Annotated in this window: 92 protein-coding genes and 3 riboswitches (2 of these 95 only partly in view); of the genes, 27 read left to right on the top strand and 65 right to left on the bottom strand. The window is 65.1% G+C overall.

The window, feature by feature from the left end; translation table 11 throughout:
* From LPJ38_RS19395 to LPJ38_RS19360, 8 genes are all read right to left on the bottom strand, one after another.
* Window positions 1–1570 carry the start of a non-ribosomal peptide synthetase gene (locus LPJ38_RS19395; RefSeq protein WP_145627091.1) on the bottom strand. 4991 nt of this gene lie to the left of the window's left edge, so 1570 of the gene's 6561 nt are visible here — the first part of the coding sequence; the start codon lies at window positions 1568–1570; its stop codon lies beyond the left edge, outside the window.
* Window positions 1571–1572: 2 nt separating this feature from the next.
* Complete coding sequence (locus LPJ38_RS19390) at window positions 1573–11319, bottom strand: non-ribosomal peptide synthetase (protein WP_145627093.1); 9747 nt, start codon at window positions 11317–11319, stop codon at window positions 1573–1575.
* A 44-nt stretch (window positions 11320–11363) separates the two neighbouring features.
* A complete protein-coding gene (locus LPJ38_RS19385; protein WP_145627096.1) occupies window positions 11364–12332 on the bottom strand; it encodes a TauD/TfdA family dioxygenase in 969 nt (322 codons plus the stop codon).
* The gene (locus LPJ38_RS19380) at window positions 12301–13017 is read right to left on the bottom strand and encodes a thioesterase II family protein (protein WP_231088333.1); all 717 of its coding nucleotides are present in this window, start codon (window positions 13015–13017) and stop codon (window positions 12301–12303) included. Before LPJ38_RS19380 ends, LPJ38_RS19385 begins: the two co-directional genes overlap by 32 nt.
* Window positions 13018–13077: 60 nt before the next feature.
* A complete protein-coding gene (locus LPJ38_RS19375; protein ID WP_145627102.1) occupies window positions 13078–13305 on the bottom strand; it encodes an MbtH family protein in 228 nt (75 codons plus the stop codon).
* Between the two features lie 376 nt (window positions 13306–13681).
* A complete protein-coding gene (locus LPJ38_RS19370) occupies window positions 13682–16066 on the bottom strand; it encodes a TonB-dependent receptor (protein ID WP_145627105.1) in 2385 nt (794 codons plus the stop codon).
* A 365-nt stretch (window positions 16067–16431) separates the two neighbouring features.
* Entirely contained in the window at window positions 16432–17451 is a 1020-nt protein-coding gene (locus LPJ38_RS19365; protein ID WP_167520169.1) for a glycoside hydrolase family 5 protein, read from the bottom strand.
* On the bottom strand, window positions 17448–18758 hold the full coding sequence (locus LPJ38_RS19360; protein WP_145628331.1) for an O-antigen ligase family protein: 1311 nt from the start codon (window positions 18756–18758) through the stop codon (window positions 17448–17450). Before LPJ38_RS19360 ends, LPJ38_RS19365 begins: the two co-directional genes overlap by 4 nt.
* A gap of 228 nt (window positions 18759–18986) precedes the next feature.
* On the opposite strand from LPJ38_RS19360, the gene LPJ38_RS19355 reads away from it, so the two are divergent.
* The gene (locus tag LPJ38_RS19355) at window positions 18987–20123 is read left to right on the top strand and encodes a GNAT family N-acetyltransferase (protein WP_145627112.1); all 1137 of its coding nucleotides are present in this window, start codon (window positions 18987–18989) and stop codon (window positions 20121–20123) included.
* Between the two features lie 29 nt (window positions 20124–20152).
* Here LPJ38_RS19355 and LPJ38_RS19350 read toward each other — a convergent pair whose 3' ends face one another.
* The gene (locus LPJ38_RS19350) at window positions 20153–21376 is read right to left on the bottom strand and encodes an FAD-dependent oxidoreductase (RefSeq protein ID WP_145627115.1); all 1224 of its coding nucleotides are present in this window, start codon (window positions 21374–21376) and stop codon (window positions 20153–20155) included.
* A gap of 455 nt (window positions 21377–21831) precedes the next feature.
* Here LPJ38_RS19350 and LPJ38_RS19345 point away from each other — a divergent pair, with 455 nt between their 5' ends.
* Entirely contained in the window at window positions 21832–23178 is a 1347-nt protein-coding gene (locus LPJ38_RS19345) for a lipopolysaccharide biosynthesis protein (protein ID WP_145627117.1), read from the top strand.
* A 43-nt stretch (window positions 23179–23221) separates the two neighbouring features.
* Here LPJ38_RS19345 and LPJ38_RS19340 read toward each other — a convergent pair whose 3' ends face one another.
* Entirely contained in the window at window positions 23222–25312 is a 2091-nt protein-coding gene (locus tag LPJ38_RS19340; RefSeq protein ID WP_145627120.1) for an exopolysaccharide transport family protein, read from the bottom strand.
* Between the two features lie 284 nt (window positions 25313–25596).
* Between LPJ38_RS19340 and LPJ38_RS19335 the strand changes: the two genes are divergently transcribed.
* The gene (locus LPJ38_RS19335) at window positions 25597–26772 is read left to right on the top strand and encodes a glycosyltransferase family 4 protein (protein WP_145627124.1); all 1176 of its coding nucleotides are present in this window, start codon (window positions 25597–25599) and stop codon (window positions 26770–26772) included.
* Window positions 26773–26801: 29 nt separating this feature from the next.
* Window positions 26802–28337, top strand: coding sequence for a glucosamine inositolphosphorylceramide transferase family protein (locus LPJ38_RS19330; protein ID WP_145627127.1), 1536 nt, complete (start codon window positions 26802–26804; stop codon window positions 28335–28337).
* On the opposite strand, the gene LPJ38_RS19325 is transcribed toward LPJ38_RS19330, so the two are convergent.
* The 7 genes from LPJ38_RS19325 to LPJ38_RS19295 all read right to left on the bottom strand — a co-directional run bounded on the left by LPJ38_RS19325 (window position 28324) and on the right by LPJ38_RS19295 (window position 36793).
* Window positions 28324–29982 (bottom strand): FAD-dependent oxidoreductase, encoded by a 1659-nt coding sequence (locus tag LPJ38_RS19325; RefSeq protein WP_145627129.1) that lies wholly within the window; start codon window positions 29980–29982, stop codon window positions 28324–28326. The genes LPJ38_RS19330 and LPJ38_RS19325 overlap by 14 nt on opposite strands.
* A gap of 66 nt (window positions 29983–30048) precedes the next feature.
* Window positions 30049–30516 carry a MarR family winged helix-turn-helix transcriptional regulator gene (locus LPJ38_RS19320; protein ID WP_145627132.1) on the bottom strand — a complete coding sequence of 156 codons (468 nt, stop codon included), beginning with the start codon at window positions 30514–30516 and terminating at the stop codon, window positions 30049–30051.
* A 163-nt stretch (window positions 30517–30679) separates the two neighbouring features.
* The gene (locus LPJ38_RS19315) at window positions 30680–31627 is read right to left on the bottom strand and encodes an ABC transporter substrate-binding protein (RefSeq protein ID WP_145627135.1); all 948 of its coding nucleotides are present in this window, start codon (window positions 31625–31627) and stop codon (window positions 30680–30682) included.
* A 103-nt stretch (window positions 31628–31730) separates the two neighbouring features.
* The gene (locus LPJ38_RS19310; RefSeq protein WP_145627138.1) at window positions 31731–32765 is read right to left on the bottom strand and encodes an ABC transporter permease subunit; all 1035 of its coding nucleotides are present in this window, start codon (window positions 32763–32765) and stop codon (window positions 31731–31733) included.
* Window positions 32758–34281: a sugar ABC transporter ATP-binding protein gene (locus LPJ38_RS19305; protein WP_145627140.1), complete on the bottom strand. Its 1524-nt coding sequence runs from the start codon at window positions 34279–34281 to the stop codon at window positions 32758–32760. Before LPJ38_RS19305 ends, LPJ38_RS19310 begins: the two co-directional genes overlap by 8 nt.
* Before the next feature lie 130 nt (window positions 34282–34411).
* Window positions 34412–35857 carry a xylulokinase gene (gene xylB, locus LPJ38_RS19300; protein WP_145627142.1) on the bottom strand — a complete coding sequence of 482 codons (1446 nt, stop codon included), beginning with the start codon at window positions 35855–35857 and terminating at the stop codon, window positions 34412–34414.
* A 12-nt stretch (window positions 35858–35869) separates the two neighbouring features.
* Complete coding sequence (locus LPJ38_RS19295) at window positions 35870–36793, bottom strand: LysR family transcriptional regulator (RefSeq protein ID WP_145627144.1); 924 nt, start codon at window positions 36791–36793, stop codon at window positions 35870–35872.
* Between the two features lie 107 nt (window positions 36794–36900).
* On the opposite strand from LPJ38_RS19295, the gene LPJ38_RS19290 reads away from it, so the two are divergent.
* The 11 genes from LPJ38_RS19290 to LPJ38_RS19240 all read left to right on the top strand — a co-directional run bounded on the left by LPJ38_RS19290 (window position 36901) and on the right by LPJ38_RS19240 (window position 47769).
* Window positions 36901–37224 carry a Dabb family protein gene (locus LPJ38_RS19290; protein ID WP_097659251.1) on the top strand — a complete coding sequence of 108 codons (324 nt, stop codon included), beginning with the start codon at window positions 36901–36903 and terminating at the stop codon, window positions 37222–37224.
* Complete coding sequence (locus LPJ38_RS19285; protein ID WP_145627146.1) at window positions 37221–38300, top strand: maleylacetate reductase; 1080 nt, start codon at window positions 37221–37223, stop codon at window positions 38298–38300. Before LPJ38_RS19290 ends, LPJ38_RS19285 begins: the two co-directional genes overlap by 4 nt.
* 4 nt (window positions 38301–38304) lie before the next feature.
* Window positions 38305–39669, top strand: a complete 1365-nt coding sequence (locus tag LPJ38_RS19280; protein WP_145627149.1) for an amidohydrolase family protein — start codon at window positions 38305–38307, stop codon at window positions 39667–39669.
* Window positions 39670–39690: 21 nt separating this feature from the next.
* Window positions 39691–40593, top strand: coding sequence for an NAD(P)-dependent oxidoreductase (locus LPJ38_RS19275; RefSeq protein WP_145627151.1), 903 nt, complete (start codon window positions 39691–39693; stop codon window positions 40591–40593).
* 15 nt (window positions 40594–40608) lie between these two features.
* Complete coding sequence (locus tag LPJ38_RS19270) at window positions 40609–41493, top strand: intradiol ring-cleavage dioxygenase (protein WP_145627155.1); 885 nt, start codon at window positions 40609–40611, stop codon at window positions 41491–41493.
* A 55-nt stretch (window positions 41494–41548) separates the two neighbouring features.
* On the top strand, window positions 41549–42943 hold the full coding sequence (locus LPJ38_RS19265) for an FAD-linked oxidase C-terminal domain-containing protein (RefSeq protein WP_145627158.1): 1395 nt from the start codon (window positions 41549–41551) through the stop codon (window positions 42941–42943).
* Window positions 42944–42953: 10 nt separating this feature from the next.
* The gene (locus LPJ38_RS19260; protein WP_145627163.1) at window positions 42954–44477 is read left to right on the top strand and encodes a sugar ABC transporter ATP-binding protein; all 1524 of its coding nucleotides are present in this window, start codon (window positions 42954–42956) and stop codon (window positions 44475–44477) included.
* Window positions 44470–45420 carry an ABC transporter permease gene (locus tag LPJ38_RS19255; protein WP_145627168.1) on the top strand — a complete coding sequence of 317 codons (951 nt, stop codon included), beginning with the start codon at window positions 44470–44472 and terminating at the stop codon, window positions 45418–45420. The genes LPJ38_RS19260 and LPJ38_RS19255 overlap by 8 nt, the downstream gene beginning before the upstream one ends.
* Entirely contained in the window at window positions 45417–46394 is a 978-nt protein-coding gene (locus tag LPJ38_RS19250) for an ABC transporter permease (RefSeq protein WP_145627170.1), read from the top strand. Before LPJ38_RS19255 ends, LPJ38_RS19250 begins: the two co-directional genes overlap by 4 nt.
* Before the next feature lie 41 nt (window positions 46395–46435).
* Entirely contained in the window at window positions 46436–47410 is a 975-nt protein-coding gene (locus tag LPJ38_RS19245) for a sugar ABC transporter substrate-binding protein (RefSeq protein ID WP_167520170.1), read from the top strand.
* Window positions 47411–47481: 71 nt separating this feature from the next.
* The gene (locus LPJ38_RS19240) at window positions 47482–47769 is read left to right on the top strand and encodes a YciI family protein (RefSeq protein ID WP_145627175.1); all 288 of its coding nucleotides are present in this window, start codon (window positions 47482–47484) and stop codon (window positions 47767–47769) included.
* 246 nt (window positions 47770–48015) lie between these two features.
* Here LPJ38_RS19240 and LPJ38_RS19235 read toward each other — a convergent pair whose 3' ends face one another.
* The 7 genes from LPJ38_RS19235 to LPJ38_RS19205 form a co-directional block, all read right to left on the bottom strand.
* Window positions 48016–49008: an ABC transporter ATP-binding protein gene (locus tag LPJ38_RS19235; protein WP_145627177.1), complete on the bottom strand. Its 993-nt coding sequence runs from the start codon at window positions 49006–49008 to the stop codon at window positions 48016–48018.
* Window positions 49005–49994, bottom strand: coding sequence for an ABC transporter ATP-binding protein (locus LPJ38_RS19230; RefSeq protein ID WP_145627179.1), 990 nt, complete (start codon window positions 49992–49994; stop codon window positions 49005–49007). Before LPJ38_RS19230 ends, LPJ38_RS19235 begins: the two co-directional genes overlap by 4 nt.
* 19 nt (window positions 49995–50013) lie before the next feature.
* The gene (locus tag LPJ38_RS19225) at window positions 50014–50937 is read right to left on the bottom strand and encodes an ABC transporter permease (RefSeq protein ID WP_145627182.1); all 924 of its coding nucleotides are present in this window, start codon (window positions 50935–50937) and stop codon (window positions 50014–50016) included.
* Window positions 50934–51875: an ABC transporter permease gene (locus tag LPJ38_RS19220; RefSeq protein ID WP_145627184.1), complete on the bottom strand. Its 942-nt coding sequence runs from the start codon at window positions 51873–51875 to the stop codon at window positions 50934–50936. Before LPJ38_RS19220 ends, LPJ38_RS19225 begins: the two co-directional genes overlap by 4 nt.
* A gap of 17 nt (window positions 51876–51892) precedes the next feature.
* Entirely contained in the window at window positions 51893–53497 is a 1605-nt protein-coding gene (locus LPJ38_RS19215) for an ABC transporter substrate-binding protein (RefSeq protein ID WP_145627186.1), read from the bottom strand.
* A 128-nt stretch (window positions 53498–53625) separates the two neighbouring features.
* A complete protein-coding gene (locus LPJ38_RS19210; RefSeq protein ID WP_145627188.1) occupies window positions 53626–55041 on the bottom strand; it encodes a PepSY domain-containing protein in 1416 nt (471 codons plus the stop codon).
* 12 nt (window positions 55042–55053) lie between these two features.
* The gene (locus LPJ38_RS19205) at window positions 55054–57375 is read right to left on the bottom strand and encodes a TonB-dependent receptor (RefSeq protein ID WP_167520171.1); all 2322 of its coding nucleotides are present in this window, start codon (window positions 57373–57375) and stop codon (window positions 55054–55056) included.
* Between the two features lie 148 nt (window positions 57376–57523).
* Window positions 57524–57726: riboswitch (cobalamin riboswitch) on the bottom strand.
* A 72-nt stretch (window positions 57727–57798) separates the two neighbouring features.
* On the opposite strand from LPJ38_RS19205, the gene LPJ38_RS19200 reads away from it, so the two are divergent.
* The gene (locus LPJ38_RS19200; protein ID WP_145627192.1) at window positions 57799–58371 is read left to right on the top strand and encodes a histidine phosphatase family protein; all 573 of its coding nucleotides are present in this window, start codon (window positions 57799–57801) and stop codon (window positions 58369–58371) included.
* Here LPJ38_RS19200 and cobT read toward each other — a convergent pair.
* From cobT to cbiE, 8 genes are all read right to left on the bottom strand, one after another.
* On the bottom strand, window positions 58364–59416 hold the full coding sequence (cobT, locus tag LPJ38_RS19195) for a nicotinate-nucleotide--dimethylbenzimidazole phosphoribosyltransferase (RefSeq protein WP_145627195.1): 1053 nt from the start codon (window positions 59414–59416) through the stop codon (window positions 58364–58366). The genes LPJ38_RS19200 and cobT overlap by 8 nt on opposite strands.
* 10 nt (window positions 59417–59426) lie before the next feature.
* The gene (cobF, locus tag LPJ38_RS19190; protein ID WP_145628333.1) at window positions 59427–60176 is read right to left on the bottom strand and encodes a precorrin-6A synthase (deacetylating); all 750 of its coding nucleotides are present in this window, start codon (window positions 60174–60176) and stop codon (window positions 59427–59429) included.
* Window positions 60177–60221: 45 nt separating this feature from the next.
* Entirely contained in the window at window positions 60222–60899 is a 678-nt protein-coding gene (locus LPJ38_RS19185; RefSeq protein WP_145627197.1) for an energy-coupling factor ABC transporter permease, read from the bottom strand.
* A gap of 37 nt (window positions 60900–60936) precedes the next feature.
* A riboswitch (cobalamin riboswitch) is annotated at window positions 60937–61156 on the bottom strand.
* A 39-nt stretch (window positions 61157–61195) separates the two neighbouring features.
* A complete protein-coding gene (gene cobA / locus LPJ38_RS19180) occupies window positions 61196–61927 on the bottom strand; it encodes a uroporphyrinogen-III C-methyltransferase (protein WP_145627199.1) in 732 nt (243 codons plus the stop codon).
* Window positions 61924–63234, bottom strand: a complete 1311-nt coding sequence (locus LPJ38_RS19175; RefSeq protein ID WP_145627201.1) for a cobyrinic acid a,c-diamide synthase CobB — start codon at window positions 63232–63234, stop codon at window positions 61924–61926. Before LPJ38_RS19175 ends, cobA begins: the two co-directional genes overlap by 4 nt.
* A complete protein-coding gene (cobM, locus tag LPJ38_RS19170) occupies window positions 63234–64016 on the bottom strand; it encodes a precorrin-4 C(11)-methyltransferase (RefSeq protein WP_145627205.1) in 783 nt (260 codons plus the stop codon). The genes LPJ38_RS19175 and cobM overlap by 1 nt, the downstream gene beginning before the upstream one ends.
* Window positions 64013–64381 carry a cobalamin biosynthesis protein gene (locus LPJ38_RS19165; RefSeq protein WP_167520172.1) on the bottom strand — a complete coding sequence of 123 codons (369 nt, stop codon included), beginning with the start codon at window positions 64379–64381 and terminating at the stop codon, window positions 64013–64015. The genes cobM and LPJ38_RS19165 overlap by 4 nt, the downstream gene beginning before the upstream one ends.
* Window positions 64378–65559, bottom strand: a complete 1182-nt coding sequence (gene cbiE / locus LPJ38_RS19160; RefSeq protein WP_145627209.1) for a precorrin-6y C5,15-methyltransferase (decarboxylating) subunit CbiE — start codon at window positions 65557–65559, stop codon at window positions 64378–64380. The genes LPJ38_RS19165 and cbiE overlap by 4 nt, the downstream gene beginning before the upstream one ends.
* Between cbiE and LPJ38_RS19155 the strand changes: the two genes are divergently transcribed.
* A complete protein-coding gene (locus LPJ38_RS19155) occupies window positions 65558–66304 on the top strand; it encodes a cobalt-precorrin-6A reductase (protein ID WP_145627212.1) in 747 nt (248 codons plus the stop codon). The genes cbiE and LPJ38_RS19155 overlap by 2 nt on opposite strands.
* On the opposite strand, the gene cobJ is transcribed toward LPJ38_RS19155, so the two are convergent.
* The 7 genes from cobJ to LPJ38_RS19120 are packed head-to-tail and all read right to left on the bottom strand — an operon-like array spanning window position 66280 to window position 74202.
* The gene (cobJ, locus tag LPJ38_RS19150; protein WP_145627216.1) at window positions 66280–67014 is read right to left on the bottom strand and encodes a precorrin-3B C(17)-methyltransferase; all 735 of its coding nucleotides are present in this window, start codon (window positions 67012–67014) and stop codon (window positions 66280–66282) included. The genes LPJ38_RS19155 and cobJ overlap by 25 nt on opposite strands.
* Window positions 67011–67742 (bottom strand): precorrin-2 C(20)-methyltransferase, encoded by a 732-nt coding sequence (locus tag LPJ38_RS19145; protein WP_145627219.1) that lies wholly within the window; start codon window positions 67740–67742, stop codon window positions 67011–67013. The genes cobJ and LPJ38_RS19145 overlap by 4 nt, the downstream gene beginning before the upstream one ends.
* A gap of 2 nt (window positions 67743–67744) precedes the next feature.
* Complete coding sequence (locus LPJ38_RS19140) at window positions 67745–68374, bottom strand: precorrin-8X methylmutase (RefSeq protein ID WP_145627221.1); 630 nt, start codon at window positions 68372–68374, stop codon at window positions 67745–67747.
* Window positions 68374–69537, bottom strand: coding sequence for a precorrin-3B synthase (gene cobG / locus LPJ38_RS19135; protein ID WP_145627224.1), 1164 nt, complete (start codon window positions 69535–69537; stop codon window positions 68374–68376). Before cobG ends, LPJ38_RS19140 begins: the two co-directional genes overlap by 1 nt.
* Window positions 69534–72782: a cobaltochelatase subunit CobN gene (gene cobN / locus LPJ38_RS19130; protein WP_145627226.1), complete on the bottom strand. Its 3249-nt coding sequence runs from the start codon at window positions 72780–72782 to the stop codon at window positions 69534–69536. Before cobN ends, cobG begins: the two co-directional genes overlap by 4 nt.
* On the bottom strand, window positions 72782–73831 hold the full coding sequence (gene cobW / locus LPJ38_RS19125; RefSeq protein WP_145627229.1) for a cobalamin biosynthesis protein CobW: 1050 nt from the start codon (window positions 73829–73831) through the stop codon (window positions 72782–72784). The genes cobN and cobW overlap by 1 nt, the downstream gene beginning before the upstream one ends.
* A complete protein-coding gene (locus LPJ38_RS19120; protein WP_145627232.1) occupies window positions 73828–74202 on the bottom strand; it encodes a DUF1636 family protein in 375 nt (124 codons plus the stop codon). Before LPJ38_RS19120 ends, cobW begins: the two co-directional genes overlap by 4 nt.
* Window positions 74203–74296: 94 nt before the next feature.
* Window positions 74297–74518, bottom strand: a riboswitch (cobalamin riboswitch).
* 40 nt (window positions 74519–74558) lie between these two features.
* On the opposite strand from LPJ38_RS19120, the gene cobO reads away from it, so the two are divergent.
* Together cobO and LPJ38_RS19110 are read left to right on the top strand one after the other, a co-directional pair.
* Complete coding sequence (gene cobO, locus LPJ38_RS19115) at window positions 74559–75194, top strand: cob(I)yrinic acid a,c-diamide adenosyltransferase (protein WP_061848750.1); 636 nt, start codon at window positions 74559–74561, stop codon at window positions 75192–75194.
* 7 nt (window positions 75195–75201) lie between these two features.
* Window positions 75202–76650 carry a cobyric acid synthase gene (locus tag LPJ38_RS19110; protein WP_145627234.1) on the top strand — a complete coding sequence of 483 codons (1449 nt, stop codon included), beginning with the start codon at window positions 75202–75204 and terminating at the stop codon, window positions 76648–76650.
* Here LPJ38_RS19110 and cobD read toward each other — a convergent pair.
* Both cobD and cbiB read right to left on the bottom strand, forming a co-directional pair.
* Window positions 76639–77604: a threonine-phosphate decarboxylase CobD gene (cobD, locus tag LPJ38_RS19105; protein WP_167520173.1), complete on the bottom strand. Its 966-nt coding sequence runs from the start codon at window positions 77602–77604 to the stop codon at window positions 76639–76641. The genes LPJ38_RS19110 and cobD overlap by 12 nt on opposite strands.
* Before the next feature lie 11 nt (window positions 77605–77615).
* On the bottom strand, window positions 77616–78557 hold the full coding sequence (gene cbiB / locus LPJ38_RS19100; protein ID WP_167520174.1) for an adenosylcobinamide-phosphate synthase CbiB: 942 nt from the start codon (window positions 78555–78557) through the stop codon (window positions 77616–77618).
* 122 nt (window positions 78558–78679) lie between these two features.
* On the opposite strand from cbiB, the gene cobU reads away from it, so the two are divergent.
* The 3 genes from cobU to bluB are packed head-to-tail and all read left to right on the top strand — an operon-like array spanning window position 78680 to window position 80594.
* The gene (gene cobU / locus LPJ38_RS19095) at window positions 78680–79183 is read left to right on the top strand and encodes a bifunctional adenosylcobinamide kinase/adenosylcobinamide-phosphate guanylyltransferase (protein ID WP_167520175.1); all 504 of its coding nucleotides are present in this window, start codon (window positions 78680–78682) and stop codon (window positions 79181–79183) included.
* Window positions 79180–79962, top strand: coding sequence for an adenosylcobinamide-GDP ribazoletransferase (gene cobS, locus LPJ38_RS19090; RefSeq protein ID WP_145627241.1), 783 nt, complete (start codon window positions 79180–79182; stop codon window positions 79960–79962). The genes cobU and cobS overlap by 4 nt, the downstream gene beginning before the upstream one ends.
* Complete coding sequence (gene bluB, locus LPJ38_RS19085) at window positions 79962–80594, top strand: 5,6-dimethylbenzimidazole synthase (protein ID WP_145627244.1); 633 nt, start codon at window positions 79962–79964, stop codon at window positions 80592–80594. The genes cobS and bluB overlap by 1 nt, the downstream gene beginning before the upstream one ends.
* A gap of 216 nt (window positions 80595–80810) precedes the next feature.
* Here the strand turns inward: bluB and LPJ38_RS19080 are convergent, their stop codons facing one another.
* Complete coding sequence (locus tag LPJ38_RS19080; RefSeq protein WP_145627249.1) at window positions 80811–82496, bottom strand: ShlB/FhaC/HecB family hemolysin secretion/activation protein; 1686 nt, start codon at window positions 82494–82496, stop codon at window positions 80811–80813.
* 125 nt (window positions 82497–82621) lie between these two features.
* Here LPJ38_RS19080 and LPJ38_RS19075 point away from each other — a divergent pair, with 125 nt between their 5' ends.
* On the top strand, window positions 82622–84817 hold the full coding sequence (locus tag LPJ38_RS19075; protein WP_231088331.1) for an ATP-binding protein: 2196 nt from the start codon (window positions 82622–82624) through the stop codon (window positions 84815–84817).
* A gap of 958 nt (window positions 84818–85775) precedes the next feature.
* Here LPJ38_RS19075 and LPJ38_RS19070 read toward each other — a convergent pair.
* Window positions 85776–86303, bottom strand: coding sequence for a hypothetical protein (locus LPJ38_RS19070; protein ID WP_231088329.1), 528 nt, complete (start codon window positions 86301–86303; stop codon window positions 85776–85778).
* 399 nt (window positions 86304–86702) lie between these two features.
* Entirely contained in the window at window positions 86703–87632 is a 930-nt protein-coding gene (locus tag LPJ38_RS19065; RefSeq protein WP_167520176.1) for a LysR family transcriptional regulator, read from the bottom strand.
* A 128-nt stretch (window positions 87633–87760) separates the two neighbouring features.
* Here LPJ38_RS19065 and LPJ38_RS19060 point away from each other — a divergent pair, with 128 nt between their 5' ends.
* Together LPJ38_RS19060 and LPJ38_RS19055 are read left to right on the top strand one after the other, a co-directional pair.
* Window positions 87761–88699, top strand: a complete 939-nt coding sequence (locus LPJ38_RS19060) for a ring-cleaving dioxygenase (RefSeq protein WP_145627253.1) — start codon at window positions 87761–87763, stop codon at window positions 88697–88699.
* On the top strand, window positions 88696–89322 hold the full coding sequence (locus tag LPJ38_RS19055; RefSeq protein ID WP_145627257.1) for an alpha/beta hydrolase: 627 nt from the start codon (window positions 88696–88698) through the stop codon (window positions 89320–89322). Before LPJ38_RS19060 ends, LPJ38_RS19055 begins: the two co-directional genes overlap by 4 nt.
* 37 nt (window positions 89323–89359) lie before the next feature.
* Here the strand turns inward: LPJ38_RS19055 and LPJ38_RS19050 are convergent, their stop codons facing one another.
* Window positions 89360–90334, bottom strand: a complete 975-nt coding sequence (locus LPJ38_RS19050) for a magnesium transporter CorA family protein (protein ID WP_145627261.1) — start codon at window positions 90332–90334, stop codon at window positions 89360–89362.
* A 607-nt stretch (window positions 90335–90941) separates the two neighbouring features.
* On the opposite strand from LPJ38_RS19050, the gene LPJ38_RS19045 reads away from it, so the two are divergent.
* A complete protein-coding gene (locus LPJ38_RS19045; protein ID WP_158644723.1) occupies window positions 90942–91793 on the top strand; it encodes a dienelactone hydrolase family protein in 852 nt (283 codons plus the stop codon).
* Between the two features lie 604 nt (window positions 91794–92397).
* On the opposite strand, the gene LPJ38_RS19040 is transcribed toward LPJ38_RS19045, so the two are convergent.
* The 6 genes from LPJ38_RS19040 to LPJ38_RS19015 all read right to left on the bottom strand — a co-directional run bounded on the left by LPJ38_RS19040 (window position 92398) and on the right by LPJ38_RS19015 (window position 99312).
* The gene (locus tag LPJ38_RS19040) at window positions 92398–93894 is read right to left on the bottom strand and encodes an ABC transporter substrate-binding protein (protein ID WP_145627269.1); all 1497 of its coding nucleotides are present in this window, start codon (window positions 93892–93894) and stop codon (window positions 92398–92400) included.
* 53 nt (window positions 93895–93947) lie between these two features.
* Complete coding sequence (locus tag LPJ38_RS19035) at window positions 93948–94958, bottom strand: ABC transporter ATP-binding protein (RefSeq protein WP_145627272.1); 1011 nt, start codon at window positions 94956–94958, stop codon at window positions 93948–93950.
* A complete protein-coding gene (locus LPJ38_RS19030; RefSeq protein ID WP_167520177.1) occupies window positions 94955–95968 on the bottom strand; it encodes an ABC transporter ATP-binding protein in 1014 nt (337 codons plus the stop codon). Before LPJ38_RS19030 ends, LPJ38_RS19035 begins: the two co-directional genes overlap by 4 nt.
* Before the next feature lie 2 nt (window positions 95969–95970).
* On the bottom strand, window positions 95971–96858 hold the full coding sequence (locus tag LPJ38_RS19025; protein ID WP_145627279.1) for an ABC transporter permease: 888 nt from the start codon (window positions 96856–96858) through the stop codon (window positions 95971–95973).
* A complete protein-coding gene (locus LPJ38_RS19020) occupies window positions 96855–97805 on the bottom strand; it encodes an ABC transporter permease (protein ID WP_145627282.1) in 951 nt (316 codons plus the stop codon). Before LPJ38_RS19020 ends, LPJ38_RS19025 begins: the two co-directional genes overlap by 4 nt.
* 85 nt (window positions 97806–97890) lie before the next feature.
* Window positions 97891–99312, bottom strand: a complete 1422-nt coding sequence (locus LPJ38_RS19015) for an amidase (RefSeq protein ID WP_167520178.1) — start codon at window positions 99310–99312, stop codon at window positions 97891–97893.
* Between the two features lie 131 nt (window positions 99313–99443).
* Here LPJ38_RS19015 and LPJ38_RS19010 point away from each other — a divergent pair, with 131 nt between their 5' ends.
* The gene (locus LPJ38_RS19010) at window positions 99444–100331 is read left to right on the top strand and encodes a LysR family transcriptional regulator (RefSeq protein WP_145627289.1); all 888 of its coding nucleotides are present in this window, start codon (window positions 99444–99446) and stop codon (window positions 100329–100331) included.
* Window positions 100332–100338: 7 nt separating this feature from the next.
* Here LPJ38_RS19010 and LPJ38_RS19005 read toward each other — a convergent pair whose 3' ends face one another.
* The 14 genes from LPJ38_RS19005 to LPJ38_RS18940 form a co-directional block, all read right to left on the bottom strand.
* The gene (locus LPJ38_RS19005) at window positions 100339–101274 is read right to left on the bottom strand and encodes a carbohydrate kinase family protein (protein WP_145627293.1); all 936 of its coding nucleotides are present in this window, start codon (window positions 101272–101274) and stop codon (window positions 100339–100341) included.
* Between the two features lie 4 nt (window positions 101275–101278).
* Window positions 101279–102922, bottom strand: coding sequence for an FGGY-family carbohydrate kinase (locus LPJ38_RS19000; protein WP_145627297.1), 1644 nt, complete (start codon window positions 102920–102922; stop codon window positions 101279–101281).
* 37 nt (window positions 102923–102959) lie between these two features.
* Window positions 102960–103733, bottom strand: coding sequence for an SDR family NAD(P)-dependent oxidoreductase (locus tag LPJ38_RS18995; protein WP_145627301.1), 774 nt, complete (start codon window positions 103731–103733; stop codon window positions 102960–102962).
* Between the two features lie 31 nt (window positions 103734–103764).
* On the bottom strand, window positions 103765–104772 hold the full coding sequence (locus LPJ38_RS18990) for an ABC transporter ATP-binding protein (RefSeq protein WP_145627305.1): 1008 nt from the start codon (window positions 104770–104772) through the stop codon (window positions 103765–103767).
* 15 nt (window positions 104773–104787) lie between these two features.
* The gene (locus tag LPJ38_RS18985; RefSeq protein WP_145627307.1) at window positions 104788–105618 is read right to left on the bottom strand and encodes a carbohydrate ABC transporter permease; all 831 of its coding nucleotides are present in this window, start codon (window positions 105616–105618) and stop codon (window positions 104788–104790) included.
* Between the two features lies 1 nt (window position 105619).
* Window positions 105620–106492, bottom strand: coding sequence for a carbohydrate ABC transporter permease (locus LPJ38_RS18980; RefSeq protein ID WP_145627310.1), 873 nt, complete (start codon window positions 106490–106492; stop codon window positions 105620–105622).
* 151 nt (window positions 106493–106643) lie between these two features.
* Window positions 106644–107957, bottom strand: coding sequence for an ABC transporter substrate-binding protein (locus tag LPJ38_RS18975; protein WP_145627313.1), 1314 nt, complete (start codon window positions 107955–107957; stop codon window positions 106644–106646).
* A 187-nt stretch (window positions 107958–108144) separates the two neighbouring features.
* Window positions 108145–109095, bottom strand: a complete 951-nt coding sequence (locus LPJ38_RS18970; RefSeq protein WP_145627316.1) for a sugar-binding transcriptional regulator — start codon at window positions 109093–109095, stop codon at window positions 108145–108147.
* Between the two features lie 7 nt (window positions 109096–109102).
* On the bottom strand, window positions 109103–109768 hold the full coding sequence (locus tag LPJ38_RS18965) for an HAD family hydrolase (RefSeq protein ID WP_145627319.1): 666 nt from the start codon (window positions 109766–109768) through the stop codon (window positions 109103–109105).
* 130 nt (window positions 109769–109898) lie between these two features.
* The gene (mmsB, locus tag LPJ38_RS18960; RefSeq protein WP_145627322.1) at window positions 109899–111089 is read right to left on the bottom strand and encodes a multiple monosaccharide ABC transporter permease; all 1191 of its coding nucleotides are present in this window, start codon (window positions 111087–111089) and stop codon (window positions 109899–109901) included.
* Entirely contained in the window at window positions 111086–112663 is a 1578-nt protein-coding gene (gene mmsA / locus LPJ38_RS18955) for a multiple monosaccharide ABC transporter ATP-binding protein (RefSeq protein ID WP_145627327.1), read from the bottom strand. The genes mmsB and mmsA overlap by 4 nt, the downstream gene beginning before the upstream one ends.
* A gap of 184 nt (window positions 112664–112847) precedes the next feature.
* Window positions 112848–113918, bottom strand: coding sequence for a multiple monosaccharide ABC transporter substrate-binding protein (gene chvE, locus LPJ38_RS18950; RefSeq protein WP_145627333.1), 1071 nt, complete (start codon window positions 113916–113918; stop codon window positions 112848–112850).
* A gap of 73 nt (window positions 113919–113991) precedes the next feature.
* Complete coding sequence (locus LPJ38_RS18945) at window positions 113992–114873, bottom strand: SMP-30/gluconolactonase/LRE family protein (RefSeq protein ID WP_145627336.1); 882 nt, start codon at window positions 114871–114873, stop codon at window positions 113992–113994.
* On the bottom strand, window positions 114870–115343 hold the 3' end of the coding sequence (locus tag LPJ38_RS18940) for an aldose epimerase family protein (protein ID WP_145627339.1). The gene runs 603 nt beyond the window's last position; the window shows 474 of its 1077 coding nt (coding positions 604–1077); the start codon falls outside the window, past its right edge; it ends in the stop codon at window positions 114870–114872. Before LPJ38_RS18940 ends, LPJ38_RS18945 begins: the two co-directional genes overlap by 4 nt.

Genomic DNA, 115343 nt, shown 5'->3' with positions numbered 1-115343 from the left:
GCGCAATGGCGTTCGGCGCCCTTCTCACCTGCTCCGCAAACAACTCGTAAATGCAGGCTTCCACGGGAAACGGCGTTTTCGTCTCATTCCACGTGTCGAGGACGCGCCTGCGCTCCTCGGCGCCAATGATGTCGATCCGATCGATCACCTGGTCCGCATCGGCAACCATGGCCCGCAGCAAGGCCAACAAGTAGTCCCGGTAGCGCGCGATCGTCGCCTCGTCGAACAGCGACGTCGCATAATTCAGGGAGCCGACGATACGCCCATCCATTTCGCCGAGATTCAGCTCGAGATCGAACCTGACCTGTTGCAGCGGAATATCGACGACCTCGGCCTTGAGACCAGGCAGCTCGAGGGTCCCGATCTCGTTGCTCTGCCAGGCGAACACGACCTGGAAAACCGGCGTCTGATCCAGCCCTCGCAGCGGTCGGACGATGTCGACGACCTGCTCGAACGGCAGATCCTGATGATCCTGCGCCGCGAGCGTCGCCGCGCGGACGCGGCGGAGCAGTTCGGCGACGCTGGGGTCGGTCGAGAGATCGATGCGGATTGCAAGCATGTTGACGAAGAATCCGATCAGGCCCTCGATCTCCGGCCTGTTTCGGTTCGCCGTCGGCGTCCCGATCACGACATCCGTCTGCCCGGAGAGTCTCGACAACACCGCTGCCCAGGCCGCCAGCAGCGTCATGAAAACGCTGGCACCATGCGACTGGCTCAGTCGCCGGATGCCGGATGCGAGCGCCGCATCGATCTCGATCGGCAGGGAAGCGCCGGCGAGCGATCTGACCGGCGGATGCGGCCGGTCCGTCGGCAGTTCGAGCACGGCGGGGGCCTCCGCCAGCGCCTCTCGCCAATAGTTGACTTGCCGCTGCAATCGCTCGCCGGACAGCCATTGTCGCTGCCAAGCGGCATAGTCCGGATACTGGATTGCCAATGGCGGCAGGGGATCGTCCTTGCCGGCGGTGAAAGCCTGGTAGAGAGCACCGAGCTCACGCATGAGCACGCCGATCGACCAGCCATCCGAGACGATGTGATGCTGCGTAAGCAGGAAGAAATAGTCATGCTCCGCCATCCGGATCAGTCGGCTGCGGATCAACGGCCCGGCGGCGAGATCGAACGGCGTCGCAGCCTCCTCGCGGCGGAGGCGTGCCAGCTCCTGCTCGCGATCGTCCCGGCCGCGCAGATCATGGTCGAGCAGCGGCACACGTTCATCCGTCGGCAGCAGCACCACGCGCGGCTGTTCGTCCACCACGCGGAAGACGCTACGCAACGCTTCGTGGCGCGCGAACACGCGGTCGATGCTCCGACGCAACGCTTCGACATCGAGCTCGCCCGAAAATCGCAATGCGCCACGTATGTGATAGCTGGAATTGACGCCATCCAGTTGCGCCAACAGCCAAAGCCGCTGCTGCGCAAAGGACATCTCAAATGATCCGCCCCGCGCCACCACCGGAATGGCGCTAGCGTCATTCCGATCGGCACTTCGGCCGCGATCCCTCGCCAGCGCGACGAGCTTTCTCATCTGCTGGGGATCCAGGTCTCGCAAGCTAGGCTTTGCCGTGTCAGCCATGCTCACTGCTCCGCTCCCACCAGTTCCTGGAGCTCTTCGGCGTCGAATTCCTGTTCGATCAGCCTGATCGACACGACGCGGGAAAATGACGCGAGATCGGGATGAGCGAACAGATCCGAGATCGCAATCGACACGCCGATCTCCTGTGACACCCGGCTGAGCACCCTCACGGCAAGCAGGGAATGTCCGCCGAGCTCGAAGAAGTGATCGATGCGTCCGACCTGATCGACATCGAGCAGCTCCGCCCAGATCCCGGCCAGCGCGAGCTCGATCTCGTCCTCGGGCGCCTCGTAGGTGCGGCGCGCCACCACATCGTCGCCCGGCACCGGCAGCGCCCGACGATCGATCTTCCCATTGGGGGTGAGCGGTAGCTGCTCCAGCACCGTCACCGACGACGGCACCATGTAGTCGGGCAGAATGGCGGACAGCGTGTCCCGCAAGGCGCGGCCGTTGAGCGACGGCTCACCACTCGCATAGGCGAACAATTGACGTCCTGTCCTGCCCTCACCCGCCACAACGGCCGCCGCACGCACGCCGCGCTGCTCGATGAGGCGCGCCTCGATCTCTCCGAGTTCGACGCGGAAGCCGCGGATCTTCACCTGCTGGTCGGCGCGGCCGACATACTCGATCACGCCGTCGTCGCGCCAGCGCGCGAGATCGCCGGTGCGATAGAGGCGCGCGCCGCTGTCGCTGAACGGATCGGGGACGAACCGCTCCGCAGTCAACGCACGGCGGTTCAGATAGCCGCGGGCCTGACCAATGCCGCCGATGAACAGCTCGCCCGTGACACCGACGGGAACGATGTTGAGATCGGAATCGAGGATGTGCGCGGATCGCGCACCGACGGGCCGCCCGATTGGTGCAGGCTGGTGAGGTGTCAGCTTCGCATCGTCGACGATCCACGCCGTCGGCGCGATCACCGTCTCGGTCGGACCGTAAGCGTTGACCAGAAGATCGACATCGGCAGCTGCGCGAAATGCCTTGATGCCGGTATCCGACCAGGCCTCGCCGCCGACGATACAGACCCTGAGCGCAAGCCGTCGCCCGCCATGCCGCAACGCCGCGCTCAATTGATCGGCATAGGCCGGCGGCAGGAAGATCGAGGTCACCGAACTGCGAGTGATCTCGCTGATGAGGTCGTCGACCAAGAGGCCGGGTCTCGAAGGCAGGACGAGCGAGCCGCCTGTCATCAGCGGCACCAGCCATCGCTCGTGGGCGATATCGAAATTGATCGATGCGGTCTGGAACTCGCGGTCGCGCGAGGTCATGCGGTACAGCCGGCCGATCGCTTCGCAATGCATCGCCAGCGGCCCACGCGCAACGGCCACGCCCTTCGGCATCCCCGTCGATCCCGATGTGTAGATGACGTAGGCAAGACTATCCGGATGGATTTCGATGTTGAGGTTTCCACCAATGTCACCGGCGGACGGCGTCGGCTCCTCGATACAGAGCGCTTCGACCTCAGCTTCCCGCAGTACCGGCGCAAGCGATTCGAGTAGCGCGCCTTGCGTCAGGACGAGCGCCGCGCCGCTGTCGCGCAACATGTAGCCGAGCCGCTCAGCCGGATAATCCGGATCGAGCGGAAGATAGGCGCCGCCGGCCTTCAGGACCGCGAGCAGCGCGATGATCATGTCCGGGTTTCGGCTCAAGGCAATGCCGACCAGCAGGTCGGGGCCGAGATTCCAGAGCCGAAGCCGCCGTGCCAGCGCGTTGGCACGCACGTTCAACTCGCGATAAGAGAGGCGTTGGTCGCCCCATATGATGGCAACGGCGGACGGCGCCTGCGCGGCCTGCGCTTCGATATGCTTCACGACATCGGCGCAGGATGACGCCGAGGTCAGCTGCGCTGCGCCGCTCCATTCGAGAGTTCGCCGCGCATCCTGATCGGCCGCCGCCCTGAGACCACCGACCACACACTCCGCGTTCGCTGCGATCTGTTCCAGCAATCCGTGCAGGACGTCGCGAAGGCGCATGATGGTCGCCTCGTCGAACCGGCACGGGTCATAATTGAATTCGATATTCAGCCTGTCGCTCGCAGCAAAGACCGCAACTGCCAGCGCATAATTCGTCGGCGTTACATACGCGACACGTCCCAGCCGCGGGCCGCCTTCCCCGCCCCGCAGCAATCCCTCGTCGATGGGATAGTTCTCGAACACCAGGATGCTGTCGAACAGCGGCTGTCCAGCGTGGCCGGCGAGGCGCTGAATGTCGTAGAGCGGCGTCCAGCCATGCTCGCGCAGCGCCAGGTTCTGCTCCTGCAACCGGCGCAGCCAATCGCCCACCTTTCCTTGCGGGTTCGGCGCATCAACGATGGGAAGCGTGTTGATGAAGAGGCCTACCGTCTCCTCCGAGCCAGGCAATTCGGCCGGACGGCCCGAGATGGTCACGCCGAAAGAGACCGCGGAGTGCCCTGAATGACGCCGCAACAGCTGTGCCCATGCGGCCTGTAGGAGCGTGTTGAGTGTCACCCGTTCCTGCTTTGCGAACGACTTCAGGCGTTCGGTCAGCGCCGCGTCGACCGCAAGTCCAACACTGGCGTGGCCTTCGCCCTCGGATGACTTGCGGGCCGCCAGTGTGTTCGCAAGCAACGTGGGAGTCTCGAGCCCCGCCAAGGCCTCACGCCAGAACCTCTCGGCGCTCTCGCGATCGCGGCCCTGCAACCATGCGATGTAGTCGCGATAGCTGCCTTGGACGGCCGGTAGCGTGCCGCCGCTCACCAGCTGCAACACATCCGCAACCAGCCGTGCCGAGCTCCAGCCATCGACGAAGATGTGGTGATGGGTCCAGATCAGCCAGTAACGGTTGTCGTCGAGGCGGATCAGGCGAATGCGCTGGAGAGGCGGCTGTGAAACGTCGAAGCCCATCTCGCGCTCGCGCCGCGATGTCTCGGCCAGCGCGGCTTCCAGATCCACACGTGATCCGTCCCGCCAGTCCTCTTCGACAAACGGCACTGTCACCTGGCGATACACTACCTGCTGCGCTGCGCCCGACAGATTCTGCCAGGCAAACCCCGTCCGTAAGGCGGCGTGCCGGTCGCTAACCACCTGCCACGCGGCTTTCAGCTGGCCGGCATCGACGCCGAAAAGTTCGAGCCCGAGCTGGTTCACATAGGCATCATTGGCTCCGTCGCGCAGCGCGTGGAACAGCATGCCCTGCTGCATCGGTGAGAGCGGATAGATGTCCTCGATGCGGCGAAGATCCAGGGTCGCAGCCAATCGATCGAGATCAGCCTGGCCGAGTCCGGACAACGGAACGTCCGATGGCGTGAGACCGGACGCTCCCTTGCAGCAATGCGCGACCAGTTCGCGCAATGCAGCCTTGTACTGGGCGGCGAGCCGCTCGACTGTGGCTTGCCGGTAGCGCTTGCGTCCATAGGCGAAAGACAGCTCCAACCGACCTTCACGCACGAGGCCAGTGATGTTCAGCCAGCCACGCATGGGCGCCGTTGCGCTGCGTGAGGGACCTGCGGTCTCCGGTGCGAAGGTGAATTGCCGGGCCGCGCCGACGCTTGCGTCGAACTGGCCGAGATAGTTGAAGACGATCTGCGGCGCCGCCAGTTGCGCCAGGACATGGCGCTGCTGCTCGGAGCCGAGATAGCGCAGCACACCATAACCGAGCCCGCGATTCGGGATCGCGCGGAGCCTCTCCTTCACCGCTTTGATCAGTGACGCCTCGTCCGCGGCTGTATCCTTCAGCCGGACCGGGAATGCCGTCGTGAACCATCCGACGGTGCGGGATATATCCGCATCCGAGAAAATATCCTCGCGGCCGTGGCCCTCGAGCTCGATGGTGATCTCGTCGTGCCGGCTCCAACGCGACACCGCGCGCACGAGCCCTGCCAACAGGAGGTCGTTGACCTGGGTCCGATACGCTGCTGGCGCATGTTCAAGCAGCTGCGACGTCAGGTCGGCATCGAACACCAATGACACCTCGCCGCCGTCACCGACGCGGTCGACATCGCCATGGTCGTCGTCGCATGGCAGGCACACGCCGGCATCACAATCCAGCCAATGGGGCAATTCGGCCGCGAGCTCCGCGGACCCTGCGTAGGCATGCAACCGCTCACTCCACGAGGCATAGGAGTCGCTCTTCGGCGGCAGCGCGACGGAGCTGCCAAGTTGCAGCTGGTCATAGGCCGACGCCAGGTCTTCCAGCAGGATACGCCAGGACACGCCATCGACGACGAGATGATGGATCGTAAGCAACAACCGTTGGCTACCGTCCGCCAAGTCCATGCCGACCGCCCGCAGCAGCGGTCCCGAAGAGAGCGAGAGGCTTTCCTGCCCGGCGCGGGCGAGCGCCGTGATTTCCGCCGCGCCGCCGACATCAGCATGCATCCATAACAGTTCGGACGACCCCGGCGACAGCCCCTGCTCCGCCCGCCAGGCACCATCCATTTGCCTGAACCGCAAGCGCAACGCGTCGTGATGCTCCACGATGGCGGCGAGCGCGCGTCGCAGTGTCTCCCAATCGACCTGCATCCGGGGCAGCAGCAGAACCGCCTGGTTCCAGTGATCTCGATTGTCGATGTCCTCGGCGAAGAAGCGCGCCTGGATCGGCATCAGATGGCGCATGCCGGACGCCGCATCGCCGTCGGCTGTCGTCCTCGCTGCCGGTTTTTCCTCCTTCGTCGTCCCTGCCGATATGACGGCGACCGTCGCCAATCCGGCAACCGTCTGCTGGCTGAAGATCTGCTTCGGCGTCAGCCGGATGCCGCGCTTACGCAGGCGGGCGATGATCTGCAGGCTCAGAATCGAATCACCGCCGAGTTCAAAGAAATTGTCATGGCGGCCGACGCGTTCGCGGCCGAGCACCACGCACCAGACCGAAGCGATCGCAACTTCAACATCCCCTGCAGGCGTGGCATAGCCGACCGGCGCCCCCTCTTCAGCCGGCCCGGGCAAGGCGCGACGATCGACTTTTCCATTCGCCGTCAGCGGCAATCGCGCCAACACGAGGACATGCGAGGGCACCATGTAGTCCGGCACGATCGCAGCGAGTTGCTGCTTGATCGTGTCCGCCTGTGAACCGGCCGGGTTCTCAGGCACACAATAGGCGATCAACTCCTGCCGGTTGGCATCCGCCCCGACCGTGCGCGGAACGACCACCGCATCGTCGATCCCCGGCAGCGACTTGATGACGCGTGCGATCTCGCCCAGTTCGATGCGATAGCCGCGCAACTTGATCTGGTCATCGGAACGGCCAAGGAATATCAGCCGGCCCGCGTCGTCGCAGCGGACACGATCCCCGGTTCGGTAGAGACGCTCGCCCGGTATGCCGAACGGATCCGGCACGAAACGTTCCGCAGTCAGGCCCGCCGCGCCGCGATAGCCGCGCGCCAACCCGGCACCGCCGATATAGAGTTCGCCGGTGACGCCGATCGGCACTTCGTTCAGCGCGTCATCCAGGACGTGAGCGCGCAGATTGGCGAGAGGCAGGCCGATCGGAACCGGGCCGTCCTCGCGTTCCGCGGCGCATTCATGCGTCACCGCACCGACCGTGGTTTCCGTGGGCCCGTAATGATTCAGAATCCGGCAGCCCGGCCGCAAGCGCCGCACTTCGTCCAGCAGTGCGCCATCGCACGCCTCGCCACCGAGGACGAGGACATCGCGGGGGAGAAGATCGGCCGAGCGCGAGGCCTGAAGCAGCCCTCGCAGATGGCTCGGCACGATCTTGAGAATGTCGACCTCGCCCTCGCGCATCGCCTGCGCAAACGCATCGGCGTCGAACACGGCCTCCGGCGGCAGCAGATTCAGCGTCACGCCGGATGCGAGCGCGCCGAACAGGACGGTGTGGCCGAGGTCCGCAGCCACCGTGGAGACCATCGCCATGCTCGCTGACGGGCGGGGCTTCAGACGTTGCAGCAGAGCCTGCGCGTAATTGGCCAAGGCGCCATGCGAGACGCTCACCCCCTTTGGTACGCCGGTCGATCCCGACGTGTAGATGACGTAAGCAGTCTGCTCCGGATGATTCGTCACGCCGACCGGCAGGCTCGATAGCTCCTCGCGCTCGGCTTCCGCCGCCGCATCGAGCACCAGGCAATCGAGCCCGCAGGCGTCCGCCAGTTTCTCACCCGCTGCCAGCACGATCTCGATGCCGCCGTCGGTCAGGATGCGCCGGATGCGCTCCACCGGCCATTTCGGATCCAGCGGGACGTACGCGCCGCCGGCCTTGAGCACAGCTAGCAAGGCGACGACAAAGGCCGGCGAGCGCTCGATCCACAGCGCGACCGGTGTCTCGCGTGCCACGCCCTTGGCGATGAGGGCATGCGCGATACGGTTCGACCGCTGCTCGATATCTTCAAAGGTCAATTGCTCCCGGCCACATCGGATGGCGATGGCGGCCTGCCGATCGGCGGTTGATGCACGGTGCAGGCTGAGAACATCCGTGACGCGGAATGTCGCGACCTCACTCGGCACGGCCTGCCGGTGCTCCTCGTCAATGACGAAATCCGATATCCGCCGCTCGGCATTCTCAGCAATCTGGCGCAGCATCGACACGAATTGTGCCGCCAGTCGCGCGATGGTCGGACGATCGAACAGGTCGATGGCGTAATTGAACGTCACCTTCATCCCGGCAGCGCCGTCAATGACGTCGAGCGCGAGATCGAAATGCGAGCCCGCGAGATCGATGATGTCGATGTCGGCGCTGAGCCCCTCGGCGCCAGCGAAACCGCGCGGCGCCGACATGTAATTGAACTTCGACTGGAACAGCGGATTGTGGCCACCGCTGCGTTCGGGCTTGAGGCCATCCACCAACATCTCGAACGGAAGATCCTGGTGCGACAGCGCCTCGACCACCGCTTCCTTGACCTGTTGCAACAGGCTCGGGAAGCTCGCTTCACCAGCGATCTCGGCCCGCAGCACCAGCGTATTGACGAAACATCCGATCAGCCGTTCGAGCTGCGTGTGCCGGCGCCCCGCGATCGGCACGCCGACGCGCAGGTCGTTCTGGCCCGTATAGCGATGGAGCAGCACCTGATATGCGCCGAGCAGCAGCATGAAGACGCTGACGCGCTGCTTTCCGGCCATCTCTCGGAGCCGGGCGGCGAGCGCGCCGTCGATGGCGAGACCGATCGTGTCGCCGGCATGGCTCTGGACCGCCGGGCGCGGCCGATCATGCGGCAACGCCAGGACCGGATGAACGTCGCCGAGCTTGGTGCGCCAATACGCCAGCTGCCGATCGCCCTCGCCGCCTGCGAGCCAGTTTCGCTGCCAGGCCGCGAAATCCGCATATTGAACCGTCGGAACGGGCGGCGCGTCCGCACTTTGGCCGACGCCGCTGCGATAGAGGCCGGCCAGCTGTTCGAGCAGCACGTCGAGCGACCAGCCATCGACGATGATGTGATGAGCCAGCAGCAGCAACTCATGCGCATCATCCGCGAGCTGAAGCAGCATCGCGCGCAGCAGCGGCCCGTTCACGAGATCGAACGGCTTGCCGAGCTCGGATCGCTTGAGTGTCTCCACGCACTCGGCACGTTCCCGCACAAAATGTGTCCGGAGATCCTCGTGCCGGATGCCGATGTTCGTGACATCGTGGATGACCTGCGTTCCGCGGCCGTCCCTGGCGATGAATGAGGTCCGCAAAATCTCGTGCCGACGGACGATCTCACCTAGCGCGCGCGACAGCACGGCATGATCGAGCCGCCCCTTCAGGCGGATCGTGCTAGCAACGGTATAGGCCGTTCCAGCCAGATCCATGTTCCAGAGGAACCAGAGTCGCTCCTGTGCGTGCGACATCACCGCGCGATCGGCCGCGGCCGCCCACGGGATCGGCGGCAGCGTCCGGCCGGCGCCGGTCGCCCCCAGAGCATCGATCCGATCGGCGAAGGCGGCCAGCGTCGGCGCGTCGAAGAAGACGCGCAGCTCGACCTCTACGTTCATGCGGTCGCGGATCGCAGCGGCGGCCTGGCCGGCCGCGATCGAATTTCCGCCCAGCACGAAGAAATCGTCCTCGCGATGCACCTCCGCCACGCCAAGCGCATCGCACCAGATCGAGGCGACAGTACGCTCGGTAGCGGTGGCAGGCACAGTCGAAGATCCGTTGCCGCGGCGACGTCCCCTCTCGAATACCATGAAACTGTCGAGCGTATTGTCGGCAAGGCGCGCCGCGCAAGCCGATCGCTGCAACTTGCCGCTCGTGGTCAGCGGCATGGCCTGCGGGTTGAGCAAGACGATCACGGCTGGATATTCCTGCGCCTGCCGCAGCACCGCCTCGCCAATGGCGTGCGCGAGTGCCTCCGGATCGCTGCGCTTGAGCACGGTGCGGCTGAACTCCGCTGCGACGCCAATGGCTTCACGTCCGTCTATATCGACCGGAAAGGCGGCAACCCGCCCGCTGCGGACGGATTCGACCTCGGCTTCGACCGCCTGCTCGACGTCGGTCGGGTAGACATTCTGGCCGCGAACGATCAGCAGATCCTTGAGGCGACCGGCCACGACCAGCGCATCATCGCGAATGAACCCGATATCGCCGGTCCGCAGCCAGCGCGCACCGTCCCGCTCGACAAAGGCCTGACGCGTGGCCTCCGAGTTATTCCAGTACCCCAATGCAACACTGGGGCCGCTCACCCAGATCTCGCCGACCTCATTCGCCCCGGCTACGGCCGATCCATCGACGCGCATGATGCGTGTGTCGTGGCCTGCAGCGGCTCGACCGCACGCCACGAGGTCGGTGCCGTCGCTCGCAGTCGCAATGCGGCCTGCGGCGAGCTGCGCAGTATCGAGCGTATAGCTCACGGTCTCGGCTGTGATGTCGCCCGCAGTCACCAGCAGCGTCGCTTCGGCGAGGCCATAGCAAGCCGTCAACGCTCGCCGATCGAACCCGGCCCTCGCGAACCGGCCACCGAACTTCTCGAGAGTGGTCCGGCGGACGAACTCCGAGCCCGAGAACGCGAATTTCCACCGGCTCAGGTCCAGTCGACTGATGGTCTCATCCGAGATGCGGTCAGCGCACAGCGCATACGCAAAGTCGGGGCCGCCGCTCAGCGTGCCGCCGTGACGGTCGATGGCCTCGAGCCAGCGTCGCGGCCGCTCGAGAAAATTCCGCGGCGACATCAGGATGCCGGTAAAGCCCGTGAACAGCGGGTTCAGGAGGCCGCCGATCAGTCCCATGTCGTGGTAGAGCGGCAGCCAGCTCACAAAAACGTCGTCCGGCGTTCCGCCGGCGGCCGCTTCGATCGCGCGCTCGTTGGCCGCCAGATTGCCATGAGAGACGCAAACGCCCTTCGGCTGCGAGGTCGAGCCGGATGTGTATTGGAGAAACGCGATCGCATCGGCCGCAGGCCTCGTCTCGCGCCAGTCAGCCGCGAGGTCGGGCGGGATGGTATCGACCGCAACGATCTCCGCGTTGCCCAATTCGGGCAGCGCCGCTTCGATGAGACCGCGCAGAGCCGTCTCCATCAGGATGAAGCGCGGTGTTGCATCCCGCAGGATGCCGTCGAGACGTCCTGCATAACGCTCGGGGCCCCCCTCCGGCGGATAGGCGGGAACGGCGATCACGCCCGAGTAGAGGCAGGCATAGAATGCGACGGCATAGTTGGTCCCGCTCGGCAACAGGATCACGGCTCGCTCGCCTGCGCCGCCCACCTGCTGCAACCAGGCCGCAAGTGCCCTGATCCGCGCGTCGAGCGCTGCGAACGTCAGCTCACCGGCGACGTCCTCGCCTTCGAGGAACCGCAATGCCGCCCTCTCCGGTCGCAAGGCAGCGTGCTCTCGCAAGCGTTCGACGAGGTGGTCGGATCTGTCCATGTTCTCGAATTCCTGTCCGGCCGCGAGCCGAAAATTCTCACCGATCACCGCTGCCGATGAGCTTCCGCCATGGCGACGATCACCTTGCGCGGTCCCTTGAATGGGGCGCGCGCGTGCGCGGTGAGCATGTTGTCGAGCATGACGACGTCGCCGGCCTGCCAGGGAAAGCTGATCTTGTGCGTCTCGAGAACGGTCCGGACCGTTGCCAGCGTCTCGTCCTCGATCGTCGAGCCGTCGCCATAGAACACGTTGCGCGGCAGATCGGCCTCGTCATCGACCACGTCGAGCAGGCTCTCTCGCACCTCCGGCTCGAGATTGGAGACGTGGAACAGATGTGCCTGGTTGAACCAGACCCAGTCACCCGTCACCGGGTGTCGCGCCGTGCCCTGACAGATCTGGCGCGTGCGAAGCTCGCCGTCGTCCTTCCACTCGCACTCGATGTCGTGGCGAGCGCAATAGGCCTCCACCTCCGATTTGGAATCCGTGCCGAACACCTGCTGCCAGTCGACGTCGAGGCCGTTGCCGTAGTTCCGCACATACATCACGCCCTTGTCGGCAAACCGTTCGCGAATGGCCGTCGGCATGTCGCGATAGATGGCGCGGCTGTCGGCGATCGGCGTCTCCCCGCCTTCCAGCGCCGGCTGCATACAATAGAACCAGATCTTCATCGGCCAGTCGCGCGTATAGGCCTGCTCGTTGTGCAGTGGGATATGCTGGTGCGGCGGATATTCCGTGGACGTGTAGACCCCGGAGGTCACCTGCGAGCGCGGCGTCGATCCGAATTCGTAGGTGAGCAATGGGTGACCGAAATCGGCCGCGAAGGCGCGAAACGCATCGGGACCATCGAGCGAGAAATCGCGAAACACGATGCCGCCGCTGTCGGTCAGATAGCGGTCGATCGTCTCGCGCAGCATGGGAAGTGCCTTGCCCAGCGGCTCGCCGGCCGCACCCGCCTTGAACAGCATGGGAAGAGTTTTGCCCTCAATGAGTGGCTGGACGGAGAACGCGCTCATGATCCTCGCTCCGATGCAAACCGATCGATCGCCCCGATTGCCGGGCCAGCGCCGCACCGATCCGGTCGATCAGCTCGGCCTGCTGCGTGTGAATGAAGAAGTGATGCCCCGCCAGGATGTCGAGCGCGAACGAGGCCGAGGTCTCCTGCCGCCAGGCCTCGAGTGCCTCGCGGCTGGTCTCGTCGTCGGCCCCGCCAAAGACGTGCACGGGGCACGGCAGCGGACGTCGCGGTCGGTAGACATAGGCTCCGCACATCAGGAAATCGGCGCGCAACACCGGCAGCGCGGCTCGCATCAGCTCTGCATTCGCAAGCGCCTCGTCGGGCGTGCCCTGAAGATGGCGCAACTCCTGCATCAACGCTTCGTCGCTCAGGGGTTCGCGCCACCTGCTACCATCCCGCACCGCCGGCGCTTCCGCGCCGGAGGCGAAGAGCATGACTGGCGCGGCCGTCCCGCGATCGAGCAGGCCGTGCGCAAGCTCGAACGCGACCACGGCACCGAGGCTGTGCCCGAACAATGCGTAAGGCCCATCGAACTGCGCAGCGAGCTCGCCGGCAAGCTGCCCTGCCAGTACGCACGGATCGGTCGCCAGCGGCTCATCCATGCGCACGCCGCGCCCGGGCCACTCCACCGGCCGAACGTCGATCCACGACGGTAGGAGCCTGCGCCACCGCGCATAGAACATGGCACTGCCGCCGGAGTAAGGCAGACAAAGAAGCCGCATCGGACGACCAGACTCCGCTGACTACGTCGACTGCCGAGGCGACGCGCCGTCCATGAATTTGCGCAAGCTGAGCGGACGCATGTCGGTCCACACCTGTTCGATGTGGTCGAGACATTCCTTCTTGCTGCCGGTCTTCCCCACTGCCATCCAGCCGGCCGGGATCTCCTTGAACGTCGGCCAGATGGAATATTGCTCTTCGTGATTGACGACGACGGTGAAGGTGACGTCGTCCCTGTCGAACACCATCATGGCTCGGTCCCTCTTCGGAAAGCGAAAGGAGACGTTTGACTAGGTCAGAAGCCGACGAGGGTCAAAGCAATATCGACGCGACTCTTTTTAAGACCTCAAAACTGGCGACGGAGGGAAACAATGCAACCTCCGCGCTTGCGCACCAACACGCAGGAAAATATTGCGATTTCAGAACACGACGCAGGTTGCTGCAATTCTAACTGCGCACGGAGGAACTTTTACGATGCGACTTGATCGCGCGTTTTGGCACGAGCGGTGTTTCATTGTGCTGTCATCAATCGCGACAAATGCAGCTTTGCCGACCGTCGATCAAAGACGAGCCGCCGCGGATGAGATCCGCGGCGGCATGTATCGCAAAAGCCCAGAGACGCTGTGTTCAGAAGTTGAACGTCGTCGACAGAAGGTAAGTGCGCGGGGCACCGAGTGTGAGCACGCTGTTGTAGGCCGCCGCCCAGTACGCCTTGTTGGCAACGTTCTCGATGTTCGCGCGCACCACGATTGGCTTTCCGTTCCAGGGAGACAAGAAGGTGTAGCGGGCGCCTATATCGACACGCGTCCAATCTGGCAACGAGACCAAGTTGGCCGCATCGTAATACTGCGATCCGGTATAGATCACGCGTCCCGTAAGCGTCAGTCCAGGAACGAACCACGTATCCCATTCCGCACCGATATTCGCGCTAACGGTCGGAACGCCGATCGCCACCCTGCCGTCGGTGTTGCTGCCGTTGGCTGCTCTGGGCGTATCGATCTGCCGACCATCGATCAATGTCACACCACCGAGCAGTCGAATCTCAGGGGTGATTTCGCCGAACACGTTGAGCTCGGCGCCGACATTGCGCTGCTTGCCGTTAGGCAACTGGTACTGCAGCCCGCCTATGAAGGTCGAGATGATGCTGCGCTGCTCGATTTTGAAGAAGCTCACAGTCGTCGTAAAACGACCCGTGTCAAACTTCACGCCGCCTTCGACCTGCATGGTCTTGTTTGGTGGGAAGATGTCGTTGCGGTTCTGAAACATCGCGCCTGTTACAACATGAGGCGTCTGAAGGCCTTCGACGTAATTGGCGTACAGCGAAATGTTCTCGACCGGCTTCACAACAAGGGCGTAGGCAGGTGTTATCACGGACGCTTCTTGATAAGGCCTAGTACCTGTGCCCGGGGCGATAAAATTCGTAACTCCGGTGCCTGCCGTCTGGTGGCGCGCACCGATGGTAAACTGAATGCGATTATTCAACATAGACATCGTATCAGCGATGCCGAAGCTTTCAACCTGCGCAGTGGTTCTCTGATTTGCCGCCAGAACATTGAAAACCGGCTGAGCGAGATTGGTCGGCTCGTTGTACAGATTCCAGTAGAGCACACTCTGCGCCGCCGGCAACGGATTGGGCGGGGTCACGACTCGCTGCTGATAGGTTCGATCATTGATCGCATAATTCATGCTGACCGCATGATTGATAGGACCAGCGTCGACATTCGCCCGAAGACCTGCTTCCCCCGCGTATGTCTCGAATCGCTCGCTGCCGGCAAGTGGATTCGATCTCAGGCCGCCGAGCTGGAAGGGACCCGTGTTAGCCCCTGGCACAGCATTGCTGATGATCGGCGAGGGGTACTTATAGTTGATGTTACTGTCGTGATAGCCGAAGGCGCCGTAGGCAGTCAGCCAATCAAAGACGTCAACCTCTCCACGCGCAGTCGTGAAGAAATCCGTCGGTTCGTAGTAAGCCCACGGCACCTGGAAATTGGTTCCAGACTTCGGGGGCGGCGGAAGGATTGGAGAAGCCAAACTGAAGAAGCGCAATGGCGGCTTGAGAACGTCGGCCTGATACCCAATGTCAGCTTCGAATCGTGCGTTCTCGCCCCGATAGTCGAGCCCCAGCACAGCATTGCCGAATTCGTCCCTCTGGCGATTCCAGGGCGTATTGCCGTTCGAATAGGTGCTGTTTAGCCTGACACCCCACTCCTTGTGCTCGCCATAGCGTCGACTGATATCGATATGCTCCCCGAACTGCGATTTCGACGAATATGTCCCGGTAATTCTGGTGATATCGACATCGGGCGCGTGCTTAGTGATGAGATTGATTGTGCCGCCAACCGCGCCGCCACTCGAGGCGCCCGTGCCGCCTATCGTCATGCCGTTGAGCACCGCGCTGGGGCCTTTGAGAACCTCTACTCGCTCGATGAAGTTCGCACCAGTGGAGTAGTAGGGCGCTATCCCCGGAAGGCCATTCAGCGCAAAGTCGCCGCTGTCGAAATAGAATCCGCGGATGAAGAGACTGTCGGCACCACCGCCTGCCGCCTGGACAACGCGAACCGAGGGATCATTCGCCAGGACATCACGGATCGTTCTCGCTTGTTGGTTCTGTATCAACTCAGCCGTGTAGCTCGTCTGGTTGAACGGCGTGTTCATCACGCCGCGATTGCCGAGAAGGCCGAGGCTGCCGCCGGTCGCGACCTGGCCGCCTGCATAGGCGGGCGGCACTGTGCCGACCGTACCGGTCGAAGGTACTACATAGGGAATGGGTGCCGCCTGCCGCGGAGCCGCCGCGGCGACCGATCGCTGTCCGCGCGAGGCGCGCGTCGACTGTGATCTCTGGATCGGCTGACGAACTCTCGGCCTGGGAGCGTCCACGGTCACGGGCGGCAGATTCGTTTGTGCGTAGGCCTGCTGAAAGTCACCTGACGATTCCAGAGACAGCGCAAGATAACTCACCGCTCCCAGCGATAGCGTCCGCACGATTTTTCTGATTGAGAGTTCACGCGTCATTCCAGCACCCCAATTCCCACTCGCAAGCATCCCCGCGCTTCCTAACATACGAGGGTGCTGCGAGAAGGGATTGGGAACTAGAAGTTATCTAAGGTTGTAAGACAAACCGCCGCGACGGGGACAAACGATATCGATATCGAATGATGTTGCTCGATGTTCGAAGGCTTCCAATTCAAATTGTTCTAATCATCGATTCGCCTGCTGCATCTCTGCGACGCTCCCGTCGTTTCGTGCTGAATTTGCGATCCAGACGAACAGGTTGGCCGTCCTCCGCACGAATGTTCCTGAATCGATTTCTGTCAGCACATCGCAGACATCGCGACGCCAGCGGTACGATAGGGTCGTACGGAAACAAAAGCACCCGCTCAGCGCCGCGGCGGAACCAGCGCACGCAGAATATGGGGCTTCCAGGCCTGACGAGCGCTGTCGAAAGCGGCGAAGTCGTGGTCGAACTGCCAATAGGCCCACGACCAGCCGAGCCTGTCGGCGCTCCGCGCCACGAATGACAGGTACCTCAAGCGACTGTCGGATGGCGCGCGTTCATACACCCCGAATTCGCCGAGATAGATCGGCCGCTTCTCCTTGTCCGCCCACAGCCTGACCTTGTTGAAGTCCGAGGCGGCCTTCGCTTCGTCGTCCCGGCTGCCCCAATCCAGCGGCCCGATCCGCGAAAATGTCTGCGACCACGGCGCGCCCTGATGCGTGAACTGTATCGGGGCGTAGTAGTGAAACGTCACGATCAGGTTGCGATCGTCGGCCGGCAGGGCCAGTTGGTCGATGGGGATCTCATCGACATTGAGAACGCCGGCGATGACCGGCCGATCGGGATTGGTGCGGCGGATGATCTCAAGACATTCATTGAGGAGCGTATTCCAGCTGGACGACGTCATTTGTCCGCCGGGCTCGTTCAGCACCTCGAAGACCAGCGCCGGATATCTTCCGGCATAACGCTCGGCGATCTGCCGCCAGAACGCCTTGAGCTTCGGTGCGCATTCGGCAATGTCGCGCTGGCAAATGTGAGTATCGTGCTCGTCGAGAATGGGAATGAGGCCCCGCGCAAGGACTTCATCGATGACGGTGTCGAGCCGCCTGAGAACGATCTCGTCCAGCACGTTCTCCGGGCCCATGAACTTGAACCCAAAGAAATTGATCCTGACGTGCGCGAACCCGGCCTTCTTGATCGTCGTCAAATTGTCGAGGCGGAATGGCGCGTTCCGACCGCCCTCCCAGATTCCGTCATAGCCGAGAATGTTGATGCCGCGTCCCAGTTTCGGGACGCCACGTGAGGCAGCCTGCTCGGCGCCATGGGCACAGACCGTTGATGCAAGGAAAAATGCCGCGGCGAGATTGAGGCCTCGCAGCAAGGCAGCCCGGATGGCGGTCATCTCGCGTCCATCTCCGCAGATTCGAATTCCGGCTCGGGCACGGGCCTGCATGTGGCAAGGAGGAACGCGACCAGGAGGACCGAGGTGAACATCGTCGAGCGAAGAAACGTCGTTTCCGTGAAATTGGTCTGAAAGCTGAGGACGACGAATCCGGTGATGAGCGCGCAGTGCGATCGCTCGATCGATCTCGTCGAGATCAGGTACAGGATCTTGTTCGAGAACAGAAGGACGCTCGCGGCGAACAGCGCATATCCCAGGAACCCGGTTTCCATCAGGATCGTGATGTAGCCGCTGTGATAATTGTCCAGCACCCAGCCGTGGTTCTGCTCGAAATAGTCGTAGATCGACGGCACAGTCCAGAAGCCGTTGATGCCGAAGCCGAGCAGCGGCGCATCATTGAAATGGCTGATGGCGTAGTGCCAGATGAAGGTCCGCTCGGTGAAATCGATCTTCGCGTCGCCGACATGGATCGAGTCATATCCGGTGACGTAGAAATACAAGAACAAGATGCCGGCCAGAATGCACATGACGAACGGCAGGGTTGCATAGACCCTCATGCAGCCGACCGACCACATCGACGTCACGAGCAGTGCACAGGCTGCCAGGGCGACGGCGCCGGCCCCGCGCGATTCCGACGCGAGGACGCACGTCGAGGCCAGGAGGAAGACGACGAGAAAGGCGGGCCAGCCCTGCCCGGTCATCTTGCGATAGCAGGAAAAGAACATCAAATACGCGCCGACGAATCCGAGCGTCTGCTTCGATTCGTAAACACCCTGCCATTGCCCGCTGTGCATCCAGGTCTGGTCGATCCCGATATCGGGGACGGCAAGCGCACAGAAGGTCGACGCGGCGACCAGTATGAAGAGCCCATGGGACGTGGCCCTCACGATGTCGTCGATGCCGATGCGCGTGGCGAGGCAGAATGCCCCGAAGGTCGTCATCGCCAGCGCCGCGCTCTTCATGAGCGCGGCCGCGTTCAGGCTCGACCAGAATACGGATACGACCGCGAAGGTGTAGAATGCGAGCAGCGCGATCAAATCGGGATTGAACTGCAACCGCAGGCGCGGTCGCACGAACGCGCTTGCATAGATCAGGACGCCCCACATCAGCAGCGCCACGGCTTGTTGCACGAAGGTCAGCTCCGGCGGCACAAGCTTGGCGTTGAAGATGCCCATCGACGCCACCACGTTGACGGTGATGGAGCAGCTGATTGCGATTCTGGCGATCTTCTCAACGCCTACGCTGCGCGTCTCCCAGAACGCGCTCTCGAGTGCCCCGGAATCCACCTCGGTCTGCAGGCTGGCCATGAACCGACCTTCCTGAGGTGCAGTTAATAATTCGCTAGCGCGGGCCGATCTTCGGCAATACCCGGCCATCCATGACCGGAGTTTAAGAGTTTGGTAACCATAGGAGATCCGGCGGGATGCATTCATGCAGATCGCACCGCGACGGTATGTCGCTCGTAACGACCCTGCTATAAAGCGCGGATCGAGCTCGATCGAATTTCACGAATTGTCCGGTTTCCTTGGCGACCCATGAACAGACCTAGCAGCACGTTCGATATCGCCATCGAGCAGGCGTTCGACTTTGCGTCCCCGGAATATGCAGAGCTGTTCGACGACTCCGCCGCCACCGCGTTCCAGCATCCGCTCTGGCTGCACAGCCTGTACACCAGGCTGGCGCCTCATGCTGGCGCAACGCCTCTCATTGTCGTAGTCCGCCATCGCAAGACCCATGCGCTTGCGATGGTGCTGCCTCTGCTGCGGATCCGGCGAGGTCCGATACGGACCGTCGAGTTCGCCGACCTCCGCGTCTCCGACTATCTGGCGCCGGTTTGCAGCCCGGAGGTGTTTTCCCAGCTGCTCGACGACAAGAGCGCGTGCGCGGCGCTTCGGCGCCTCCTCCGCCCTTTCGATCTGCTCCGCATGACCAAGCTGCCCAACGGGCGGCTTCCGATCGAGACCCTCCTTGCCGCGCCCCGTCGCATCTCGATGGACACCAATGCCTACGCGACCGTCCTCGTCACGCCGTTCGAGCAATGGCGGGCGAGTGCGATGGATCGCTCCTATCAGAAGGAGCTCGCGAAGAAATATCGGCAGCTCCAGAGGAAGGGCGCGTTGAGCTTCTCCTGCTGCAATGACGGCGCCTCCACACGCGACGCGTTGGAGGTGATGAAGAGATTCCGCGGGCCGCGATTTCAGTCACAGGGCGATGGAGACCTGCTCCAGCGCCCCGAATATTTCGATTTCTATTCCGACGTGGCGCTCCGCGGCGTCGGCCACTTCGTGCGGCTCTACGCCATGAAAATGGACGGCGACGTGATCGCCGCGGTGCTCGGATTGTCGCATCAGGGCAGCTTCCACGTCATCATGAGCGCCTTCGACATCGACGGATACAAGAGCCAATCCCTGGGCGCGCTGATGTTCGAGCAGGTGGCGAGGGATTGCATCGAGCGCGGAGATCAGATGCTCGATTTCACCATAGGTGACGAACCCTACAAGAAGCTGTTCGGCGCGCAGCCGTCGCCGATGTGGGCGGTCACGCAGGCCGGCAGCACTGTGGGCACCGTTGCGCTGTTCGCCCTGAAGCAGGCTCCCTGGCTCAAGCTCGCCGCCAAGCGCATGTCGGAATTCAGGCCCCTGCCGCCCCGCACCTCGACCCCGACGCGCTGACGAGCGCGAGGCGCCGACGACAGCAACGCTCAGGCCCGAAGTGCGCTGCGGACCTGTGCGAGCCAGCCTGGGCGCATCTGATCGACCCGATGGGTGAGACTACGCCGCAGGAAGTGCAGCCGCCGCCGCACGTCCCAGCCGATATCGTCACGTGAGGTCAGGGCCTGGCGGAATCGCGCCATCTTCAGCGATTGCTGGTCTGCCGCGAGCTTGTCGCGATCGGCGTAGAACTCGGAGATCTTCTGCCGGCTCATGCCAGGAGTTGAGAGCCACCGCGGCGCATGTTCGGTGCAAAGACGCTCGACGTCCACCAGCAGGCGCGCGACGCCGGTTCCGGCGGCGGGACAATTGGTCTGGAAGGCATCGCCGATCAGCACGATGCCGGGCTGAAGATGTCCCTCCACGACCGAGAGGTCCATCACCCAGTTCTGGATGCGGTCGATCACGCGGAAATCGCCGAGATAGGTGTGTAGTCCCGGCAGCAGGCGTAGAACCGTCGCTTCCGTGTCGCGGCGCAGCTCGCGCATGATCGGGTCGGTCGGATCGCGGAACATGAACAGATTCGCTCTCATGCCTGAGCGCACGGGAAACAGGCTGAGATAGTCGACGCCGTCCGCCGTGCGCTCGCCGTAGCAGGTCAGCGCCTCGAAATCGAACGGCGCACCGTCGCTGCGGGCAATCGTGAAGCCGAACGAGACCGAATGGCCCGCGGCCAGCAGGCGCCGCCTGATGCCGAGCTTGTAGCCGAGAGCTCCCGCCATGCCCGTGGCGAGAACCACGAGGCGCGCGGTGACATGCCGCCCGGAAGCAAGTTCGAGATGCTGGATGTCGTCGCTCGAGCTGATCGCAGTGACTTCGTCGACGATCAGGCTGGATGGATCGGACAATTGGCTGCGCGCCATGGCGACGAGATCGGCGTACGGAAGCCCGTAGGCTTGACCGACGCTGACATCGACCACCTTGCCCTCCCTGATGTTGAGCACACGATCGTAAGGACAGGCAACGCTCGCGAGCCCACGAATGAAGCCCAGCCTGCGGAACGCGTCCAGCTGCGGGCCTCCGATCTTCTCGACCCGGAACTCGTCCGGATAGACGGCGCGCTTGTCCACCAAGGCGACGCGATGCCCCGCCCGCGCAAGAACGGCCGCCGCCAGCGATCCTGCGAGGCCACCGCCGACGATCGCGATGTCCGTCGCTATCGTCGCGCTCCCGACAGGGTCGATCGAGGCAGTCACGGTTCTCCCCATCGTCATGGTGCAGGCTCCCCCGGTTAATCTGGCCCCATGTGCAATTTCCTCGCCTGATGTCGCATGGAAGGCCCGAACGCGATCACTTCCGCAGATCGAGGTTAATGAACCAGTAGATTGATCTGGACACGAAATCCCGGCACGGACTTTGCTCGGGAGGCTTTGCAAAGTTCAGGCTTTGGCAGATCGGCGGCCATTCCGGCGAGCCGTTCCGCATTCAAGCGGCTGATCGCGCCTGCTTCAGTGGCCGATGCGTGCCGCCGTTCAGTCAAACCGGGCTTTGCTTGATCTGGGACAATGGAGACGGCGATGTACCACCGTGAAGCAATCGACTTGGCCGCGGCCCCGCTTCGGCCAGCTGCATCCTCGACCGCGCATTAACACTCGCGGTCATTCGGCATGCTAGGCTGGCGCCGGTATCGGAGCCTATCTCTTCAGGGGAGACTCACCCCTCAATCCCCATGATCCAATCCATCATTCAGTTCATGCGGCGCGACGTAACGCGCGGTGTCGCCGGGACCATCCTTCTCAAGGTTGGCAGCGGCGCATTTGCGTTTGCGTTGTTCTCGCTTGCGGCGCGGACGATGTCGCCGGATGGGTTCGGCATCTTTGCAACCTGGCTTTCGGTCGCACAGATCGCCTCGGTCGTGGGCCTGGTCGGCCAGGAAGCCCTCCTGGTGCGCTTTCTGAACGAGTATCAGGTGGGAAATCGGCTCGATCTCACCAAGGGTGTCTTGCGGTCGAGTCTGAAGATTTCCTCTATCGCAATGCTGATCGTGATCGGCGCGATCGCGATCGTGGCGAACATCAAGGGCAACGGATGGCTGCTGATCCTCGCCGTGTCCGCTTATACTGCGGTGAATGCAGGGCTGATGCTGGGCAGCCAGGTTGCGCGCTCGCTGGTCAGCATCCTGATGGGGGAAGGAAACAGGGAGTTCTTCTGGCGGGTCGGCGTCGTCCTGTTCCTGCTCGCAATCCTGTTAGGCCATGGCCGGCTCGAACCCGCCGCATTGTTCGCCGTCATGACGATCGCCATGTCGGTCAGCCTCGGCGCACAGATCGTTTCAGTCGCGAAAGCTCTGCCGGATCTCCGCGGCACGACGGCACGGTCCGAGCCGTCGCGCTGGAGATCGAGCGCGCTGCACTTCTGGATCGCGTCCGCCCTTGAGGCCGCGAACCAGTATTTCGACGTCATTCTGGTTTACTGGATGCTGGATCCGGCGACGGCCGGCGTCTATTTCGCCGCCTCACGCCTTGCCAACATCTTCGCCATGCTGTCGGCAGCGCTGTACAGCTTCGGTGCGCGCCGGCTTCCTTCGCTGTATTTCAGCAACAACCATCAGGAGTTCGAGCGGACGCTCAAGCTGATGGCCGAGGTGACCGGGCTTTGCGTGATCAGCGGCCTCTTCCTGATCTGGATTGGCGGCCCCTATCTTCTCAACCTGTTCGGGCCTCATTTCGCCGCGCAGCACTGGGTCCTGATCGTGCTCGCGATCGGAACGGCGATTCAGGCAGCTGGTGGTCCTTCTGCGGCGATATTGCAGCTCACCGGCCACGAGCGCATCTATGTTCCCGTCGTCGCCGCCAATGTGGCGTTGCGGCTGGTCGGATTTGTCGTGCTGATCCCCTGGCTCGGCGTGCTTGGCGCAGCGATCTCCGCCACGGTGTCGCTGGCGCTTGCGACCATCGCGCTCAACGTGCTGTGCCGCCGGCGGTCCGGAGTCGATCCCTCAATTCTCGCGCTGTTGCGCTTTGGCGGATCGAAACGCGGCACCTTTGCAGTCCGCGGCGCCGACACGGGCGATTAGGATCGAGCTCAAACGCCGCAGGAGCGGCGCAGCCGGGTGACCATCAACCGGTCAGGCCGAGCGCTTCACCGCGCCGTTGAGCCGACGACAGATCTGCGGGCACGTGATTGACGACGATCCCGGTCGGCACGTTGCCGAACCGGGAGAGTGCCGCCGTCGCCCTGCGCATGGCGGCTGAATCGATCGCGTCTTCGCGACCGACCAGGACGACCAGATCGGCATGAGCAGCCAGCGCCGCCACCTCCGGCTGCAAGGCAAGCGACGTTGCGTGCACGATGATCAGATCGAACTCCGAACGAATATCGTCCGCGGGCGACGGCTGGGGCAGCCTGCCCGCGCTCAGAAGCTCATCGACGCTGCGGAAATCGGCCGTGGTCGTGCCGTCTGCCGGAGCCATGGCCGTTGCGATCTTGGCACCGCCGAGGTCCGGCTCGACACGGATCAGGACGCTCAGCTTGCCGCTATTCACCGCCCACCGGTTCAGCGACCGCGCGACCGTGTTGCCGCCGGCACGCTTTCCGACCGACATCACGAGAACGACCTTGCCCAGAGAGCCCGGCAATTTCTCCAGCCTGTCGAACAGCGGCAGGAGGTGGGGGCCGAGATCGAGCTCCATCGCGGACACCGGACCTTGCCAGATGTTTCGCGGCGCTTCGGCGGGCACGAGGTCAGGAATGCGCGCCCACACGGGCGGACGCGACCAGGCTCCTGCTTGGCGCGGAGCCGGCTCGGGATCGCGCGCATCAGGAGCCGATTTGTCCGGCCCGCGTCCCGTTGCGGCGACGACCGCGGTCGATGCCAACAGCGAACCCATCGCGAGCGCGGCCAGCAGCAGAGGCAGCGGCGGAAGAGTCGAGCGAAGCGGCGGAATAGCCGGCGAGGCGACCTTGGTCTGAGAGCTCTGCAGCAGGCGCTGCTCGTTCGTCGTCTTGGACCGCGACAGGAATTGCTCGTAGATGTTCCTGTTGGCCTCGGCGTCGCGCTGCAGCTCCTGGAGCTTCACCAGGGCCTGACCATCGACGAGGAGCTGCGATTCAGCCGCCTTCATCTGGCTTTCGAGCGCCTTCTGCTGATCGCGCTGGGCCTCGTATTCCGATTTTGCGGTGTCGATGCCCTTCTTCCGCTCGACCTCGATCTGTCTGTTGAGGTCGTTCAGCTGCCCGTACGACATCACGAGATCGGGATGGCGATCGCCGAGCACCGCCCGCTTCTGCGCGATCTGGTCGTTGAGCGCCGATCGCTGGGCCCGCAGCGCGCTGAGCAGATCCTGCTTGACGGGACTCTCGACATTCGCCTTCACGTCGCGCTGTGCCTGCTCGTAGCGGGCCTTCGCCTCTTCGGTTCGGGCGCGCGCAGCGGCCACCTGCTGCGACAGCTCGGTCACCCGCAATTGCTGGGTCGTGGCATCCTTGCCGGCGTTGACGATCCTGTGCTCGAGCTTGAACGCGGCGACGGCGTCCTCCGACGCCTTCAGCCGGTCGCTCAAGGTCTTGAGCCGGCCGCCGAGCCAGTCCGCGGCCTCGTCGGTCGCTTCGCTGCGAATACGGCTCTGTCTGGCGACGAACGCCTCGGCAATGGCGTTGGCGTAGTAAGCGGCCCGCTCCGACCGGTTCGAGGTGAACCGGAAGGCGATGACATAGGTCAGCCCACGACGGGAAATGTCGAGGCGGTTGCGGAAGCGCTCGAGCAGGCGCGCAGGATCGGTGTATCCGCCGGAAAGGTCCGGATCATCGCGGACCTTGAGCTCTTCGATCAGCGGCTTGAGAAATCCGTCGGACTTCGCCACTTCGACCAGGCTCTGCAGCGCGGCGCTGTCCTGTCCGATGCCCGGCAGGACGTCCTGCTCCGTCGTTATGCGCTGCTCGCGCGGATCGACGACGACCAGTGCCGTCGCGGCATAGCGAGTGGGGATCACCAGCAGAACGACCGCACCGAATGCGAAGATCGCGAGAGCGAGCGTCAATATCCGCCGGGCATTTTCGCGAAGGAAGGCGAGCGAAGCGCTCACAGTAAGCACGCCGCGAGCGCGGGCGGCTGTCCTGCCGGCCGCACCGTTCGACGAATTCCGGTCCCACGACGCGGCGAGGCCGGTCGATCCGGAACTTGTCGGGTCTGCGCGGCGACCGAACGTCATGGACTTTACTCGGATTCAACTGGCGAACACTGTTCAGTGGCCTGCTCCACCGTAAATATCTATGGTTAATCCGGGGTTACCCATCCCTCGCGCGACGATGATCAATTGGTTAACGCGCTCGCTTCGCTGGCTTTGGAAACCACCAGGATTCTCCGGCGACAACACTGTTCCGCCCTCCGATGCATTAACTCCGTTTATTGCTAGTCGATGTCCGCGCGATGTCCGCATGGTAGGTACGGGATCAAGCAAGGTGAAAATTTCGTTTCTTCAGCGGGTCGGGATCCGTGCTCCATTACCAGCCGAACAAGGAGTTGGGCGAGACGACCGCGACAGCACTCAACCCGTCCGGCGGCAGCGGACGGAAGCTGCACGTCCTTCTCGTACAAACGCAGGCCGAAAACGCCGGCGCTCAGGAGATCACCAGGCTGCTCGGCGCCGGTCTCTCCGCGCGCGGTCACCGCGTCACCAATCTGTTCTTCTTCCGCAAGTCGGATTCATTCGACGAGCCGCCCAATACGCTCTACTGCGCCGCGAGCCGGCCGGGGCATCCGCTGGCCCTGCTGCGAATGCTGTCGACGCTCGGCCACCATATCAGGACAACCAGGCCCGACGCCGTTCTCACGTTCCAGCATTTCGGCAACGTCATCGGCGCCGGCGTGTCACGTCTTGTGTGCCGCGCGCCCGTCATCGCCAACCAGGTTTCGTCCGCGCTGTCGATGAGCTGGCCGGTCCGCACCGCCGACATCGTCATGGGCAGCCTCGGCTTCTTCGACCGCATCACGCTCAATTCGAAGGACATGGAACGCGAATATTCGCGTTATCCCGCGGCCTATCGCTCGCGCATGGTCCACGTCCCGCACGGCTTCGACGACAAAGCGCTCACCCTGTCGAAGGACGCAGCACGCCAGGAATTCAACCTGCCGCGGGATCGTATCCTGCTCGGCTGCGCGGCACGCCTGCACCCGCACAAGCGACTGGATGCGGCGATACGTCTGTTGCCGGATGAACCGACCTGGCACCTCGCACTGGCCGGACAGGGCGCCGATGAAGCCCGGCTGAAGCAGCTGGCTGACGATCTGAAGGTGTCGGACCGGCTGTATCTGCTCGGCGAAATCCCGCCGCGCCGGATGGCGGGCTTTCTCGCCTGCCTGGACGTGTTCGTGTTTCCGACGCAGGCCGAAACCTTCGGCCTGGCGGCGGTCGAGGCCGCAAACGCCGGTGTTCCCTCCGTCGTCACCGACCTTCCCGTGCTGCGCGAGGTGCTATCGTTCGAAGGAAAACCGACGGCCCTGTTCGTCGATGCGTCCGACCATACGAAGCTGTCGGCAGCCGTCTCCAGCCTTTTGACGGATCAACAACTGCGCGACGAACTGCGACAAAACGCCAAAGGCCTGCGGCTGCGCTATTCGGTAGATGCCATGGTGGAGGAATACGTTCGGCTTCTCAGCCAAGTCACTTGACGGGGCACCTTGGAATAGATTGGCTCGACATGATCATCGAGTTTCGCTGTGAACGTGAGCATGCGCGGCGATGGATGGACCGCGAGACGCTGTCGGTCGACGGCAAGGATGTCCCTGTTCAGATTGCTTGGACGGTAACGGCGCAGCCACGCCCCGGCGGCCTGGAGGCACTGTTCGAACTCGAACGCCTGGTATTGCACAAGGGCAAACGCAACGGCGTCGGCAGGCTGAACGTCATCCCGGACCGCACGCAGGCTCACGCCGGCACGGCCGACGTGGTCGTCGATTTCACCGGCGGCGCCCGGGATCCCAAATGTCCTGCCCGGCTCTATCTGCGCCCATTGTTCAATGGAACCGCAGGTGAAAACGCTGCGCTCGCCGCCATTCTCGCCGGTGATCTTCCAATGATCGAGATCGTCAACGACGTCGATGGTGCAGTCCTCGATCGCGGCCACCCTTCCGGAGAGATCGCAGCCGGCCTCAGCGGCGCGCTCGAAACCGTCATGGCGCGAACCCTCACCATGGTGGCGGCCATCCTGTCGGGGCGCCCGCGCATCGTGCCGCAACTGGCGCGTCCAGCCGGAGACGGCACTGGCCGCCACCCGGCGGCGCATGTCGCGCGCGGCCTCGCCGTATCGATTGCCAAGGAGATCTATCGGCTCTGCTGCTATGCCCCGCATTGGCATGTTGGATGGCGCTTCAATGACGGCCCAGGCGTCTGGCAAAGCGGAAATCTGTCGGGACCGGGCTGGAATGTCCTCGGCGATCCCGGCCATCGCTTCTACGCCGATCCGTTTCCCATCACATGGCAGGGGCGAACTTTCGTCTTCTTCGAGGATCTCGATCACCGCGTCGGCAAGGGCACCATTTCTGCGATCGAGTTCAACGACGCGGGCCCGGTGGGCGACGTCGTGCCGGTGCTGGAGGAGCCCTGGCATCTCTCCTATCCGTTCCTGATCGAGGACGATGGCGCGTTGTGGATGATCCCGGAGAGTTCGACCCATGACGACGTCGCGCTCTACAAATGCGTTCGCTTTCCGGACAAGTGGGAGCGGCACGCCACGCTCCTGTCCGGCCTCGAGCTCGCCGATGCGACGATCACACGGCACAACGGCCTGCACTATCTGTTTGGCGCCTGGCGCGACGGAACGGGCGGCTATTCGGATTCGCTGGCGATCTATTACGCCGACCACCTCCTCGGCCCCTGGTTGCCCCACGCCAGCAATCCGGTCCTGATCGATCGTGCGAGCACGCGGCCGGCAGGAAATTTCGTCACCATCGATGGCAAATTGTGGCGCCCCGTTCAGGATTGTGCCGACGGCTACGGCGCAGCGCTTGCGCTGGCCGAAATCGTCGAGCTGTCGCCGACGACATTCAGGCAGATCGTCCGCAACGCCATCAAGCCCGGATCGGTATGGCCCGGCCGGAAGCTGCACACATTGAACCGCTGCGGCCGGCTCGAGGTGATCGACGGATCGCGTGTGCAACCCAAGACCCGTGCCTTCGCGAGCAGACCTCCATCGGCCGTCTTACCTGCACGAGCCAATCCTTCTACTGTCCTTTAGCGTGGCCAAGGACGCGTCCGATCGTGCCGGCTTGTGACGCGCCGCCGCGCCAGGCCACGATCTGGTCGGGACGTATCAGAGCGAGGTCCGCCTCATAGAGATCGCGCAGGGATGCTGGCAGCGTAACCAGCTTCACATCGACCCCGAGCATGCGGACGGCGTCAGCGACTGCCGCGTGAGCTGTCTCGACCTCCCCGAACTGGAGCAGGGTCCATTCGAACCCGAACAGGTCGTACAGGGACACGCCGCCTTCCAGCCATGCGTGCGGTGCGCGGCCGCCGGGGCAAGCACTCGGGACATAGACGTTCGCAGCGTCGGGCGGCGGCTGGCTGCCATCGGAGATGATGATCGGCGAGCCGTCATAACGTCCGCCGAACGTGACGCCGGGAATGTTGAATTCGGCGCGCGCGTGCCGTTCGAGATACGCACCCGCGATCCGCCGCGCCTCGTCTCCCTGATCCGTCGCGTGCTCGATCTCCGGCGCGGGCGCGAACAGGCCGAGGGAGTCGGCAAAGCGCCGCGCATAATCGGTGTTGCGAAGCGCCACGGGTCGCCGCTCGATCTCGTAGCTGTCGAGCAGCGCGACCGGGCTGACGCCCTTGACGACGCTTGCGAGCTTCCAGCCGAGATTGACCGCGTCCTCGATCGCGGTGTTGTAACCGAGCCCTCCGGTCGGCGTGAACAGATGTGCCGCATCGCCGCCGAGGAAGACCCTTCCCCGCTGCATTCCGTTTGCGACCAGCGCGTGGCCGGCAGTCCAGGTCAGGAACGACAGCACCTCGCACGCGATCGGCACACCGCAAGCGCGCTGAAACGCTGTCTTGGCCTCAGTGACCGTGATCGCGCCTGCGTCTTCGCCCGGCCGGAGCTGGGTGTGGAACGCGAATTCGTCGCGCCCATTCACCGATGCCATGAAGGTGCGGCGATCGCCGTTGAAGCAATTGTACATCCACGCCTTGGCATGTGGGATGCTCGCGTAGAAATCGGGCGAGCGGAGATAGACCGCCAGCATGCGGCCGCCCATGAAATCGCGCTGCATCCCGGTCTCGCCGCCATAAACGATGCCGAGCGATTGACGAACCATCGAGCGCGGCCCGTCGGCGCCAACCAGGAAGTCGGCTTGGACCTGGAAGCGGCTGCCATCATCGAGACGTTCGACCTCGCCGGCAATGCCGTCGTCGCTCTCGACGTAACCGATGAGCCTATGGCCATAATTCAGCTTGATGCCGGGCAGCCGTTCGGCATGGCGGAGTAGCACCGCTTCGACATATTTCTGCGAGACCCGATGCGGCAGCTCCGCGGCGCTCCAGGAGCCCGACATACCCTTGATCAGCTCACCTGCCCGCGACGATGACGGCAGCGCAAACCGCGCCAGCTCATAACCTGCGTAACGCGTGAAATAGGCAACGTCGGTCGGATAGTCCGCAGGCAAGCCCTCCCGCCTGATCTCGTCGGCAAAGCCCAGCCGGCGGTAATGCTCCATCGAGCGCGCCTGCGTCGCATTGGCCTGCGGATTGAACGCCGTGCCGGGTTTTTCATCGACCAGGATCGCGGACACGCCGCGCCGGCCGAGCTCGTTGGCCAGCATCAGCCCGCATGGGCCCCCGCCCACGATGAGCACCGCGGCCGTCAGACGTGCTTCCAATACGCCCTCCCTACCAGCATCATCCCGCATGGTAAGGGCGCCTGACTATTTCGTCAAGTTGCCTGACTAATCGGCATCACCCAACGTGTCGAACTCCGCACCGTAGACCGCGAGCCCTTTCAGGATCGCGTCCATCGTGGTCTTGCCGAGCTCGGCGCGCATCTCCCGCTCGGCGACGTCGACGGCATCGCGGAATGCATCGAGCCATTTGCGCCCGGCCGGGGTGAACATGACGATGCGCGCGCGCCGGTCGGTCGGATCGGCGATGCGATCGACGAGGCCGAGCTCGGCGCATTGATCGACCAGTTCGCCCATCGCCTGCTTGCTCATGGAGGCACGGCGGGCGAGCTCGGTGAGCCGCGTCCCCTCCACGTCGAGATTGCGCGTAAGGCCGATATGCGCGATGCGTGTCTCGTCGTGGCCGCGCTCGCTCATTAGTTCGAGCACGCGGCCCTCGAACCGCCGTACCGCATTGTTGAGCAGGCGGCCGATATTGGCGTGCCGCCACGCGGTCCCGGATGTCCTTGCCTTCACGAGCTATGTTTCCGAATCGAGCGATCGAGATCGTGCCAAGCTAACACAAGAGGCAGCCCGGCGACGCTCGCATGGCCGATCATTGCACATGAGTCGGCGGACGGCGTCGATCAAGACGCCGCCCGTCATCGCGTGTCTGCGCTTACCGCTACGTAGCGGCGATCTACTGAGAACGATCCGACGTCCAGCCCTTGTAGGCGGCGACGTTGTCCCTGGTCACCAGCTTGGACGGCAGGAGCTCGAGGGGGGAGGCCGGCTTCTGGCCATTGAGAATGCCGACACCGACCTGGACGGCCCGCCGCGCCATGAAGAACGGATCCTGTGACGCCGAGGCCTGGATTTGCGGCGATTGCGGATCCTTTAGCGCAGCCTCGATATCGGGCGCGCCGTCGACCGCCGTGATGACGATACCGGTGCGGTTCTGCTGGCGCGCCGCAAGATCGGTGCCGATCGCCTGCGGATCGTTGATGGCGAAGATGGCGTCGATTTTGGGGAAGCGGGTCAGATAGCCCTGCGCAACCGTGAGACCGCCCTCGCGCGAGCCCTTGCCGTCCTGATCGCTGGACAGCACCTTGATGCCGGGATTCTTCGAGAGCACATTCTTGCAGCCGACAACCCGGTCGATCACGGCGGAGACCTGGGGTCCGTTCTCGATGATCACGTCGCCCTTCCCTCCCAGTTTGTCGACGATGTACTGGCAGGAGATCTCGCCGGCCTGCACGTTGTTCGTGGTCACCGTGGCGTCGGCGCCTTCGGCCGCGGTATCGACAGCGACGACGACGATGCCCGCCGCCTGCGCCTTCTTGATCGCCGGCCCGATCGCCTTGGGATCACCCGGATTGAGCAGGATCAGGTCAACGCCGGCAGCGATGAAATTGTCGATCTGGGTGACCTGCTTGCCGAGATCGTATTCGAAGCCGACGGTCGTGATCTTCACATTGGGATTGGTCTTCTTGGCCTCGAACTCGGCGCCCTTCGACAGCGCGACGAAGAACGGGTTGCCCATCGATCCCAGCGAGACGCCGATCGATTTGAGCTCCTTGGCAAAGGCTGGCGCGGTGCTTAGGGCGAGCGCCATGGCGGCACCGGCGAGCATGATCGTCTTCAACATGGATTTCCTCCCTGGTCTGTCTTTCGTCCCCGGCGCGGCAGACCAGTTGCCGCAACGGAACTTCGCATCAGGTTCTGGCGGAGCCTCAGGTTCTGGCGGAGCCTCAGGTTCTGGCGGAGCCTTGCAGCCGGTAGCGGTCCAGCGCCACGGCACCGATGATCACCAAGCCCTTGATCACATATTGCCAGATGTCGGAGACACCGATGAGGATGAGGCCGTTCGAGAGCACGGCGATGATCAGCGCGCCGACCAGTGTGCCCCAGATCGAGCCGATGCCGCCGACGAACGAAGTGCCGCCGAGGATCACGGCGGTGATCGCATCGAGCTCGTAGGACTGACCGAGCTGGAGGCCGTTGGCCGCGTAGAGCCGCGCCGCCTGCATGGCGCCGCCGAGCCCGGCGAAAAGTCCAGAGATACCGTAGACGAAGATCAGCACCGCCCAGACCTTGATGCCGGCAAGACGCGCCGCGCTTTCATTGCCGCCCACTGCATAGATATGCACACCGAGCACGGTCCGGCGCAGCACCAGCCACGAGACCAGGATGACGAGCAAGGCGATCACCGAGAGCCACGGGATCGAAGCAACGCCGGGGATGAGCGTCAGCGAGCCGTTACCGATGAAAGCATAGGGAATGGATGGATTGAACACGGTGGTGTCGGCCCCGAGCAGCCGCGCCAGGCCGCGAACCGCGGTGAGAGAGCCGAGCGTGACGATGAAAGGCGGCAGGCGGAGCAGCGCAATCAGCGCGCCATTGACGATCCCGAAACCGAGGCCCGTCAGCAGCGCGGCCGGCAGCCACAGCATCCCGAGCTCCGGCATCTTGGAAAGCGTCAAGCCCGCCATCGCGGAAGCCGCCAGGATCGAGCCGACCGAAAGGTCGATGCCGCCGGTGAGGATGACGAAGGTCATGCCTGCGGCGAGCACGGTGTTCACCGCGGCCTGCTGCAGCACGATGCCGAGATTTTGCCCGGTGAAGAAGCGCCCCTCGGACAGGAAATGAAAGCCAATGCAGAGGATCAGCAGCACCGGCAGCATGCCGAGCGCGCTGATCAGCATTCTCAGCCGCTGTCGGTTTGACTCCGCGGCTGAATCGTTGGTCGTCGCCGGCGCGGCTCGTGAAGCACCGTTGTCAGGCATCGAGATGCTCCATCCCCGTAGCAAGCGCCATGATGTCTTCCTGGTTGAGGGCGACTGCGGCTTCGCGCCTGACCTCACCGGCGATGTGCCCGGCACGCATCACGAGGACGCGGTCGCAGATGCCGATGATCTCGGGCAAATCGGATGAGATGACGAGGATCGCGGTGCCGGCCTTGGCCAGATTGTCGATGATCGAATAGATCTCGGACTTGGCGCCGACGTCGACGCCGCGCGTCGGCTCGTCGAGGATCAGGACCTTCGGCCCGATGGCGAGGAGCCGCGACAACAGCACCTTCTGCTGGTTGCCGCCGGACAGTCCACCGGCGGGGACGCCGACATTGGCAGCGCGGATGCTGAGCCCCGCGAACGCCCGGTCGGCCCGCTCGCGCGCCTTGTCGCGATCCAGGAACCAGCCGAGCTTGGCATCGTGCGCGAGCACGGCCAGATTGATGTTGTCCAGACATGACATATCCAGAAACAGGCCGAGTGCCTTCCTGTCCTCGGTCAGATAGGCGATGCCGGCCTCGAGTGCCGCGCCGGGGCTACGGATGTCGATCGGACGTCCCTCGAGTTCGAGACGTCCCGATATACGCGATGCAGCGCCGATGATGAGATGTGCAAGCTCGGTGCGACCGGCGCCGATCAGGCCGGCGAGGCCCACCACCTCGCCCGCATGCACGGTGAGCGAGCAACCCTTGACGCGCTGGCCATCGGCCATGTCGATCGCCGCGAGCACGGGATGCCCCCGCCCCGCCTCCGGATCGTGATCCTTCTTGTAGAACGAGGAGACATCACGCCCGACCATCAGCCGCACGATGGTGTCGGCGCGGATGTCGGGCTTGTCGAGCGATCCGACCAGCCGGCCGTCGCGTAGCACGGTAACGCGGTCGCCGAGCGCATAGACCTCGTCCATGCGATGCGAGATGTAGATGATGGCAAGTCCCTCGGAGCGGAGCTGGCGGATCAGCGTGAACAGCCGCTCGCTTTCCGCGGCCGACAACGACGTGGTCGGCTCATCCATGATCAGGATCTTCGATCTCGCGTGGAGCGCACGCGCGATCTCGACCAGTTGCCGCTGGCCCATGGAAAGATGCGCCACCAGCGTCGATGGCAGGAAGTCTGCGCCCAGCCGCTTCAGGATCGGGCCGACACCGTCGCGCATCATGCCGCGCGCGAGCAAACCCGATCGCGATATTTCCCGACCCAGATAGATGTTTTCGGCAACGCTGAGATTGGGAGCCAGTGAGAGTTCCTGGTAGATGATGGAGATGCCGGCGGCGCGGCCGCCGAGCGGACCTTCGATCCGCACTGCCCTGCCCTCGATGCGGATCTCGCCGCCGGGATCGGGCCTGTAGGCGCCGGACAGGATCTTCATCAGCGTCGACTTGCCGGCGCCGTTCTCACCCATCAAGGCATGGATTTCGCCCGCATAGACGGTGAGATCGACCGAGCGCAGCGCCTTGATGCCGAAGAAGGACTTTGAGACCCCACGCATCTCGAGGATCGGATCGTTCATCGTGCCTCCCGGCGCACAATGCGTTTCCCACCCGCGTCTCGATCTTCGTGTCAGCGCGGCTCACGCATTAAACAAAACGTCGCAAGATAGGGCAATACCGAATACACGGGAATGCAACGTCGGGGCGAGGCTAGTGGCGCGGCCGATACAGTTCGCGCCATGCGCGAAGGCGTTCCCCATAAGCATCGGTCAGCCCGGTGTCAGGTTCGAACGTCTCGATGCGTTGCGGTCGTGTGCACACGGCCGCGATTGCCTCACCGGTGACAGCAAGCCGCCCCAATCTCGCCGCACCGAAAGCGGCGCCGGATTCACCACCGGCAAAGCGATGGACCGGAACATTCAGCACATTGGCCAGCACCGCGAGCCAGAATGAAGATCGCGAACCACCCCCGATGACGTCGGCTTCCGTGATCGCGATGCCGACATCCGCGAGCGCATCGCGGCAATCGGCCAGCGCGAAGGCGACCCCCTCGAGCACCGCCTGCACGATCGCCGCGCGATCGCTGCCATGGCTCAAGCCATCGAGCATGCCGCGCACGTCGGGATCGTCGTGCGGGGTGCGCTCACCGGCGAGATAAGGCAGGAAGCTTACGGGCGACGGTGCGTGCGGACGCGATCCAAGCGGCGCCAGCAGTTCGGCCTCGCTGATGCCGAACAGACGCCCGGCCCAGGCGAGGCACGAGGCCGCCGAGAGGATCGCGCCCGCCTGAATCCACATGCCGGGAATGGCATGGCAGAAGGTGTGCACCGCGCGGTCCGGGTTGGCGGCGATCGCGTCGGTCGGAGCCATGATGGCGCCTGAGGTTCCCAGCGACACGAATGCAGCTCCCGGCCGGATCGCACCGATGCCGACGGCGCCCGCCGGATTATCGCCGGCGCCGCCCGCGATCACCGGCTCTCCCGTCATGCCCCAACGCCGCGCGAGCTCGCTGCGCAGCGTCGTTGCGGGTGCGCATCCCTCGACCAGACGCGGCATGTGCTCACGCGACAGGCCGGTCGCCGCCAGTGCCGCTTCCGACCAGTCCCGGCGCGCGGCGTCGAGCCACAGCGTGCCCGACGCATCGGAAACGTCCTCGATGGCTTCGCCTGACAGCGCCAGGCGCAAATAGGCCTTCGGCAACAGAACGAGTTTCGTCGCCGCAAAGATCTCAGGCTCGTGCGCTGCGATCCACAGCAGCTTCGGCGCGGTGAATCCCGGCATCGCCTTGTTGCCCGTCGTCGCCCGCAAGGCGGGCCAGCGTTGCTCCAGCACACGGCACTCGGCGGCCGAGCGTCCGTCGTTCCAGAGGATGCAGGGTCGCAAGGGTCGCAAGCTTGCATCGAGCAGCGTGGCGCCATGCATCTGGCCGGACAGCCCGATGCCTTTGACCGCCGCCAGCGCGCCGGCACGCGACGCCTTCAGTGCATCCAGCGTGGCAAAGGCCGCATCGATCCACTGCGCAGGGTCCTGCTCATAATGGCCCGATTGCGGCGAGGCGGTCGCGACCGGCCGGCTTTCGCTTGCAATGAGGCGCTGGGCATCGTCGACGAGAATGGTCTTGACCGCCGAGGTGCCGAGATCGATGCCGAGATACATGGATGCTCCCGCTCACTTCGCCGCGTCGATCCAGATTCCGGGCTGCGAATGCTCGCGGATGTGACTGACCAGGAAGTCGGAGAACACCCTGATCTTGGCGGGCAGCCTGACGCGGTTCTGATAGGCGATGTTCATGGTGAGCAGCGGCAGCTCCCAGCCGTTCAGGACGGGCACCAGCCGGCCGGCCGCGATATCACTCTGCACGATGTAGAGCGGCTGGATCAAAATGCCGAGCCCCGCGCGCGCCGCACCACAGATGATCTGGCCGTCATTGCTGTCGAGCGTCGGCGCGATCCGAATGGTCTGGGTCGTACTGCCCTTGCTCAGCCGCAAGGAATAAGGATCGTTGGCGAGGTTGTAGATCAGCATGTTGTGACGGGCGAGATCGGCCGGGTGCTCCGGTCGGCCGTGCTTCTCCAGATATGACGGAGCCGCCGCGAGCACGCGGTGCATCTGGCCGATGCGGCGGACGACGATGTTTGAATCCGGCTCGTGCTCCCTTGTGCGGATCGCGACGTCGATGCCGGCCTCGATGAAGTCCAGATAGCGGTTCGCGCTGATGATCTGCACGCTGAGATCAGGATAGAGCGCGCGGAAGGCGGGCAGCATCGGCGCGAGATAGATCATCGCAAAGGACAGCGAACTCGTCACGCGCAGCATGCCCTTCGGCGACAGCGCGCGATCGGAGACCGCATCCTCGGCCTCCGCGAGCTCGTTCAGGAGTGTGCTGCACCGCTGCAGCAGCTCCTGCCCCGCTTCGGTCAGCCATTGCCGGCGCGTGTTGCGCTCGATCAGCCGCACCGCAAGTCGCTCCTCCAGCGCACTGAGATGACGGCTCGCAGCCGCGTTCGACATCCGCAGTATTTCGGCAGCTTTGGAAAGGCTGCCGAGCTCAGCGGTTTTGGAGAAGACCTCGAGTTGGAGCAGTCGGTCCATTTTTGCGAATTTAGGAAAAGAGACTTACAAATTTTGGCCTTTATTTCCGATTTCTGCAAGGCAAAATGGCGCCAACAAAGCACGATTGCAGGCGAGGAAATCAGGAAATGTCGGGCCCGATCAGGCACATCGTGATGTGGCGGCTGCGCGGGGAGACCCCCGAGGAGCGCTCCGCCGCCCGGGTCAAGGTCAAGACCCTGTTCGAGGGCCTCAAGGGCCGGATCGACGGCCTCACCCATATCGAGGTCGGCATGGACGTCAGCGCGGTCGACTACGCCTGCGACGTGGTCCTGTTCTCCGAATTCACCGACCAAGCCGCTCTCAGCGCCTACGCCAACCACCCCGAACACCTGCGCGTGCGCGAGGCGCTGGGCGACTTGCGGATCGGACGCTTCCAGGTCGATTATCCCATCAAAGAGACCGGCGCATGATCGGTTCGTTCACCTATGAAAACCTGCCCTGCCGCGTCGTGTTCGGCAGCGGAACGCTGGCCTCCGCCAGGGCCGAAGTCGAGCGGCTCGGCGGCAAGCGCGCGCTGGTGCTGACGACACCGCAACAGGAGGCGCAGGGGAAGAGCCTGGGCGGAGCGCTCGGCCCGCTCTATGCCGGCATCTTTCCGGGCGCCACCATGCACACGCCGGTCGAGGTCACGGAACGCGCGCTCGCCGCGATGAAAACGTGCGATGCCGACTGCGTCGTCTCGCTCGGCGGCGGATCGACCACCGGCCTCGGCAAGGCGCTGGCCTTGCGCACCGGAATCAACCAGCTCTGCATCCCCACCACCTATGCCGGCTCGGAGATGACCCCGATCGTCGGCCAGACCGAGAACGGCCTGAAGACCACGGTGCGCGATGCCGCCGTGCTGCCGGAGACCGTGATCTATGATGTCGATCTCACCCTGACGCTGCCGCCGAGTCTGGCCGCGACGTCAGGCATCAACGCGATCGCCCATGCCGTGGAAGCGCTCTACGCACGCGACAACAATCCCGTGACCTCGCTGATGGCGGAAGAAGGCATCCGCTCGCTCGCAAGGGCCCTGCCCGCGATCGCCGCGAAGGCCGACGACCGCGAGGCCCGCACCGAAGCGCTCTATGGCGCGTGGCTGTGCGGCGTCTGCCTCGGCACGGTCGGCATGGCGCTGCATCACAAGCTCTGCCACACGCTCGGCGGCACCTTCGACCTTCCCCACGCCGAGACGCACACCATCGTTCTGCCTCATGCGCTCGCCTACAACGCACCGGCCGTGCCCGAAGCGACGGCGCGCATCTCGCGCGCGATCGGCGCGGCCGATGCATCTCAGGGACTCTTTGACCTTGCCAAGCGGCTGGGCGCCAAACTCGCGCTGCGCGACGTCGGCATGCCCGAGAGCGGCATCGACAAGGCGGCTGATCTTGCCGTTACCAAAGCCTATTGGAATCCGCGCCCGCTCGACCGGAACGCCATTCGCGACTTGATCGCACGCGCCTGGGCCGGCGAACCGCCTGTCACCATCAAAGCTGCGGCTTAAAGCGATGCGGCGCACGCTGATCAAATCCGCGACCGTCATCAGCATGGATGACGCGATCGGCGATCTCAACACCGGCGACGTGCTGGTCGAGGGCAATCGCATCGTCGATGTGCGCCCATCGATAGACGTCGCAGCCGACACCGAGATCATCGATGGCACGGGACGCATCGTCATCCCCGGCCTCATCAACGCGCATATGCATACGTGGCAGACGGGCTTGCGCGGCTTTGCCGCGAACTGGACGCTGCTGGAATATTTCCGCCGCATGCATGCCGGGCTTGCGACCGTGTTCCGGCCCGAGGACATCCATATCGCGACGCTGGTCGGCGCGCTGAACCAGATCAATTGCGGCACCACCACCTTGGTTGACTGGTGCCACAACAACCCGACGCCCGATCATACCGACGCCGCCGTACGAGGCCTGATCGAGAGCGGGATCCGTGCCGCCTTCTTCCACGGCTCGCCGAAGCCCGAGCCGAAACCCGGCGAGCCACATTTCTCGGAAGTGCCGCATCCGCGTCGCGAGGTCGAACGGCTGCTCGCAGGTCCCCTCGCCGACCGCGACGGTCTCGTCACGCTGGGGCTTGCCATCCTCGGCCCGCATTATTCGACGCTCGACGTCGCCATGCACGATTTCCGCCTGGCGGGCGAGCTCAAGCTGATCGCATCGATGCATCAGGGCGGCGGTCCGGCCAAGACATCAGGTGGCTGGGAGAAGCTGATTGAGGCCGGGCTCGTCGGCGCCGGCATCAACATCGTTCACGGCAACGATCTGCCCGACGATCTCCTGGACCGGATGGTCGATCTCGGCGTGTCCTTCTCGGTGACGCCCGAGAACGAGATGATCCAGGGCCACGGCTTCCCGATCACCGGTCGCCTCCTGAAGCGCGGCGTGCGGCCGACGATCGGGATTGATCTGGAATCCGTGCTGGCGGGCGACCTCTTCTCCGCCGCCCGCGTCGCGCTCTCGATGCAGCGGGCGCTCGACAATGCGGAGTCGCGCAAGACCAGCGGCACCATCCCGGCAACGACCACGATCCCCGTCCGCGAAGCGCTGCGCTGGATCACCACGGAAGGCGCGCGCATGCTCGGCCGCGAGCACCAGATCGGATCGCTGACACCGGGCAAGCTCGCCGACCTCGTCATCATCAACGCCTCCGATCTCAACCTTGTCCCGGTGCACGATCCGGTCGCAACCCTGGTGATGCAGACGAGCCTTGCCAATATCGAGTCTGTCATCATCGGCGGCGTCTGGAAAAAGCGCAACGGACGGCTGCTGGTTGACGGACTGGAGGCGAAGAAGCAGTCGCTGGCGCAATCCGGCCGGCGGCTGGTGCAAGACATCGAACAACAAGGACGCGCTGTCTGACGGCGCCGATGGACAACAACAATGACTGACGCTCTAGAGAAGGTTGCTTTCATTGGGATTGGCAAGATGGGCCTGCCGATGTCAGTGCTCGTCGCAAAGGCCGGTTTTTCCGTCACGGCGTTCGACCAGAGCGCGGCGCGGATCAGCGAGGCACGTGCGCAAGGCATTGCGATTGCCGCGTCCCCGGCCGAAGCCGTGAGCGGCAACGCCGCTGTCGTGACTTCCTTGCCAGACGACGCCGCCTTGCTCGGCGCGCTGCTCGGTCCGACCGGCATCATCGCCGCGATAACGCCAGGTGCTGCCCTCATCGAGACCAGCACCGTGAGCGTCGACGCTTCCACCGAGGTCGCAGCCGCCGCGCAGGCGCGCGGCATTGCCTATCTACGTTCACCGGTCTCCGGCAATGCCAGCATCGTGCATACGGGGGCGCTGACCTGCTTCGTGTCGGGGCCGAAGGACGCCTTTGAAAAGGCAAAGCCGTTGTTCGCCGCTTTCACCCGCGCCCAGACCTATCTCGGACCGGCCGAGGAAGCGCGCTACGCAAAGCTCTCGGTCAATTTGATGATCGCGGTGTCGGCCGCGATGATGGCCGAAAGCCTGGCGCTGGCGCGCAAGGGCGGCATTGCGTGGCAGGACATCTTGAAGGTGCTCGACGACAGCGCGGTGGCGTCCCCGATGGTGAAGTACAAGACCGCACCGCTGCGAAACCGTGATTTCGAGTCCACCTTCTCCTGCAAGCAGATGGCGAAGGATCTCGACCTGATCCTGGGTGCCGGCCACGCCGTCGGCGTGCCTCTGCAGCTCGCCGCTCAAGTGCGCGAGACCTATGGCTCGCTGGTGGCGCAGGGGGACGGCGAAACCGACTTCATCGCGACCGTCAAGCATCTCGAACGGCTGTCCGGCCTCGGCGAACCGAAGCTGTGATCAACGGAGGCCTCCATGCGAAACTTCAATGAGAACACGATCACGGATGCCGTGCTGGAGCGGATCGCGGGCGCAACCGATCCGCGGATCAAAGAGGTCAGCGAGGCGTTGGTGCGTCACCTTCATGCCTTCGTCCGCGAGGTGCGGCCGACCCAGAAGGAATGGGAATGCGGCATCGACTTCCTCACCCGCACCGGCCACATGTGCAACGACAAGCGCCAGGAGTTCATCCTGCTGTCGGACACGCTTGGCGTCTCCATGCTGGTCGACGCAATCAATCACCCGGTGCCGGAAGGGGCGACCGAGACCACGGTGCTTGGCCCGTTCTTCGTCCAGGCGGCACCGGAGAAGGACAGCGGCGCTGACATCTCCGCCCCGATGGAGGGCGATCCAATGCTGGTCACCGGCTCGGTCTCGACCGTCGACGGCAAGCCGCTGGCAGGCGCCATCGTCGACGTCTGGCATTCCGACGACGACGGCTATTACGACGTGCAGCAGCTCGACGCCATCGGCGATCTCGCGATGCGTGCCCGCTTCCACACCGACGCCAATGGCCGTTTCCATTTCTGGTCGATCAAGCCCGCGGCCTACCCCATTCCGCATGACGGCCCGGTCGGCGAGATGCTAGAGGCCCAGGGCCGCCATCCCTGGCGCCCGGCCCATGTGCACTTCATGATTTCAGCGCCCGGTTTCGAGCAGCTCGTGACGCACGTGTTCGTTGCGGGCGACCAATATCTCGACAGCGACGTGGTGTTCGGCGTCAAGGACAGCCTGATCCGCGAGTTCGTCCGTCATCCCGCCGGCCGTGCGCCGGATGGTCGCATGGTGGACAGCGCGTATTTTCATCTCAACTACGATTTCGGCCTGAAGCAGCTCGCGAGCAACGCGAGAGCCGCTTAAGCTGAACGACGGACCAAACAAGAGTCCGGCGACAGGGAGCAGACGGGAGCTGAGGATGGGACCGCGGGTCAGCACGGGCATATTGGCCGAGCGCCTCACCGGCATGATCGGTTCGCGCGCGAGCGTCGCGCGCGGTGTGCTGGATCAGCATGGGCAGAGCGAGTCGCATTATCAGAACCTGCCGCCGGATATCGTGGTTTTCCCTGAGACCACGCAGGAGGTCGCCGAGATCGTGAAGCTGTGTGCCGGCGCCGGCATGCCGATCGTCCCGTTCGGCGCCGGCACCTCGCTCGAAGGCAATGCGGCCGCAGTCGCGGGCGGCGTCTGCTTCGACTTCGCGCGCATGAACAAGGTGCTCGCTGTGCACGACAGCGACATGGACGTGGTGGTGCAGCCCGGCATCACGCGCAAGCAGCTCAATGCGGAGCTGCGCAACACCGGCCTGTTCTTCCCGATCGACCCTGGCGCCGACGCCTCGATCGGCGGCATGACGTCGACGCGCGCCTCCGGCACCATGGCGGTGCGGTACGGCACCATGAAGGACAACGTCATGGCGCTCGAGGTGGTACTCGCCGACGGCCGCGTGATCCGGACCGCGAAGCGCGCGCGCAAGTCGGCGGCCGGCTACGACCTGACACGCATGTTCGTCGGCGCCGAGGGGACGTTAGGGGTCATCACCGAGATCACGCTGAAGGTCCACCCCGTGCCGCAGGCGATCTCGGCTGCAGTCTGCAGCTTCGACACGCTGCACGACGCCGTGGACACCGCCATCTCCGTGATCCAGTCCGCAATCCCCGTCGCGCGCATCGAGCTGCTCGACGACGTCATGATGCGCGGCATCAATGCCTACGCAAAGCTCGGCTATCGCGAGGCCCCCACTCTGTTCTTCGAATTCCACGGCTCCGAAAGCTCGGTCGCCGAGCAGGCCGAGGCCGCGCAGGCGATCGCCGCCGATCATGACGGCCACGGCTTTGCCTGGGCCAAGGCGCCGGAAGACCGCAGCCGGCTCTGGCACGCCCGCGACAACACGCTCTATGCGGGCCTTGGCCTACGGCCCGGCGCGCGCGCCGTGATCACCGATGTCTGCGTGCCGATCTCGCGGCTCGCGGAATGCCTGACCGAGACGCGCCGCGATGCGGACGATCACGGCTTTACGGCACCGATCGTGGGCCATGTCGGCGACGGCAATTTCCACATGCTGATCCTGATCGATCCGGCAAAGCCCGAGGAGCCCGAAGGCGCCAAGGCGCTGCAGGCCCGCATGGTCGCCCGCGCCATTGCCATGGACGGCACCTGCACCGGCGAGCACGGCATCGGTCTCGGCAAGATCGGTTATCTCACTGACGAACTCGGCGAGGCCGTCGACGTGATGCGGTCCATCAAGTCCGCGCTCGATCCGAATGGACTGATGAACCCCGGCAAGATCTTTGCGAGCGGAGCCAAGACATGAGCAACAAGTCATGAGCGACGCGCTTCCGATCGAGGTCACCTCGCCCACACCGCTGCTGGAGCTGCGCGGCATCAGCAAGGAGTTTCCCGGCGTCAAGGCGCTCGACGACGTATCCTTTGCCGTCTACCCCGGCGAGGTCCACATGCTGCTCGGCGAGAACGGTGCCGGCAAGTCGAGCCTGATGAAGGTGCTGTGCGGCGCCTACCGCGCCGACGCCGGCGAGTTCTACCACAAGGGCGAGAAGGTCGCGATCTCCTCCACCGCGGATGCGCAGAAGCTCGGCATCGCCGTGATCTTCCAGGAATTTTCGCTGGTCCCGCATCTTGACATCGCCCAGAACATTTTCCTAGGGCGCGAGCCGAAGGGCCGCATCCCCGGCACCATCGACCGCCGCAAAATATTGGCCGACGCCAAACGCGTGCTCGACACCATCGGCTTCGAGATCGATCCCTCCACCACCGTCGACAAGCTCGGCGTGGCGCAGCAGCAGATGGTCGAGATCGCGAAGGCGATCAGCCAGAACGCCCGCATCCTGGTGATGGACGAGCCGACCGCAGCGCTGTCCGATCGCGAGACCGAGCTGCTGTTTGCACTGATCGGGCGGCTGAAGGCGGACGGTGTCTCGATCGTCTACATCTCGCACCGCATGGCCGAGGTGTTCGCCCTCGGCGACCGCATCACCGTGCTGCGCGACGGCCGCCGCATCGACGGCGTCCGCCCCGCCGACGTCACGCCGGACCAGCTCGTGCGCATGATGGTCGGCCGCAACGTCGACATGACCTATCCGCGCAGTTTTGCCGATAAGCCCGGCGAGGTGCTGCTGGAGGTCAAGGGCCTGAGCGCATCGACCGGCATCTCCGACATCAACATCGAGGTGCGCCGGGGCGAGATCGTCGGCCTGTGCGGCCTGGTCGGCTCCGGCCGCAGCGAGGTCGCCCGCGCCATCTTCGGCGCCGATCCCATGACATCAGGCGAGATCATCTTCGACGGCAAGGCCATTTCCGGCGAGCCTGATCTCGCCGCCCGCCGCGGCATCGCGCTGATCCCGGAAAACCGCAAGAGCGAAGGCCTCGCGCTGCTGCGCTCGGTCAGCGACAATCTCGTGGTGTCCGCGCTGCGAAAGCTGTTCCCGAGCGGCCTGTTCGATCAGCGCGCTGCGCTACGCACATCCGACGGCCTGATCCGGCAACTGCGCATTGCAACCCCGAGCGCACGCCAGACCGTCGGCCTGCTCTCGGGCGGCAACCAGCAGAAGATCGTGATCGGCAAATGGCTGGCGGCCGGCTCGAAGCTCTTCATTTTCGACGAGCCGACGCGCGGCATCGACATCGGCGCCAAGTCCGAGATCTTCGCCCTGATCGACCGCCTCGTCGCCGAGGGCGCGGCGGCCTTGATGATCTCGTCCGAGCAGGTCGAGATCTGCCATGTTTGCGACCGCGCCTATGTGATGCGCGAAGGACGCATCGCCGGACACCTGACACGCAACGAACTGACCGAGGAGAACATCGTGCGATTGGGGATGCATCATGCGTGAAGCCGCGGTCGTAGCTCAACCCAATCCGCTGCAACGCATTCCCGGCGTTGCCATGGTGCTGGTGCTGCTGATCGCGCTGTTCGGCGTGATAGCACCCGGCTTCCTTACGGTCGCCAACCTCTCCAACGTGCTGGTGCAGTCGACCATCCTGACCATGCTTGCGCTGCCGATGACGCTGATCATCATGACCGAGGGACTGGATCTGTCGATGGGCGCGGTGCTCACCCTCACATCCCTTTGCGTCGCCATCGTGTCGCTCGCGACCAACTCGATGTTGCTGGGCTTGGGTGTCGGACTGCTGGTCGGCACGACCTTCGGAGTCGCCAATGGCTGGCTGGTCGCCATCCTCGGCATCCCGCCCTTCGTCGCGACGCTCGGCACACTCGGCATGGCCCAGGGCCTGTCGCTGATCGTCAGCGACGGCCAGAGCGTGGTCGGCATCCCCCACAGCGTGCGTGACATCTATTCGGCGACGCTTCTGGGCGTCCCCGTTCCGATCGTGATGGCGCTGGTGACCTATGCGGTGTTTCACGGCCTGCTCTATCACACCCGCTTCGGCACCTACATCTTCGCCCTCGGCGGCAACCGCGAGGCCCTGCGCTATGCCGGGCTCTCACCGAACAAGCTGCTGATCGCCGTCTACGCGATCGGCGGCGCCATGGCCGGCATCGCCGGCCTGTTGATGACCGCGAGGATGAACTCCGGCCACCCGACCGCCGGCCTCGGGCTGGAATTCGACGCCATCGCGGCCGTCGCGGTCGGCGGCACCTCGTTCGAGCGCGGCAATGGCTGGCTGCTCGGTACGCTGCTCGGGGTCCTCTCCGTCGGTGTCTTGCGCAACGGACTGAACCTGATCTCGCTGCCGTCCTCGGTGCAGGTCGCAAGCGTCGGCGTGCTCGTCATCCTCGCACTGTTCCTCGACGGCCTCAGGAGCCGCGCATGACCGACATCACCAAGGACGCCATTGCACCGCCCCGCTCCTTCCTGTCGCAGGACGCGATCCAGCTGTTCTACCGGCTGCTCGCAGCGCTCCTGATCTGCGCGGTGCTTGCCGTGCTCAGCGATTCCTTCCTCAGCCTCGGCAACATCCTCAACGTGCTCCGGCAGGCGAGCCTGACCTTCTTCATCGCCTCTGGCCTGACGCTGGTGGTTCTGACCGCAGGCCTCGATCTCTCCGTCGGCGCCAACGTGGCGCTATCCGCGTGCATCGCCGGCACCGTGATCCACAAGACCGGCTCGCCCGCCCTCGGCATCCTCACCGGGCTTGCCTGCGGCGGCATCGTTGGCCTGCTCAACGGCATCATGGTCACGGCGCTCCGCATCCCCTCCTTCATTGCCACCTACGGCATGCTCTGGGTGCTGAACGGCCTCACCTATTGGTACATGGCGGGCGAGACCCTGCACGGCTTCCCGGCCGGCTTCCGCCAGATCGGCAGCGGCTATCTGTTCGGCCTGCCGATCCCGGTCTATCTGCTGCTGGTGTTCCTCGGCATAGGAACGTTCTTCGCGCAGCGGACGATTTGGGGTCAGGAGATCTATGCGATCGGCGCCAATCCGGTCGCGGCGCGGCTTTCCGGCATTCCGGTCGCGCGCCGCCTGCTGCTGGTCTATGCGGTCTCGGGCACCATGGCGGGACTGGCCTCGATCATCTTCCTGTCGCGGCTCAATTCGGCCGAGGCCGATATCGGCGAGAGCCTGACCTTGCCAGCAATCGCGGCCGTGCTGATCGGCGGTACCTCGCTGTTCGGTGGTGTCGGCACGGTGTTCGGCACGTTCATCGGCGCGCTGATCCTGACGCTGGTGCTGAACGGCATGAACCTGCTTTCGGTCAGCGCCAACTGGCAGCCGCTCGTCACCGGCGTCATCGTCATTCTCGCGGTCTGGCTCGACATGAAGACCCGCCGCCGCGCGCAATGAGTACTTCGAATCCAACAAGCAAAATGAGGGATGGAGGCAACATGAAACGGACACTGAGCTATATGGCGATGCCGCTGCTGATGGCGGCTGCGTTCACCACGCAGGCGCGTGCCGACGGCGAGACCATCGCCGTCTTCACCAAGAACCAGACCAACCCGTTCTTCCAGACGGTGCGGGTCGGTGCCGACAACATGGCGAAGACGCTGAACGCGAAGACGCTGCAATACATCCCGACCAAGCCGGACTCGATCCCCGAGCAGCTCAGCCAGATCGAGGACGTCGTCGTGAAGAAGCCGAGCGCGATCGTATTCACGCCGGTCGACTACAAGGCGATGGTGCCGGGCGTCGAGAAGATCAACGAAGCGAAGATCCCCGTGGTCAACATCACCGACCGTTCGGCCGGCGGCAAGTTCCTGTCCTTCGTCGGCGCCGACGATTACAGCCTTGGCCTGGAGACGGCGCGCTTCCTGCTCAAGACGCTCGGCGGCAAGGGCAACATCGTCATCATCGAGGGCGTCAAGGGCTCGCTGACCAATGTCGACCGCGTCCGCGGCTTCAACGACGCCCTGAAGGAGGCTCCCGGCGCCAAGCTGCTGGCCTCGCAGCCCGGCAACTATCAGCGACTCCAGGCGCTCCAGGTGATGGAGAACCTGATGCAGTCGAATTCGCAGATCGACGGCGTGCTCGCCGCCAACGACGCCATGGCAGTCGGCGCAATCGAGGCGCTCGACGGCGCCAACCGCAAGGCACAGGTGATCGGCATCAACGGTACCAAGGAGGCGATCGACGCGATCAAATCCGGCAAGCTGCTCGCGAGCGGCGACTACAATGGATTTGCGCAAGGCTGCCTCGGCACCATGATGGCGATCCGCTCCCTGCGCAACCAGCCGGTCATCAGCGAGATCGTGTTGAAGCCGACCGTCATCACCAAGGACAATTACCAGCCGTTCGACGTGCCGCTGGAGCAGCGCACCTGCCCGACCTTCGAGGACGCTGGCAAGCTCAGCGCGAAATAAACCGATCATCACGAAACCGGACGGCCGCGCCTGCGGCCGTCCCAACAATTGAAGCAAGACACGGAGACACCATGCTGTTCGCCATTCACGCCGTCGACCGCGCCGGGGCGCTGCCGACCCGCCTCGCCAACTACGACGCCCACAAGGCTTTCCTGAGCGACACCTCGCGCTTCGGCGTCCAGATCGTGATGTCGGGCCCGCTCGTCTCCGACGACGGCCAGACGATGATCGGCAGCCTGTTCCTGATCGAGGCGCCTGGCCGCAATGAGGTCGAAACCTTCAACCGTGCCGATCCCTTTGCCGCAGCGGGAATCTGGGAAAAAGTGACGATCACGGGCTTCCTGCGCCGGCAGGGTTGAGGCCGGTCGAATCAGAGGGCGAAAACAACCCCATGCACAGTAGGGATGAGGTTGTTTCTGCTCAGGAATTTCTGTCGCGCCTTTCGGCCCCGTCCTGGTGAAGATTCTCACGTGCAAAGCCCACGCGGCATGCCAGATGGGCAGCTCGACTTTGACACGTCGGGCAAAACAGGGGCATGATGCCATCATCCCCCGATCGTCAGTCCCTCGCTTCCAGACCTGTCACCGCAGGCGCTGGCGCAACGGCTATCCGGCCGCTGCCGGTGCAGCCTCTTCGAGGTGACAGGCCACCCACTGCTCGGCTCCGGTCGCGCGAAGCACCGGCTCCTCGACCCGGCAGCGGTCGAACACGAAGGGGCAGCGGGTGTGGAAGCGGCATCCGTTCGGCGGATTGATCGGGCTCGGCACGTCGCCCTTGAGGATGATGGGATTGCGCTGGGCACCGGGCTCGGGGAGCGGCACTGCGGAGAGCAGCGCCTTGGTGTAGGGATGCCTCGGCGCCGCAAAGATCTCGCGGCGCGGGGCAACCTCGACGATCTTGCCGAGATACATCACGGCGACGCGGTGGGTCATGTGCTCGACGATCGCAAGATCATGGCTGATGAACAACAACGCGAGGCCGAACTCGCGCTGGAGATCTTGCAGGAGATTGACGATCTGCGCCTTGACCGAGACGTCGAGCGCGGAGACTGCCTCGTCGCAGACGATCAGTTCGGGCTCCGCCGCGAGCGCCCGCGCGATGCCGATGCGCTGGCGTTGGCCGCCGGAGAACTCGTGCGGCCGGCGATTCAGCGCCTCGCGCGGCAGACGGACGGTGTCCATCAGCGCGGTGACGCGCACCTCAAGGTCTTCCGCCGATTTGGCGAGGCCGAAATTGCGGATCGGCTCGGCCAGGATGTCGCGCACGCGCATGCGCGGATTGAGGCTCGAGAACGGATCCTGGAACACCACCTGCACGCGGCGGCGCATCTGCCGCATCGTGCTCGGTGCGGCGTCGTCGATGCGCTGGCCGTCGAGGATCACCTGCCCTGCCGTGATGTCGAACAGCCGCAATATGGCGCGGCCGACCGTCGACTTGCCGCAACCGGACTCGCCCACGAGCGACAGCGTCTCACCGCGGGCGATCTCGAACGAAACCCCGTCCACGGCATAGACAAATTCGGACTTGCGACCGAACAAGCCGCTCTTGACCGGAAAATGCTTCTTGAGGTCGTTGACCTGGAGCAGCGGAGGACTCATGCCGCGACGGCTCCCTTGGCCGCATAGTGGCAGGCGGCAATGTGACGGGGCCCCTTCTCCTCCAGCCCTGGCGCATATTGCCGGCAGAGATCGGTCGCAAGCGCGCAGCGACCGGCGAAGACGCAGCCGATAATGGGCTTGCGCAAGTCAGGCACCTGGCCGGGAATTTCGGCGAGCCGCGTCGCCGTCCCGGCGAGCGACGAGCCGAGCTTCGGCACCGCGCCGAGCAGGCCCTGCGTATAGGGATGGCGCGGCGAACGGAACAACTCGGCCACCGGCGCCTCCTCGACCTTGCGGCCGGCATACATCACCATGACGCGTTCGGCGATCTCGGCGACGACACCGAGATCATGGGTGATCAGGATGATGGCCGCGCCGACCCGGCGCTTGAGGTCCAGCATCAGCTTGAGGATCTGCGCCTGGATCGTCACGTCGAGCGCGGTGGTCGGCTCGTCCGCGATCAGGAGCTTCGGATTGCAGGCGAGCGCGATGGCGATCATGACGCGCTGGCGCATGCCGCCGGAGAGCTGATGCGGATATTCTCGCACCCGCCGCTTCGGCTCCGGAATGCCGACCAGCGTCAGCATCTCGATTGCGTGCGCCTCGGCGGCCTGCTTGTCGAGGCCCTGATGGATCATCAGGGTCTCGCGGATCTGGCGGCCCACGGTGAGGACCGGATTCAGGCTCGTCATCGGCTCCTGAAAGATCATCGAGATATCGTTGCCGCGGATGGCGCGCATCTCGCGGTCGGAAAGCTGCAGGAGGTCCCTGCCCGCAAAGCGGATGGTCCCCGCGATCCTGCCCGGCGGTTCCGGGATCAGCCGCATCAGCGACATCGAGGTCACCGACTTGCCGCAACCGGACTCGCCGACGATGGCCAGCGTCTCACCCTCGTTGACGTGGAAGGACACGCCGTCAACCGCGCGGTTGATGCCGCCGGGAGTGCGGAAATGGGTCTGGAGGTTATCGACTTCGAGCAGCGCCATCGTGGTCAGCCTCGCGACATCACAGACTCTTGGCCATGCGCGGATCAAGCGCGTCGCGTAGGCCGTCGCCAAGCAGATTCACGGCGAGCACGGTGACTGACAGGAACGCCGCCGGGAAGAACACGATGTAGGGCTTGACCTGCCACAGCGCGCGGCCCTCGGCCATGATGTTGCCCCAGGACGGAATGGTCGGCGGCGTGCCGGCGCCGATGAAGGACAGGATCGCCTCCGTGATCATGGCGCTGGCGCAGATATAGGTCGCCTGCACCAGCATCGGCGCCACCGTGTTGGGCAGGATGTGGCGCAGGATGATCATGGGCGTGCGCGTGCCGCAGGCCACCGCCGCGTCCACATAGGGCTGCTCGCGCAGCGACAGCACGACGCTGCGCACGAGGCGCGAGACGCGCGGGATCTCCGCGATGGTGATGGCGAGGATGACGTTGCCCACGCTGCCGCGCGTCAACGCCATCAGCGCGATCGCGAGCAGGATCGGCGGGATCGACATCAGCCCGTCCATGAAACGCATCAGGATGCCGTCGGCCCAGCGGATGAAGCCGGAGACCATGCCGATGGCGAGGCCCGCGATAGACGCGAATATGGCAACTGACAGTCCGACGGTGAGCGAGACCCGCGCGCCGAACAGGACGCGCGAATAGATGTCGCGGCCGAGCACGTCGGTGCCGAACCAGAAATCGGTCGACGGCGCCCGCGTGCGTTTGGCGGGCGCGAGCGCGGTCGGATCGACTGTTCCCAGATAAGGCGCGAAGATCGCAATCAGGACCAACGTCAGCAACAGCGCGCCACCGATCGCAACGGTAGGATGGCCACGCAGGAGCCCGATGAAGCCGCGCCGGATCGTGACCGGCCGGAGGATCTCGGGCAGTTGCGGCGCGACGACGAGACCGGCCGGGAGCGATTGCGGATTGAAGGTCGTATCGGTCAATAGCGGATCCTCGGGTCAACAAGCGTGTAGATGACGTCGATCATCAGATTGACGAGGACGTAGACGAAGCTGAACAGCAGCACGATGCCCTGGATCACGGGATAGTCGCGGCGCAGGATCGCATCGATCGTGAGCCGGCCGAGGCCGGGGATCGCGAACACGCTTTCGGTGACCACCGCGCCGCCGATCAGGAGCGCAATGCCGATGCCGATCACGGTCACGATCGGCACCGCCGCGTTCTTGAGCGCGTGAATGAACAGGATGCCACCCTGCCCCAGGCCCTTGGCACGCGCGGTGCGGATATAATCCTGCTGCAACACTTCGAGCATGGCCGCGCGGGTGATGCGCGCGACCAGCGCGATATAGACACAGCCGAGCGCGATCGCCGGCAGGATCAGGTTCTCCAGCCACGGCCAGAAGCCTTGCGCAAGCGGCGTGTAGCCCTGCACCGGCAGCCATTCCAGTTCGAGCGCGAAGATGTAGGCGAGCATGTAGCCGACGACGAAGACGGGCAGCGAGAAGCCGAACACGGCAAAGCCCATGATGACGCGATCGATCAGGCTGCCGGCCTTCCACGCCGCCACCACGCCGAGCGGCACCGCGACCACGATCGTCAGCAGCAGCGTGATCATCATCAGCGACAGCGTCGGTCCCAGCCGCTGGCCGATCATCGCCGACACCGGCAGGTTGGTGAAGATCGAGGTGCCGAGATCGCCGTGCAGGATGCGCCAGACCCAGCTGCCGAACTGGACCAGGAACGGACGATCGAGGCCGAGGCTCTGGCGGATGCGCTCCACATCCTCCGGGCTAGCCTGGTCGCCCGCGATCACCACGGCGGGATCACCCGGCGCGATGTAGAGCAGGCTGAACACGAACAACGCGACGATCGCCATCACCGGCAAGGTCGCGACGATGCGACGGAGGATGTAAGAGAGCATATGGCTTCAGCGCGCGATCATGCGGACTTCGACACTCCCCAGAAGAACGGCAGCGGCCCCTTGGTGATACCCGAAACGTTCTTGCGCCAGGCCGTGTAGGTCAGGAAGAAACCGGTCGGCGCATAGACGACGTCGTCGAGCGCGGCCTTGTTGAGGCGGCCGACCGCGGCCTTTTCCTCATCGAGGCTCTTGGCCTCGAACCAGGATACCACCTCCTTCTCGGCGCCGGCGCTGGTGGGCCAGCCGAACCATGCCTTGTCGCCATTGGCGCGAATGGCGGTGTAGGAGGCAGGCGTGATGCAATCGGCGCCGGCATGCCAGCTGTGGAACATGTTCCAGCCGCCCTGTCCCGGCGGCGTCTTGGCGGCGCGACGCGAGCCGACCGTGCCCCAATCGGTGGCGACGAAATCGACGTTCATGCCGAGCTTCTTCAGCAGGTCGGCGGTGACGTCGCCTTGTGCCTTCGTGATCGGCTGGTCCTGCGCCACCAGACACGTCACCGGCTGGCCGGCATAGCCGCTCTCGGCCAGCAGCTTTTTGGCGGCGTCGAAGTCGCGCTTGCCCTTCAGGATCTCGCCGCCCATCTCGCTGTAGAGTGGCGTGCCCGGCGTGAAGAACCCGGGCAGCGACTTCCACAATGCGTCGTCGTCACCGACGATGGCGCGCATATAGTCTTCCTGGCTGAGCGCCATCAGCACCGCGCGCCGCGCCCGCACATCGTTGAACGGCGCGAATAGATGGTTCATGCGGAACGAGCCGATATTGCCGAGAGGATCGCCGATATCGACACTGATGTTCTTGTTCTTCTTCAGCACGGGCACGAGGTCGGCGATCGGGTTCTCCCACCAGTCGACTTCGCCGTTCTGCAATGCGGCCGCGGCGGTCGCGGGGTCCGGCATCACGATCCATTCCACGCGGTCGACCATGATCTGCTTGCCGCCGGCGAGCCAGGATGCCTTCTCCTGCCGCGGGACGTAGTCGGCGAACTTCTCGAACACGGCCTTGGCGCCCGGGACCCACTCGCCCTTGGCGAACTTCATCGGACCCGAGCCGACATATTCGGTGATCTGCTTGAAAGGATCGGTCTTGGCGATGCGCTCGGGCATGATGAAGGAGCACGGCGCGTTGTTCTTCGCCAGCGCGTAGAGCATCTTCGGGAACGGCTGCTTCAGCACCCATTTGAAGGTGCGGTCATCGACGGCGGTCAATTCCTGCTGGATCGGGATGATCATCAGGCCCATCGGATCGCGCGCGGCCCAACGCGACAGGCTCGCGACGACGTCCTTGGCCAGCACCGGCTCGCCGTCGTGGAACTTGAGGCCGGGGCGCAGCTTGAACGTCCAGGTCTTGCCGTCGTCGGAGGTCTCCTCGGACTCGACCATCTGCCGCTGCGGCTGGAGTTGCGCATCGATGCCGTAGAGCGTGTCCCACACCATCGCGGCGGCATTGCGCACGACATATTGGGTGCCCCAGATCGGATCGAAATTGGCAAGGTTGGCCTGAGGCACGAATCGCAGCGTGCGCGCGGAGGCACCTTGCGAGAGCGCAGGCGCTGCGAGGCCGCCCGTCAATGCCAGACCGCCCGCGCCAGCCAGTCCCTTCAATACGGTCCTGCGATCCATGAAGTCCTCCCATTATTGCCGTGATGTCGGCCATCATTGGCCAAGGGCGGGTGAAACCAGAGCCCATTGGCTTGCAAATGGTATGCCACTAATTCCGCCTTCGCCAGCGGGATTTGGCTGCGATTGGATCAGCGCAAGCGCCGCCAGCCGATGACGATGCCGGTGACGGAGAACACGAGCCCGAGCGCGCAGAGGCCGACGATCAGGACGTCGCGCAGCCGCGGATGGGTCAGCAGGATCGGGAAATCGAGCGTGTGCAATGCGCTGTAGAGCCAGCGGTAGGCCCGCCGGGATGGATCCAGTCTTTGCAGCATGCGGCCGTCGGAGCCGTCGATGTCAAACCAGAGATTGCCGCAATGCGAGCGGTAGACCGGTGCACCTGGGATGATGGATTGGACCGGATAGGCGTCGTTGTCGGCGAGCACTGATGGTGCGGCGCAGCCGGCGGCCAGACTTGCCGTCAACTCCGCGACCTCCCGCACGTCCAGAAATGGCAGACCTCCATCACGCGGCGAGTCCCCTGATCTGATCAACGTCTGCTCGCCGAGAGAAACTCGATCACGCCGATAGACATCGCCGTTGAACCCAAACCATTCGGCCTCCCGCGCGGACGGAGATATCGGTTGCCGATTGAGCGATGCGGCCGTCCAATCCGGTGTGGCATTGACGACACGGGCTTCGGCAGCGGTCAATTGACCGCGCGAGAACAGCCGGCCGTGATCCATCGAGAGCCAGCCGCTGAAGATCCAGGACAGCACGAACACCGTCGCTGCGAGACCCATCAGGTGATGCAGCGCATGCCAGCCGCGGTAAGGCGTGGAGATCCGCCCTTTGCGAAGCTTGATCCGCGCGATCCCGAGCACCGTCCCGAGCACCGCCGCGATCAGGGCCAGCAGCGACAAGGTCCAGACCACGCGGTCCCATAGCGCCCAATTGCTGCGCAGAACCGTCGGGTAGATCCAGTGCAGCACGCTGCCGACGAGATTCCAGCCGCGCTCGCTGCGCGTCGTGTCGAGGACGACCTCGCCGGTCAGCGACGAGACGTAGAGTTCCGTTCCCGCGGCATCGCCGAGAGCGGCGCGAAACAGCGGCCTGTGGCGATCGAAGCCGTTGGGCACGCTCCATTGATCGTAGTCCGATCGCGCGACGACCGCGACGCGTGCACCGTCGAGCCCGCGCTGACGCGCATGTGCTTGCAGGATAGTGAGTGCGACATCGGCTGATGTCACCGATGCATCCCGTCCGTCGGAAGCATGGATCGCGCGCGAACGGGATGGTCCCGACACGATGTAGACCGCGCCATCGCTCCGCTGGATCAGCCGAACACGCGTGGCATCCGCGATGCCGCTCGCCGCGACGGCGTCTGCGATCGAGATCCTGGTCTCGTTGCGATCCAGCGGCGCGAGTCCGTCAAATCGCTCCGCTTCCGTCAGCGACGGGAACGGAACGAAGTGCATAACGATGCCGGTCGCGAACCACATCGCGAACAGCAGGCAGAACGCGATCCCGAGCCAGCGGTGCAACAGGACGATCGCGCTCATCATGCGCTCACGACCTCACCATTTGAATGCCGCCGAGAGCTCATAGGTCCGCGGCGCGCCAAGCAGGATCTGATCGGGATAGAACGGATCGCCCCAGATCGCGTAGCGCTTGTCGGTGATGTTGCGCACGCGGAAGGCCAGGCGGGCCTGATCGGCCGCGCCAAACACGGTCTTGGGAATATCGACGAAGGCATAGACGTCTGCGACCGTGTAGGCCTTCATCGTCACGACGTTGGCGTCCGTGTTGTAACGGTCGCCGACATGGCGGCCGATGATGCCCAGCTCCACCGGCCAGGGCGTGAACAAGCGGTACGACGCGCCGGCATTCGCGACGATGCGCGGTACGTTCGGTGGCGTGTTGCCGGAGAACGAGCCGCCGACGAAATTGTAGTCGGCATAGCGCGCATCGACATAGGCGATGTTGGCCCACAGCCGCAGCGGCTCGATCGGCCGCACCGATGCGGCAAGCTCGACGCCCTTGGATTCCTGCCGCCCGGCGATGTTGAGCTGCATGCCGCCGGCCGCGGCATAGACATTCTTGCGCAGGATGTCGTACGCCGAGAACGACCACTCCGCCCTGTTATCCCAGAACAGGTGCTTGACCCCGGTCTCATAGGTGCGCGCGGTGGTCAGATCGAGCGGTTGGGCCGGGCTCAGCAGGAAGATGTTGTTGGCTGCGACGTCGGCGCCGGTGGCGTACTGGCTGAAGAAGGTCAGCCCGGGAATGGCCTCCCAGGTGTAGCCGATGCGCCCCGTTACCGGGGCCCAGTCTTTCGTGAACGGGAAGCCCGCTCTGACCAGCCCAGCGGAATTGGTTGAATTGCGATCGAGACCGATGTGCTCGACACGCAGGCCGCCGATCAGCGCAAAGCTGCGCGTCAGCTTCAGCCGGTCCTCGAACGACAGCGCCTCGTTGTCGATGCGCGCGGTCTGCTGCTGCGTCGTGAGCAGTCCGTAAAATCCGCGATTGGGATCGACCAGCGAAACGGAATCGCCGGGAAAGTTGGCCGCGCCGGGCCTGACGAAATCGAGATAGCTCGACGACACCGTCGTGACGAGGCGATTGTCGAAGCCTGCAATATTGGAGTCCCAGATCAGGTCGGTGATGTTGCCGACCAGACGCTGGCTGTGCGCGACATAGAAGCGCTCGCGGTCGACCAGGTTGGTGGTGGAATTGAACGCCTCGATCTCGTTGTTGAACCAGGTCCGTTCCGCGCCGTAGCCATAGGCCTGGCTCTTCAGCGTCAGGTCAGGCGCCAGCTTTAGCTCGAAGCCGCCCCGCAGCCAGACCTCCTGCGCCACGTTGCGATTGTCGAGCACGTTGTAATTGGTGTTGAAGGTGCGGTCGTCGATGGTGACAGGGCCGAGATTGGTTCCGTTGTAGTTCGAGACGTAATTGCCGGAGACGATGCCGCTCGTCGCGTGCGCGCCGCTATAGGCCATCGCCACCAGCGGTGCGCCCCAATAGGCTTTCGAGCGATCCTCGCGGTACTCGATCGCGCCCCAGATCTTGAGACTATCGGAGACGCGGTAATTGAGCTGGCCGGACGTGCCGAACGTCTTGACGTTGGTATCGTCGGCAAAGCCGTTGAGCGTGGAGCGGCTGATGTCGAAGCGATAGTCGAGGCCTTGCACATTGGTGCTGCCGCCCGAGCCGTAATGAGTGCGAAACGAGTTCAGCGAGTCCCAGGAGAAGTCCGCCTCATTGCGGATCGCGCCGGTATGCGGCTGCTTTGTGACAAAATTGATCGCGCCGCCGGCGGCGCCCTCGCCCGAGATCAGCGAGGCCGGGCCTTTCAGGAATTCCACCGCCTCCAGATTGGCAGTGTCGACGATCCGCGAGGTCATGTTCTGCGGACCGATCTTGATGCCGTTGTAGAGCGTGTTGATCTGGCTGTTGGTGAAGCCGCGCATGGAGAAGGCCGCAGGCTCGGCCGGGTTGTCGCCGGCAGTGACGCCGACCGCGCCCTGCGCCACCTCGGACACGGTGCGATAGCCCTGCTCGCGCATGGTCTCGGCCGAGATGACTTCGACGGTCGCGGGCGTCTGCCGTACGGTCAGGCCGAGCCGCGAGGCGCTTTCGGCCACCGCATTGCTGTTGAGCGGCGTCGTTGCCGCGGCGGTCGGCGCGACGGGCTTTGGTGCTGCAGATGCGGTCGCTGGCCGGCGCGCAGGCGCACGGCGTGCGCTCTGCGCCTCCCGGCTCACCGGCCTTGCCTGTTTGCGGGGTTGAGCGGGAGACACTTCGACCGGCGGCAGTGGCTCGCGAACCTGTTGCGCCAGGGCGGTCGGCATATCGATGACGGCGAAGGACGTGAGCGCCGCAGACGCGAGCATGAATTTGCGCGGTCGTGTACTGGGGATGGAAGACACGGTTGGGCCTCGGTATGACGTCAGTGGCACGTCACCGCGAACGAGGCCTCATCCTGGGCTTGTCAGCCGTTCGATGAAGCCGATGTCTGTACTCCCCGACCGACATCTTCGCGTGTGACCACGGCTGACGGCAGGTCTCCTGGCTCGCGGGTCGTGACCGCTTCGTCGCCTTCCCGGGACCGAGGACCCAGTGGCTCGTGACGAAGGATTCACCGCTTACAGTTGCGGGGGCAGCAGCGGCATTGGGGACAATCTTCCCCGCACCGCATTCCCTTTTCATTCCCTCTCGGGAAAACCGTCGCGAGCATCTAGGATTACCGCCAAGACAGAGTCAATGTGCCAGATGCGGCGCTATGGCCACACTGACCAACTTCCTTGGAGACGAGCATGGAAGGCGAGACCTTCCTCTGGCTGATACGGCATGCGCCGGTCGACGGCATCAAGGGGACGATCCATGCGGCCGACGCGCCGGCCGACCTCGGCGATCTCGCGCAGTTGCAGGCTCTACGGCAGCGCCTGCCGAAAGACGTTGCGAGCTATGCGAGCCCGTCGCGACGCACGGTGGAAACCGCGCAAGCGCTGGGGTTCGCGCCCAAGCTGATGTCCGAATTCAGCGAGCAGGATTTTGGCGAATGGACCGGTCGTCGGCACGACGACATCGCCGCGGATGGCGAGGCGGCCTATGCGCAGTTCTGGCGCGAACCGGCGCGCGGGCGGCCGCCGGGCGGCGAGAGCTTCGAGGATCAGGTCGCGCGTGTCCGGCTTGGACTCTCGCGGATCGGCCCGGGCTCAGCGGCGCTCGTCGTACATTCCGGCACGATCCGCGCGGCGCTGTCCATCGCGCTGGATCTCACGCCCGAAGCCGCGCTGCGCTTCGTGATCGATCCGCTGTCGCTGACCCGGATCGACCGGCTCGCCAGCGGCTGGCGTGTCGTGTCGGTCAATCAGCGGATCAGCTAGGCCTATCAGGCACGTTGGCCTGCGCGAACGTCGCCATGCCGTTGTGGAGGCTGCAAGCGAGGCGCACCAGCGGCAGCGCGATTGCGGCGCCGGAGCCTTCGCCGAGCCTGAGATCGAGGCTGATCAGCGGCTGAACGTTGAGCGCGCGCAGCACCAGCCGATGCCCCTGCTCCGCCGATTGGTGCGACGGCAGCAGGAATGGCCGGCACGACGGATTGAGCCGCACCGCCGCCAGCGCCGCGACCGAGACGATGAAGCCATCCATCAAAACGGGAATGCGGGCTTGCGCAGCCGCAATGATCGCACCTGAGATCGCCGCGATCTCGAGACCGCCGACCGCGCGCAGGATGTTTTCGGGCGACGCCCCCGCAATGCCATGGCGCGCGATCGCGGCGTCGATGACGCGTGCCTTGTGCGCGCGGCCGGCGGCGTCGATGCCGGTGCCGCTGCCGGCGATTTCCTCGGCACTGATGCCGAGCAGGCTCGCGGCAATCGCCGCCGACGCCGTGGTGTTGCCGATGCCCATCTCGCCGAAGATCAGGAGATCAGGCTGATTGGCGGCTGCGCGCGCAACGGCGCGCTGGCCTGCCTCGAACGCGAATGCCAGCTCCGCCGGTTCGAGCGCAGCTTCGGCACTGAAGTCGCGCGTCCCGGCGCGCGGCTTGTCCGTGACGATGCCCGCCATCTCCCCTTGCGCCAGCGTGCCGGCGTCGACTACCTCCAGGCTGGAGCCGAGCTCGCGCGCCAGCACCGAAATCGCGGCGCCCCCGGAGGCGAAATTCGCCATCATCGCGATGGTCACTTCCTGCGGATAGGCCGAGACGCCCTGCGCGACGATGCCGTGATCGCCGGCGAAGACGATGATCGGCACGCACGCGGCGCGCGGTTGCTCCGTTGCCTGCAGGCCCGCAAGCTCGATGGCGAGCTGCTCCAGCCGTCCGAGCGCGCCGGTCGGCTTCGTCAGTTGCGCCTGCCGCACGACTGCCGCCTCGCGAGGAGCCGCGGAGATTTCGGGGCACTGCCGGTAGACCCATTCGGGGAGCATGCTGCCTCGCTTACGTCAGGCGCTTGAGAACGTAGCTGTCCATGATCCAGCCATGCCGCTCGCGCGCTTCCTGCCGCATCGCGACGATACGCGGACCGGCGTCGGCCAGCGCGCCGGACAAGATGATCTGATCCTGCATGCCGAGATAGGCGCCCCACCAGATGTGAAGACCGGCCGGATCGAGCGACTGAAACGCCGTGCCGCCATCGAGCATCACCACCACGGTATCGACGCCTTGCGGCCAACCGCCTTCGCGTAGGCGGCGCCCGGTCGTCACCAGGAACGGCTCGCCGATGTCGTTGAGCGGCAGCGCATGCGCCGCGCACAATGCCTGGATCGAGGTGATGCCGGGCACGACCTCGATATCGGGCAATGGGTCGAGCCGGCGCGCAATCCGCAGCGAGGAATCATAGAGAGAAGGATCGCCCCAGATCAGCAACGCGACCTTGCCATCGCCTTCGAGATGATCCGCGATCGTCTGCGACCAGGTCGCGGCGACCGCATCGTGCCAATCGTCCACGCCTTTGCGATAATCCACCTCGCTTGCGTCGCGCACGGGAAGATCGAACTCGGCAATCCGCGTGCGCGCGCTGGTGAGCACGTCCGCGCAGATCGTCCGCCGCAGATCCGCAAGATCGGATTTCGCCGTCCCCTTGCGCGGGATCAGGACGAGATCGGCCGCGTTGATGGCAGCGATTGCGGCGCGCGTGAGCTGCGCGGGATCGCCGCAACCGATGCCTATCAGGGAGAGCGCGAGCATGACGAGCGCAAAGGGCGGCCGCACCGGCCACCCTCCGCTGATCTCTTACGCCGCGTTGTGCAGGCGCGGCGTGACGAGGCCGGGCGCAGTGACGCCACGCACGGACTTCGCCAGGGCCAGCACAGCAAGATCGGCCAGCGGCTCGATCACGATGACCAGCGCATAGGAGGCCGCGAAGGTCGCGATGCTGGCGAGGTTGGTCATGGCGAAGCCTGAGCCGTAGAGCGCCCAGAACGCCACCCAGGCGACAACACCCGCTTGATAGGTGGTCGAAAGCGCCAGCGCCTGACCGTATTTCAAATCGACATAGGCGGTGTTGCGCGGAATGATGCGCGAGGCGATGGCCTGGATCGCGAACAGCGGCACCAGCAGCGTGGTGACGTTCATGCCGTATTGCGGCAGGTCCACCGGCTCGAACAGCAGGCCCTGAAGCAGCAGTCCGAAGGCGAGACCGAAGGCGGCAGGCGCCGCGCCGAACAGAAGAAACAAGGTCGAGCCGAGGATGAAGTGCACTTCCGATACCCCGACCGGGAAGTGCGGCAGGATCTCGAAGAAGACGAACACGAGGGCCGTGGTGGCCAGCGTGCGCGCGGCGAACGAGCCAATGCCCTGCTCGCGCACGGTTTCGACCGCAAGCTTCAAGGCGACGCCGCCTGCGGCGATGCCGGTTGCGTAACTCAGCACGAGCTTGGCGCCCGTCACCAATCCTGGTTCGATATGCATGGCTCAGATCCTTCCTGCCGTCACACCCGACGGCCTTGGCCTCAAAACATGCACGGCCGGTCTCCCGGCTCGCGGTTCACTGGGGTTCTCCGGCCTTCCCGTGCCTTGCGGCCCAGGGGCTGATCGGAGCCCCTCACCGCTTACAGTCGCGGGGGCGGCTGGGGTTTTGGACGCCGCAACTGGGTCCGCCCATCCCCATTCCCGATTATGCTCCGGCGCTTTGCGCCGCGTCGAGCACCATGCCCCTCCTCTGTGCCCCTTTCGCAGAGCCTGCGTCAAGGCCTGAAGGGTTGCCATCATGACCGATCATCCCCCGCGAGCGCCCCGAACAGGATGACGGCAGCCGTGGAAGCGGCGCCGCCGCGCGCAAGCTGCTCGGCCAGCTCGGCAATGGTGGTGCGCACCAGCCGCTCGTCGGAACGGCCAAGCGATTCCGCGAACAGCGCCGGCGTATCCGCAGCGAGGCCGTGTTCGATCAATCTTGCGGCAAGCGCCGGAAAGGTGCGCCGGCCCATATAGACCACGGTGGTCGCCTCCGGATCCGCCAATGCCGCCCAATTCAGGTTCGGCGGCAGCTCGCCGGTGACGTCCGCTCCAGTCAAGAACTGGACCCGCCGCGAGGTGTGGCGCCGGGTGAGGGGGATGCCGGCTTGCGCGGCAGCGACGCAAGCGGATGTGACGCCGGGAATGATCTCGTAGCCGATGCCGGCCTCGCGCAACGTCTCCAGCTCCTCCTCGAGCCGGCCGAAAATGCCGGCATCGCCGGACTTCAGCCGCACCACGCGCGCGCCTGTTACGGCATAGTCGACCAAAAGGCGGTTGACGTGGTGCTGCTTGGTCGAGGGCCGTCCGGCCCGCTTCCCCACCGCGACGAGATTGGCGCCCGGCCGGGCGAGATCGAGGATCGCGCCGGAGGCGAGATCGTCATAGAGCACGACATCGGCCTCGCGCAGCCGCGCCGCGCCCTTCACCGTGAGCAGTTCGGGATCGCCGGGGCCGGCGGAGACGAAGGAGACAAACCCGCTCACCGGTCCTCCGAGATCAGATGGAAGAACGTGCCGGTGGCGTGGCCTCGCCGCGAGCCGGTCTCGGCGATGACAGCGCCCGTTGCATCGTGGACGACTGCCAGTGGCGTGTCGGGCTGTGCCAGGATGGTCGAATAGTGGAACTCATGCCCGCGCAAACGCGCGCCGGCCTGATGTCCCGGCATCGGCGCAGCCAGTTCGGCAAGACGATAGCCCAGATGCATGCGGCGCTTGGCAAAGCTGGTCTCCAGACCGAGGAGCCCCGCCATCTCATGGCTGATACCGTCGGCATCGGTCAATGCAGCCCCCAGCACCATATAGCCTCCGCATTCGCCATGCACCGGCCGCGTCTCGGCGAAGGAGCGCAGGCTGCTGCGAAAGCGTGCATTGGCTGCGATCCTGCCGGCATGAAGCTCGGGATAGCCGCCGGGCAGCCAGCAGACGTCGGCGCTCGCGTCGGGCGCTTCATCGGCTAGCGGCGAGAACGGCACGATCTCGGCGCCGGCCGCGCGCCAGGCTTCCAGCATGTGCGGATAGACGAAGGAGAATGCCGCATCGCGGGCGAGCGCAATGCGCTGACCCGGCGGCGTCACGTTCAGGCCGTTCGCAGCAGGTTGCGGTGACCAACCCGCTGCGGCTCGCAGCACCGCATCGAGATCGACATGCTCGGCGACGAAGCGTGCGGCCTCGTCGATCAGCTTGCCGATTTCGGCCTGCTCCTCGGCCTGCACGAGGCCGAGATGCCGCTTCGGCAGGCTGATCTCGGCATGGCGCGGCAGTGCGCCGAACACGGCGATGCCTGAATCGTTCAGCGCCCGCCGCACGAGATCCTCGTGACGCGGACTGGCGACGCGGTTGAGCACGACGCCGGCAAGGCGCACGCCCTTGCGGTAGTCGCGAAGGCCGGCAGCGATCGCCGCCGCAGTCTGCGCCTGACCGGAAGGATCAATCACCAATACAACGGGCCAGCCCAGCATCTCAGCAATGTCTGCGGTGGCTCCCGTGCCGGAGACGCCGCGTGCGGCGACACCGTCGAACAGGCCCATCGAGCCCTCGGCGAGCACGACATCGGCGTCAGCACCACGGCTGACGAGATGCGCGATGGTGCCGCGATCCATCGCCCAGCTGTCGACATTGACGGAGACGCGTGCCGTGGCGGCGGCATGAAACGCAGGATCGATATAGTCGGGGCCGCTCTTGAAGCACTGCACGTTCAGGCCGCGATTGCGCCAAGCGCGAGCGAGCGCAAGCGTCAGCGTGGTCTTGCCGACGCCTGATGCGGGGGCGGAGATGACGAGGCCGGTTGCCATCACGGCACCTCCGGAAAGCGCGGCTCGGCCCCGACCGGCCGATAGCGGCGGTCGTAGTCGGCGGCATAGAGGCGGCTCTCGTCAAAATCCGCGGTGCCCAGCGTCTTGCCGACAAGGATCAACGCAGTGCGCTCCATCTCGGTGCCCACGGCCGCATCGAGCGTGCCGAGCGTCGCACGAACGATCCGCTGATCCGGCCAGCTCGCGCGCCAGACGATTGCGACCGGGCAGTCCGCGCCGTAATGCGGCGTCAGCTCGGCGATCACCTTGTCGAGCAGATGGATGGAGAGATGGACCGCGAGCACCGCGCCGGTGGCAGCGAAGGCGGCGAGCTTCTCGCCTTCCGGCATTGCGCTGGCGCGGCCCGGCGTGCGCGTCAGCACGACAGTCTGGGCAAGGCCCGGCAACGTGAGTTCGGCTTCCAGCGCCGCGGCAGCGGCGGAGAAGGACGGCACGCCCGGCGTAACCGTATAGGGAATGCCGAGCGCGCGCAGACGACGGAGCTGCTCGCCCATCGCCGACCAGACCGAGAGATCGCCGGAATGCAGGCGAGCCACATCCTTGCCCTCCGCATGCGCCGCGGCGATCTCCGCAACGATCTCGTCGAGCGACAGCGGCGCGGTGTTGACGATGCGCGCACCTGGCGGGCAATGCGCCAGCACGCCCTCCGGCACGAGCGAGCCGGCATAAAGACAGACCGGCGAGGCCGCAATCAGATCGCGGCCGCGCAATGTCAGGAGATCGGCCGCGCCCGGACCGGCGCCGATGAAATGCACCGTCATGCGCCCTCTCCTTCGGCGATCGCGGCGGTCGCGGTGCGATCCTGCGAGATTGTTCGCGTCGCAATCAGGCGCGCGCGAGGGCCGGCGGCTGCCAGCGCCGCGGCTTCGGCGACCGATCCGGTGCCGAACTTTTCCGCGATGCGCATGGACTGCGTCGGCGTGTCGATGCCAGCCAGCGTTTCTGCCGGAATGGCCCTGATCGGCAGGCCGCATTCGTGCGCGAGCTGCTTCAACGCCTGCGCGTCGGCCTTGTCGCTGATGGTGGCGACCGCAGCAAGGCCTTCGGGTCCGCCAGCCGCCAGCAGTGCATCGCGCAACGCCGCCAGCGTCACATCCTGCCTGAATCCGAATCCGGCGACCTTCATCGGATCGCGCTCCACTGCACGACAGGCCGCACCGCCTCCCAGGAGCGATAGCGCCCGAGTGGAGCGGCATGTGCAATGTCGACTCGCATCAGCTCGCCGCCGTGGCGCTGATGCAGCTCGCCGAGCAGCGCTTCGGTCTCCAGCGTGACCGAATGTGCAACCAGCCGAGCGCCCGGAGGCAGTCGGGACCAGATCGCTTCGAACATCGCGCTATCGAGACCACCGCCGATGAAGACGGCATCCGGCGGATCCAGCGCGGCGAGAGCTTCGGGCGCGCTCCCCGCGACGATTGCTATGCGATGCGCCAAGCCAAAAGCAGCCGCATTGCTGCGAATGTTGGCGGCGCGATGTTCGCGCACCTCGATTGCGATCGCCATCCCGCCGCACAGCGCCCACTCGACCGAGATCGAACCCGAGCCGGCGCCGATGTCCCACAACCGTTCGCTGGATCGCGGCGCCAGCGCCGAAAGCGCGAGCGCACGCACCGGCCGCTTGGTGATCTGACCGTCATGGACGAAGAGATCGTCCGAAAGGCCCGAGCTGCGGGGAGTGCCCTGCGTCCCCCTCGCCTCCACCGCTATTGCGAGCAGGTTTCCAGCGAGATCATCAGCAAAGTCCTTCGCGCAATACTCCCGGACATTTTCGCGGGGACCGCCGAGCGCGGCGAGAGTCCAGAATGCAGAAGCACCCCAGCCCCGCTCCGTCAGCCACCTCGCGAGATCGCCGGCGGCCTTGCCATCACGCACGAGGCAAATGATCCGCGCGCCACGCGCGAGATGCGGAACGAGACGCTCAAATGGGGCGGCGTGCAGGCCGAGACAAATCACGGATTCCAGGCGCCAGCCCAGCCGCGCGGCCGCGAGCGAGAAGGTCGACGGTGCGGGATGCGCGATCCACTCGTCGCGACCGAGCTTCTCGGCAAGGCTTGCGCCGGCGCCATGCCAGAACGGATCGCCGGAGGCGAGCACAGCCGTGGGCCGGCCGCGGCAGCTCAGCACGACATCGGCATCGAAAGGCACCGGCCATGGACGGCCGCGGCTGCCGACATCCGCGAGCGCAAGATGACGCTCGCCGCCGAACACCGTTTCCGCCCTTGCAAGCGCCTTTCGGCTTGCCTCGGAGAGCCCGGCAAGGCCATCTTCGCCGATACCGATGATGGTCAGCCAGGGATCAGACATGATTCGCGCCCTCGTTCTGGGCGGAACTGCCGATGCGAGCCTGCTCGCCGCGGAGATCGCGCGCGCGGGCATCGAGGCCGTCTATTCCTATGGCGGACGCACACGCGCGCCGGCCGACCAGCCGCTGCCGACCCGCATCGGCGGCTTCGGCGGCGCGAGCGGGCTTGCCGACTATATTCGCCGCGAAGCCATCACGCATGTGATCGACGCGACGCATCCCTTCGCGGCTGAGATGAGCCGCAATGCTGTCGCGGCCTGTGCGGAAACTGGTACGCCGTTGGTTGCGCTTGAGCGTGCGCTCTGGACCAAAGCGCCTGGCCACGACTGGATCGAAGTCGCCGACGTCAAGGCCGCCGTCGCCGCACTGCCCGAGACGTCGGCAAACGTATTCCTCGCCATTGGTCGCCAGCACATCGCGCCGTTCGCGAGCAAGCCACAGCACATCTACACACTGCGCTTCGTCGACCCGCCCGAAGCGCCACTGCCCTTCGCGGCCGATGTCATCGTGTCGCGCGGCCCCTTCACCCTCGACGGCGAGTTGGAGATGATGCGCACGCGCGGCATCGCCTGGCTCGTCGCCCGCAATTCCGGCGGTGACGGCGCGCGCGCCAAGATCGAGGCGGCCCGCATGCTCGGCCTGCCCGTGATCATGATCTCGCGGCCGCAACTGCCCGAGCGGTCGCGGGTCGAGAGCGTGGCCGAGATCATGCAGTGGCTTGGTCATCGGACCTGCCTCGGCGCATAGACCCAGCGGCCGACGCGGCGCGTCTGTGAATTTCCGATGATCACCAACGTGCGCATATCCGCCATGTCGGGTGTCGCTTCGTTCAGCGTGACGGTCTCGATCTTCTCGTCGGCAGCACTGATCGCCCGAGCGAAAATCACCAAACGCTCACCGCATCCGGCCTCTTTCAAAACCGCAAGCGCGCGGCCGAATCCTTCCGGCCGGCTCGCCGAGCGCGGATTGTACATCGCGATGGCGAAATCGGCCTCCGCGGCAAGCCGCAAGCGCTTCTCGATCATCGCCCACGGTTTGAGATTGTCGGAGAGATTGATCGCGCAGAAATCATGGCCGAGCGGCGCGCCGGCGCGGGCGGCCGCCGCGAGCATCGCGGTGACCCCAGGCAGCACGCGGATCGACAGCGCCTGCCATTGCGGCGCCCGTTCGAGCGCCTCAAACACGGCAGACGCCATCGCGAACACGCCGGGGTCGCCCGAGGAGACGACCACGACCTGCCCGCCTTCGGCCGCGAGCCGCAAGGCTTCATGCGCGCGCTGCAGCTCTTCGCGGTTGTCCGACGGATGCAGGGTGAGCCCTGCGCGCGGCGGCACACGCGCGACATAGGGCGCATAGCCCAGAATGTCGGTGGCGGCTGCGAGCGCGGCGGAGACTTCCGGCGTCACCAGCGTGTCGCTGCCCGGCCCAAGGCCCGCGATGGTCAGCGTGCCCGTCATTCGGCGGCGCCCGGATGCCGGCCCTTGCCGTGCACGAGCACGATCGCGAAATATGGACAATCGCCGGCATCGATCTCGGCGAGCCGCACGACACGCTCGCCCGGCATGGTGCCGCGCTCGACCAGCCAGGCATCGTCCAGCCGGCCGGCGGCTGAGAGCGCGCGGCGCACCTTTGCGAGATTGCGGCCGGTCTTCATGACGACGAGCGCATCGGAATCGCGCATGCGCCGTTCGAGTTCCTCTTCGGCGAGCGTTCCCATCAGCACAGTCGTGACGTCGTCGCCGAGCGCGATCGGCTGGCCGACGCCGTTCCAGCAGCCGACCATGCCGGGAATGCCCGCGATCACCTCGATCTCAACGCGGCCTTGCAGGCGCGTGTGCAGATGCATGAACGAGCCGTAGAAATAGGGATCGCCCTCGCAGAGCACGACGACGTCGACCGCGCGTGCAAGCCGCGCCAGGCGCTCGGCCCATTCGTCATAGAAGCCGGCGAGCAACTGGACGTATTCGGCGCTATCGAAAGCGATCTCGGTGGTGACCGGATATTCCATGGGATATTCGGCGACGTCAGGCGCCAGCATGCCCTCGACGATGCGGCGCGCCTGGCCTGGCCGACCCTTCTTGCGGAAATAAGCAACGTGGCCAGCGCCGCGCACCGTGCGGTCGGCGCGCACGCTCATCAAGTCTGGATCGCCGGGGCCGAGACCGCAGCAGATGATGCGCCCCATGACTATTCGCTCCGGCTCGCCAGTGCGTTGACGGCAGCAACCGTGATCGCGGAGCCGCCGAGGCGGCCTTCGACCGTCAGCGCCGGCACGGGCGGATCGGCCATCAGCGCGGCCTTGGATTCGGCAGCGCCGACGAAGCCGACGGGACAGCCGATGATCGCCGCCGGCCGCGGGCAGTCGCGGTCCTCCAGCATGTTGAGCAGATGAAACAGCGCGGTCGGCGCGTTGCCGATCGCGACGATGGCGCCATCGAGATGCGGCCTCCACAGCTCCAGCGCGGCGGCCGAGCGCGTGTTGCGCATGGACTGTGCCAGTGCGGGAACGGCGGGGTCACCGAGCGTGCAGATCACGGCATTCGCCGCCGGCAATCTCGCGCGGGTAACTCCCTCCGAGACCATGCGCGCGTCGCACAGGATCGGCGCGCCCTTCTGCAAGGCCACGCGCGCGGCGGTCGCCATGCCCGATGTGAAGCGGATATGCGCCTCGAGGCCGACCATGCCGGCGGCATGGATCATTCGCACCACCACCTGCTCTTCGTCCGGCGTGAAGCGGGCAAGATCCGCTTCGGCGCGGATGGTCGCGAACGATTGCCGGTAGATCGCTGCGCCGTCGGTCTCGTAACTGTGCGGCATCAGTGCCCTCCCACCAGGATGGAGGGATCGCTGACGATGTCGGCGCCGTTCAGACCGCGCAGGGCGGGCTCGTCGCGCGTCGAGCCGCCGCGGACGAGATCGAAGCCGGTGCCGGTCGCAATCAGCGTCACCGCGGCCGTGCCGGAATGCGCGCAGCCCTTTGCGCAGCCGGAGACGTGAAGCCGCGTCTCGGGCGCAATGCGCGGCGCGAGCGCGGCGGCGAGCGCGCGCGTGTCGGCGTGAGCCTCGCGGCAACGCGGCGCGCCACTACACGCAATGACGCGCAGCGCGGGATCGTGCGGCGCGGTGATGAGACCAGCCCCGCTCGGCATCTCACGCTTGCCTTCGCTGAGGACCATCCGCCACGGCGTCACGCGCAGGGCATGGCCGCAACTCGAAAACTGATGCAGCGTCGAATGCAGCATCTGTCCGAATGCAACTCCGACCAGCGCGCCCTGCGGATAATGTCCGGGCCGTAGCGCGGCCATCACGGGCGCCGGCTCGGTTTCGCCGCGCAAGGTCCCGGGCAATGCCGCACCGGACGCGATGTGGGCCGCCATGCGCCCTCGCCCGCCCGTGATGCCGTCTGACGTGACGAACCAGCTTGCGAGTGCGAGCGCCGTCGATACGGCCGCGCCGCGTCCGACGGAGCGGCCGAGCCTCGCACCATCGGCGCGGACCAAGAGCCGGCCGCTGCGATCGCGCTCGATCCGCACGTCGGCGGAATCGCCGGCCAGCACGCGCGACCTGCCATCGTCGATGGCGAAGCCGAACTTCGTGGGAAGTGTGAGCTTGCTGTCGGCAAGCGCCTCTTCCAGCTCGGCTGCGAGCGCCTGCGTGTCGTCAGCGCTGCTCCAGAACGGCGTCACCAGGATGTTGCGGCGCGCTTCGGTCGCCTGGTCGGGATCGAGCAATCCCAAGCGCGCGAGACCGTCGAGCAGCGGTTGATGGCTCTGATCGTTGACGCCCCTGATCTGCAGATTGGCGCGGCTCGTCACGTCGATCAGGCCGTTGCCGTGCCGTTCGGCAAGCTCCGCAAGGCCCGCGATCTGCGTTGCCTCCAGCCGTCCGCCGAACGGACGCACGCGGACCACGAGGCCGTCGCCCGATTGCATCGGCCGCAGCGCGCCGGGGCACCAGCCCTTGACCGCAGACGCATTCATGAGGCCTCCCGCAGCGCAGCCGCAATCGAATTGCGGCGCGTTCGCCAGAGCGAGGCCTCGTGCAGGCGGGTGAAGCACGTCTCCATCGCGGCCAGCGCCGCCGGATTCTCGCGCGCCATGAAGGCGCGGACGTCGTCATTGCCGAGCGTCGCATCGTAGTAGAGATCGAACAGATGCGGCGGCACGGCGTCGGCGAGATGCGCAAACGCGGCCATGTGCTCGAGCGTTGCCGTGATCTCGGCTGCGCCGCGAAAACCGTGGCGCATCATGCCGGCGATCCAGGCCGGATTGGCGGCGCGGGCGCGGACGACGCGCGAGATTTCCTCGGTCAGCGTGCGCGCGTGCGGCTGGTCGGGCCGCGTCGTGTCGAGGCGATAGAGCGATGGTCCTGCCGCACCGAGATGGGCAGCAGCGGCGGCGACGCCGGCTTCATGCGCGGCATAATCGGCGGCGAGCAGGAGATCGGTTTCGGGCAGGTCCTGCACATGGACGAAAGCGTCGGCGGAGGCGAGCCGCGCCTCGATGCCGGCGCGATCCGGCTGCATCGCGCCATCCGCCTGGAATGCCCAGGACGATGCCGACAGCCAGGCTTCGCCGGCGGCATCACGCGTCTCGGGCGTGAAGGCATCAGGGATCGCCGACAGGCCAACGCCATATTGTCCGGGACGCGGCGCGAACACTCGCGATGCGCGGTGACGATAGGGATTTTCGTCGCCCTCATCCTCCCGGCTCGCGAGTGCCTCGGCGGCGGCTTCGAACAATTGCGCCAGGCCGGAGAAGACGTCGCGGAACAGACCGGACACCCGTAGCGTGACGTCGATGCGGGGACGCCCGAGCTCGGCCGGCGCGATGATGTCGTAGCCGGTGACGCGGCCGGAGGCGTGATCCCAGCGCGGCGCAAGGCCGGCCAAATGCAGCGCCATCGCGAACTCCTCCCCCGCGGTGCGCATCGTCGCCGAGCCCCAGAGATCGACGACGAGGCCCTTCGGCCAGTCGCCGTGATCCTGCAAATGACGGCGCAGCAGCTCTTCGGCAAGCTTGATGCCCTGCGCGTGCGCCGACGGCGTCGGCACCGCGCGCGGATCGACGGCGAAGAGATTGCGCCCCGTCGGCAGCACGTCCTGGCGCCCGCGATAGGGCGAGCCCGACGGCCCCGGCGCAACGCGCTGCCCTGCGAGCGCGGCACGCAACGCATCGCGCTCTGCCTCGCCGCAGGCGCCGCGACCGAACACATGCAGGCCAGCGCCGAACTGGCTTTCCTTGAGGTCGCAGACGAAGCGGTCGATCCGCGGAATCGCTTCGGCCGGCGCTGCCGATGCATCGAGGCCGAGATCATCTTCGAGGCCTGCGGCGCGCGCCTCGTCACGGATCGCCGCGATCAGCCGCTGGCGGCGCGCGGGATCGAGACCATCGGCCGTCGAATATTCGTCGAGCAGGCGTTCGAGCCGGCGCAGGCCTTCCGGCACGACGGACGCTGCAAGCGGCGGCGGCAGGTGACCGATGCTGACGGCACCGATGCGCCGCTTGGCCTGCGCGGCCTCGCCGGGATCGTTGACGATGAAGGGATAGATGATTGGGAGATCGCCGATCAGGGCCTCCGGCCAGCAGCCCGACGACAGCGCCACGGATTTTCCGGGGAGCCATTCCAGCGTGCCATGCGCGCCCATGTGCACCAAGGCATCGCGGCCCTGCTCCCGAAGCCAGAGATAGAACGCCACATAGCCATGGCGCGGCGTGCGGTTGAGATCGTGATAGTCGCCATCACGCGTCGTCGCGTCACCGCGCTCGGGCTGGACCGCGAGGATCGACTTGCCGCACGCGATAGCTGCGAAGTGGAACGCACCGTCGCGGCAGCTCGGATCATGCTCCGGCGCGCCCCAGGCTTGCGCGAGATCGTCCTGCAGGGATTTCGGCATGCGCGAGAGCGCCTCGCGATAATTCGCAACGCTCCAGGTGAGCTGCTGCTTTAGCAGCATCTCGCCGAGCGCGTGGACTGGCACAAGATCGAAGCCGACCTCCGCGAGATCGGATACCAGGGCCTCGACGGATGCCAGCGCATCGAGACCCACCGCATGCGCGATCTGATGCGGGCGCCCCGGATAGTTCGACAGCACGATCGCCAGCCGCTTCTCACGCGCGGGCTTCCCAGCAAGACGCCGCCAGGCGGCAACGCGCGCGGCAACTGCGTTCACACGTTCTTCGTCGGGCCGATGGGCCAGATGCGAGAATTGCAGATCGGGGTCGCGCTCCGCAGCGGATTTGAAGCTCACGACGCCCGCGAACAGACGGCCGTCGACTTCGGGCAGCACGACATGCATCGCGAGATCGCCGGGCGAGAGGCCGCGCAGCGAGTCCGCCCAGTCCTCCCGCCGCGCCGTCGAGAGCGCGACCTGGAACACCGGACAGGACGCGCCATCGAATGGCGTTGTGCCGTCATCACCCAGGGCCGAGAACGCGGTCGCATTGACGATCGCCGCCGCAGGATTTTGCGCCAGATGTGCGCGCAGCCAATCGGCAACGCCCGGGGCTTTCAGCGAGGTGACGAACACGCCATAGGCGTCAAAGCCCTTCGCACGCAGCGCGGCGATCAAGGCGTCGACCGGGCCGGTGTCGGCAGCGGTGAGATAGGAGCGATAGAAGGTCACCAGCGCCCGGGGCTTGCCCTCGCCGCTCCCCGGCGCAGCAATGACGCCGCGCGCGGGATCATAGAATCCCATCTCCGGCACGGTCATCTCGCCGACGACCGGCCCTGCATAGAGGCCTGAGGCCAGCGCGAGCTGCGCGATCGCCGCTTGTGCCGCAACCGGGCCACCGGTGTCGCAGAGCACCTTGAGCCGGCGCAGCGTCGAGACCGGCAAGGTGGAGTAAGCATCGAGCCGCGTGTCGTCGCGGCCGTCCGCCGGCAGCACGGCGAGCACGATGCCCCGATCCTTCGCCAGTTGCTGGAGCGCTGCTAGTCCATACGGCCAGTAGGACTCACCGCCGATCAGCCGCACCAGAATGCCGCGCGCCTGCGACAGCGTGCGCTCGATATATGTGTCGACCGACAGCGGATGACGCAGCTCCGCCAGATTGGCGAGCCGCAGCGACGGCAGGCTGCTGCGGCCACGCCGCCAGCCGGCCGCGAACGCGGCAAGGTCGGAATCCGAATACGAGAGCACCACGAGATCGGCCGGGTCCTGGCCGATGTCTCGTGGCGTCGCGGTCTCCTCCAGACCGCGGCTCTCGCGGAAGACGACGTGCATCAGATACCAGATCCCAAGAGACCAAGTCCCGCCTTGATCGCGGCCTCGTCGATATCGCCGTGCTCGCCGATCACGACGAGCTTCGACTGCCTGACACCTGCGCCCCAGGGCTTGTCGAACTGATGGCGCACGCGCTCGCCGACCGCCTGCAGCAACAGGCGCATCGGCTTGCCTGCGACCGCGATATAGCCCTTCGTGCGCAGCACATTCTGCTCGCGCGCCAGCTTCTGGACGGATGCCACGAGCGCATCGATGTCGGCCACTTCGGGCAGGTCGATCACGACGGACGCAAAGTCGTCGTGCTCGTGCTCCTCCTCGCCGTCATGATGCGATGGACGCGCGGCGAGATCGTTCTCCGCGGCAGCGCCCAGCCCGAGGATGACGCGCGCATCGATTGCACCGTCGGTGACGGGCAGCATCGGCACGGAGCGCGGCATCTCGGCGATGATCGCGGCCTTGGCGGCTTCGATCCCTGCGCTGCCGGCAAGATCGGCCTTGGTCAGCAGCACGATGTCGGCGCAGGCGATCTGGTCCTCGAACACTTCCGACAGCGGCGTCTCGTGATCGAGATTCTCGTCCGCGGCGCGCTGTGCTTCCACCGCAGCCGGATCCGGCGCGAAACGGCCGGCAGCGACGGCTTCGGCATCGGCCAGCGCGATCACGCCGTCGACCGTGATGCGCGAACGGATCTCCGGCCAGTCGAACGCCTTCAGCAGCGGTTTTGGCAGCGCCAGGCCCGAGGTCTCGATCAGGATGTGATCGGGCCGCACCGGGCGCGCCAGGAGCTGCTCCATGGTCGGAATGAAATCGTCGGCGACGGTGCAGCAGATGCAACCATTGGCGAGCTCGACGATGTTCTCCTCCGGACAGTTCGCGTCCGCACAGGACTTCAGAATCTCGCCGTCGACGCCCTCGCTGCCGAACTCGTTGACGAGCACCGCGAGCTTCTTGCCGCCGGGATTGGCGAGCAGATGCTGGATCAGCGTCGTCTTGCCGGAGCCGAGGAAACCCGTGACGACCGTCACCGGGACTTTTGTGAGCGAGTTCATTCGGCGGCCTCCGGCACGGCGGGAATCGGGGGAATGCGGGCAAGCGATTGCTTGCGGAAGATTTCGGGGCGGCTGCGCCAGGGCACGAGCCCGTCGGGCGCGGCCGCATAGGCCGCAGCGCCCGCGACCACGTCACGCGCATTCACGTCCGACAGGCGGCCATAGACATAGGACCAGCGGCCGGGCGCGCTGAGCGCGACCGAACAGCCCTGGCTGCAGGCCGACAGGCACTCGACCGGAACCACATTGACGCCGTCGGGCACGCCGGCGTCGAGGATCGCGCCATGCAGGCGCTTGCCGGGCGTGGTCTCGCCCTCGCCGAGCGTCTCGCCGGCGCGGCAGGTAATGCAGACGTGAAGTGTAACCGTCATCGCCTCTTCCAGAATAAACAGCGGGAAGCGAAGAGGCGCACGGACCGCATTCGAAAGGCCCGTTTCCCCGTCGCGGAACACCCCGTCCGCCGGTCCAAAATCGTCCGCGCTGGCAGGTCTCCCGGCTTGCGGAGCAGGGTTTTGCCCTTCGATCCCCGCCTTCCCGATTCCCTCTCGGGAGTCAGTGGCTTCGGGCATCTCTCCGGTCACGGTCGCGGGGGCGGCTGCATTTTGGACCCAAATCTTGTCGATTCGGGCCCTATCGCATTCCCTCTTCGCCTGTCATAGGACAGGAACCAACGCCGGCCCACCATTTGCCGCCGGCCGCCACTTGTCAAGCCGAAGGACCGGGACCGATGACGCCTGAACCGGAGACCCAAACGGGCGAGGAAACCGACGCCCGCCACGCCCAAAAAATGGCGAAGAAGAAGGCCGCCCGCGACAAGATCATGGCGACCAAGAGCGGCGAGAAAGGCCTCATCATCGTCCACACCGGCGCCGGCAAGGGCAAGTCCTCCTCGGCCTTCGGCATGATCGTCCGCTGCGTCGCCCATGGCTTTCCCTGCGCGGTGGTGCAGTTCATCAAGGGCGCATGGGATACCGGCGAGCGTCGGCTGCTCACCGGCCATTTCGGCGACCTCTGCCAGTTCCATGCGATGGGCGAAGGCTTCACCTGGGAGACACAGGACCGCGCTCGCGACATCGCCGCCGCGCGCGCCGGCTGGGAGAAGGCCAAGGAGCTGATCCGCGATGCAAACCTGCGCATGGTCGTGCTCGACGAGATCAACATCGCGCTGCGCTACGACTACCTCGACATCGCCGAGGTGGTCGAATTCCTGACGACGCAGAAGCCTGAGATGACGCATGTCGTCCTCACCGGGCGCAACGCCAAGGACGAGCTGATCGAGATCGCCGATCTCGTCACCGAGATGACGCTGGTCAAGCATCCGTTCCGCTCCGGCATCAAGGCGCAGGCCGGCGTCGAGTTCTGAAGGTACGATGGCGCGCGCATTGATGATCCAGGGGGCCGGCTCGGACGTGGGCAAATCGCTCATCGTCGCGGGCCTGGCGCGCGCCTTCACGCGGCGCGGCCTGCGCGTGCTGCCGTTCAAACCGCAGAACATGTCGAACAACGCGGCCGTCACCGTCGATGGCGGCGAGATCGGCCGCGCCCAGGCGCTGCAGGCCCTCGCCGCCGGCGTCGAGCCGCACACCGACATGAATCCGGTGCTGCTCAAGCCGGAGACGGATGTCGGCGCGCAGGTGATCGTGCATGGCAAGCGCATCGCGACGGCGCGGGCGCGCGACTATGCGGCGATGAAGCCGTCATTGATGGGCGCGGTGCTGGAGAGTTTCGAGCGCTTGAAGACGCGCGCCGATCTCGTGCTGGTCGAAGGCGCCGGCAGTCCGGCCGAAGTGAATCTGCGCAAGGCCGACATCGCCAATATGGGCTTTGCACGCAAGGCGGACGTGCCGGTGGTGCTGGTCGGCGACATCGACCGCGGCGGCGTCATCGCCCAGCTCGTCGGCATCAAGACGGTGATCGACCCCGACGATGCCGCGATGATCCAGGGCTTCGTCATCAACAAGTTCCGCGGCGATCCCACGCTATTCGACGACGGCTATCGGCTGATCGAAACGAAGACCGCCTGGCGCGGGTTCGGCGTGCTGCCCTGGTTCGCGCGCGCCGGCGAGCTGCCGGCCGAGGATGCGCTGGGCCTGAGTGACGCGCGCAAGCCGGGCCAGTGCAAAATCGCGTGCCTGGCGCTATCGCGCATCGCCAATTTCGACGATCTCGATCCGCTCAAACTCGAGCCGGGCGTCGATCTCGTGATGGTGCGTCCGGGGGAAGCCATTCCAGGCGACGTTCGCCTCGTCATCATTCCCGGCTCCAAATCCACCCGCGGAGATCTCGCCTTCCTGCGAGCGCAGGGCTGGGACATCGATATCCTCGCCCATCACCGCAGGGGCGGCCACGTGCTCGGCCTCTGCGGTGGCTATCAGATGCTTGGGCGCAGCGTCGCCGACCCCGAGGGCATTGAAGGCCCCGCGGGCGACACGTCGGGCCTCGGGCTGCTGGATGTCGAGACAGTGATGAGTCCACAGAAGACGCTGACGCGCGTCGCCGCCGTGCATGCCGCAACGGAGCAGCCGATCCAGGCCTATGAAATCCACATCGGTCACACCGACGGGCCCGATCGTGCGCGGCCGTTTGCGAAGCTGAATGGTGAGCCGGAAGGGGCGATCTCGCGCGATGGCCGCGTGCAGGGCAGCTATCTGCACGGCCTTTTCACGTCGGACGAGTTCCGCAAGGCGTATCTCGCCAAGCTCGACATTCCCGCAGGGGACGAGCCTTATCATGCCAGGGTCGAGAGCGCGCTCGATGCCTTCGCCGATCACATCGAGAAACACCTCGACGTCGACGGCCTGCTCGCGCTAGCGCGCTAGAGCTTCGGCAAGACGCGTCCATTCAACTTCGCTGCCGGGAAGCCCGAGGCGTAGCCATGTCGGGTTCTGCGCGAAAACGCGGGACCAGATCTGGCCACGCGCGAGCTTTTCCTGGGCGACCAGTGCGTCGGGCGTTTCGTACAGCCGAAATAGCGGCCCACCACCAACGAGCGTCCAGCCCTTCCCGCGCGCCATCTCATCGAGACGTCCACAATCGCGAACAAGTCGCGCTGACGTGGCCTCGGCCCAGGCATCGTCACGCAAGGCGCGGCTGCCGATTGCGATCGCCGCGCCCGAGACCGGCCACGGGCCCGACAGCGCCGCGAGCTTGCCGATATCGTCTGCGTTGCTGATAGCAAAACCCAGCCGCAAGCCGGCAAGTCCGTAAAACTTTCCGAACGAGCGTAAGATCAGCAATCCCGGCCGATCCGCCTGAGGCGCGAGCGACAGCTGCGGAAGCGCGTCCGCAAAACTCTCGTCGATGACGAGACGGCCGACGCGCGGCAGCAACGCCAGCAAATCTCGTGGCGCAGAGCACCGGCCATCGGGATTATTGGGATTGACGAGGATGGCGAAATCCGCGCCAGCCAGTGCGTCGGGCTCCCTGACCTCTTCGACCTCCCAACCGGCAGCCGACAGCACTCCGGCATATTCATTGTAGGTCGGCGCCAGAATGCGCGCACGGCCGGGCGGCGCGAGCTGCGGCAGCATTTGAATCGCGGCCTGCGCGCCGCCGATCGCGACGATCGGCGCGTTCGTGCGATAGGCGTGTCGTGCCGCCTGATGCAACGTCTCGGTCTCGGCGTGCGACGGCAGCGCACTCCATGCGCGCGCGCTCACCTCGCCCACGGGATAAGGCAACCGGTTGATCCCGGTCGACAGGTCGATCCAGTCTTCCGCGCGGCCGCCAAAACGCTGCTGGGCCAGATCGAGATTTCCACCGTGCTCGCGCATGCCCCGTTCTTTCACGCGAAGGCCAGGATCGCAAGCACGCCGGCGAGCAGCAGCATGGCGCGGCGATACACCGCCAGCCCCTCGTCGATATCGGCGGCGAGCGGATCGCGCGCGCCTTCGTTGAGCCACGGCTCGTTCGTGATGCTGCCGTGATAGATGCGGGGGCCGCTGAGCCGCACTCGAAGCGCGCCGGCCATGGCTGCTTCGGGCCAGCCGGCGTTGGGCGAGCGATGACGTCGCGCATCGCGCGTCATGCATGACAGCGCTTCGGATCGGCGCGGCGCCAGCAGCACGAACAGGAATCCGGTCAGGCGCGCCGGAATGAAGTTGACGACATCGTCGATGCGCGCCGCGGCCCAGCCGAAGGCTTCGTGCCGTTCGCTGCGATGGCCAATCATCGAGTCCAGCGTGTTGATCGCCTTGTAGCCGAAAATGCCGGGCAGGCCGAACAGCGCGCCCCAGAACACCGGCGCGACGATGCCGTCGGATGCGTTTTCCGCGAGGCTCTCGATCGCCGCGCGCGCGATGCCGGCTTCGTCGAGCGCTGCGGGATCACGACCGACGATGCGCGAGACCGCGGCGCGTGCGCCAGCCATATCGCCGACGCTCAAGGGCTTTGCGACGGCAGCCACATGATCATGCAGCGAGCGTAGCGCGACCAGCGGCCAGGCGAGGATGCCGACCAGCACGATCTCGATCCAGCCCGAGGCAAGCACTGATTGAAGGACCCAGCCGAGTACAACGGCAAGCGCGATCACCACGAGCGTGCCGGCAATACCTGCGGTGCGGCGAAGCCATGGCGGATCGGACGCGCGATTCCAGGCAGTATCGATCGCATTGATCAGCCGGCCCAGCCAGGTCACGGGATGGCCGAGCCGCGCGAATAGCGGGTCCGGCCAGCCCAGAAGGGCATCCACCGCCATCGCCACCACCATCGCGCCCGCAAAGCTCACACCTGCCTCCTGTCCCGCCCCTGTTGCGCAAAGCGAGGGCGGAGCGCAAGCCCCTGCCCGCCTGATTTCGGCTTTGTCTTTGGTCCCGTTTGGTGATTAGTGCTGCCGGCAGGAGACCTTTCATGGCCGTCATCTTGATCACGGGCGGAGCGCGATCGGGCAAGAGCCGGCGTGCGGAGACGCGCACGCAGGCCTTTCCCGGGCGGCCAGTTTATATTGCCACGGCCGAGGCGCTCGACGCCGAAATGGAGGATCGCATCGCAACGCATCGCGCGCGACGCGGAGCCAATTGGATCGAGCGCGAGGTTCCGCTCGATCTGGTGCAGGCCCTGGTCGAAACCGAGGGCGGCGGCGCGAGACTGGTCGATTGCCTGACGTTGTGGCTGTCCAACCTGCTGCATTCCGAGCGCGACTGGTCGCGCGAGGTAACGCGCCTCGCTGACGTTCTCCCTCGCTTGCGGAGTCCGGTCATCATGGTCACCAATGAGGTCGGCCTCGGTATCGTGCCCGACAATCCGCTGGCGCGCGCCTATCGCGATGCTGCCGGGGTCATGAACCAGACGTTCGCCGGCGTTGCCGACGAGGTCGAGTTCGTGGTCGCCGGCCTGCCGATGAAGTTGAAATGATGCCAGGCGTCGAGACGATCCGGAATGTCGTCGCCGATCTCAGGCTGGCGGCATCCTTCGTCACGATCCTTCCCGTCGCATCGTCGAAGCCCGCAGGCGACGGCGCCATCGCGCGCGCGACATGGGCGCTTCCGGTCGCAGGACTCCTGGTCGGCCTCGCCGGCGCGTTGGTCTACAAGGTCGCCATCCACGTCGGGCTGACGCCGAACCTCGCCGCCCTCCTCGCACTCGCCACGACCACCCTCATCACCGGCGCGCTACACGAGGACGGGCTTGCCGACACCGCCGACGGGCTCGGCGGCGGGCGCACGCGCGAGCGCAAGCTGGAGATCATGCGCGACAGCCGGATCGGCACTTATGGCGTCTGCGCGCTGATCATGTCGTTCGGCCTGCGTTGGAGCGCGCTTGCGGCAATCGCCAATCCCTGGGCCGTTACGCTGGCGTTGTGCGCCGCGCACACCGCTGCCCGTGCGGGCGTGCCGGCCTTCATGTCGCTGGTGCCGCCGGCGCGACCGGATGGATTGTCGGCAAGCGCCGGAGCGCCGCCGGGCCGCAGCGTCGCGATTGCCTTCGGCGTCGGCACGCTCGTTCTCGCGCTCACGCTCGGGCCGGCCAAGGCGCTGGTCGGCCTGATCCTGCTGGCGCTCGCCGGCCTTCTGCTGGCGCGGCTTGCCATCCGCCAGATCGGCGGGCAGACCGGCGACATCCTCGGCGCGTTCGAGCAGACAAGCGAGATCCTGATCCTGCTGGTCGCGGCTTCCTTCCTGTCGGGGCGATGATGGTCGAGTTCGATGACACCTTCCGTCAGCATCTGCGCGAGCTGTTCGTGTGGCGCCGCGACGTGCGCCGCTTTCGAACCGACCCTTTGCCGGCGGGCGCCATCGATCGCCTGATCGAGACCGCCTGTCTTTCTCCCTCGGTCGGCCTCAGCCAGCCCTGGCGCTTCGTCATCGTCGACGATGCCGCACGCCGCCGCGCCGTGATCGAGGACTTCAAGACGTGCAACGCCGATGCCTTGAAGGCCTATGCCGGCGAGCGCGCGGCGCGCTATGCGACGCTGAAACTGTCGGGCCTCGAGCAGGCACCCGGCCACCTCGCCGTGTTCGCGGACAAGGCCAGCGACATCGGCCACGGCCTCGGCCGTGCCACGATGCCGGAGACGACGGATTATTCGGTGGTCGCCGCGATCACCGCGATGTGGCTGGCCGCACGTGCCGATGGGATCGGCATCGGCTGGGTGTCGATCCTCAATCCGGACCGCATTCAGGCCATCCTCGACGTGCCGCGATCCTGGAAGCTCATCGCCTATCTCTGCATCGGTTATCCCGAAGCCGAATGCGACCGGCCCGAGCTGGAGCAGGCGAAATGGGAGCATCGGCGCGGCGCGGATGAGTTCACGTTGCGGCGGTAGCGCTCGCACAATCCGTCGTCGAGCCACGGTGTTCGTGTCCCGGACGCGGTGCGGCACGCAGTGACGCTCCGCAGAGCCGGGACCCAGGAGACTGGCACTTGCCGCTGCATGGGCCCCGGCTCTGCAGCGCACCGCCGAAGAGGCGCTGCGCTGCGTCCGGGGCACGAGATCGAGACTGTCGTGCAATGATCGCGGAGTGTGCGGCGTAGCCCGCCGCTACGACTTGCTCCTGCCGTCCACCGCCACCACGGGCGCGGGGATTTCCTTCTGAAACATCAGCAACGGCCGGAAGATGACGCGGCCATAGGCCTCGTAATGGTTCTGGGTCGACACCGCCATCTTCAGCGGCGTCGCGTAGTTCGCCTCGAAGGTCATGCCCGGCACGTAGGTCCAGGAGAAGCCGACGCCGACCGAAGCGAGCTCGGTCACCCCTGGGAATGTCGAGTACACCGCGCCCCAATCCGTGAAGACGTAGGTGTCGAAACCCCTCAGCCATTGCGACCAATTGTAGTGCAGCTCGGCATTGAAATAATAGCCGCTGTCGCCGGAGGCCGAATTGGAGGGATAGCCGCGCACGGTGGTAGGGCCGCCGATCGAGAAGATCTGGCTGCCGGGCAGCAGCTTTTCCTGGGTGTACTGCCAGCTCGCCAGCACGTTGGCGCTGAAATTCGCCGGGCCCGCGGCGCTGGTTGCGAGCAGCGAGCCGGTATAGGTGTTGAACGTGCGGTTGCCGCCCAGCACGTGATCCTGCCATTCGATGTAGTTCACGGCGGGCGAAACTGTGATCGAATAGGCGTTGCCGGACTTGGTCACGGAGAGACCGGCGGTGGACCTGTCGTAGTGATCGTCGGTGACGGCGACCGTGGCGAAGCGGCTCACCGTCTTGCCCTCGGTCAGGGCGGCGTTGACCAGCACCAGCCAGTCCTGCGTCACCCAGACCGGCTGGCTGAAATTGACCGAGGCCTGGCTCGAGCGCCCGGTGACGTCGAGCGCGACGAACGGACCCTGGATGATCTTGATCTTCCCTTCGGTGTAGCTGACGCCGAGCCGCCCGCCCCAGGGATTTACCGGAATGCTGTAGGAGGCGTTGCCGTTGAGATTGCCGTCGGAGCGGACGCCGTAGAAGGTCAGGCGGTCGTCGACGCCGAACAGACCGTGACGCTTGTAGAAGGTGCCGCCTTGCCAGCGGCCGGTGTTCTCCACGCCCTGGTTGTCGACGAAGAGCTGCCAGGTGTCGACCGGCGGCTCGATCACCGCGAACTGGAGGTCGGTCAGGCCGAAGCTCGTGCCGGGCTGGAGCAGCGCCTTGATCTGCACGTCGTTGGTGCGGTTGAACCAGATCACGTCGCGATTGAGCTTGGGAACGTCCAGGACCTCGCCTTTGGGCTCCTTCACGCGATCGAGGATGTAGTCGGTGCGGGTTTGCTTATTGCCTTCGACGGTCGTCTTCTGCAGCCGGCCTTCGGTGAGCTTGACGCGTACGATGCCGCCCTTGGCGTCCTGGTCCGGCAGCGTCGCAATGCCGGTGACGATCCCGCGTGCGGCGTAGATGGCGTTGATGTCGGCGACGAGCTGCAACAGCGCGGCGATGTCGACGTCCTTGCCGACATATTTCTTCGCGATCTCGTCCAGCTCGGCCGGCGCGATGAACTTGGACTCGTCGAAATTGACCTTGCGCAGGCGGAATTTCGGCCCGCCCGGCTTCAGGAGCTGCGACTTTTCCCGCTCGCCGCCGATCACCGCCGGCCCCGTCAGCTTGGGCGGCGCGCTCTGCTGCTCGAGCAGCCGGCGCTGGCGGTCGACGTCGTTCTGGATCACGCCCGGATTGATCGATTGGGCCCGCGCAGAGGCGATGCAGGATGCTGCCAGCCCGACCGCCCATGCTGCCCACAGAATCCGCATGCCCAAGCCCGTCATCATGCCTGTGCCAGACGACCAATTGCGGGCTTCGACGTCTGGATCGCCGCATCCTTCCAGCCCGGACGTCCCGCTCGCTGTCCTACTTCTTCGGCGACACCGAACCGTTCATGACCCTCGCCACGCGCGGCACCGGCCGCGCTCCGGATGTGATCGTCGCCGAGGTCAATCTGCGCTTCATCTGGGACCTCGTCACCGGGATCAGGGTCGGCAACACCGGCAAGGCCTATGTGGTCGACCGCATGGGCGTGTTGATCGCGCATCCGGATTTGTGGCGGGCGCTCCAGCGCAGCGATCTCTCGGGACATGCCGACGTCCGCGCCGCACTCGACGGCGTCGGGCCGCCCTCGGGCGGCCTCGTCAAGGAGGATCTGTCAGGCCAGCGCGTGCTGTCGACCTATGCGACGGTGCCCTCGCTCGGCTGGCTGGTGTTCGTGGAACTGCCGCTCACCGAAGCCTACGCGCCGATCTATGCGTCGATCGGGCGCTCGACGTTTCTGCTGGTCATCCTGCTGGCCTGCGCGGTGCTGGTATCGCTCTTTCTCAGCCGGCGCATGACCGTGCCGATCCAGATGCTGACGCAAGGCGCGAAGCGGATCGGCAGCGGCGATCTCGGCCAGCGGCTCGCGATCAACACCGGTGACGAGCTGGAGGCGCTCGGCGACCAGTTCAATCGCATGGCCGCGCATCTGCGCGAGTCCTACGCCACGCTCGAACGCAAGGTGGTGGAACGCACCTCCGAGCTCGAGAAGGCCAGGGATCACGCGCTGGCTGAGCACGACGCTGCCGAGCGCGCGCGTAGCGCCGCCGTCGCGGCCAACGAGACCAAGTCGCGCTTCCTCGCCGTCGTCAGCCACGAGCTGCGCACGCCGCTGAACGGCGTGATGGGCATGCTGCAATTGCTGAATGACGGCGGCCTCGGCGAGACCCAACGGCGCCATCTCGCCACCGCCGCCGCATCGGGCGAGACGCTGATCGCGCTGGTCGATGCGGTGCTGGAATACGCCCGCCTCGAGGCCAGCACCGAAACGCTGGAAACGCGGGATTTCCGTCTCGACCAGCTCATCGAGGCCGCCGCCGACCTGATGCGCCCCCAGGCCGTCGCCAAAGGCTTGACCTTCGACCTCGCCTGCGATGCCGCGGTCAACACCGCCGTGCATGGCGACCCCGTCAGGCTCAATCGCATCCTGCTCAATCTGGTCGGCAACGCGATCAAGTTCACCCCGAGCGGCGGCATCGGCTTGAGCGCGGCAGCCGAGCGGCACGACGATCAGGTCCTGCTGCGCATCAGCGTTCGCGACACCGGCATCGGCATCGCGCCCGACCTGCACGAGCGGATCTTCGAGGATTTCGTCCAAGCCGACGACAGCATCGCGCGTCGCTTCGGCGGCACCGGCCTTGGCCTTGCAATCGCACGCCGCCTGACCCGCCTGATGCGCGGCGAGCTCACGGTCGAGAGCGCGCCGGGCGCAGGCAGCACCTTCACGCTGCAAGTGCCGCTCAGCCTCGCCGCGAGTGGTCTCGCACAAGGCCCGCTTCCGCCGCCATCACGCCAGCTCCACGTGCTACTGGTCGACGACGACCCCGTCAATTGCGAGGTCGGCGAAGCCATTCTGAACAGGCTCGGCCATCGGGCCATGATCGCGAGGAACGGTACGTCCGCGATCGAACTCGCCCGCGACCAGGTGTTCGACGTCATCCTGATGGACCTGCACATGCCCGACATGGACGGCGTGGAGGCGGCATCAAAGATCGGCAAGCTCGGTCTCGCCAGGATGCCGCGCATCATCGCCGTGACCGCCGACGTGTCCACCAGGGCGCGCGAGCGGCTCGCCGGCGCAGGGATCGCCAAGGTCGTGAGCAAGCCGATCCTGATTCACGCGCTGCGGGAGGCGATCGAGGATGACGCGCAGATTGAGCCCGCAACCGCGCAACTCGCTGCCGACGAACTGATCGACCGGCGCTTCCTCGACGATCAGCGCGAGCTGCTCGGTCCTGCCCAGATCGACAAGCTCCACCATCTGCTGGGCGAGACCAGCGCGAAATTGATCGGAGACATCACCAAGGCGGCGGCAAACGGCGATCACACGCAGCTCGCGCGATCTGCGCACCAGCTCGGCAGCGCGGCGAGTGCGCTCGGCCTCGTCCGCCTGTTCGAACGCAGCCGCGATGTCGAGCTGGCGGCGGCCGCGATGACCCCTGGCGAATGCCTGTGTGCCGCTCGCGAACTCGCCGCGCTGCGGGAAGCGTCGATGCACGCGCTTGACGATCTGCTGCAGCCGGCCGAGCAGCGCTCGCGGAGCTGACCCTACGTCCGTATGGTCACGTCATACCCGCGCACAATGGCGACGGCCAAAGCTCCATGCTACCTATGAACGCACAGTGAAAAGCAACGGAACCGGGCCCGCGAGCCGGCAGTTGCAGGACAAGTCGGCGGCGTAACGCCCGCCGGCCTGTCTCTCGTCGAACGGCGCGACGCCGCTCCGGTACTTGATCTACTGTCACACTTGGCTGCAGAGAGTACGCCATGAGAAACATCGCCGATCTCCTCGCGCGGTTTTGGCAAGGGAGCCAGCCTGCATCCGATCCTCGGGCTGCGGCTATGGCCGAACACCGAGATCAATCCAGCATGGCCGATTTTGTCCGCATTCTGCAGGCCTACGATCAAGGCCAGTGGGGCGACCGCGTAAGTCCGTGAGCAGTAGCGCAATAGTCTCGGGCCACTCGCCGCGGACGAATAGATCGACCAGTCCTTTCTCGACGACCAGCGCGAGTTGCTCGGCGCCGCGCAAATCGACAAGCTCCATCATCTGCTGGGCGAGACAAGCGCAAGGCTGATCGACGACATCACCAGGGCGGCGGCGACCGGCGATCACAGGCAGCTGGCACGATCCAGCGCACCAGCTCGGCAGCGCGGCGAGTGCGCTCGGCCTCGTCCGCCTGTTCGAGCGCAGCCGCGATGTCGAGCTGGCGGCGGCCGCGATGTCACCTGCCGATCTCGAGGTGCTGCGCGCGAAGTCGCTGAGCTTCAGCAGGCGTCGGTGCAAGCCTGAATGATCTGCTTGAACCTGCCGATCAGCGATCGGTCAGCTAGATTTGCTCAGGTTGGCGTTCTCAAGCGTCCAGCTGGCCGAGCGAAAGATCAATCCCACGACGCCAGCCCATTCTTCAGCAGGTCGCTCGGCCGGCAATGCGTTGCCGGCCGAGCCAACGCGCTTCCCAAGGGATCGACTAGCTTCGTGCGGGACCTGTCAGCATTCGCCGTCACGAGCCCGAAGTTTTAACGACCAGCTTTATATTGAGCAGGTTGACGCCCTTGAATGGGTTCGGCGCGCTTTCGATTGTTCCGGTGCCCGTTGCGTTCGCATAGGCACCAGTGCCCGACAGGATCGTGTATTCGCCCGTTGATTTGCCGTCTTTGGCCGATCCGGTGTAGCGCGCCGTAATCGAGCCTTCCTCGAACGTGTAAGTGCTATAGCCGAAGAAGGGGCCCGACCCTTTGAGCAAGTCCGAAGCATTGACGAACTCTTTCACGCCGATACGCCCATCGCTGAAGACGGCGACGCCAAAGAATTTCCCGGACACGACCGTCTGTCCTTCGACGTTTGCGGCTTCTATGACCTTGAGGTCGAGCGGCTTGGTGACGAGCTTGAACTCGAGCACCCGCTCGCCGGCTACGGCGGTTGACGCCGCGACGGCCAATACCACGCCAGAAAAGAAAAAGGTGAGAGACTTCCGCATAGCTTCCTCCTGCGCTTGTTGAAACCAAGTCGAGAAGTGCGGGCTGCTCATCGAGCCAGGCTCTTCGCGGTGGCATGGAAGAGAGCCCTCGGCAACGCCCCGACAGCGGCTGAACTCTCTCTGTCCTGAGGCGCGAAGTCGGGACGCGAATATGAGTCCCAAGCCACGGGAAGAAAGTTCAAGTTTCCGCTGCGGTATATTCGTATCTAACCACTGCGCGGGACTCTCAGCACAGGCACAATCATCATGGCCTCTGCTGGTTGCCGAACTTCATCTTATCATTCGCGCAAGAGCAATTCCGAGGAATCACTGTCAACAACGTTGACAATGGGAGAACCCATGCCGCTCACAATTTCAGCGCCAGATCCCTAGACTGGCCGCCGGGTAGTTCGCCTTCATGATTTATGGTGACAGATCGCTGCGAGCCGTTGCCCCGGCAGATTCGTGGCTTCACGGCCCAGCCTCCACACGTCTGCGCCCGCTAAGTTCCTCATCCTCGCGCCCAAACCGCTCCACCAGAAAATCGATGAACAACCGCACCTTCAGCGACAAATGCCGCGTCGGCGGATACACCGCATAGAGCGCGAGCGGCGGCGCAGAATAATCATCCAGCACCGTTCGCAGCTCGCCCTTCTTCAACGCATCGGCCGCAATGAACTCCGGCAGCAGCGCGAGCCCCCTGCCCTTGACCGCGACGTCGCGCAGCACCTCGGCATTGTTGACGCAGAGCGACCATGCCGGCTGGATCCAGTGATCGCCGTCGCGGCCTGTGAGCTTCCACTGATTGCCGGTGAGCAGGAAACCGTAGGTCAGCGAGGCGTGCTCGCGCAGATCCTGCGGATGCTTTGGCGTGCCGTGCCGCGCGAGATAATCCGGCGAGGCGCAGATCATGCGCGCCACCGGCATGATTTTTCGCGCGATCAGGCTGGAGGATTCCAATTCCGCGATCCGCAAGGTCACGTCGAAGCCGTCCTGGACGGGATCGAGCAGGTCGTCGCTGAGCACGATCTGGAGCTGGAGCTCGCCATAGCGCGCCATGAAATCGGCGAGGATCGGCCCGAGCCGCATCGTGCCGAACGACATCGGTGCGTTGACGCGCAGCAGGCCGCGCGGCGCCGATTGGGCCTGCGCCACCGCCTGGTCGGCGGCCTCGATCTCCGAGAGGATCACGACCGCGCGCTCGAAATAGCGCTGGCCGTTCTCGGTCGGGCTGGCGTGCCGGGTGGTCCGGTTCAGGAGCTGGACGCCGAGGCTCTCCTCGAGGTCGGCGATGTATTTGCTGATCGCCGAACGCGACAGCCGCAGCTGCCGGCCGGCCTCGGCAAAGCTGCCGCTTTCGACCACCTTCACGAAGGCCCGCAGGCTGCCGAGCTTATCCAAGGGCCGGCTCCGATAATTGTTTCCAAATCGTAGACATAGCCGTCATATTTGCATGGATTGTCTCCAATCTAAAGCGGAACGATATTTCCCGCCAGAGCAAGACCGCTCCCCGAATTTGGAGGACGACAATGTCTGGACTGCACCATGTCACCGCGATCGCCGGCGATCCCATCCGCAATTTCGGCTTTTACACGCGGGATCTCGGGCTCCGCTTCGTCAAGAAGACGGTCAATTTCGACGATCCCGGCACCTATCACTTCTATTACGGCGATGAGACCGGCCGCCCCGGCACCATCCTGACCTTCTTCCCATGGGCTGGCGTTCCGGCCGGGCGCCGCGGCGTCGGCGAGACCCATCAGACCGCCTTCCGCGTGCCGCAACGCTCGCTCGGCTATTGGACGCAGCGCTTCACCGAGAAGGGCATTCGTTACGAGGCGCTGGAGAAGCGTTTTGGCGAATCCGTGCTGCCGTTCACCGATCCCGACGGCATGGCGCTCGCGCTGGTCGGCATTCCCGGCGCCGAGAACGAGCCCGGCTGGAGCAATGGCGACGTCCCGGCCGAGCACGCGATCCGCGGCTTCCACGGTGTGACCCTGCTGCTCGACAGCGCGGCGAAGACGGCCGCCGTGCTCACCGACGTGTTCGGCTTCAAGGAGAGCGGACGCGAGGGGTCGGTGATCCGCTTCAAGGCGCCGGGTGACGTCGAAGGCAGCGTGGTCGACATCTACGAGGCCAAGGGTTTCCTGCGCGGACATCAGGGTGGCGGCTCGGTGCACCACATCGCCTTCCGCGCGGCCGATGATGCCGAGCAGGGCAAGATGGCGCAAAAGCTCGTGAGCAATCACGGCCTGCACCCGACCGAGCAGAGGGATCGCAACTACTTCCGCTCCATCTACTTCCGCGAGCCCGGCGGCGTGCTGTTCGAGATCGCAACCGACATCCCCGGCTTCGCCGTCGACGAACCCGTCGCGACCCTCGGGCGCGACCTGAAGCTGCCCGTTTTCCTCGAACAGCATCGCAAGCAGATCGAAGGCGTTCTGCCGAACCTGGAAGAGACCGCATCATGACCGAAACTGCATTCATCCATCGCTTCGAGCCCGCGACCAGCGCGGGCTCCCCTCCACTGCTGCTGCTGCACGGCACCGGCGGCGACGAGAACGACCTGCTCGGGCTCGGCCGGATGATCTCGCCCGGCGCCGCCCTGCTCTCGCCGCGCGGCCGCGTGCTCGAGCACGGCATGCCGCGTTTTTTCCGCCGTCTCGCCGAGGGCGTGTTCGACGAGGACGACGTCCGCCGCCGCGCGCACGAGCTCGGCGAGTTCGTCAAGGAGGCGCGGCAGCGCTACGGCATCGCCGCGCCGGTCGCGGTCGGGTTCTCCAACGGCGCCAACATCGCCGCGGCGCTGTTGCTGCTGGAGCCGGACGTGCTTGCAGGCGCGATCCTGCTGCGCGCCATGGTACCGCTGTCGGATCCGCCGAAGGCGAACCTTGCGGGCAAGCCCATCCTGCTGTTGTCCGGGCAGGCTGATCCGATCGTGCCGGCCAGCAATTCGGCAAAGCTTGCGGCCCTGCTCGCGCAGGCAGGCGCGCGCGTGACCCACAAGGTCCTGCCGGCGGGCCACCAATTGTCGCAAGCCGACGTCACGCTGGCCCGCGACTGGATCGGCAGCGTCGATGCCAAGGCCGCATGAACGAACGGCGGCGCATCGTCTTGCGATGCGCCGCCTCTCACTCGAACCAGCCGCGCCGCTTGAACCAGATCAGCGGCAGCACGCCACTGGCAATCACTGCGAGCCAAGCCAACGCATAGCCGAACGTCCATTCCAGCTCGGGCATGTACTTGAAGTTCATGCCCCAGATGCCGACGAGGATGGTCGGCGGCACGCCCACGACGGAGACAATGGTCAGGACCTTGAACAGCTCGTTCTGCTGGATGTTGATGAAGCCGAGCACCGCATCGAGCAGCAGCTGGATCTTGTCGGACAGGCGCGTCTCGTAGTCGCTGAGCGACACCACATCCTTCGACACGGCATGAAGGCGCGTCTTCGACGCCGCCGTGATCCACTCACTCCCGACATCGCCGGCAAATGACGCGATTCGGCCGACGCCGAGCAGGACATCGCGCGCCTTGGCCAATCGATCGGCGAGCTCGCCGATGTTCTCCAGCGCCTCGCGCATCCTGCGGCTGGAGCGCACCGGACGCTGGGTGCGGACGAGCCCGCCCCTGAAAACACCCCGCGAAAGCGTGTCGACCCTGGCGCCGAGATGCTCCAGCACGTCGGCGCCACGATCGATCATGGCTTCGAGCAGGCTGGTGAACACGCACATGCCGTTCTCCAGGCTGTCGTCGGAGCCGATGCGCTTGCCGATGTCATCGAAGATCGGCAGCTCGGCAAACCGCACCGTGACCAGCACGTGCGGGCCGATCACGAATCCCACCGGCGTGATCTCGGCCTCGTTGTCCTCGGTGAGCCTGACCGCCGGCGCGCTGAGATAGAGCGTGCCGTGGTCGCGGATCAGGCGGCTCGACGCCTCGATCTCGCTGAGAGACTCTTCGGAAGGAATGCGGATCCCGAGCAGCCGTTCGACGAACTGCTTTTCCTCGTCGGTCGCATTCAGGAGATCGGCCCAGATGATCTCCGAGGGCATTTCCGCACCGATATTCCGCCAGTCGTCGGACGGCCATCTGTATAGTTTGAGCAAGCACCGAACTCCGTGGCGGCCTCGTCATGCCGAATGGTGCATGGCCGTCATCCGCCGACTAACGCATGGGGGGTCCAAACGTTCAATGGCGTTGTGGAGCGCAGCTTCCTCTCGCTGGCTTATCTCAGCCCGGCCTCCACTTACTCCTTCATTTTGCCACACGCTCCGGTAGTATCGAAGGAATGCTATTCCTCAAAGCGATCCTTCTCAAAGGGGCGAACATGCGGCTGACCCTTACGGTGTTTATCTTAAGCGTCGCCACTATCCCAGCTTTGGCACATGACATCCTACGAAGATCGGAGGGCGTTGGAGTACAGCTCCCTCGGGAGGTCGTCGCTCGTCTTCCAGCTCCTCAAAAACCCGGTGACATGCGGCGGGCGTATCTCAAAGATCACGAAAAACGGACAAAGTGATGTTCTTCAAACAACAGAGACTGTGCTGCCGCTGATCCATCATGCGAATGTACCAGAGCTTATGCGTATTGATTGCGACGATCGCCTACGCAACAGCGACTGGGCACTGTCAGACGATTCAGTCATACTCCACCGCGGTCACCTTTCAATCCGCCACCTACAGAGACATGAGCCAGGTCCTGGCGCGAGAGGCTATGGCCGCATCGGTGACGGTCCAGGCCACTCTCGGCTTTCCCGAACAAGTGAAGGATCACTATCCCGCAGTAATCGTGGTTCACACACTCGCCGGCTATCGCGATGTGAACGAAGGCTATGTTGCCGCCGAATTGCGCAAGGTTGGCTTTGCCACATTGACTTATGACAGCTTTGCCGCGCGCGGAACTACGGGCGTAGCCCTGCAAGGGTCACCCGGTTATCTGGCGATTGGAGTTGCGGACGCATACGCCGCGCTGCGACTTCTTTCCCGCGAGCCTCGGGTCGACGCCAAGCACATTGCGATCATCGGGTTCTCATACGGCGCCGAGGTTGCCCACCTCACCGCCTTCGAAGCGCTGCGGTCGGCGCTCAATCCCGGACCTGACCAGTTTGCCGCCCACGTCGCATTCTATCCCAGCGGCACTTTTGGCGCGGTCGCCGAACCCGGTGCCTATACCGGCTCCCCGGTCCTGATGTTGCTCGGCGACAAGGACGACAACCTGCCGCCGGCAAAGATCGAGAGCTATCTGGCTTACGCCAGCGCAGCTGGAGTGCCGGCTCCGATCCAGAAGGTGGTCTATCCAGGCGCCTATCATGCGTGGACAGTCCCCGATCTCGCCACCGCCCGCTTTTACCCGGACTTAGTCAGCATAAAAAAATGTCCGTTCTTCCTGCTCAGCCCGAAGCGGCCGGCCTTGCTCATCGACGGCGAGGCGAAGCCTTTCGACCCTTCCGCCTTTCGCGCCTGCCTCGCCGCAGCGCCCGGCTACTCGATGGGATTTGACGCGGCGATTCGCGACAAATCCATTGCTGATACGATTTCCTTCCTTCAACAAAACGCGCGCCGGTAGAAGTAACGGCGTCTTTGCTGCACTTCTGACGGCGCACATCGTGATGCCCACCTCGGATGAGGGCATCCCGCGGGCTCGGCCACGTGTCCGCGCTACCATTAAGGCAAGGGCAAACCCGGCGGCGGCTTGCGCTTGTTGGAGGCCTGCTCATAAGCAAGGATCGGGAGGCCGGCCAGCTTCCGCCAAGCGGATGGTTTTGTGCCGTCGAGTTCGCCGGCGGTCGCCAGCGCATCAGGGTTGACCGCGCGCACAGCGTTGAGTGCCCATTGACCACGGCTTGGACGAGATCGCCCATTGATGCATCGTCGAGTTCGAGTGGCACCAGCGCCTCGGCCCTAACGGCCGCCGCGGTGCTACCGGTATCGCGGCGGCACGGCTCGTTCACGGCTGCCTCGCCTGACGGCGCGTCCCTGATCGACGATGACATCATGCCGGTGTTTTGCCCGACGGGTCAACGTCCGAGCGCATTGCGCAGACCATGACCTGCGCAACGCGCAAGTCATTGAAATGACTATGCCCGGCTACTGTGCATGGGGTTGTTTTTCATTTTTGTTTGGAGCTGCTCTCTCCGGGAGCGGAGAGGACACAGCAACCGCCCGCACCCCTACTCCCAATACCAGGTCGAGAAATCGTTCTCGTATTGCGGGACGTCCTTCCAGACGCCCTTGAGCTTCTTGTTGGTGATGGTGATGAGCTGCGGCTGATAGAGGTAGGCGGAGACGGCGTCGGTCGCGAGCATGCGCTGGGCGTCGCCGAGCAGCTTGGCGCGAGCGGCCTCGTCAGGGGTCGACACGATCTCCTTGTAGAGTGCGTTGAACGCCGCGTTGTTGTAGCCGAGATAGTAGTCCGGCTCGGTGATCTTGACGAGATCGAACGGCTCGACATGGCTGATGATGGTGAGATCGAAATTGTGCGGTCCGTTGCCGGCGAACACCTGAGAGAGCCACTGCGCCCATTCGACGTTCTCGATCTTGGCGACGATGCCGACCTTGGCGAGCTGGGCCGCGGCGATCTCGCCGCCCTGCCGTGCATAGGACGGCGGCGGCAGCTTCAGCGACAATTCGAGCGGGGTGGTGACGCCGGCTTCCGCGAGCAGCTTCTTGGCCTTCACGGGGTCGTAGGGGTTGATGCCGGTGGTGTCGACGTAGCCGAGCGCGCCCGGCACATAGAAGCTGCCGATCGGCGTGCCGAAACCGTCGACGGCGCCGTCGATCATCGCCTTGCGGTCGATCGCGGCAAGGATGGCGCGGCGGACACGGACGTCGTCCAGCGGCTTCTTGCGATGGTTGATCGCGACGATGGTCTTGGCCCGCGAGCCGCCGACCTGGACGTTGAAGCGCGGATCGGCCTTGAACTGCGCGATGGTGCGCTGGGCCGCAACGCGCGGGAACGCATCGACGTCGCCCGAGAGCAGCGCGGCGGTCTGCGCCGCGGGATCAGAGATGAAGCGGATCGTTACCTTGGACAGCTTGATCGCGGCGGCGTTGCGGTAGTCGGCCCATTTGGTCAGCGTGATCGAGGAGCCCTTCGCCCAGACCCCTAGCTGATAAGGCCCGGTGCCGACCGGCTGCGTGATGTTCGTCGCCGCGCTCTTCGGTTCGACGATCGAGCCGCCCGCCTGCCCGAGCAGAAACGGCAGGTTGGGCTCGCCGTACTTCATGGTGATCACGATAGTGTCGGCGTCGGACGCCTCGACCTTCTCGAAGGCCTGGTACAGGCTCTTGTCCTTGTTGGTGCTGGTCGGCGCAGCGTTGCGCTCGAACGAGAACTTCACTGCGGCGGTGTTGAACGCTTCGCCATTGTGGAATTTGACGCCCTTGCGCAGCTTGAACGTGTAGGTCTTCAAATCGGGCGAGGCGGTCCAGCTCTCGGCCAGCAGCGGCGAGACCGAGCCATCCTCGTTGATCTTGGTCAGCGTCTCGTAGATGTTGTAGAGCGTGACCTCGGCGATCGCGGCGGCGGCGGCATTGGTCGGATCGAGCCCCGGCGGCTCCAGCGCCATCGCCATCACGACGCTGTCCTTCTTGCTCTGCGCCAGCACCGGCAGAGGCGCCGCGACCAGCGCGGCGGCAAAGGCGACGATCGATAATTTCCTGAACATGCGCAACTCCCCGGCCATCTCTGATCTCTAGTACGCCAATCCTGCCCTGGACACTAACCTTCCATGGCCGCTTGCGGCAACGCCATCACGGCTTCCGACTTGTGGCAGGCGGCAAAGTGCCCCTCGCCCACCTTGCGTAACTCAGGCGGGACCTCGCGGCAATGCTGGTCGGCAAGGGCACAGCGCGAGACATAGGGGCATCCGGTCGTCGCCGCCGCTTGCGAGGTGATCGCCTGGGCCCCGCGCCTGCGCCGGCCGCCGCCGGCGCGCGCCCGCGGCACGGCATCCAGCAGCGCGCGCGTATAGGGATGGGCGCAGCGCTCGAACAGATCCTCCGGCCGCCCCTGCTCGACGATCCGGCCGAGATACATCACCGCGACCTCGTCGCAGAGATAGTCGACGACGGCGAGGTCATGGCTGATCAGGATGTAGCTGAGGCCGAACTGCTCCTGGAGGTCCTGCATCAGGTTCAAAACCTGCGCCTGCACGGAGACGTCCAGTGCGGAGACCGGCTCGTCGGCGACGATCAGCTTGGGCTGGGTGATCAGGGCGCGTGCAATGGCGATGCGCTGGCGCTGGCCGCCGGAGAATTCGTGCGGATACTTCTCCATGTCCGCATCGCGCAACCCCACCTGGCGCAGCACCGCAGCGACGCGGTCGCGGAACTTGGTGCGGTCGGCGCCCTCCAGCACGGTCAGCGGCTCGGCGACGATGCGGGCGATGGTCTGGCGCGGATCGAGCGAGCCGTAGGGATCCTGAAAGACCATCTGGAAATCGCGGCGCGCACGCCGCAGCTCGTCGGCAGATATGCGGTTGAGGTCGCGGCCGAGCAGCGCGACCTGACCCGACGTCGGCCGCTCCAGCGCCATCACGACCCGCGCGAAGGTCGACTTGCCCGAGCCGGACTCGCCGACGACGCCGAGACTCTTGCCGGCCGCCACCTGCACGCTCACGCCATTGAGTGCACGCACCTGCCCCGGCGGCCGGAACAGGCTTTCGCGCGGCAGCGTGTAACGCTGCACCACATCCTTCACGTCGAGAAGCGGCGCTGAAGCAGCGGTCATGCGGTCAGCGCTCCGACGCGTTCGGCCATCGACACATCCGTTCTGATGCAGCGCACGAAGTGGCCGGGGCCGACATCCACAATCGGCGGCAGCGCGGCGCGACACTGGTCGATCACGAGCGGGCATCGATCGGAGAAGGTGCAGCCGGACGGCAGATCGGCCAGCTCCGGCACCGTGCCCGAGATCGTCTTCAGCCGCGTCCCCTTGCGCGCGCCGAGCTTGGGACGGGCGCGGAACAGGCCCTGCGTGTAGGGATGTCCCATGCGGCGGAACACTTCGTCGGTCGGACCGCTTTCGACGACGGTGCCGCCATACATCACCATCATGCGCTGCACGTTTTCGGCGATGACGCCGAGATCGTGCGAGATCAGGATCATCGACATGCCGCGCTCCTCGACGAGATCGGCGATGAGGTCGAGGATCTGGCCCTGGATGGTGACGTCGAGCGCCGTGGTCGGCTCGTCCGCGATCAGCAGGTCCGGTTCGCAGGCGAGCGCCATGGCGATGGTGATGCGCTGGCGCTGGCCGCCGGAAAACTGGTGCGGATAGGCATCGACCCGCCGCGCCGGGTCCGGCAGCCCGACGCGATCGAGCAAGGCGATGGCCTCGCGCCGCGCCTGCGACGCCGAATATTTCTTGTGACGCCGCAGCGGTTCGGCGACTTGGTTGCCGATCGTGTGCATCGGATTGAGCGCGGTCATCGGCTCCTGGAAGATCATGCTGATGCGGTTGCCTCGCAGGCCGCAATAATCAGCATCGGAGAGCCCGACGAGCTCGTCGCCATCCAGCTTGGCGCTGCCGGTGACGACCGCACTGTCCGGCAGCAGGCCCATCAGCGACAAGGCTGTCACCGACTTGCCGCAGCCGGACTCTCCGACGAGACCGAGCGTCTCGCCGCGCGTGAGCGCGAAGCTGACGCCGCGCACGGCCTGCGCCGGCCCGCGGCTGGTGTTGAGACGCACGCCGAGATTGGCGACCTCGATCAACGGCGCAGTTGCGGAATGAGCCATCGTCACCGCTCCCGCGCCAGTCTGGGATCGAGCAGGTCGCGCAATCCGTCACCAAGGAGATTGAGGCCGAGCACGGCGATGGCGATCGCGACACCCGGATAGACCGCGAGCATCGGCGACTGGAACAGCAGCGTCTGCGCATCATTCAGCATCCGGCCCCAGGACGGCTGCGGCGGCTGCGTGCCGAGACCGAGATAGGACAGCGCGGCTTCGGCGAGAATGGCGAGCGCGAACTGGATGGTGACCTGCACGATCAGGATCGACAGGATATTCGGCAGCACGTGCTCGATGGTGATGCGGAATCGCCCCTTCCCCGCCGCGCGCGCAGCCAACACGAATTCGCGCGCCCAAATCGCGTTGGCCGAACCGCGCGCCAGCCGGGTCAAGGTCGGGATCTGGAAGATGCCGATCGCGACGATCGAGGTCACCATGCCCGGTCCAGCCACCGCGGCGAGCATGATCGCTGACAGCACGGCCGGAAAGGCGAAGCTGAAATCGGCGAAGCGCATGATGATCTCTTCGGTCCAGCCGCGCTTGGCTGAGGCGATCAGACCGAGGCAGACGCCGAAAGTGAGACCGATGCTGACGGCGATGATGCCGACCATGATGGTCGAACGCGCGCCGGCGAGCAGCAGCGAGACGATGTCGCGACCGAAGGAATCGGTGCCGAGCCAGTGCGCGGCGGACGGCGGCCGGAGTTTCGAGGCAATGTCAATCTCATAGGGCGACCAGGGCGTCCACACCAACGACAGCAGCGCCGAGCCGAGCACCAGCAGGCTCAGCGTGGCGCCGAGCACGAAGCTGCGATGGCGCAGCGCGCGGCGCCAGAACGTTCGGGCCGGCAGCGGCCGCGTCGCGAGCGACGCGTCGATGGTCATGGGCGCGCTCACAGATCGTGGACCTTGATGCGGGGATCGATGAAGGCATAGAGCACGTCGACGACGAAATTGACGATGACCACCATGGTCGCCAGCAGCATCACGCAGTTGCGCACCACGATCAGGTCGCGGTTGGCGATCGACTGGAAGATCAGGCGGCCGAGGCCCGGCAGGTAGAACACGTTCTCGATCACGATCGTGCCGGCGAGCAGATTGGCGAATTGCAGCCCCATCACCGTCATCACGGGGATCATGGCGTTGCGCAACACATGACGCCACAGCACCTCGCGCTTGCCGAGCCCTTTTGCCCGCGCGGTGCGGACGAAGTCCTCGCGCAGCACCTCCAGCACGGCCGAGCGCGTGACGCGCGCGAGGATGGCGGCCTGCACCACCGCGAGCGAGATCGCCGGCAGCAGCAGCGACTTGACGCCCGGCCAGATGCCGTCTTCCCAGCCGGCAAAGCCGCCCGCCGAGAGCCATTGCAGCCGCACCGAGAACAGCAGCACCAGGAGGATCGCGAACCAGAAGTTCGGCAGCGCGATGCCGACCTGGGTCAGCGACATCACGCCGACATCGCCGAGCTTGTTGTGGTTGGCCGCAGTGTAAATCCCGGCGGAGAGCGCCAGCGTCACCGTGACGGTCATGGCCATGATCGCGAGCGGAACGGTCAGCACCAGCCGCTCCGCGATCAGGCTCGCGACCGGCGTGCCGTAGACATAGGAGTTGCCGAGGTCGCCGGACAGCAGTCCCTTGATCCATTGCAGGTAGCGAACCGCCAGCGGCTGGTCGAGCCCGAGCTTGACGGTGAGCGCGCGGACCGCGTCCGGCGAGGCGTCGGCGCCCATCAGCATCTGCGCGGCGTTGCCGGGCAGCGCATCGAGCACCAGGAAAATGATCAGCGATGCACCGACCAGCGTCGCCAGCAAGGTCAACAGACGTCGGAGGACAAAGACGCTCATGCGTGCTCGGCTTCAGGGCTCACTCGCCGCACGATCAACATGTCTGGACGGCGGAGGCAAGCTCTTTGCAGCATGTCCGTTTCCCTCAAGCCGGCCGGCGGGACAGAAGGTCGCTCGAAGCCTCGAACAGCGCACCGACGCGCAGCAGTTCGGCGTCGCCGCGGAAACGGCCGACGAGCTGGAGCCCGATCGGCAGGCCATCGCGGCCAAAGCCGCAGGGCAGGCTGATCGCGGGATGGCCAGTCATATTGAACGGCATGGTCCAGGGAAACCAATGCGGCCGAACGCTGTCGAAATGCTCGCCGTCGATCTCGATCCGGCCGAACAAATCCTGCTCGATCGGCAGCGCGGTGCGCGTCAGGGTCGGCATCGCCAGCAGGTGCCCGCGCGCAAGCAGCGATTGCACCCGGCGGAACAGCGCGGTGCGCGCGAACATCGCCTCTTGGTAGTCGACGCCGCTGACCTCGGTCGCGAGCGCGAGCTGCTTGAGAAATGCCTCGCTCAGCTCGTCCCTGTGCTCGGCTGCGAGCTTCGCAAACCGCGTACGCCAGACCGTGTGGTTGATGGCGCGCCAGATCGGCTCGATGTCGAAGCCCTCGCCGGAGAATTCCTCGAGCTCGGCGCCGAGCCCTGCCAGAAGGTCGAGGCTCGCCTTGAAGCCGGTTGCGACGTCGGCGGACACCGGACGGCCGGGCGGCGCCAGGCAGTACAGGATCCTCTGCCCGCGCAGATCGCCTCGCGGGGCAGCGGTACCGATGAAGTCGGGCACGGGGACGCCGATCGACCAGGGGTCGCAAGCGTCCTCGCCAGCCATCGCCTGCATCATCAGCGCGGTGTCGGCGACGGTGCGCGTGGTCGGCGTGACATAGGTCTGGTTGCCGAACGCGTCGAGCGCCTGACTGTGCGGGATCACGCCGTTGCTCTGCTTCAAGCCCACCACGCCGTTGCAGGCGGCAGGAATCCGCGTCGAGCCGCCGCCGTCGGTCGCGATCGCGAGCGGCGCGATGCCGCTCGCAACGGCAACCGCCGCACCGCCGCTGGAGCCGCCGGAGGAACGCTCCGCGCTCCACGCATTGCGGGTGCGGCCGAACAAGGGCGAGTCCGTCAGGCACTTGCTGCCAAACTCCGGCGTCGTGGTCTTGCCGATCAGGATCGCACCCTCGCTGCGCAGCCGCGCCACCGCGACGGCATCCTCGTTCGGCACATTGTCCTTGTAGGGAACGGCGCCGAAGGTGGTCTTGACCCCCTTCGTGTTGACGATGTCCTTGACGGTGACGGGGATGCCGTGCAGCAGGCCGAGCGTCTCGCCGGCCATCACCTTGCGCTCGGCTTCGCGCGCCGCCGCGAACGCCTCGTCACCGCACAGCGTGATGAAGCAGTTCAGTTCGGGCTGGAGCGCCTCGGCGCGCGCGAGCACGGCGCGGACGATCTCGACGGGCGAAATCCGCTTTCCGGCGATGAGCCTGCGCAGTTCGGTTGCGGACAAGAGACAGGGATCGCCGCTCATCGTCAAATCACGCTCCGAAGGCGGGCCGCCGTTGGCCCAGGCATTGACAAGCATTGACAGCGAGAATGACAGTTTTGTTAACTCCGTCCAATACGATTTTTGATGCCAACCCATATGCTTTCGGTATGCCAATGGACCTTCGCCGGCTCCGCTATTTCGTCGCCGTCGCCGAGGCGCGCAGCATCGGCAAGGCTGCTGAGCGGCTCCGGATGGCGCAGCCGCCGCTTTCGGTCCAGATCCGTAAGCTCGAAGCGGAAATCGGCGCGCCGCTCTTCCTCCGCGGAACTCGCGGCATCGATCTGACGGAGGCGGGTCAGGCGTTGTTGGCGCGCGCGAGCGAAGCGCTCGCCCTTGCAGCCGACGGCGCCGAAGCCGCGCGCGCGGTTGCTTCGGGGCGGCGAGGACGGCTGTCGGTGGGTTACATGTTCGTGCTGGCGAATGCGATGCTGCCACGGCTCATCCCCGAGCTGCGCCGCGCGGTCCCCGGCGTCGACCTCGGCTTCGCCGAGCTCAGCGCCTCGACGCGCGAGGCTCGCGTGCTCGACCGCAGCGTCACGGTCGCGCTGTGCATGCCGGCAATCAACCATCCCGAGATCCAGGTGGCCCGGATCGGTGCGCAGCCTTTCATGCTGGCGATGCCGATCCGCTCCCCGCTTGCGCGGCTGAGCTCCGTGCCGATGGCCCGGCTGCAGGGGCGTCCGCTGATCGCCCTGCCGCATCCGGACCATGGGCCCGCCTCCTCCGCCGTCGTCCCCTTGTTGCGTCGGCACCAGGTCGTGATGCCGATCGCCAGCCGGGTGGAGACAGTGCATTCGGCGATGAGCCTGGTTCTGGCCGGCGAAGGTCTCGCCATCTTGCCGGCCTGCGCGCAGCTCGGCGCGCCGCGCGGCGTCGTGTTCAGGCCTCTGCGGGACGTCACCGACTCTCTCGATATCGCCGTCTGCTGGCGGCGGGACTCGCAGAGCCCCCTGATCGGGACCTTCCTCAAATGCGCCGAGAAGGCCGCTGCGCGGATGTGAGGTCGCGCTACAAGCTCCAAGTCACCTCGTGACTCCAGGGCGGATCGGCGCCCGGACGAGTGCATGTGAGGCCGGCGCAATTGGCGGCGAAGGACAGCGCACGGCGGAGTTCGTCGGCACTGATGTCCTTCAGGACTTGCCGGGCGATGCGACCCTGCTTGTGCAGGGCGAACAGCAGTGCGGCCTGAAAGCTGTCGCCGGCACCGATCGTGTCGGCTACCTCGACCTTGGGCGAGGCGACCTCGATCTCCCCTGCTCCCGCGTGCCAGGCCATCGCGCCATCGTTGCCGCGGGTGATGACGACGAGGCTCGCGCCCTGCCCGAGCAGCATGGTCGCCCGCTGCTGATACGGCTCGTCGCCGAACAGATAGGAAAAATCGACGTCGGACATCTTGATGAGATCGGCCGTCGCGGCAAACGCGGCCATGCGCGCGAGGTAGGCCGGCTTGTCCTTGACGAGGATCGGGCGACAGTTCGGATCGAAGGAGATCGTCGACGACGCCCTTGCATCCGCGACCAGCGCCGTCGTCTCCGCCGCGCCCCGGTCGTTGACCAGCGTGGTGGAGCCGACATGCAGCGCCTCGATCCCGCCGAGCGGAATTGTTCCGCGCCGATAGGTCCATTCCCGCGTCGCAGTCTCGGCATCGTAGAAAGCATAATGCGATTCGCCCGCAACGATGCGGACGAAGGCGAGCGTGGTCTGATGATCGCCGCGAGTGGCGAGACTGAGGTCGACCTTGGAAGCCGCGGCGTGATCGGCGATCATGCGCCCGAACAGATCGGTCGAGATGCCGCCGACAAAACCGGTCGGCGCGCCCAGCCGCGCCATGCCGATCGCGACGTTGAGGCAGGAACCGCCGACCGCAGGCATCACTGCGTCGCGGCCGTCGGCGTTTCGCGTCGGCACGAAATCGATCAGCGCATCGCCGCTCGTTATCAGCATCCGTTCAACCTCTCGCGCTTTCGCGCATCGCCGCGCGGCTGCCGCGATCGACCTCGCGCAGCAGCTTGTAGACCTCGCGCTTGCGGGCGTGAAAGGCGGCCATGTCGGGCGCGGTCGGCTCGCTCTTCCGTCCCAGCGCCGACATTTTCGCCATAGTCTCGCCGATCGAGGCATAGGCGCCGCCGGCGACCGCGCCCAGCATCGCCGCGCCCAGCAGCACCGGCTCTTTCGTTTGCGGCAGCGCGACGGTCAGGCCGGTCGTGTCGGCCATGATCTGCCGCACCAGCGGGCTTCGGCTGGCGCCGCCACCCATGATCATGATGCTGGAACGCACGCCATGCGCGGCAAAGGCCTCGATCACCTCGGCAAGCCCATAGGCCAGCCCGCACAGGCCAGCGACGAACAGACGTTCCATTGAAGCGATATCAGTGTCGAGATCGAGGCCCGCGATTACCGCGCGCGTGTCGGGATCAGCGTAGGGCGAGCGGTTACCGATGAATTCGGGCATGACGTGGACATCGCGGGCGAGCAGCGCGGCGCGGCTGGCATCGCCTGTGCGCGCGATGATGCGGCGTTCGAGGAAGTCGATGAGGTCGAGGCCCTCCTTGCGCGCTGCCGCGCTGGCCTCGGCATGCCCAGGATGGGATTTGAGCAGATGGTCGATTGCGGCGCCCGCGGCCGACTGGCCGCCCTCATTGAGCCAGAAGTCCGGCACCATGCCGGAATAATAAGGGCCCCAGACGCCCGGCACGAAGCATGGCTGCTTCGTCGTCGCCATGATGCAGGCCGACGTTCCCATGATGTAGGCGAGGCGATCGCAGGCATCCGCCGCGCCACCCGATCCGTCGCGTCCGCCGATCGCACCGATGCCGCCGGCATGCGCGTCGATCAGGGAGGCCCCGACCGGCGTGGCCGGCGACAGGCCGAGGTCGGTCGCGGCCGAGTGGGTGAGGCCCGCGCCGAGCCGCGTGCCGGGGGCGACGATCTCGGTACCGATGCGGGCATATTTTTCGCTCACGAAGTCCGACAGCCCGATGCGCTTGAAGAATGGCGCACTCCAGCTGCCATCATGCGCGAGATAATTCCATTTGCAGGTGACGGTGCAAGTCGAGCGCTGGAGCGAGCCGGTCGCGCGCCAGGTCAGGTAATCCGCCAAATCGAAGAAATGACCGGCAGCGTCGAAACTGGCGCGCAGGTGCCGCTTCAGCCACAACAACTTCGGCATCTCCATCTCGGGCGAGATCGAGCCGCCGACATATCGCAGCACGGGATCCTCGGTCTCGTTGATCAATCGCGCCTCGGCGGTGGCGCGATGGTCCATCCAGACGATGACGTTGCGCTGCGGATCGCCGGAGGCACTGACGGTGACCGACTCGCCGGCCTTGTCGAGCACCACCAGGGAGCAAGTGGCATCGAAGCCGATGCCGGCGACGTTCTCCGGCCCGATGCCGGATTCCGTCATCGCCGCGCGTACCGATATCGCGCAGGCCTCCCAGATGTCCTGGGAGGACTGCTCGACGATGTCGCCGGCCTCGTGCCACGTCCGGATGGGATGCCGCGCCATCGCGAGCAGCGTTCCGGCCTCGTCGAACACCCCCGCCCGCGTGCTCGTGGTCCCTACGTCGACGCCGATATAGGCTCGCGGCATTGTCGCTCCCGGTCGCTTCGTCGATTGTGACGCAAGCCTACCAGCAAGTGTAGCCGCCATCCACCAGCACGATGCTGCCGGTCATCAGGCTCGCGGCCTCCGACGAGAGGAACAGCACGACGGAGGCGATTTCTTCGACCTGCCCCATCCGCGCCATCGGAGTTCCACCGATCCAGGCGTCGTACATCTTGGGATTGCTCTTCACGAAAGCGTTCAGCGGCGTTTCGATATAGGTCGGCGCCACCGCGTTGACGCGGATGCCGCGCGCACCCCATTCGGCCGCGAGCGACTTGGTCAGATGATGCACGCCGGCCTTGGAGGCGTTGTAGAAGCACTGCTCCTGCGGCTTGTTGACGATGAAGCCCGACATCGAGCCGACATTGACGATGGCGCCGCTTCCAGCCTTCAGCATGTGCTTGCCGAACTCGCGGCAGCACCAGAAGGTGCCGTTGAGATTGACGTCGATGACGTTGAGCCAATGCTCGTCGGTGACGGTCTCGGCCGGCGTCTCGCTGCGCGCAATGCCGGCATTGTTGACGAGGATGTCGACCTTGCCGTGACGGGCGACGAGCTCGCCCGCAACCTCCGCCACACGCCTGGTATCGGTGACGTCCATGATCGCGGTCTCGATGTCGTAGCCTTTGGCCTTCAGGCTGGCCTTTGCACTGTCCGCGACCTTGCCGTCACGATCGCCGATGACGACCCTGGCTCCGGCCTCAGCCAGCGCCTCGGCGCAGGCGAGCCCGATGCCCTGCCCGCCGCCGGTGATGAACGCGGTCTTGCCATCAAGCTTGAATTTTTCCAGATACATGGCCGTCTTTCCGTTGTCTTGCCGTTTCTTGTCAGCCCCGAAGCGCGTTGCCGCTTTCGTCGAAGCGATGGATGCGCGCAGGGTCCGGTGCCAGCGACACGCGGTCGCCGGCATGCAGGCTCAATTCGCCGATGTAGCGCGCCGTCAGCATGCCGAGCGCTCCGGCATCGACGTAAAGGAAGGTATCGCTGCCGAGATGCTCGGCCACCGCGATGGTGCCCTGCCAGCCCCCGCCGCCGTCGCGCTCGATCTTGAGATGCTCCGGACGGACGCCGATCGTCGCGGCTCCCTTCTGCAAGGCGGGCTCGCCAGTGACGAAGTTCATCTTGGGTGAGCCGATGAAGCCGGCGACGAAGAGATTGGCGGGCCTCTCGTAGAGTTCCAAGGGAGAGCCATACTGCTCGATCTTGCCGCCATTGAGCACGACGATCTTGTCGGCCATGGTCATGGCCTCGACCTGGTCGTGGGTGACGTAGATCGCGGTGGTGCCGAGCTGCTTCTGCAGCCGCGTCACCTCGATGCGCATCTGCACGCGCAGCGCCGCGTCGAGGTTGGAGAGCGGCTCGTCGAACAGGAACGCCTTCGGCTCGCGCACGATGGCGCGCCCGATCGCGACCCGCTGGCGCTGGCCGCCGGAAAGCTCGCGCGGCTTACGATCGAGATAGGGCGTGAGGTTGAGCGCCGCGGCGGCCGCTTCCACCTTGCGGTTGATCTCGTCCTTGGCTAGGCCCGCCATCTTCAGGCCGAAGCCGATATTGCCGCGCACGCTCATGTGTGGATACAGCGCGTAAGACTGGAACACCATCGAGAGCCCGCGCTTGGCCGGCGGCGTGTCGACGACGTTCTTGCCGTCGATCAGGATATTGCCGCCCGAGACGTCTTCGAGCCCAGCGATTAGCCGCAGCAGCGTGGTCTTGCCGCAGCCGGAGGGTCCGACGAACACCACGAAGGAGCCGTCGGCGATGTCGAGGTCGGCGCCCTTGATGATGTGCACGGGACCGAAGGATTTCTGTACGCCCTGAAGTGTGATCTGACCCATGATCCGGCAGCCCCTCTACTTCACTGCGCCAAAGGTGAGCCCGCGCACGAGCTGCTTCTGGCTGAACCAACCGAGGACGAGAATGGGCGCGATCGCCATCGTCGAAGCCGCCGACAGCTTGGCCCAGAACAGCCCCTCCGGGCTCGAATAGGACGCGATGAACGTTGTGAGCGGCGCGGCGTTCGAGGTCGACAGGTTGAGCGTCCAGAACGCCTCGTTCCAAGCCAGGATCAGATTGAGCAGCAGCGTGGACGCAAGTCCTGGGATCGCCATCGGCGTCAGGACATAGACGAGTTCGCGACCGATGGTGGCGCCGTCCATGCGCGCGGCCTCCAGGATGTCGCGCGGGATTTCCTTGAAGTAAGTGAAGAGCATCCAGATCACGATCGGCAAATTCCCGAGGCACAGGATGAAGACGAGGCCGATGCGGGAATCGAGCAGGCCGAAAGACTTGTAGATCAGATAGATCGGCACCAGCACGCCTACCGGCGGCATCATCTTGGTCGAGAGCATCCAGAGCAGGATGTCCTTGGTGCGCTTGGTCGGCGAGAACGCCATCGACCAGGCCGCGGGAATGGCGATCAAGAGCGCAATCAGCGTCGAGCCGCCGGCGATGATGATCGAGTTCATCGCGTGGTGCAGATAGTCGCTGCGCTCCTGCACCGTCGCATAGTTCTCCGTGGTCCAGTGGAAGAACAGGAAAGATGGCGGTATCGCGAATGCCTCGAGCTCGGTCTTGAAGCTCGCCAGCACCATCCAGAGGATCGGGAAGAAGATCAGGAAGCCGAAGAACCAAGCCCCGATCGTCGAGACCACCACCCGCTGCGTCGTCGCCATCCGTGCCATGTCAGGCCTCCAAATTGCGGCCGACGATGCGGACCAGGAAGAAGGCAACGATATTGGCGATCACCACAGCAACGAGGCCGCCTGCGGAGGCGCTGCCGACGTCGAACTGGATCAGTGCCTGCGCATAGATCAGGAAGGCGATGTTGGTGGTCTGCAGGCCCGGTCCTCCGCCGGTGGTGACGAAGATCTCCGCGAACACCGTGAGCAGGAAGATGGTCTCGATCAGGATCACCACGGTGATGGGGCGCGCAAGGTGCGGGAGCGTGATGTAGATAAAGGTCGAAACCGCGCTGGCGCCATCCATCTCGGCAGCTTCCTTCTGTTCCTCGTCGAGCGATTGCAGCGCTGTGAGCAGGATCAAGGTTGCGAACGGCAGCCATTGCCAGGTCACGATCAGGATGACCGCGAGCAGCGGCACGTCGTTGAACCAATCGATCGGCGTCAGGCCGAACAGCGAGGCAAGCCAGGCGAACAGGCCGGAGACCGGATGCATCAGCAGGTTCTTCCAGACCAGCGCGCTCACCGTCGGCATCACGAAGAATGGCGCGATCACCATCAGCCGCACGAAATTGCGTCCGATCACGGGCTGGTCCATCAGAAGCGCCAAGGGAATGCCGAGCAGGATAGTGAGCGCCAAGACCGAGCCGACCAGCACCAAGGTGTTCTGAAGCGAAGCGAGGAAGGCGGGATCGGTGAGGAAGTAGCGGAAGTTCTCCAGGCCGACGAAGGATTCCGAGCCGGGATCGAGCAGGCTGTAATGCAGGGTCGAGAAATAGATCGTCAGCGCGAGCGGGACGATCATCCAGATGAAGAGCAGCCCGACAGCCGGCGTCAGGAGTGAGCGCGCAAGAATCTGCGTCTGCCGGGTTGCCATCCCTGACTTCTCCTTCAGAGCGTTTTCGAGCGAAGTGCAGACCGGTTCGCGGGAAGAAAACGCGTCAATATGAAACCTTGGGAAGAAAGCGGCCATCCCATCCGGAATGGCGGATGGCCGCGAGTCTGACCTCAGGAGGAAGAGCCCGGGTTCACTTGATGTAGCCAGCGCGCTTCATCTCGCGCTCGGTCGCCGATTGCGCGGCCGTGAGGGCGGCATCGACCGTCATCGATCCCGCGAGCGCAGCCGAGAATTGCTGGCCCACCTGGGTGCCGATGCCCTGGAATTCGGGAATGGCGGCGTATTGCACGCCGACATAAGGCACCGGTTTCACCGTGGGCTTGTTCGGATCGGCGGCATCGATCGAGGCCAGCGTCAGCTTCGCAAAGGGAGCGACCTTCAGATAGTCCTCATTGTTGTAGAGCGAGGTCCGCGTGCCCGGCGGCACGTTGGCCCAGCCCTCCTTCGACGCCACGAGCTTGGTGTAGTCCTTGCTCGTCGCCCAGGCGATGAACTTCTCGGCCGCCTCGGTCTTCTTCGAGCCGGCGGGAATCGCGAGATTCCAGGCCCACAGCCAGTTGGCGTTCTTGCCGAGCCCCGTGTTGGGCGCGAGCGCGAAGCCGACCTTGTCGGCCACCTTCGACTCCTTCGGGTTGGTGACGAAGGACGCTGCGACCGTGGCATCGATCCACATCGCGCATTTGCCGGCATTGAACAGCGCCAGATTCTCGTTGAAGCCGTTGGAACTCGCGCCGGGAGGACCGGCGTCCTTCATGAGATTGACGTAGGTCGTCAGCGTCGCCTTCCATTCCGGCGTGTTGAACTGCGGCTGCCACTTCTCGTCGAACCAGCGCGCACCGTAGGAATTGGCCATGGCCGACAGGAACGCCATGTTCTCGCCCCAGCCCGCCTTGCCGCGCAGGCAAATGCCGTAGGTGCCGGCGCTCTTGTCGGTGAGCTTCTTGGCCGCGTCGATCACGAAGTCCCAGGCCGGCTTTTCCGGCATCTTGAGGCCGGCCTTCTCGAACAGATCGGTGCGGTACATCACCATCGAACTTTCGCCGTAGAAGGGCGCCGCGTAGAGCTTGCCGTCGGTGGAGACCGCATCCTTGATCTTCGGCAGGAGGTCGGCGACATCGTAATCGGCGCCGAGATTGGCAAGCGGCACCAGCCAGCCCTTCTTGGCCCAGATCGGCACCTCGTAGGTGCCGATGGTGAGTACGTCGAACTGGCCGCCCTTGGTGGCGATATCGGTGGTGACGCGCTGGCGCAGCACGTTCTCCTCCAGCGTCACCCACTTCACGGTGATGTCGGGATTCTTCTTGGTGAATTCGCTCGTGAGCCCCTGCATGCGGATCATGTCGCCATTGTTGACGGTGGCGATGGTCAGGGTCGTTTCGGCCGTCGCGGGGATGGCCAGCAAAAGTGCGGACGCGCCACAGACGGCGCCGAGGACGTGCTTCACGGTGACCTCCCTAAAGTCGCGTCTTTGAGCATATGCCCACGCGTTGAGCGTATGTTCAACATTGGGACGACGCTTGTCAAGCAGGCGCGTGGGCGTTTCGGCAACTTATGAGTGCTGCGGTGCGGGAGTGGTACGAGATCCTGCGAAGCGGGAGAGGGAGCGCAGCGCCATTGCCGCCGACTTGCGCCTATCGCTCCAAAATCGCCCGCGCCGTCGTCTCGTCGGTGATCAGGCCATTGATTAGGCCCCCGCGCAGCGCCGCCGCGATTGCGGCAACCTTCGCAGCCCCGACCGCAGCGCCGATCGTGATCGTCTTGGCCGGGACTTCCGGCGGGATGCTGGTCAGGCGCTTGTTGGTACCGGCCTTGAGCAGGCGGCCCTCGGAATCATAGGCCCAGCCGGTGATCTCGCCGATTGCGCCCAGTCGCATCATCTCGAACAATTCGTCCCGGGTGACGAAGCCGTCGACATGGACCTGCGCCTTCTGGTCCATCTGGCCGATGCCGACGAGACGCAAGTCCGCCTTGGCCGCGACCGCCTTCACCTTGGCGATCGGCTCGATGCGGACCATCTTGTTGCGCTCGTCCTCCGACGACATCAGGAACGGCAGCGGCATCGGATAATGCCGGGCGCCGGTGCGATCGGCGAGCCGGCCGACGGTGTCGTAGAAGCTCGCAGAACCGTCGGCGGAGATGTTGCCGACCAGCGAGACGATCTGGTGATTGGGCCGGTCGATCGGGGTGACGCGCTCGACCGCGGCGCGCACCGCGCGGCCCGTGCCGAGCGCGACGATGACGGGCGTCTCCGAGCGCAGCGTGGAATCGAGCAAATTGGCGCATCGTTCGGCAATGCCTGCGGTGGCCTGCGGGGCCGCAGGGTCGGCCGGCACCACCTCGCAATGGACGAGATCGAAGCGCTCCTTCAGGCGTGCGGCCAGCTCCATGCAGGCCGCGATGGGATGCTCGAGCCGAAACGTGATCAGCCGCTCGGCGAGGCAGAGCGACACCAGCCGCTGCGCCGAGGCGCGCGAGACCTGAAGCATCCTTGCAATCTCGTCCTGGGTATGGCCGGCAATGAAATAAAGCCAACCCGCACGTGCGGCGTCGTCGAGCCTTGATTTCTCGTTCTCGGCGGCCATGCGGGCCTTACATCCCCTTCCAGAAATCGCTCATGCGTCCGAACACCCGATCGGCTCCTGCAGCGGACAATATAGCCTGCCCGTCCCGGCCGCCGTAATGGCCTCCACCGACAAATCCCCAGACGGTCATGCCGGCCGCCTTCCCCGCCTGCACGCCGCTGACGCTGTCCTCGATCACCAGCGTGCGCGCCGGCGAGGCGCCCATCTGCACGGCTGCATGAAGGAAGAGATCGGGCGCGGGCTTGCCGTGCTCAACCATTTGGGCCGTGTAGAGCCGGTCGCCGAAATGCGCACGCAAGCCAGTGACGTCGAGGGAGAGCGAGACTCGATCGAGATCACTGGACGAGGCCAAGCAGAACGGAACCGTCAATTCCGACACCACGGCCCCCACTCCAGGGATCGGTTCGAGCGAGTCGGCAAACGCCTCCAGCACGCGCCATTTCAAGCGCGGCAGGAAGCCATCGGGCACGATCTGCCCGAGATCGCGATAATGCTGCTCGACTGCCTTGGTGCTGCGCCCAAGAAACAGCTCGAGCGCCTGCGCCTCGCTGAGCGCGAAGCCGAATTCGGCCAGCACTTCGGACAGGCAGCGGCAGCTCAACAGCTCGCTGTCGACCAGCACGCCGTCGCAGTCGAAGATGATGAGGTCGGGCGTTGAACGGCCGTGATCCATCCGCCCATTCGATCATATACCCATTGGATGAGCAATAGCTCAGCTGCCGGGCGCCCTGTCGACGTCGACTATCGATCGCGGAAACGCGGTGGCACGGCGCGTTGCGCCTCTGCCCGCATCGCCGTCGCGGCTACCGACGCTGGTTATACACGTCGATACACACCGCCCCCAGCAGCACCAGGCCCTTGATGACCTGCTGATAGTCGATGCCGATGCCGAGGATGGACATGCCGTTGTTCATCACGCCCATGATCATGGCGCCGACCACCGCACCGCCGACGCGCCCCACGCCGCCATAGGCCGAGGCGCCGCCGATGAAGCAGGCGGCGATGACGTCGAGCTCGAAGCCGAGACCGGCCTTCGGGGTCGCGGTGTTGAGGCGCGCGGCGAAGACGAGGCCAGCGAGCGCGGCGAGCACGCCCATGTTGACGAAGGTGAGGAAGGTCAGCCGCTCCGTCTTGATGCCCGACAAGCTCGCCGCCTTGGCGTTACCACCGACTGCATAGATCTGCCGGCCGATCACGGTGCGACGGGTGACGAAACCGTAGAGCGCGATCAGCGCCGTCATGATGACCAGCACGTTCGGCAGGCCCCGATGCGAGGCGATCAGATAGGTGAAATAGAGTACGGCACAGGCGAGCAGAACGCTCTTGCCCAGGAAGAACGCATAGGGCTCGACCTCGATGCCATGCGACTGCTCGCGCGAACGGCCCTTGGCGCTGGCGTAGACAAGGCCCAGCGCGAGCACCGCGCCGATCAGCATGGAGGTCGGGTGCAGCGTGCCGGCCTCGGGCAGCAATTCGGGAATGAACCCTGACGACAGTTTCTGGAAGGTGGCCGGGAACGGCCCGAGCGACTGGCCCTGCAACACCGCGAGTGCGAGGCCCTTGAACACCAGCATGCCCGCCAGCGTCACGATGAAGGACGGGATCTTGAAATAGGCCACCCAATAGCCCTGCGCGGCGCCGATGGCGGCACCGACCAGCAGGCAGGCGATGAAGGCGAGCGTGTAGTCGACCTTGTAAGTCACCATCAGGAGGGCGGCTACCGCTCCGACGAAGCCGGCGACCGAGCCGACCGACAGATCGATGTGACCGGTGACGATCACCAGCAGCATGCCGAGCGCCATGATGACGATGTAGCTGTTCTGCAGTACGAGGTTGGTGAGATTCAGCGGCTGCAGCAACGTGCCGCCGGTCATGACCTGGAAGAACAGCATGATCGCGATCAGCGACATCAGCATGCCGTAGTTGCGCAAATTGTTCTTGATGAAGCTGCCGTGGCGGCGCTCCTCGGGCAGCGACACCGTCTTGTCGGTCATGGCTGCATTCCTCCCATATCCGCGGCTGCGGGCGCGGCGTTCCCAATGCTTCGTTCGTTGCGCATGATGGCGCGCATGATCTTTTCCTGCGTCGCCTCGGATCCCCTGAATTCGCCGACGAAGGCGCCCTCGTTCATGACGCAGATGCGGTCGCAGATGCCCAGCAGTTCCGGCATTTCCGAGGAGATGACCACGACGCCGCGGCCTGCCTCCGCCAGCTCGTTGATGATACAGTAAATCTCGTACTTGGCACCCACATCGATGCCTCGCGTCGGCTCGTCCAGGATCAGCACCTTTGGATCGGTCATGAGCCATTTCGATAGCACGACCTTCTGCTGATTGCCGCCTGAGAGCTGGCCGGTCTCCTGATAGACGTCGGAGCAGCGGATGCGCATGCGGTTGCGGTAGTCGCTGGCGACCTTCAGCTCGGCGATGTCGTCGATCACCCTCCTGGGCGCCACCTGTTCGAGGCTTGCCAGCGTGATGTTCTTGCGGACGTCGTCGGCGAGGATCAGGCCGAGCTGCTTGCGGTCCTCGGTGACATAGGCAAGGCCGGCGTCGATCGCAGCCGCGACGCTCGGCAGCATCATCTCCCTACCCTCGAGCCGGAGGCTGCCGCTGATATTGGTGCCCCAGGAGCGGCCGAACAGGCTCATCGCAAATTCGGTACGACCGGCGCCCATCAGGCCGGCGATGCCTACGACCTGGCCTCGCCTGACGCTGAAATTGACGTTCTTGATCACCTGCCGTTCGGGATGAATGGGGTGATAGACCGACCAGTTCTCGACGGTGAGCACGGGCTCGCCGATCTTGGCGCTACGCTCCGGGAAGCGGTGAGCGAGATCGCGATTGACCATGCTCCGGATGATGCGGTCCTCCTGGATCGCTTCTGCACGACAATCGATGCTGTCGACGGTGCGGCCGTCGCGCAGCACCGTGATGTGGTCGGCGACCTTGGCGACCTCGTTCAGCTTGTGCGAGATCAGGATCGAGCCGATGCCCTGCTCGCGAAATGCCATTAGCCGTTCGAGCAGCGCGGCGCTGTCGGCCTCGTTGAGGCTCGCGGTCGGCTCGTCCAGGATCAGCATGCGCACCCGCTTGGACAGGGCCTTGGCGATCTCGACCAGTTGCTGCTTGCCGACACCGAGATCGGTGATCAACGTATCCGGTGATTCCTTCAGGCCGACCTGCGCGAGCAGGTCCCGCGTACGCCGGTACACCTCGTCGCGATCGATGACGCCGAGCTTCGACGGCGGATGCGACAGGAAGATGTTCTCGGCGATCGACATCAGCGGGATCAGCGCCAGCTCCTGATGGATGATGATGATGCCGAGCGCCTCGGAATCGTTGATGTCGCGGAAGCGACGCTCCTCGCCCTCGAAGACGATGGTGCCTTCATAGCTGCCGTGCGGATAGACCCCGCTCAACACCTTCATCAGCGTCGACTTGCCGGCGCCGTTCTCGCCGACGAGGGCGTGGATCTGGCCTGCGTGAACCGAGAAGTTGACGTCGCGCAGCGCCTGCACACCTGCAAAGCTCTTGCTGACGTTGCGCATCTCCAGCATGGCGGTCATTGCTTCATATCCCAGTTCTTCTCCGCGTCGTCATGGCCGAGCTTGTCCCGGCCATCCACCTACACGCCCGGCGAGGACGTGGATGCCCGGGACAAGCCCGGGCATGACGAGTTTGTGGACATGCCTTTCGTGCCTCATCAAGCGTTCACTCTCCCGCACGCAGCGAGAGGAAAAGTGGAGAGCCCTACTGGAACTGCGACTTCTTGTAGTAGCCGCTGTCGACCAGCTCCTTCTCCCAATTGTCCTTGTAGACCACCACCGGCTTGAGCAGATAGGACGGCACCGTCTTGACGCCGTTCTCGTAGGTCTTGGTGTCGTTGACGGTGACTTGCTTGCCGGCGAGCGCGGCGTCGACCATGTCGGCCGTGACCTTGGCGAGGTCGCGCGTGTCCTTGAAGATGGTCGAATACTGGTCGCCGCGCAGCATCGCCTTGATCGACGGCACTTCGGCGTCCTGGCCGGAAATGATCGGCATCGGCTGGTCGGCGCTGCCATAGCCGACGCCCTTCAGCGAGGAAATGATGCCGATCGAGATGCCGTCATAGGGCGACAGCACGGCATTGATTTTCTTGTTGCCGTAATAGGCGCTGAGCAGATTGTCCATGCGCGCCTGCGCGGTGGCGCCGTCCCAGCGGAGCGTCGCGACCTTGTCCATCCCCATCTGGCCGGAGGCGACGACGAGCTTGCCGCTGTCGATATAGGGCTTCAGCACGCTCATGGCGCCGTTGTAGAAGAAGTAGGCGTTGTTGTCGTCGGGCGAGCCGCCGAACAGCTCGATGTTGAAGGGTCCCTTGCCCTCCTTGAGGCCGAGCCCCTTTTCGATCGATTGCGCCTGGAGCACGCCGACCTGGAAATTGTCGAAGGTTGCGTAGTAGTCGACATTGGGGGTGCCGCGGATCAGGCGGTCGTAGGCGATCACGATGATGCCTTTTGCTTTCGCCTGCTTGAGCACGTCGGAGAGCGTGGTGCCGTCGATTGCCGCAATCACCAGCGCTTTCGCGCCCTTGGTCACCATGTTCTCGACCTGCGAGAGCTGGTTCGGAATGTCGTCCTCGGCATATTGCAGGTCGGTGTTGTAACCGCGCTCCTTCAACACCTTGACCATGTTGTTGCCGTCGTCGATCCAGCGCGCCGAAGATTTGGTCGGCATGGCGATGCCGACCGTCGCCTTTTGGGCAGAGGCAGCGACGCTCGTGGCCATCGTCGCAGCGCCGGCCAGCGCCAGCGCGAGGAATGTGGTCTTCAATTTCAGCATGTTTCACTCCCTTTGGGTGTCAGACTGTTCTTCGTTTCGTCGAGGGACGTAGAGTCGGGTTGCTCCGGATCTCCTATGCGAGCTTGACGTCGGGCTCCGCGCGACCGCGCGCGGAAGCCTCCAGCAGAAACGTTTTGCCTGCTTGCGGATCCGCCGCGCGCGCTGCCGCATCCATGTCCTGCCAGGCCGAGGTGACGAGGAGGCGCGACAGGTCCGGGCCGACAAACGCGGGACAGCTCGCCTGCTTCGCCGGCACTCTGAGTGAGCGCAGGCGCTCACCTTGTGGCGAGTAGACGTCGATGCGGCTCGCACCCCAGCACGCGTTCCAGATCTGCCCGTCGGCATCGCACACCGAGCCGTCGAGACCGCCGATGCCAGTGTGACGTAGCAGCACCTCGGGCTCGCCACGCGGCAGGCCGGTCGCAGGATTGAGCGGCACGCTGTAGAGCACGGCGCGCGCACTATCGGCGAAATAGCCGATCGCACCGTCCGGCGAGAAGCAGATCGAGTTCGGAATGCTGATGCGAGGAAACAGCAGAGAGATCTTGCCGCGATGGAACGCATAGATCGCGCCTGCCCCGGGCTCCGCCTTGCGGCCCATGGTGCCGATCCAGAACGTGCCGGATTGATGCACCCGCGCGTCATTGGAACGCGTCGTGGGGTTGTCGGCTTCGAGCGGACAGAGCAGCGTCATGACGCCGTCGGCGAGCTTGCGGACATAGAGGCCGTCCTCGGCGACGATCAAGTGCCGTTCCGCATCGATGCGCCCGAGCGCGCTCGCCATCCGGCCGAGCGTATGGACGCGGATGCCGCCGCTGCCGAGTTGCGCCTCGAACAACAGCCCTTCACGGATGTCGAACCACCAGGCGGTGTCGGTGGTCGCGTCATAGGTCGGCCCCTCGCCGAGATGGCACGGATGGTCCGAGAGGACAGACGTGGGCACCTGTTCCGTCATGGTGACCTCACCGAAAAGCGATACACGGTGTGATGACGATAGACCTCGCCGGGTGCGAGCCGAGGGCTTGGGAAGTCCGGCCGGTTCGGCGCGTCAGGCCAAATGTGCGGCTCCAGGCAAATCGCATCCGATTGCCGGATGAGCTTGCCTCCCTTCCCTGAAATCGTGCCATCGAGATAGTTGCCGGAATAGACCTGAAGGCCGGGGTGGTCGGTGAGCAGTTCCATGATGCGTCCCGAGCGCGGCGCCTCCAGCCGCGCTGCGAGCGCGAGCTTGCCGTCACGGCCCAGGCAATAGGTGTGGTCATAGCCCCTGCCGTTCTGCAATTGCTGATCGCTCTCGCGAATCCGCGCGCCGACTGCTTTCGCATCGCGAAAATCGAACGGCGTGCCGGCCACACTGCGCGGCGGCTCCGGCAACGGAATGGCGGTGGGATCGATCGCAAGGAAATGCTCGGCGGCGACGGTCAG

The sequence above is a fragment of the Bradyrhizobium daqingense genome (genome assembly GCF_021044685.1).
In the GTDB taxonomy this organism is placed as follows: Bacteria; Pseudomonadota; Alphaproteobacteria; order Rhizobiales; family Xanthobacteraceae; genus Bradyrhizobium; species Bradyrhizobium daqingense.
The sequence above is the reverse complement of the archived record's forward strand: the minus strand, read 5'-3'. Positions and strand labels throughout refer to the sequence as shown.

Excerpts from the sequence above, each read along its gene's own strand:
- LPJ38_RS19390 (WP_145627093.1), bottom strand. The coding sequence starts at position 11,319 with ATGGACAGATCCGACCACCTCGTCGAACGCTTGCGAGAGCACGCTGCC.
- LPJ38_RS19385 (WP_145627096.1), bottom strand. The coding sequence starts at position 12,332 with ATGAGCGCGTTCTCCGTCCAGCCACTCATTGAGGGCAAAACTCTTCCC.
- LPJ38_RS19380 (WP_231088333.1), bottom strand. The coding sequence starts at position 13,017 with ATGTTCTATGCGCGGTGGCGCAGGCTCCTACCGTCGTGGATCGACGTT.
- LPJ38_RS19375 (WP_145627102.1), bottom strand. The coding sequence starts at position 13,305 with ATGATGGTGTTCGACAGGGACGACGTCACCTTCACCGTCGTCGTCAAT.
- LPJ38_RS19370 (WP_145627105.1), bottom strand. The coding sequence starts at position 16,066 with ATGACGCGTGAACTCTCAATCAGAAAAATCGTGCGGACGCTATCGCTG.
- LPJ38_RS19365 (WP_167520169.1), bottom strand. The coding sequence starts at position 17,451 with ATGACCGCCATCCGGGCTGCCTTGCTGCGAGGCCTCAATCTCGCCGCG.
- LPJ38_RS19360 (WP_145628331.1), bottom strand. The coding sequence starts at position 18,758 with ATGGCCAGCCTGCAGACCGAGGTGGATTCCGGGGCACTCGAGAGCGCG.
- LPJ38_RS19355 (WP_145627112.1), top strand. The coding sequence starts at position 18,987 with ATGAACAGACCTAGCAGCACGTTCGATATCGCCATCGAGCAGGCGTTC.
- LPJ38_RS19350 (WP_145627115.1), bottom strand. The coding sequence starts at position 21,376 with ATGACGATGGGGAGAACCGTGACTGCCTCGATCGACCCTGTCGGGAGC.
- LPJ38_RS19345 (WP_145627117.1), top strand. The coding sequence starts at position 21,832 with ATGATCCAATCCATCATTCAGTTCATGCGGCGCGACGTAACGCGCGGT.
- LPJ38_RS19340 (WP_145627120.1), bottom strand. The coding sequence starts at position 25,312 with ATGACGTTCGGTCGCCGCGCAGACCCGACAAGTTCCGGATCGACCGGC.
- LPJ38_RS19330 (WP_145627127.1), top strand. The coding sequence starts at position 26,802 with ATGATCATCGAGTTTCGCTGTGAACGTGAGCATGCGCGGCGATGGATG.
- LPJ38_RS19315 (WP_145627135.1), bottom strand. The coding sequence starts at position 31,627 with ATGTTGAAGACGATCATGCTCGCCGGTGCCGCCATGGCGCTCGCCCTA.
- LPJ38_RS19310 (WP_145627138.1), bottom strand. The coding sequence starts at position 32,765 with ATGCCTGACAACGGTGCTTCACGAGCCGCGCCGGCGACGACCAACGAT.
- LPJ38_RS19305 (WP_145627140.1), bottom strand. The coding sequence starts at position 34,281 with ATGAACGATCCGATCCTCGAGATGCGTGGGGTCTCAAAGTCCTTCTTC.
- xylB (WP_145627142.1), bottom strand. The coding sequence starts at position 35,857 with ATGTATCTCGGCATCGATCTCGGCACCTCGGCGGTCAAGACCATTCTC.
- LPJ38_RS19295 (WP_145627144.1), bottom strand. The coding sequence starts at position 36,793 with ATGGACCGACTGCTCCAACTCGAGGTCTTCTCCAAAACCGCTGAGCTC.
- LPJ38_RS19290 (WP_097659251.1), top strand. The coding sequence starts at position 36,901 with ATGTCGGGCCCGATCAGGCACATCGTGATGTGGCGGCTGCGCGGGGAG.
- LPJ38_RS19285 (WP_145627146.1), top strand. The coding sequence starts at position 37,221 with ATGATCGGTTCGTTCACCTATGAAAACCTGCCCTGCCGCGTCGTGTTC.
- LPJ38_RS19280 (WP_145627149.1), top strand. The coding sequence starts at position 38,305 with ATGCGGCGCACGCTGATCAAATCCGCGACCGTCATCAGCATGGATGAC.
- LPJ38_RS19275 (WP_145627151.1), top strand. The coding sequence starts at position 39,691 with ATGACTGACGCTCTAGAGAAGGTTGCTTTCATTGGGATTGGCAAGATG.
- LPJ38_RS19270 (WP_145627155.1), top strand. The coding sequence starts at position 40,609 with ATGCGAAACTTCAATGAGAACACGATCACGGATGCCGTGCTGGAGCGG.
- LPJ38_RS19265 (WP_145627158.1), top strand. The coding sequence starts at position 41,549 with ATGGGACCGCGGGTCAGCACGGGCATATTGGCCGAGCGCCTCACCGGC.
- LPJ38_RS19260 (WP_145627163.1), top strand. The coding sequence starts at position 42,954 with ATGAGCGACGCGCTTCCGATCGAGGTCACCTCGCCCACACCGCTGCTG.
- LPJ38_RS19255 (WP_145627168.1), top strand. The coding sequence starts at position 44,470 with ATGCGTGAAGCCGCGGTCGTAGCTCAACCCAATCCGCTGCAACGCATT.
- LPJ38_RS19250 (WP_145627170.1), top strand. The coding sequence starts at position 45,417 with ATGACCGACATCACCAAGGACGCCATTGCACCGCCCCGCTCCTTCCTG.
- LPJ38_RS19245 (WP_167520170.1), top strand. The coding sequence starts at position 46,436 with ATGAAACGGACACTGAGCTATATGGCGATGCCGCTGCTGATGGCGGCT.
- LPJ38_RS19240 (WP_145627175.1), top strand. The coding sequence starts at position 47,482 with ATGCTGTTCGCCATTCACGCCGTCGACCGCGCCGGGGCGCTGCCGACC.
- LPJ38_RS19235 (WP_145627177.1), bottom strand. The coding sequence starts at position 49,008 with ATGAGTCCTCCGCTGCTCCAGGTCAACGACCTCAAGAAGCATTTTCCG.
- LPJ38_RS19230 (WP_145627179.1), bottom strand. The coding sequence starts at position 49,994 with ATGGCGCTGCTCGAAGTCGATAACCTCCAGACCCATTTCCGCACTCCC.
- LPJ38_RS19220 (WP_145627184.1), bottom strand. The coding sequence starts at position 51,875 with ATGCTCTCTTACATCCTCCGTCGCATCGTCGCGACCTTGCCGGTGATG.
- LPJ38_RS19215 (WP_145627186.1), bottom strand. The coding sequence starts at position 53,497 with ATGGATCGCAGGACCGTATTGAAGGGACTGGCTGGCGCGGGCGGTCTG.
- LPJ38_RS19210 (WP_145627188.1), bottom strand. The coding sequence starts at position 55,041 with ATGATGAGCGCGATCGTCCTGTTGCACCGCTGGCTCGGGATCGCGTTC.
- LPJ38_RS19205 (WP_167520171.1), bottom strand. The coding sequence starts at position 57,375 with ATGCTCGCGTCTGCGGCGCTCACGTCCTTCGCCGTCATCGATATGCCG.
- LPJ38_RS19200 (WP_145627192.1), top strand. The coding sequence starts at position 57,799 with ATGGAAGGCGAGACCTTCCTCTGGCTGATACGGCATGCGCCGGTCGAC.
- cobT (WP_145627195.1), bottom strand. The coding sequence starts at position 59,416 with ATGCTCCCCGAATGGGTCTACCGGCAGTGCCCCGAAATCTCCGCGGCT.
- cobF (WP_145628333.1), bottom strand. The coding sequence starts at position 60,176 with ATGCTCGCGCTCTCCCTGATAGGCATCGGTTGCGGCGATCCCGCGCAG.
- LPJ38_RS19185 (WP_145627197.1), bottom strand. The coding sequence starts at position 60,899 with ATGCATATCGAACCAGGATTGGTGACGGGCGCCAAGCTCGTGCTGAGT.
- LPJ38_RS19175 (WP_145627201.1), bottom strand. The coding sequence starts at position 63,234 with ATGGCAACCGGCCTCGTCATCTCCGCCCCCGCATCAGGCGTCGGCAAG.
- cobM (WP_145627205.1), bottom strand. The coding sequence starts at position 64,016 with ATGACGGTGCATTTCATCGGCGCCGGTCCGGGCGCGGCCGATCTCCTG.
- LPJ38_RS19165 (WP_167520172.1), bottom strand. The coding sequence starts at position 64,381 with ATGAAGGTCGCCGGATTCGGATTCAGGCAGGATGTGACGCTGGCGGCG.
- LPJ38_RS19155 (WP_145627212.1), top strand. The coding sequence starts at position 65,558 with ATGATTCGCGCCCTCGTTCTGGGCGGAACTGCCGATGCGAGCCTGCTC.
- cbiE (WP_145627209.1), bottom strand. The coding sequence starts at position 65,559 with ATGTCTGATCCCTGGCTGACCATCATCGGTATCGGCGAAGATGGCCTT.
- cobJ (WP_145627216.1), bottom strand. The coding sequence starts at position 67,014 with ATGACGGGCACGCTGACCATCGCGGGCCTTGGGCCGGGCAGCGACACG.
- LPJ38_RS19145 (WP_145627219.1), bottom strand. The coding sequence starts at position 67,742 with ATGGGGCGCATCATCTGCTGCGGTCTCGGCCCCGGCGATCCAGACTTG.
- LPJ38_RS19140 (WP_145627221.1), bottom strand. The coding sequence starts at position 68,374 with ATGCCGCACAGTTACGAGACCGACGGCGCAGCGATCTACCGGCAATCG.
- cobG (WP_145627224.1), bottom strand. The coding sequence starts at position 69,537 with ATGAATGCGTCTGCGGTCAAGGGCTGGTGCCCCGGCGCGCTGCGGCCG.
- cobN (WP_145627226.1), bottom strand. The coding sequence starts at position 72,782 with ATGCACGTCGTCTTCCGCGAGAGCCGCGGTCTGGAGGAGACCGCGACG.
- cobW (WP_145627229.1), bottom strand. The coding sequence starts at position 73,831 with ATGAACTCGCTCACAAAAGTCCCGGTGACGGTCGTCACGGGTTTCCTC.
- LPJ38_RS19120 (WP_145627232.1), bottom strand. The coding sequence starts at position 74,202 with ATGACGGTTACACTTCACGTCTGCATTACCTGCCGCGCCGGCGAGACG.
- cobO (WP_061848750.1), top strand. The coding sequence starts at position 74,559 with ATGACGCCTGAACCGGAGACCCAAACGGGCGAGGAAACCGACGCCCGC.
- LPJ38_RS19110 (WP_145627234.1), top strand. The coding sequence starts at position 75,202 with ATGGCGCGCGCATTGATGATCCAGGGGGCCGGCTCGGACGTGGGCAAA.
- cobD (WP_167520173.1), bottom strand. The coding sequence starts at position 77,604 with ATGCGCGAGCACGGTGGAAATCTCGATCTGGCCCAGCAGCGTTTTGGC.
- cobU (WP_167520175.1), top strand. The coding sequence starts at position 78,680 with ATGGCCGTCATCTTGATCACGGGCGGAGCGCGATCGGGCAAGAGCCGG.
- cobS (WP_145627241.1), top strand. The coding sequence starts at position 79,180 with ATGATGCCAGGCGTCGAGACGATCCGGAATGTCGTCGCCGATCTCAGG.
- bluB (WP_145627244.1), top strand. The coding sequence starts at position 79,962 with ATGGTCGAGTTCGATGACACCTTCCGTCAGCATCTGCGCGAGCTGTTC.
- LPJ38_RS19080 (WP_145627249.1), bottom strand. The coding sequence starts at position 82,496 with ATGCGGATTCTGTGGGCAGCATGGGCGGTCGGGCTGGCAGCATCCTGC.
- LPJ38_RS19075 (WP_231088331.1), top strand. The coding sequence starts at position 82,622 with ATGACCCTCGCCACGCGCGGCACCGGCCGCGCTCCGGATGTGATCGTC.
- LPJ38_RS19070 (WP_231088329.1), bottom strand. The coding sequence starts at position 86,303 with ATGAGCAGCCCGCACTTCTCGACTTGGTTTCAACAAGCGCAGGAGGAA.
- LPJ38_RS19060 (WP_145627253.1), top strand. The coding sequence starts at position 87,761 with ATGTCTGGACTGCACCATGTCACCGCGATCGCCGGCGATCCCATCCGC.
- LPJ38_RS19055 (WP_145627257.1), top strand. The coding sequence starts at position 88,696 with ATGACCGAAACTGCATTCATCCATCGCTTCGAGCCCGCGACCAGCGCG.
- LPJ38_RS19045 (WP_158644723.1), top strand. The coding sequence starts at position 90,942 with ATGGCCGCATCGGTGACGGTCCAGGCCACTCTCGGCTTTCCCGAACAA.
- LPJ38_RS19040 (WP_145627269.1), bottom strand. The coding sequence starts at position 93,894 with ATGTTCAGGAAATTATCGATCGTCGCCTTTGCCGCCGCGCTGGTCGCG.
- LPJ38_RS19035 (WP_145627272.1), bottom strand. The coding sequence starts at position 94,958 with ATGACCGCTGCTTCAGCGCCGCTTCTCGACGTGAAGGATGTGGTGCAG.
- LPJ38_RS19030 (WP_167520177.1), bottom strand. The coding sequence starts at position 95,968 with ATGGCTCATTCCGCAACTGCGCCGTTGATCGAGGTCGCCAATCTCGGC.
- LPJ38_RS19020 (WP_145627282.1), bottom strand. The coding sequence starts at position 97,805 with ATGAGCGTCTTTGTCCTCCGACGTCTGTTGACCTTGCTGGCGACGCTG.
- LPJ38_RS19015 (WP_167520178.1), bottom strand. The coding sequence starts at position 99,312 with ATGAGCGGCGATCCCTGTCTCTTGTCCGCAACCGAACTGCGCAGGCTC.
- LPJ38_RS19010 (WP_145627289.1), top strand. The coding sequence starts at position 99,444 with ATGGACCTTCGCCGGCTCCGCTATTTCGTCGCCGTCGCCGAGGCGCGC.
- LPJ38_RS19005 (WP_145627293.1), bottom strand. The coding sequence starts at position 101,274 with ATGCTGATAACGAGCGGCGATGCGCTGATCGATTTCGTGCCGACGCGA.
- LPJ38_RS19000 (WP_145627297.1), bottom strand. The coding sequence starts at position 102,922 with ATGCCGCGAGCCTATATCGGCGTCGACGTAGGGACCACGAGCACGCGG.
- LPJ38_RS18995 (WP_145627301.1), bottom strand. The coding sequence starts at position 103,733 with ATGTATCTGGAAAAATTCAAGCTTGATGGCAAGACCGCGTTCATCACC.
- LPJ38_RS18990 (WP_145627305.1), bottom strand. The coding sequence starts at position 104,772 with ATGGGTCAGATCACACTTCAGGGCGTACAGAAATCCTTCGGTCCCGTG.
- LPJ38_RS18985 (WP_145627307.1), bottom strand. The coding sequence starts at position 105,618 with ATGGCACGGATGGCGACGACGCAGCGGGTGGTGGTCTCGACGATCGGG.
- LPJ38_RS18980 (WP_145627310.1), bottom strand. The coding sequence starts at position 106,492 with ATGGCAACCCGGCAGACGCAGATTCTTGCGCGCTCACTCCTGACGCCG.
- LPJ38_RS18970 (WP_145627316.1), bottom strand. The coding sequence starts at position 109,095 with ATGGCCGCCGAGAACGAGAAATCAAGGCTCGACGACGCCGCACGTGCG.
- LPJ38_RS18965 (WP_145627319.1), bottom strand. The coding sequence starts at position 109,768 with ATGGATCACGGCCGTTCAACGCCCGACCTCATCATCTTCGACTGCGAC.
- mmsB (WP_145627322.1), bottom strand. The coding sequence starts at position 111,089 with ATGACCGACAAGACGGTGTCGCTGCCCGAGGAGCGCCGCCACGGCAGC.
- mmsA (WP_145627327.1), bottom strand. The coding sequence starts at position 112,663 with ATGACCGCCATGCTGGAGATGCGCAACGTCAGCAAGAGCTTTGCAGGT.
- chvE (WP_145627333.1), bottom strand. The coding sequence starts at position 113,918 with ATGCTGAAATTGAAGACCACATTCCTCGCGCTGGCGCTGGCCGGCGCT.
- LPJ38_RS18945 (WP_145627336.1), bottom strand. The coding sequence starts at position 114,873 with ATGACGGAACAGGTGCCCACGTCTGTCCTCTCGGACCATCCGTGCCAT.